This window comes from Alloalcanivorax marinus (genome assembly GCF_016785095.1).
Taxonomy (GTDB): Bacteria; Pseudomonadota; Gammaproteobacteria; order Pseudomonadales; family Alcanivoracaceae; genus Alloalcanivorax; species Alloalcanivorax marinus_A.
Window position 1 is genome coordinate 56,118 of record NZ_JAEKJB010000001.1, and the last position, 114,819, is coordinate 170,936.

101 protein-coding genes and 4 tRNA genes (2 of these 105 running past the window's edge) are annotated in these 114,819 nt (G+C 65.9%); 45 read left to right on the plus strand and 60 right to left on the minus strand.

Going from position 1 to position 114,819, the window contains the following annotated elements; all coding sequences use genetic code 11:
• On the minus strand, positions 1 to 329 hold the start of the coding sequence (locus JF515_RS00280; protein ID WP_203099786.1) for a methyltransferase domain-containing protein. Its footprint begins 526 nt before the window's first position; only the first 329 of its 855 coding nucleotides appear in the window; it begins with the start codon at positions 327 to 329; its stop codon lies off the left edge, out of view.
• A gap of 61 nt (positions 330 to 390) precedes the next feature.
• Between JF515_RS00280 and gloB the strand changes: the two genes are divergently transcribed.
• The 7 genes from gloB (at position 391) to JF515_RS00315 (ending at position 9,456) form a co-directional block, all read left to right on the plus strand.
• On the plus strand, positions 391 to 1,164 hold the full coding sequence (gene gloB / locus JF515_RS00285) for a hydroxyacylglutathione hydrolase (protein ID WP_203099788.1): 774 nt from the start codon (positions 391 to 393) through the stop codon (positions 1,162 to 1,164).
• 216 nt (positions 1,165 to 1,380) lie between these two features.
• Entirely contained in the window at positions 1,381 to 2,946 is a 1,566-nt protein-coding gene (locus tag JF515_RS00290) for a LysM peptidoglycan-binding domain-containing protein (protein WP_238400753.1), read from the plus strand.
• 105 nt (positions 2,947 to 3,051) lie between these two features.
• A complete protein-coding gene (locus JF515_RS00295) occupies positions 3,052 to 4,848 on the plus strand; it encodes an extracellular solute-binding protein (protein WP_203099792.1) in 1,797 nt (598 codons plus the stop codon).
• Positions 4,848 to 5,930 (plus strand): microcin C ABC transporter permease YejB, encoded by a 1,083-nt coding sequence (locus JF515_RS00300; RefSeq protein WP_203099794.1) that lies wholly within the window; start codon positions 4,848 to 4,850, stop codon positions 5,928 to 5,930. The genes JF515_RS00295 and JF515_RS00300 overlap by 1 nt, the downstream gene beginning before the upstream one ends.
• On the plus strand, positions 5,930 to 6,976 hold the full coding sequence (locus JF515_RS00305; protein ID WP_203099795.1) for an ABC transporter permease: 1,047 nt from the start codon (positions 5,930 to 5,932) through the stop codon (positions 6,974 to 6,976). Before JF515_RS00300 ends, JF515_RS00305 begins: the two co-directional genes overlap by 1 nt.
• A complete protein-coding gene (locus tag JF515_RS00310; RefSeq protein WP_203099797.1) occupies positions 6,973 to 8,580 on the plus strand; it encodes an ABC transporter ATP-binding protein in 1,608 nt (535 codons plus the stop codon). The genes JF515_RS00305 and JF515_RS00310 overlap by 4 nt, the downstream gene beginning before the upstream one ends.
• A gap of 72 nt (positions 8,581 to 8,652) precedes the next feature.
• Positions 8,653 to 9,456 (plus strand): enoyl-ACP reductase FabI, encoded by an 804-nt coding sequence (locus tag JF515_RS00315; protein ID WP_203099800.1) that lies wholly within the window; start codon positions 8,653 to 8,655, stop codon positions 9,454 to 9,456.
• Positions 9,457 to 9,532: 76 nt separating this feature from the next.
• Here the strand turns inward: JF515_RS00315 and JF515_RS00320 are convergent, their stop codons facing one another.
• The 10 genes from JF515_RS00320 to JF515_RS00365 form a co-directional block, all read right to left on the minus strand.
• Positions 9,533 to 11,476, minus strand: a complete 1,944-nt coding sequence (locus JF515_RS00320) for a SurA N-terminal domain-containing protein (protein WP_203099802.1) — start codon at positions 11,474 to 11,476, stop codon at positions 9,533 to 9,535.
• Between the two features lie 151 nt (positions 11,477 to 11,627).
• Positions 11,628 to 11,704: transfer RNA gene (locus tag JF515_RS00325), tRNA-Asp, on the minus strand.
• Positions 11,705 to 11,714: 10 nt separating this feature from the next.
• Positions 11,715 to 11,987 (minus strand): HU family DNA-binding protein, encoded by a 273-nt coding sequence (locus JF515_RS00330; protein ID WP_161384330.1) that lies wholly within the window; start codon positions 11,985 to 11,987, stop codon positions 11,715 to 11,717.
• Positions 11,988 to 12,214: 227 nt separating this feature from the next.
• Positions 12,215 to 14,611 (minus strand): endopeptidase La, encoded by a 2,397-nt coding sequence (gene lon, locus JF515_RS00335; protein WP_203099804.1) that lies wholly within the window; start codon positions 14,609 to 14,611, stop codon positions 12,215 to 12,217.
• 35 nt (positions 14,612 to 14,646) lie between these two features.
• Entirely contained in the window at positions 14,647 to 15,927 is a 1,281-nt protein-coding gene (gene clpX, locus JF515_RS00340; RefSeq protein WP_203099806.1) for an ATP-dependent Clp protease ATP-binding subunit ClpX, read from the minus strand.
• 96 nt (positions 15,928 to 16,023) lie between these two features.
• Positions 16,024 to 16,674 (minus strand): ATP-dependent Clp endopeptidase proteolytic subunit ClpP, encoded by a 651-nt coding sequence (clpP, locus tag JF515_RS00345; RefSeq protein WP_203099808.1) that lies wholly within the window; start codon positions 16,672 to 16,674, stop codon positions 16,024 to 16,026.
• Between the two features lie 284 nt (positions 16,675 to 16,958).
• Positions 16,959 to 18,269: a trigger factor gene (gene tig / locus JF515_RS00350; RefSeq protein ID WP_203099809.1), complete on the minus strand. Its 1,311-nt coding sequence runs from the start codon at positions 18,267 to 18,269 to the stop codon at positions 16,959 to 16,961.
• A 160-nt stretch (positions 18,270 to 18,429) separates the two neighbouring features.
• Positions 18,430 to 18,505 (minus strand) — tRNA-His (locus JF515_RS00355).
• A 37-nt stretch (positions 18,506 to 18,542) separates the two neighbouring features.
• Positions 18,543 to 18,619, minus strand: a tRNA-Arg gene (locus tag JF515_RS00360).
• Positions 18,620 to 18,648: 29 nt separating this feature from the next.
• Positions 18,649 to 18,725: transfer RNA gene (locus JF515_RS00365), tRNA-Pro, on the minus strand.
• Positions 18,726 to 18,901: 176 nt separating this feature from the next.
• Between JF515_RS00365 and folD the strand changes: the two genes are divergently transcribed.
• A complete protein-coding gene (gene folD, locus JF515_RS00370; RefSeq protein ID WP_203099811.1) occupies positions 18,902 to 19,747 on the plus strand; it encodes a bifunctional methylenetetrahydrofolate dehydrogenase/methenyltetrahydrofolate cyclohydrolase FolD in 846 nt (281 codons plus the stop codon).
• A gap of 51 nt (positions 19,748 to 19,798) precedes the next feature.
• Here the strand turns inward: folD and JF515_RS00375 are convergent, their stop codons facing one another.
• Genes JF515_RS00375 through JF515_RS00390 form a run of 4 tightly spaced genes read right to left on the minus strand, consistent with a single transcriptional unit; the run spans position 19,799 to position 24,670 of the window.
• Positions 19,799 to 20,668: an efflux RND transporter periplasmic adaptor subunit gene (locus JF515_RS00375; RefSeq protein ID WP_203099813.1), complete on the minus strand. Its 870-nt coding sequence runs from the start codon at positions 20,666 to 20,668 to the stop codon at positions 19,799 to 19,801.
• A gap of 15 nt (positions 20,669 to 20,683) precedes the next feature.
• Positions 20,684 to 20,911 (minus strand): DUF1656 domain-containing protein, encoded by a 228-nt coding sequence (locus JF515_RS00380; protein WP_203099815.1) that lies wholly within the window; start codon positions 20,909 to 20,911, stop codon positions 20,684 to 20,686.
• Complete coding sequence (locus JF515_RS00385) at positions 20,901 to 23,006, minus strand: FUSC family protein (protein WP_203099817.1); 2,106 nt, start codon at positions 23,004 to 23,006, stop codon at positions 20,901 to 20,903. Before JF515_RS00385 ends, JF515_RS00380 begins: the two co-directional genes overlap by 11 nt.
• Positions 22,988 to 24,670: a glutamine--tRNA ligase/YqeY domain fusion protein gene (locus JF515_RS00390; protein ID WP_203099819.1), complete on the minus strand. Its 1,683-nt coding sequence runs from the start codon at positions 24,668 to 24,670 to the stop codon at positions 22,988 to 22,990. Before JF515_RS00390 ends, JF515_RS00385 begins: the two co-directional genes overlap by 19 nt.
• An 85-nt stretch (positions 24,671 to 24,755) precedes the next feature.
• Between JF515_RS00390 and JF515_RS00395 the strand changes: the two genes are divergently transcribed.
• The 3 genes from JF515_RS00395 to JF515_RS00405 are packed head-to-tail and all read left to right on the plus strand — an operon-like array spanning position 24,756 to position 26,613.
• Positions 24,756 to 25,253 (plus strand): peptidylprolyl isomerase, encoded by a 498-nt coding sequence (locus JF515_RS00395; protein WP_203099820.1) that lies wholly within the window; start codon positions 24,756 to 24,758, stop codon positions 25,251 to 25,253.
• 2 nt (positions 25,254 to 25,255) lie between these two features.
• Positions 25,256 to 25,873, plus strand: a complete 618-nt coding sequence (locus JF515_RS00400; protein WP_425305597.1) for a peptidylprolyl isomerase — start codon at positions 25,256 to 25,258, stop codon at positions 25,871 to 25,873.
• On the plus strand, positions 25,870 to 26,613 hold the full coding sequence (locus tag JF515_RS00405) for a UDP-2,3-diacylglucosamine diphosphatase (protein ID WP_203099824.1): 744 nt from the start codon (positions 25,870 to 25,872) through the stop codon (positions 26,611 to 26,613). The genes JF515_RS00400 and JF515_RS00405 overlap by 4 nt, the downstream gene beginning before the upstream one ends.
• Positions 26,614 to 26,643: 30 nt before the next feature.
• Here JF515_RS00405 and JF515_RS00410 read toward each other — a convergent pair whose 3' ends face one another.
• Both JF515_RS00410 and JF515_RS00415 read right to left on the minus strand, forming a co-directional pair.
• Positions 26,644 to 27,246, minus strand: a complete 603-nt coding sequence (locus tag JF515_RS00410; RefSeq protein ID WP_203099826.1) for a tRNA-(ms[2]io[6]A)-hydroxylase — start codon at positions 27,244 to 27,246, stop codon at positions 26,644 to 26,646.
• Between the two features lie 98 nt (positions 27,247 to 27,344).
• Complete coding sequence (locus tag JF515_RS00415) at positions 27,345 to 28,568, minus strand: Ig-like domain-containing protein (protein ID WP_203099828.1); 1,224 nt, start codon at positions 28,566 to 28,568, stop codon at positions 27,345 to 27,347.
• Positions 28,569 to 28,774: 206 nt separating this feature from the next.
• Between JF515_RS00415 and JF515_RS00420 the strand changes: the two genes are divergently transcribed.
• From JF515_RS00420 to JF515_RS00450, 7 genes are all read left to right on the plus strand, one after another.
• The gene (locus JF515_RS00420; RefSeq protein ID WP_203099830.1) at positions 28,775 to 29,677 is read left to right on the plus strand and encodes a lysophospholipid acyltransferase family protein; all 903 of its coding nucleotides are present in this window, start codon (positions 28,775 to 28,777) and stop codon (positions 29,675 to 29,677) included.
• Positions 29,678 to 29,855: 178 nt separating this feature from the next.
• Complete coding sequence (gene acnB / locus JF515_RS00425; protein ID WP_203099832.1) at positions 29,856 to 32,450, plus strand: bifunctional aconitate hydratase 2/2-methylisocitrate dehydratase; 2,595 nt, start codon at positions 29,856 to 29,858, stop codon at positions 32,448 to 32,450.
• A gap of 268 nt (positions 32,451 to 32,718) precedes the next feature.
• Positions 32,719 to 33,639: an ectoine hydroxylase gene (thpD, locus tag JF515_RS00430; RefSeq protein WP_203099834.1), complete on the plus strand. Its 921-nt coding sequence runs from the start codon at positions 32,719 to 32,721 to the stop codon at positions 33,637 to 33,639.
• Positions 33,640 to 33,814: 175 nt separating this feature from the next.
• Complete coding sequence (locus JF515_RS00435; protein ID WP_203099836.1) at positions 33,815 to 35,155, plus strand: arylsulfotransferase family protein; 1,341 nt, start codon at positions 33,815 to 33,817, stop codon at positions 35,153 to 35,155.
• A 15-nt stretch (positions 35,156 to 35,170) separates the two neighbouring features.
• Positions 35,171 to 35,485: a hypothetical protein gene (locus JF515_RS00440; RefSeq protein ID WP_203099838.1), complete on the plus strand. Its 315-nt coding sequence runs from the start codon at positions 35,171 to 35,173 to the stop codon at positions 35,483 to 35,485.
• Between the two features lie 8 nt (positions 35,486 to 35,493).
• The gene (locus JF515_RS00445) at positions 35,494 to 36,216 is read left to right on the plus strand and encodes a hypothetical protein (protein WP_203099840.1); all 723 of its coding nucleotides are present in this window, start codon (positions 35,494 to 35,496) and stop codon (positions 36,214 to 36,216) included.
• On the plus strand, positions 36,213 to 37,361 hold the full coding sequence (locus JF515_RS00450) for a sulfotransferase family protein (RefSeq protein WP_203099842.1): 1,149 nt from the start codon (positions 36,213 to 36,215) through the stop codon (positions 37,359 to 37,361). Before JF515_RS00445 ends, JF515_RS00450 begins: the two co-directional genes overlap by 4 nt.
• On the opposite strand, the gene JF515_RS00455 is transcribed toward JF515_RS00450, so the two are convergent.
• Complete coding sequence (locus JF515_RS00455) at positions 37,328 to 38,980, minus strand: glucan biosynthesis protein (protein ID WP_203099844.1); 1,653 nt, start codon at positions 38,978 to 38,980, stop codon at positions 37,328 to 37,330. The two genes, JF515_RS00450 and JF515_RS00455, sit on opposite strands and share 34 nt — an antisense overlap.
• Before the next feature lie 224 nt (positions 38,981 to 39,204).
• On the opposite strand from JF515_RS00455, the gene JF515_RS00460 reads away from it, so the two are divergent.
• The 4 genes from JF515_RS00460 (at position 39,205) to JF515_RS00475 (ending at position 44,803) form a co-directional block, all read left to right on the plus strand.
• The gene (locus tag JF515_RS00460; RefSeq protein WP_203099846.1) at positions 39,205 to 40,518 is read left to right on the plus strand and encodes a cytochrome c; all 1,314 of its coding nucleotides are present in this window, start codon (positions 39,205 to 39,207) and stop codon (positions 40,516 to 40,518) included.
• A gap of 13 nt (positions 40,519 to 40,531) precedes the next feature.
• The gene (locus tag JF515_RS00465) at positions 40,532 to 41,005 is read left to right on the plus strand and encodes a (2Fe-2S)-binding protein (RefSeq protein ID WP_203099848.1); all 474 of its coding nucleotides are present in this window, start codon (positions 40,532 to 40,534) and stop codon (positions 41,003 to 41,005) included.
• Positions 40,998 to 43,328, plus strand: coding sequence for a xanthine dehydrogenase family protein molybdopterin-binding subunit (locus JF515_RS00470; protein ID WP_203099850.1), 2,331 nt, complete (start codon positions 40,998 to 41,000; stop codon positions 43,326 to 43,328). The genes JF515_RS00465 and JF515_RS00470 overlap by 8 nt, the downstream gene beginning before the upstream one ends.
• 89 nt (positions 43,329 to 43,417) lie before the next feature.
• Entirely contained in the window at positions 43,418 to 44,803 is a 1,386-nt protein-coding gene (locus tag JF515_RS00475) for an MFS transporter (protein ID WP_238400754.1), read from the plus strand.
• On the opposite strand, the gene JF515_RS00480 is transcribed toward JF515_RS00475, so the two are convergent.
• Positions 44,766 to 45,749 carry a LysR family transcriptional regulator gene (locus tag JF515_RS00480; RefSeq protein WP_203099851.1) on the minus strand — a complete coding sequence of 328 codons (984 nt, stop codon included), beginning with the start codon at positions 45,747 to 45,749 and terminating at the stop codon, positions 44,766 to 44,768. The two genes, JF515_RS00475 and JF515_RS00480, sit on opposite strands and share 38 nt — an antisense overlap.
• Before the next feature lie 141 nt (positions 45,750 to 45,890).
• Between JF515_RS00480 and JF515_RS00485 the strand changes: the two genes are divergently transcribed.
• A complete protein-coding gene (locus JF515_RS00485) occupies positions 45,891 to 47,582 on the plus strand; it encodes a sulfatase-like hydrolase/transferase (protein ID WP_203099853.1) in 1,692 nt (563 codons plus the stop codon).
• 101 nt (positions 47,583 to 47,683) lie between these two features.
• On the opposite strand, the gene JF515_RS00490 is transcribed toward JF515_RS00485, so the two are convergent.
• Both JF515_RS00490 and JF515_RS00495 read right to left on the minus strand, forming a co-directional pair.
• Positions 47,684 to 49,816 (minus strand): PQQ-dependent dehydrogenase, methanol/ethanol family, encoded by a 2,133-nt coding sequence (locus JF515_RS00490; RefSeq protein ID WP_203099855.1) that lies wholly within the window; start codon positions 49,814 to 49,816, stop codon positions 47,684 to 47,686.
• A gap of 40 nt (positions 49,817 to 49,856) precedes the next feature.
• Positions 49,857 to 51,305 carry an aldehyde dehydrogenase family protein gene (locus JF515_RS00495; RefSeq protein WP_203099857.1) on the minus strand — a complete coding sequence of 483 codons (1,449 nt, stop codon included), beginning with the start codon at positions 51,303 to 51,305 and terminating at the stop codon, positions 49,857 to 49,859.
• Positions 51,306 to 51,672: 367 nt separating this feature from the next.
• On the opposite strand from JF515_RS00495, the gene JF515_RS00500 reads away from it, so the two are divergent.
• Positions 51,673 to 52,614: a helix-turn-helix domain-containing protein gene (locus JF515_RS00500; protein ID WP_203099859.1), complete on the plus strand. Its 942-nt coding sequence runs from the start codon at positions 51,673 to 51,675 to the stop codon at positions 52,612 to 52,614.
• Positions 52,615 to 52,697: 83 nt separating this feature from the next.
• Here JF515_RS00500 and JF515_RS00505 read toward each other — a convergent pair whose 3' ends face one another.
• The gene (locus tag JF515_RS00505) at positions 52,698 to 53,132 is read right to left on the minus strand and encodes an acyl-CoA thioesterase (RefSeq protein ID WP_203099861.1); all 435 of its coding nucleotides are present in this window, start codon (positions 53,130 to 53,132) and stop codon (positions 52,698 to 52,700) included.
• A gap of 93 nt (positions 53,133 to 53,225) precedes the next feature.
• On the opposite strand from JF515_RS00505, the gene JF515_RS00510 reads away from it, so the two are divergent.
• Entirely contained in the window at positions 53,226 to 54,296 is a 1,071-nt protein-coding gene (locus tag JF515_RS00510; RefSeq protein ID WP_203099863.1) for a DUF748 domain-containing protein, read from the plus strand.
• 26 nt (positions 54,297 to 54,322) lie between these two features.
• On the plus strand, positions 54,323 to 54,823 hold the full coding sequence (locus JF515_RS00515; RefSeq protein ID WP_203099865.1) for a hypothetical protein: 501 nt from the start codon (positions 54,323 to 54,325) through the stop codon (positions 54,821 to 54,823).
• 91 nt (positions 54,824 to 54,914) lie between these two features.
• On the opposite strand, the gene JF515_RS00520 is transcribed toward JF515_RS00515, so the two are convergent.
• A complete protein-coding gene (locus JF515_RS00520) occupies positions 54,915 to 56,450 on the minus strand; it encodes an FAD-dependent oxidoreductase (protein WP_203099867.1) in 1,536 nt (511 codons plus the stop codon).
• Positions 56,447 to 57,085 (minus strand): gluconate 2-dehydrogenase subunit 3 family protein, encoded by a 639-nt coding sequence (locus tag JF515_RS00525; protein ID WP_203099869.1) that lies wholly within the window; start codon positions 57,083 to 57,085, stop codon positions 56,447 to 56,449. The genes JF515_RS00520 and JF515_RS00525 overlap by 4 nt, the downstream gene beginning before the upstream one ends.
• A gap of 197 nt (positions 57,086 to 57,282) precedes the next feature.
• On the opposite strand from JF515_RS00525, the gene JF515_RS00530 reads away from it, so the two are divergent.
• From JF515_RS00530 to JF515_RS00545, 4 genes are all read left to right on the plus strand, one after another.
• The gene (locus tag JF515_RS00530; protein WP_203099871.1) at positions 57,283 to 58,044 is read left to right on the plus strand and encodes a hypothetical protein; all 762 of its coding nucleotides are present in this window, start codon (positions 57,283 to 57,285) and stop codon (positions 58,042 to 58,044) included.
• A complete protein-coding gene (locus JF515_RS00535; protein ID WP_203099873.1) occupies positions 58,041 to 59,468 on the plus strand; it encodes a Y-family DNA polymerase in 1,428 nt (475 codons plus the stop codon). Before JF515_RS00530 ends, JF515_RS00535 begins: the two co-directional genes overlap by 4 nt.
• Before the next feature lie 80 nt (positions 59,469 to 59,548).
• Positions 59,549 to 62,686 carry an error-prone DNA polymerase gene (locus JF515_RS00540; RefSeq protein WP_203099875.1) on the plus strand — a complete coding sequence of 1,046 codons (3,138 nt, stop codon included), beginning with the start codon at positions 59,549 to 59,551 and terminating at the stop codon, positions 62,684 to 62,686.
• Between the two features lie 279 nt (positions 62,687 to 62,965).
• On the plus strand, positions 62,966 to 64,132 hold the full coding sequence (locus JF515_RS00545; RefSeq protein WP_203099877.1) for a saccharopine dehydrogenase family protein: 1,167 nt from the start codon (positions 62,966 to 62,968) through the stop codon (positions 64,130 to 64,132).
• Positions 64,133 to 64,230: 98 nt separating this feature from the next.
• On the opposite strand, the gene JF515_RS00550 is transcribed toward JF515_RS00545, so the two are convergent.
• The 3 genes from JF515_RS00550 to JF515_RS00560 are packed head-to-tail and all read right to left on the minus strand — an operon-like array spanning position 64,231 to position 65,462.
• Entirely contained in the window at positions 64,231 to 64,566 is a 336-nt protein-coding gene (locus JF515_RS00550; RefSeq protein WP_203099879.1) for a hypothetical protein, read from the minus strand.
• Positions 64,559 to 64,930, minus strand: coding sequence for an antibiotic biosynthesis monooxygenase family protein (locus JF515_RS00555; protein WP_203099881.1), 372 nt, complete (start codon positions 64,928 to 64,930; stop codon positions 64,559 to 64,561). The genes JF515_RS00550 and JF515_RS00555 overlap by 8 nt, the downstream gene beginning before the upstream one ends.
• Positions 64,931 to 64,949: 19 nt before the next feature.
• Complete coding sequence (locus JF515_RS00560) at positions 64,950 to 65,462, minus strand: DUF2244 domain-containing protein (RefSeq protein WP_203099883.1); 513 nt, start codon at positions 65,460 to 65,462, stop codon at positions 64,950 to 64,952.
• Positions 65,463 to 65,666: 204 nt separating this feature from the next.
• On the opposite strand from JF515_RS00560, the gene JF515_RS00565 reads away from it, so the two are divergent.
• The gene (locus JF515_RS00565) at positions 65,667 to 67,745 is read left to right on the plus strand and encodes an LTA synthase family protein (RefSeq protein ID WP_203099885.1); all 2,079 of its coding nucleotides are present in this window, start codon (positions 65,667 to 65,669) and stop codon (positions 67,743 to 67,745) included.
• The gene (locus JF515_RS00570; protein WP_203099887.1) at positions 67,745 to 68,839 is read left to right on the plus strand and encodes an NAD(P)/FAD-dependent oxidoreductase; all 1,095 of its coding nucleotides are present in this window, start codon (positions 67,745 to 67,747) and stop codon (positions 68,837 to 68,839) included. The genes JF515_RS00565 and JF515_RS00570 overlap by 1 nt, the downstream gene beginning before the upstream one ends.
• Before the next feature lie 404 nt (positions 68,840 to 69,243).
• Here JF515_RS00570 and JF515_RS00575 read toward each other — a convergent pair whose 3' ends face one another.
• The 6 genes from JF515_RS00575 to JF515_RS00600 all read right to left on the minus strand — a co-directional run bounded on the left by JF515_RS00575 (position 69,244) and on the right by JF515_RS00600 (position 75,140).
• A complete protein-coding gene (locus JF515_RS00575) occupies positions 69,244 to 69,966 on the minus strand; it encodes a proteasome-type protease (RefSeq protein ID WP_203099889.1) in 723 nt (240 codons plus the stop codon).
• Between the two features lie 22 nt (positions 69,967 to 69,988).
• Complete coding sequence (locus tag JF515_RS00580; protein ID WP_203099891.1) at positions 69,989 to 70,783, minus strand: transglutaminase family protein; 795 nt, start codon at positions 70,781 to 70,783, stop codon at positions 69,989 to 69,991.
• Positions 70,780 to 71,709 (minus strand): alpha-E domain-containing protein, encoded by a 930-nt coding sequence (locus JF515_RS00585; RefSeq protein WP_203099893.1) that lies wholly within the window; start codon positions 71,707 to 71,709, stop codon positions 70,780 to 70,782. Before JF515_RS00585 ends, JF515_RS00580 begins: the two co-directional genes overlap by 4 nt.
• The gene (locus JF515_RS00590; RefSeq protein ID WP_203099895.1) at positions 71,703 to 73,139 is read right to left on the minus strand and encodes a circularly permuted type 2 ATP-grasp protein; all 1,437 of its coding nucleotides are present in this window, start codon (positions 73,137 to 73,139) and stop codon (positions 71,703 to 71,705) included. Before JF515_RS00590 ends, JF515_RS00585 begins: the two co-directional genes overlap by 7 nt.
• Positions 73,140 to 73,461: 322 nt before the next feature.
• Positions 73,462 to 74,391: an electron transfer flavoprotein subunit alpha/FixB family protein gene (locus JF515_RS00595; protein ID WP_203099897.1), complete on the minus strand. Its 930-nt coding sequence runs from the start codon at positions 74,389 to 74,391 to the stop codon at positions 73,462 to 73,464.
• Positions 74,391 to 75,140, minus strand: coding sequence for an electron transfer flavoprotein subunit beta/FixA family protein (locus tag JF515_RS00600; RefSeq protein WP_203099899.1), 750 nt, complete (start codon positions 75,138 to 75,140; stop codon positions 74,391 to 74,393). Before JF515_RS00600 ends, JF515_RS00595 begins: the two co-directional genes overlap by 1 nt.
• 560 nt (positions 75,141 to 75,700) lie before the next feature.
• On the opposite strand from JF515_RS00600, the gene JF515_RS00605 reads away from it, so the two are divergent.
• Positions 75,701 to 77,356 (plus strand): 4Fe-4S dicluster domain-containing protein, encoded by a 1,656-nt coding sequence (locus JF515_RS00605; RefSeq protein WP_203099901.1) that lies wholly within the window; start codon positions 75,701 to 75,703, stop codon positions 77,354 to 77,356.
• Between the two features lie 214 nt (positions 77,357 to 77,570).
• Here the strand turns inward: JF515_RS00605 and JF515_RS00610 are convergent, their stop codons facing one another.
• On the minus strand, positions 77,571 to 77,720 hold the full coding sequence (locus JF515_RS00610) for a hypothetical protein (protein WP_203099903.1): 150 nt from the start codon (positions 77,718 to 77,720) through the stop codon (positions 77,571 to 77,573).
• Positions 77,721 to 77,850: 130 nt separating this feature from the next.
• Between JF515_RS00610 and JF515_RS00615 the strand changes: the two genes are divergently transcribed.
• The gene (locus tag JF515_RS00615) at positions 77,851 to 78,741 is read left to right on the plus strand and encodes a LysR family transcriptional regulator (RefSeq protein WP_203099905.1); all 891 of its coding nucleotides are present in this window, start codon (positions 77,851 to 77,853) and stop codon (positions 78,739 to 78,741) included.
• Here the strand turns inward: JF515_RS00615 and JF515_RS00620 are convergent.
• Together JF515_RS00620 and JF515_RS00625 are read right to left on the minus strand one after the other, a co-directional pair.
• Complete coding sequence (locus JF515_RS00620; RefSeq protein WP_203099907.1) at positions 78,738 to 80,285, minus strand: bifunctional GNAT family N-acetyltransferase/carbon-nitrogen hydrolase family protein; 1,548 nt, start codon at positions 80,283 to 80,285, stop codon at positions 78,738 to 78,740. The two genes, JF515_RS00615 and JF515_RS00620, sit on opposite strands and share 4 nt — an antisense overlap.
• 24 nt (positions 80,286 to 80,309) lie before the next feature.
• The gene (locus tag JF515_RS00625; protein ID WP_203099909.1) at positions 80,310 to 80,684 is read right to left on the minus strand and encodes a hypothetical protein; all 375 of its coding nucleotides are present in this window, start codon (positions 80,682 to 80,684) and stop codon (positions 80,310 to 80,312) included.
• A gap of 44 nt (positions 80,685 to 80,728) precedes the next feature.
• Between JF515_RS00625 and cobB the strand changes: the two genes are divergently transcribed.
• Positions 80,729 to 81,436: a Sir2 family NAD+-dependent deacetylase gene (cobB, locus tag JF515_RS00630; RefSeq protein ID WP_203099911.1), complete on the plus strand. Its 708-nt coding sequence runs from the start codon at positions 80,729 to 80,731 to the stop codon at positions 81,434 to 81,436.
• Positions 81,437 to 81,448: 12 nt separating this feature from the next.
• Here cobB and JF515_RS00635 read toward each other — a convergent pair whose 3' ends face one another.
• Positions 81,449 to 83,050 (minus strand): methyl-accepting chemotaxis protein, encoded by a 1,602-nt coding sequence (locus tag JF515_RS00635; RefSeq protein ID WP_203099913.1) that lies wholly within the window; start codon positions 83,048 to 83,050, stop codon positions 81,449 to 81,451.
• Positions 83,051 to 83,172: 122 nt separating this feature from the next.
• Between JF515_RS00635 and JF515_RS00640 the strand changes: the two genes are divergently transcribed.
• The gene (locus tag JF515_RS00640) at positions 83,173 to 84,246 is read left to right on the plus strand and encodes a 3-deoxy-7-phosphoheptulonate synthase (protein ID WP_203099915.1); all 1,074 of its coding nucleotides are present in this window, start codon (positions 83,173 to 83,175) and stop codon (positions 84,244 to 84,246) included.
• Positions 84,247 to 84,320: 74 nt separating this feature from the next.
• Here the strand turns inward: JF515_RS00640 and JF515_RS00645 are convergent, their stop codons facing one another.
• Positions 84,321 to 86,072 (minus strand): hypothetical protein, encoded by a 1,752-nt coding sequence (locus JF515_RS00645; RefSeq protein ID WP_203099917.1) that lies wholly within the window; start codon positions 86,070 to 86,072, stop codon positions 84,321 to 84,323.
• 310 nt (positions 86,073 to 86,382) lie between these two features.
• On the opposite strand from JF515_RS00645, the gene JF515_RS00650 reads away from it, so the two are divergent.
• The gene (locus JF515_RS00650) at positions 86,383 to 87,216 is read left to right on the plus strand and encodes an ion transporter (RefSeq protein ID WP_203099919.1); all 834 of its coding nucleotides are present in this window, start codon (positions 86,383 to 86,385) and stop codon (positions 87,214 to 87,216) included.
• 14 nt (positions 87,217 to 87,230) lie between these two features.
• On the opposite strand, the gene JF515_RS00655 is transcribed toward JF515_RS00650, so the two are convergent.
• Both JF515_RS00655 and JF515_RS00660 read right to left on the minus strand, forming a co-directional pair.
• A complete protein-coding gene (locus tag JF515_RS00655; protein WP_203099921.1) occupies positions 87,231 to 87,791 on the minus strand; it encodes a DUF1285 domain-containing protein in 561 nt (186 codons plus the stop codon).
• An 18-nt stretch (positions 87,792 to 87,809) separates the two neighbouring features.
• Positions 87,810 to 88,442, minus strand: a complete 633-nt coding sequence (locus JF515_RS00660) for a TetR/AcrR family transcriptional regulator (RefSeq protein ID WP_228462105.1) — start codon at positions 88,440 to 88,442, stop codon at positions 87,810 to 87,812.
• Between the two features lie 156 nt (positions 88,443 to 88,598).
• Here JF515_RS00660 and JF515_RS00665 point away from each other — a divergent pair, with 156 nt between their 5' ends.
• Both JF515_RS00665 and JF515_RS00670 read left to right on the plus strand, forming a co-directional pair.
• Entirely contained in the window at positions 88,599 to 89,708 is a 1,110-nt protein-coding gene (locus JF515_RS00665; protein WP_203099923.1) for an aminotransferase class V-fold PLP-dependent enzyme, read from the plus strand.
• Positions 89,709 to 89,717: 9 nt separating this feature from the next.
• A complete protein-coding gene (locus tag JF515_RS00670) occupies positions 89,718 to 90,560 on the plus strand; it encodes a hypothetical protein (protein ID WP_203099925.1) in 843 nt (280 codons plus the stop codon).
• Positions 90,561 to 90,628: 68 nt separating this feature from the next.
• On the opposite strand, the gene JF515_RS00675 is transcribed toward JF515_RS00670, so the two are convergent.
• Together JF515_RS00675 and sodC are read right to left on the minus strand one after the other, a co-directional pair.
• A complete protein-coding gene (locus JF515_RS00675; RefSeq protein WP_203099927.1) occupies positions 90,629 to 92,263 on the minus strand; it encodes a S1 family peptidase in 1,635 nt (544 codons plus the stop codon).
• Positions 92,264 to 92,592: 329 nt separating this feature from the next.
• Entirely contained in the window at positions 92,593 to 93,120 is a 528-nt protein-coding gene (sodC, locus tag JF515_RS00680; protein ID WP_238400756.1) for a superoxide dismutase [Cu-Zn] SodC, read from the minus strand.
• A 256-nt stretch (positions 93,121 to 93,376) separates the two neighbouring features.
• Here sodC and JF515_RS00685 point away from each other — a divergent pair, with 256 nt between their 5' ends.
• Positions 93,377 to 94,030: a hypothetical protein gene (locus tag JF515_RS00685; RefSeq protein ID WP_203099929.1), complete on the plus strand. Its 654-nt coding sequence runs from the start codon at positions 93,377 to 93,379 to the stop codon at positions 94,028 to 94,030.
• Here the strand turns inward: JF515_RS00685 and JF515_RS00690 are convergent.
• Positions 94,006 to 95,655, minus strand: coding sequence for an FMN-binding glutamate synthase family protein (locus JF515_RS00690; RefSeq protein ID WP_203099931.1), 1,650 nt, complete (start codon positions 95,653 to 95,655; stop codon positions 94,006 to 94,008). The two genes, JF515_RS00685 and JF515_RS00690, sit on opposite strands and share 25 nt — an antisense overlap.
• 181 nt (positions 95,656 to 95,836) lie before the next feature.
• Between JF515_RS00690 and JF515_RS00695 the strand changes: the two genes are divergently transcribed.
• The 4 genes from JF515_RS00695 (at position 95,837) to JF515_RS00710 (ending at position 100,115) form a co-directional block, all read left to right on the plus strand.
• Complete coding sequence (locus JF515_RS00695) at positions 95,837 to 96,187, plus strand: winged helix-turn-helix domain-containing protein (RefSeq protein WP_203099932.1); 351 nt, start codon at positions 95,837 to 95,839, stop codon at positions 96,185 to 96,187.
• 78 nt (positions 96,188 to 96,265) lie between these two features.
• The gene (locus tag JF515_RS00700; protein ID WP_203099934.1) at positions 96,266 to 98,302 is read left to right on the plus strand and encodes a TonB-dependent receptor plug domain-containing protein; all 2,037 of its coding nucleotides are present in this window, start codon (positions 96,266 to 96,268) and stop codon (positions 98,300 to 98,302) included.
• 23 nt (positions 98,303 to 98,325) lie between these two features.
• Entirely contained in the window at positions 98,326 to 98,847 is a 522-nt protein-coding gene (locus tag JF515_RS00705) for a hypothetical protein (protein ID WP_203099936.1), read from the plus strand.
• Positions 98,847 to 100,115: a di-heme oxidoredictase family protein gene (locus JF515_RS00710; RefSeq protein WP_203099938.1), complete on the plus strand. Its 1,269-nt coding sequence runs from the start codon at positions 98,847 to 98,849 to the stop codon at positions 100,113 to 100,115. Before JF515_RS00705 ends, JF515_RS00710 begins: the two co-directional genes overlap by 1 nt.
• Before the next feature lie 222 nt (positions 100,116 to 100,337).
• Here the strand turns inward: JF515_RS00710 and JF515_RS00715 are convergent, their stop codons facing one another.
• The 14 genes from JF515_RS00715 to JF515_RS00780 all read right to left on the minus strand — a co-directional run bounded on the left by JF515_RS00715 (position 100,338) and on the right by JF515_RS00780 (position 112,022).
• Positions 100,338 to 101,687, minus strand: coding sequence for a DNA recombination protein RmuC (locus tag JF515_RS00715; RefSeq protein WP_203099941.1), 1,350 nt, complete (start codon positions 101,685 to 101,687; stop codon positions 100,338 to 100,340).
• Positions 101,684 to 102,481, minus strand: a complete 798-nt coding sequence (locus tag JF515_RS00720) for a TatD family hydrolase (RefSeq protein WP_203099943.1) — start codon at positions 102,479 to 102,481, stop codon at positions 101,684 to 101,686. The genes JF515_RS00715 and JF515_RS00720 overlap by 4 nt, the downstream gene beginning before the upstream one ends.
• Positions 102,482 to 102,542: 61 nt before the next feature.
• On the minus strand, positions 102,543 to 102,890 hold the full coding sequence (locus tag JF515_RS00725; RefSeq protein ID WP_203099951.1) for a PilZ domain-containing protein: 348 nt from the start codon (positions 102,888 to 102,890) through the stop codon (positions 102,543 to 102,545).
• A gap of 55 nt (positions 102,891 to 102,945) precedes the next feature.
• Entirely contained in the window at positions 102,946 to 103,992 is a 1,047-nt protein-coding gene (locus JF515_RS00730; protein ID WP_203099953.1) for a DNA polymerase III subunit delta', read from the minus strand.
• Positions 103,983 to 104,609, minus strand: coding sequence for a dTMP kinase (tmk, locus tag JF515_RS00735; protein WP_203099955.1), 627 nt, complete (start codon positions 104,607 to 104,609; stop codon positions 103,983 to 103,985). The genes JF515_RS00730 and tmk overlap by 10 nt, the downstream gene beginning before the upstream one ends.
• Complete coding sequence (gene mltG / locus JF515_RS00740) at positions 104,606 to 105,664, minus strand: endolytic transglycosylase MltG (protein WP_203099957.1); 1,059 nt, start codon at positions 105,662 to 105,664, stop codon at positions 104,606 to 104,608. Before mltG ends, tmk begins: the two co-directional genes overlap by 4 nt.
• Entirely contained in the window at positions 105,664 to 106,455 is a 792-nt protein-coding gene (pabC, locus tag JF515_RS00745; RefSeq protein WP_203099959.1) for an aminodeoxychorismate lyase, read from the minus strand. Before pabC ends, mltG begins: the two co-directional genes overlap by 1 nt.
• Positions 106,452 to 107,690 (minus strand): beta-ketoacyl-ACP synthase II, encoded by a 1,239-nt coding sequence (gene fabF, locus JF515_RS00750; RefSeq protein WP_203099961.1) that lies wholly within the window; start codon positions 107,688 to 107,690, stop codon positions 106,452 to 106,454. Before fabF ends, pabC begins: the two co-directional genes overlap by 4 nt.
• Positions 107,691 to 107,863: 173 nt before the next feature.
• Positions 107,864 to 108,097, minus strand: a complete 234-nt coding sequence (gene acpP / locus JF515_RS00755) for an acyl carrier protein (protein WP_008928079.1) — start codon at positions 108,095 to 108,097, stop codon at positions 107,864 to 107,866.
• Positions 108,098 to 108,285: 188 nt separating this feature from the next.
• The gene (fabG, locus tag JF515_RS00760) at positions 108,286 to 109,020 is read right to left on the minus strand and encodes a 3-oxoacyl-ACP reductase FabG (RefSeq protein WP_203099963.1); all 735 of its coding nucleotides are present in this window, start codon (positions 109,018 to 109,020) and stop codon (positions 108,286 to 108,288) included.
• Between the two features lie 13 nt (positions 109,021 to 109,033).
• Positions 109,034 to 109,963 (minus strand): ACP S-malonyltransferase, encoded by a 930-nt coding sequence (fabD, locus tag JF515_RS00765; protein WP_203099965.1) that lies wholly within the window; start codon positions 109,961 to 109,963, stop codon positions 109,034 to 109,036.
• Positions 109,964 to 110,122: 159 nt separating this feature from the next.
• A complete protein-coding gene (gene plsX / locus JF515_RS00770) occupies positions 110,123 to 111,145 on the minus strand; it encodes a phosphate acyltransferase PlsX (protein ID WP_203099967.1) in 1,023 nt (340 codons plus the stop codon).
• Between the two features lie 130 nt (positions 111,146 to 111,275).
• Positions 111,276 to 111,470, minus strand: coding sequence for a 50S ribosomal protein L32 (rpmF, locus tag JF515_RS00775; protein WP_194296105.1), 195 nt, complete (start codon positions 111,468 to 111,470; stop codon positions 111,276 to 111,278).
• An 18-nt stretch (positions 111,471 to 111,488) separates the two neighbouring features.
• Entirely contained in the window at positions 111,489 to 112,022 is a 534-nt protein-coding gene (locus JF515_RS00780) for a YceD family protein (protein WP_203099969.1), read from the minus strand.
• A gap of 160 nt (positions 112,023 to 112,182) precedes the next feature.
• Between JF515_RS00780 and JF515_RS00785 the strand changes: the two genes are divergently transcribed.
• On the plus strand, positions 112,183 to 112,773 hold the full coding sequence (locus JF515_RS00785; protein ID WP_203099971.1) for a Maf family protein: 591 nt from the start codon (positions 112,183 to 112,185) through the stop codon (positions 112,771 to 112,773).
• Positions 112,774 to 112,861: 88 nt separating this feature from the next.
• Here JF515_RS00785 and sppA read toward each other — a convergent pair whose 3' ends face one another.
• The 3 genes in view from sppA to JF515_RS00800 are tightly spaced (at most 2 nt apart) and all read right to left on the minus strand, a layout consistent with a single transcriptional unit that may run on beyond the window.
• Positions 112,862 to 113,815, minus strand: coding sequence for a signal peptide peptidase SppA (sppA, locus tag JF515_RS00790; protein ID WP_203099973.1), 954 nt, complete (start codon positions 113,813 to 113,815; stop codon positions 112,862 to 112,864).
• A gap of 2 nt (positions 113,816 to 113,817) precedes the next feature.
• Positions 113,818 to 114,510: an HAD-IA family hydrolase gene (locus JF515_RS00795; protein ID WP_203099975.1), complete on the minus strand. Its 693-nt coding sequence runs from the start codon at positions 114,508 to 114,510 to the stop codon at positions 113,818 to 113,820.
• On the minus strand, positions 114,507 to 114,819 hold the final stretch of the coding sequence (locus JF515_RS00800) for an RluA family pseudouridine synthase (RefSeq protein WP_203099977.1). The gene runs 644 nt beyond the window's last position; the window shows 313 of its 957 coding nt (coding positions 645-957); its start codon lies beyond the right edge, outside the window; the stop codon is at positions 114,507 to 114,509. The genes JF515_RS00795 and JF515_RS00800 overlap by 4 nt, the downstream gene beginning before the upstream one ends.

Here is a 114,819-nt window from a genome sequence, read left to right on the forward strand (position 1 = left end):
CGCACCGGCTGCGCGGTCGCGCCGTCGGCGTCACGCTCGGGGTAACAACCGAGGTACCGGTCGAGATCCGGGGCGCCGCCGCCCAGGTGAATCGGGTTCACCGCGCAGCGCCACGGCAGGCGGATGCCGGCCAGCATGTCGCGGCCGCGACCGCCGCTGATTTCCATCGCGCGCTGGCCCACCAGCTTGGGCAGCCAGTCGGCCAGCATGGCCCGTTCGGCACCGAGCACCGCCTGGCCGGCTTCACTCTCCAGCCAGACATCGAAGCGCCGTGTCATGTCCGCGGGCTGGCGGCGGAACGGGGAACGGGAAAGCGGAGGCAGCTGCATTTCTGACATTCTCCCTGCCGGCTGTTAGCATCTGAACACCCCAAGCACAGAGTAACACGTCATGCTGCAAGCCCCTACGGCGATCCCCGCCTTCTCCGACAACTACATCTGGGCGATCCACGACGGCACCCACTGCGTGGTGGTGGACCCGGGCGACGCGCGCCCGGTGGAAGCCTGGCTGGCCCGGGAGGGCCTCACCCTGAGCGCGCTGCTGATCACCCATCACCACCCGGACCATGTGGGTGGCGTCAGCGCCCTGTGCGAAAACCGCGACATTCCGGTGTACGGCCCGGCCCGGGAAACGATCCCGGAAATGGACCACCCGCTGCGCGACGGCGACCGGGTTCGGCTGGCCACCCCGGACCTGGAACTGGAAGTCCTGGACGTGCCCGGCCATACCCTGGGGCACATCGCCTTCCATGCCCCGGAACAGGGCTGGCTGTTCTGCGGCGATACCCTGTTTGCCGGCGGTTGCGGCCGCCTGTTCGAGGGCACCCCGGAGCAAATGCACCACTCCCTGACCCGTCTGGCCGGGTTGCCGGAACAGACCCTGGTGTTCTGCGCCCATGAGTACACCCAGGCCAATCTGTCGTTCGCGGCCACCGTGTCACCGGAGGACCCGGCCGTGGCCGAGCGCCTGGCGCGGGTTCGCGAGTTGCGCGGGGAGGACCGCATCACCCTGCCCTCCACGGTCGGCGAGGAGAAGCGCACCAACCCCTTCCTGCGCGCCGCCGAGCCGTCCCTGCGCCAGGCCTGCGAACGCCATTTCGGTGAGCGCCCGGACACCCCGGTGGCCTCCTTCGCCGCCCTGCGACGCTGGAAGGATTCCGCCTGAGCAAAGCACGAAACAGGAAAATCCGGCACGAATATGGCATTGTGATGTCCATCGAATTTCCGGGGGAACGCATCGCGGCGGTGGCCTTTTTGCTTGCCCCGCCCTGGGGCGATGCCTAGAATCCACTTAAGCTTTCATTCGTATATTGTTGTTATGAATAAACTTCTGGGTTGCGTGACCTTGGGGGTCGCGCTTATGGGGAGTGGCTGTGCCCTGATGCCTTCAGGCTCGGCCCCATCGGATCAACCGTCGTCGCGGCACGTGGACGAGCTGCCGCCCATGCCGGCCGCCGAGCCATCTCTGGACAATCCGGATCTGGCCAATGGCATGGCCGAGCCGGAACCGCGCAATCCGGATCGCGCCTCCAACGCCGACCGGGATTTGTGGGATCGTATCCGCGCCGGCTACCGCCTAAATCTGGATATGGACAATGACCGGGTGCGCGCCCAGCGCGAATGGTATGCCCGCCATCCGTCCTATTTCACCCGCGTCACCACCCGCTCGGAACGCTACCTCCATTTCATCGTCGAGGAAGCGGAAGCCCGCGACATGCCTCTCGAGCTGGTGATGCTGCCGGTGGTGGAAAGCGCCTTCGACCCCTTCGCTTACTCCCACGGTCGCGCCGCCGGCCCCTGGCAGTTCATCCCCTCCACCGGCAAGTACTTCGGGCTGGATCAGACCTGGTGGTACGACGGACGGCGGGACATCAAGCGCTCCACCCGTGCCGCGCTCGACTATCTGCAGAAGCTGTCGGCCCGGTTCGACGGCGACTGGTTGCTGGCCCTGGCCGCCTATAACGCCGGTGGCGGCACCGTTTCCCGGGCCCGCCGCCATAATGAGGAGGCCGGCAAGCCGCTGGATTTCTGGAGCCTGGATCTACCCCGGGAAACCACCGCCTATGTGCCCAAACTGCTGGCGGTGGCGCAAATCGTTCGCGACCCGGAGCGCTACGGCGTGACCCTGCACCCGATCGATGACGAGCCCTATTTCGCCTCCGTGGACGTGGGCGGCCAGATCGATCTGGCCCAGGCCGCCAGCATGGCCGGCATCTCCACCGAGGAGCTCTATCTGCTCAACCCGGCCTTCAACCGCTGGGCGACGGCCCCGGACGGCCCCACCGACCTGCTGGTGCCGGTGGATCAGGCCGACGAGTTCCGCGAGCGGCTTGCCGCCCTGCCCGTCGATCAGCGCATGCGCTGGTTGCGCTACACCATCCGGCGTGGCGACTCGCTGAGCGGTATCGCCCGGCAGCATCGCACCACCGCGGCGGTGCTGCGTGATATCAACGATCTTCACGGCAGTACCATCATCGCCGGGCGCACCCTGCTGATCCCGGAACCGGCGGCGGACCAGTACCAACTCAGCGCCGACGCCCGGCTGGCCAAGCAGCAGGGTCGCGACCGCGCCGGGCGCCAGCGCGTCGATCACCGTGTCTCCAGCGGCGATACCCTCTGGGACCTGGCGCGCAGCTACGATGTCAGCGTGCGCGCCCTGGCGCGCTGGAACAACATGGCGCCGGGTGATCCGCTGCGCGTCGGCCAGACCCTGGCGGTGTGGACCGAGAACGGCGCGGCGGCCCCGGTGAGCGGCGCCGACCGCCAGGAGATGATCCGCAAGGTGCGCTACTCGGTGCGCCGCGGCGACTCCCTGTACGCCATCGCCGACCGATTCAACGTGTCGGTAAGCCAGATCCGCGACTGGAACAACGGCGTGCAGGGCAACCGCTATCTGCAACCCGGTGATCGCCTGACCCTGTACGTGGACGTGCGCAGCGCCCCCTGAACTTCCGGCGGCGCGCGCAGTCCGGGTATTGGTGAATAACACGGCCTGGGCTATGGTGACGCCACCGGTCCTTTTCAGGAGTGCACAATAACGATGACAGGCGCCATGCGGTCTTTTCTTACCCTTCTTTTTCTGGTGCCGGCCATGTTCGCCGGCGCCGCCCGGGCGGACGTGATCACCGCCCACGCCATCGCCATGCACGGCACGCCCAAATACGGGCCCGGGTTCCAGCACTTCGACTACGTCAATCCGAACGCCCCCAAGGGCGGCACCCTGCGCCTGCACGAACTGGGTGGCTTCGACAATTTCATGCCCTGGTTGCCCAAGGGCACCGCCGCCAGCGGCGTGGAGGGCTACCTGTACGACAGCCTGCTGGCCCCCAGCCTGGACGAACCGTTCAGCGAGTACGGCCTGCTGGCGGAAAAGATCGAGTACCCCGAGGACCGCTCCTGGGTGATCTTCACGTTGCGCGCACAGGCGCGCTTCGCCGACGGCGAGCCGGTACGCGCCGAGGACGTGGCCTGGACCTTCCGCCAGCTGCGCGAGGAAGGCGCGCCCTTCTACGCCTATTACTATGGCGATGTGGAAAAGGTCGAGGCGCTGTCCGAACGCAGGGTCAAATTCACCTTCAAGCCCGGCGATAACCGGGAATTGTTGATGATCGTCGGCCAGTTACCGGTGATGCCCAAGCATTACTGGGACGACAAGACCTTCGCCGATGCCACCCTGGTGCCGCCGATCGGCTCCGGCCCCTACCGGATCAAGAGTTTCAAACCCGGCAAGCGGGTGGTCTACAAACGCCGCGACGATTACTGGGCCAGGGACCTGCCGGTAATGCGCGGTCGCTTCAACTTCGATCGGGTGATCTACGAATACTACCTGGATGAAACCGTGGCGTTGGAAGCGTTCAAGCGCGGCGACTATGGCTGGCGCACGGAAACCAATTCCAAGCTCTGGGCCACCGCCTACACCGGCGATGCCTTCGACAGCGGTCGCCTGGTCACCGAGGAGGTGTCACACAGCAATCCCGCCGGCATGCAGGGCTTCATCTTCAATACCCGCCGCCCGCTGTTCCAGGACCCGGTACTGCGCGAGGCGATCGGCTACGCCTTCGATTTCGAGTGGTCCAACAAGAACCTGTTCTACGGTCAGTACCAACGAACCCGCAGCTACTTCCAGAATTCCGACCTGGCCGCCACCGGCCTGCCCGACGAGCAGGAGCTGGCGCTGCTGGAGCCGCTGCGCGACGACCTGCCGCCCCGGGTCTTCACCGAGGCCTACCAGCCACCGGTGTCCGACGGTTCCGGCCGGCCCCGGGAGAACCTTCGCCATGCCCAGCAATTGCTGATGAAGGCCGGCTACAAGGTGCGCGACGGTAAACTGCATACCGCGGACGGCAAACCGGTGAAGTTCGAGTTCCTGCTGTTCCGCCCCGCCTTCGAACGGGTGGTGCTGCCGTTCGCCCGCAATCTGAAGACCCTCGGCATCGACGTGGACGTGGTGCGGGTGGACCAGTCCCAGTACGTTCAGCGGCTGCGCCAGTACAACTTCGACATGCTGATCCAGGGCTGGGGTCAATCCACCTCGCCGGGTAACGAGCAGCGCGGTTTCTGGAGTTCCGAAGCCGCCGAGCGGGAAAGCAGCCGCAATTTCGCCGGCGTCAGCAACCCGGCGGTGGACGCCCTGGTCGACAAGGTGATCCGGGCCAAGACCCGCGAGGAACTGGTGACCCGAACCCGCGCGCTGGACCGGGCCTTGCAGTGGGGCTTCTACGTGGTGCCCAACTGGTACGCCCCCAAGCACCGCTTCGCCTACCGTTCCGGGTTGGCGCACGCGCCGCTGCCACCCTATGTGCCCATCCTGGGCGCCCTGGACCTCTGGTGGGATAAAAGCGCCGACTGATGCTGGTCTATATCCTCAAGCGCCTGGCGCTGATCGTCCCTACCCTGTTCGGCATTCTGCTGCTGAATTTCGTGATCGTGCAGGCGGCCCCGGGCGGCCCGGTGGAGAAAGCCCTGGCGCAACTCCAGGGCCTGGGTGGCGGTGGCACCGGCGGTGGCTTCGCCGGCACCACCGCGGATTTCACCGGCGGCGGTGATGGAGGCTATCGGGGCTCGCGGGGGCTGCCACCGGAGCTGGTGGCCCGCATCGAGAAGCTGTATGGCTTCGACAAGCCGGCTCCGGAGCGCTTCTGGCTGATGGTCAAGCGCTACCTGACGTTCGACTTCGGCGAGTCCTACTACCGCGACAGGCCGGTCAGTACCCTGATCGCGGAACGGTTGCCGGTGTCGATTTCCCTGGGGCTGTGGAGCACGCTGATCACCTATCTTGTGGCGATACCGCTGGGCATCCGCAAGGCGGTGCGCGACGGCAGCCGCTTCGATGTCTGGACCAGTACCGCCATCGTGGTCGGCTACGCCATCCCCAGCTTTCTGATCGCCATCCTGCTGGTGGTGTTGTTCGCCGGCGGCTCCTACCTGGAGTGGTTCCCGTTGCGCGGGCTCACCTCCGACGACTTCGACCAGCTTTCCACCTTCGGCAAGGTGCTGGACTACTTCCATCACATCACCCTGCCCACCCTGGCCATCGTGATCGGCAACTTCGCCACCCTGACCATGCTCACCAAGAACTCCTTCCTGGACGAGATCGGCAAGCAGTACGTGCAGACCGCCCGGGCCAAGGGGCTCACCGAGAAAGGGGTGCTCTACGGCCACGTGTTCCGCAACGCCATGCTGATCATCATCGCCGGCTTCCCGGCCGCGTTCGTGGGCATGTTCTTCACCGGTGTGCTGCTGATCGAGTACATTTTTTCCCTGGACGGCCTCGGCCTGCTGGGCTTCGAATCGGTGATCAACCGGGATTACCCGGTGGTATTCGGCACCCTGTTCATCTTCACCCTGCTGGGCATGCTGCTGAAGCTGGTGTCGGACCTCACCTACATGTGGGTGGACCCGCGCATTGATTTCGAGCGGAGGGCTCGCTGATGGAGCTGAGTCCAATCTGGCGGCGCCAGTGGCACACCTTCCGCCGCAACCGTCGCGGGCTGTGGTCGCTGTACCTGTTCCTGGTGCTGTTCGTGCTCAGTCTGGGCGCCGAGTTCGTCGCCAACGACAAGCCGATCCTGGTGCGTTACCAGGGCGAACTGTACATGCCGGTGTTCAATGTCTACCCGGAAACCACCTTCGGCGGCCTGTTCGAAACCGAGGCCAATTACCGTGACCCCTACGTGGCGGAGCTGATCAACGACGACGGCTGGATGCTGTGGCCGCCAATCCACTACAGCTACGACACCATCAACTACGATCTGCAGGTGCCGGCGCCGGCGCCCCCCTCGGCGGAGAACTGGCTGGGCACCGACGACCAGGGCCGTGATGTGCTGGCGCGGCTGATCCACGGCTTCCGGCTGTCGGTGCTGTTCGGGCTGATTCTGACGGTCGCCGCCAGTGCCATCGGCATCGTGGTGGGCGCGGTGCAGGGCTACTACGGCGGCTGGCTGGATCTGGCCGGCCAACGCTTCGTGGAAGTGTGGTCGAGCATGCCGATCCTGTATCTGATCATCGTTATTTCGAGTTTCGTGGTGCCCGGCTTCTGGACCCTGCTGTTGATCCTGCTGCTGTTTTCGTGGATGACGCTGGTGGATCTGGTGCGCGCGGAATTCCTGCGTGCCCGCAACCTGGATTATGTACGCGCCGCCCAGGCCCTGGGCGTGCGCACGCCGGTGATTCTATTCCGGCATATGCTGCCCAATGCCATGGTCGCCACCCTCACCTACCTGCCGTTCGTGCTCAATGCCTCGGTGATCATGCTCACCTCCCTGGACTTCATCGGCTTCGGGCTGCCGCCGGGCTCGCCGTCGCTGGGCGAACTGCTCGGCCAGGGCAAGGCCAACCTGCATGCTCCCTGGCTGGGACTGAGCGCCTTCGTCACCCTGGCGCTGATGCTGTCGCTGCTGGTGTTCGTGGGCGAGGCGGTGCGTGATGCCTTCGATCCACGCAAGTACCTGGCCGCCGAGCGTGGAGAAACACCATGAGCCTGCTGAGCGTTCGCGATCTGAGCATCTGGTTCGATGACCCGTCGAAGCCGGCGGTGGACGGCGTGGATCTGGATATCGAGGCCGGCCGCATGCTCGCCCTGGTGGGAGAATCCGGCTCCGGCAAGTCGCTCACCGCCCTGTCGCTGATCGACCTGCTGCCCCCTGGCGCCAGCCGCCAGGTAGCGAGCCTGGCCCTGGAAGGCGAGGACGTATCGGGCTGGCCAGAGGCGCGCCGCCGGGCGCTGCGCGGCGGCCGCATCGGCACCATCTTCCAGGAGCCACTCACCGCCCTGAATCCACTGCACAAGGTCGAGAAACAGATCGGCGAGGCGATCCGCGTGCACCAGAGGCTGGGCCGCGAAGCGGTGCGCCGGCGTTGCCGGGAGCTGCTTGCCCAGGTGGACCTGCCCGCCAGCGAGGACATGCTGGCGCGCTACCCCCACCAGCTCAGCGGCGGGCAGCGGCAACGGGTGATGATCGCCATGGCCCTGGCCAACGACCCACAACTGCTGATCGCCGACGAGCCGACCACGGCCCTTGATGTCACCATCCAGGAAACCATTCTGGATCTGCTCAAGCGGCTGCAGCGCGAGCGACATCTGAGCATTCTGCTGATCAGCCATGACCTCGGCCTGGTGGGCCGCTTCGCCGAGGAAGTGGCGGTGATGCACCGGGGCCGGATCGTGGAACGGGGCGCCACCGAACAGGTGCTTAACCATCCTCGCGACGCCTACACCCGCCATCTGCTGGACAGCGAGCCCGCCGGACGCCCGGACCCGCTGCCCGCCGATCCCCCGGTGCTGCTGCGCGCCGACGATCTGGCGGTGCACTTCCCGGGCCGCCGGCGGGGCTGGCTGGGCCGGCGAGACACCGTGGCCGCGGTGGACGGGGTGTCCTTTCAGGTCCATCGTGGCGAGACCCTGGGCGTGGTGGGCGAATCCGGTTCCGGCAAGTCCACCGTGGCGCTGGCCCTGCTACGCCTGATCCAGGCACGGGGCAAGGTGGTTCTGCTGGATCAGCCGCTGCACGAGCTGGGCGCCCGCGCCCTGCGCCCCTGGCGGCGCCATATGCAGGTGGTGTTCCAGGACCCCTACGGCAGCCTCAACCCACGCCTGACCGTGTCCCAGGCGGTGGAGGAAGGCCTGCGCGTGCACCACAAGGAACTGGATGCCGGCCAGCGCGCCACCCGGGTCCGCGATCTGCTCGCCGAGGTCGGCCTGCCGGCGGATAGCGGCGACCGCTATCCCCACGAATTCTCCGGCGGGCAGCGCCAGCGCATCGCCATCGCCCGCGCGCTGGTGCTGGAGCCGGACCTCCTGATTCTGGATGAACCGACCTCGGCTCTGGACCGCAGCGTCCAAGCCCAGGTGCTGGAGCTGCTCAAGACGCTGCAGCGCCGCCACGGGCTCAGCTATGTGTTCATCAGCCACGACCTCAAGGTGGTGCGCGCCATCAGCCATCGGCTGCTGGTGATGCGTCATGGCAAGGTGGTGGAGCATGGCGACACCGACCGGGTCTTCGCGAACCCGGAGGACGCCTACACCCGGCGTCTGATCGACGCCGCCTTCAGCCGCGACGGGAAACAAGCCGTTGCACAATAACCCCTCCAGCGCCTTTTAAGGTCCCCAGGATCGCCTATACTGGGCGCCGGAGTGACTTTTTGAGGACAAACCATGGGTTTTCTCGCAGGCAAGCGATTCCTGATCGTGGGCATCGCCAGCGACCGTTCCATCGCCACCGGCATCGCCGAGGCCATGCACCGGGAAGGCGCCGAACTGGCCTTCACCTACCAGAACGACAAGCTCAAAAGCCGGGTGGTGAAAGCCGCCGAGCGCTATGGCAGCAGCGAAGCACTGTGCTTCCCCTGTGACGTTACTTCCGACGAGCAGATCCAGCAGGTCTTCACCGATCTCGGCAAGCAGTGGGAAGGACTGGACGGCGTGGTGCACGCGGTCGGCTTCGCCCCCGCCAACGAACTGGACGGCAACTTCGCCGACGTGGCCACCCGGGAAGGCTTCCGCATGGCCCACGACATTTCCGCCTACAGTTTCGTGGCCCTGGCCCAGGCCGCGCGGCCGATGATGGCGGGCCGCAACGGCGCCCTGCTCACCCTCAGCTATCACGCTTCCCGCCAGACCGTGCCCAACTACAACGTCATGGGCCTGGCCAAGGCCAGCCTCGAGGCTTCCGTGCGCTATCTGGCCGCCAGCCTGGGCCCGGAAGGCATCCGCGTGAACGGCATCTCCGCCGGCCCGATCCGTACCCTGGCGGCGTCCGGCATCAAGAAGTTCCGCAGCATGCTGGACTACAATGCGGCCAAGGCGCCGCTGCGCCGTAACGTGACCATCGAGGAAGTGGGCAACACCGCCGCTTTCCTGTGCTCGGACCTGGCCTCCGGCATCAGCGCCGAGATCACCTACGTGGACGGCGGTGCCGCCACCGTGTCCATGCCTTTCGAGGAGCCCGGCGAGGAATAGCCCGTCACCCAGCGATGCCGCATGGAAAAAAGCCCGCCGTTTGGCGGGCTTTTTTTTTGGTGCGGCGCGGCGCCGGTCAGGGCTGCGGCTGCCCGGCCGGTTGGGAATCACCCTCGGCGAGCCGGTTGGGATGCAGCTCCACGTCCAGGTTATCACGCAGGAAACCCATCACCTGGCGGAAGGTACGTTCGCCTTCCACCCGGGCCAGTTCCTGCAAAGCCTGTTGTTGCTGCTCATCGGGCAACGCTTCCACGGCGCCATCTTCCACGCCGGTAACCTGGAAGGCCACCAGATCACCGTTGCGCAGATCCACGAAGCGAATGCCGCTGGTGTCACCGTCGGCGGGCCGGGGCGTGGCGAAGACCGCGTCGGTAACCGCCATGTCCGGTTCCGCCGCGCCACGCTGCAGGCCGCTTTCCTCTTCCACCGCCGCGTTGAGCAGCTCGGCCACCCGGTTCAGATCGGCACCGTCGTCTTCCGCCGCCGCGCGGGCCTGGTCGGCCAGACTGGCGGCCTGGTCGCGGGCCTTGCGAAGGCGCAGCTGGGCGACGATGTCGTCGCGTACCTGGTCCAGCGGCAACGGTTCCGCGGCCTGGGTATCCTGCAGACGCACCGCCACGAAACGGTCGCCGCCCAGGTCGAGCAGATCGCTGTTGTGGCCCTGTTCACGCACCGCGTCGCTGTTCAACGCCTGCCGCACCTGGTCATTATTGAGCGGCGCCGGCAGATTCTGCAGGGACACCCAGTCAGTGGTTTCCAGGGGCAGATTCAGTTGCTCGGCGGGCACTTCCAGGTTGGCGTGCTCATAGATCAGCTCTTCCAGGGTGACCAGATCCTCGGACAGCATGGACTGGGCCTGGGCACGTTGCAGATCGGCGACGATCTGATCGCGCATTTCCGCGAGCGGCGCCATCTCCGCTTTTTGCTCGCTCTCCACCTTCAGCAGGTGAACCCCGGCGTCGGACACCACCGGATCGGAGACCTCGCCCACGGACAAGTTTACCAGCGCCTCGTCCAGCGGCTTGGGCAGGTCACCGGGCTCCACGGTACCCAGCTCACCACCGCTGTTGGCGGTGGCGGCGTCGTCGGAGTACTCGGCGGCCACGTCGGCGAAGCTGTCGCCGGATTCCAGGGCCTGGCGGGCCTCCCGCGCGCGGGCCAGAGCGGCGTCCTCGTCACGATCGTCGTTCACCGCGATCATCACATGGGCCACCTGACGGCGGGTGGAGGCGTTTTCGCGCATCTGTTTACGCGCCTGATACTCGCCACGGACCTGCTCATCACTGATCTCGATGCGATCGCGGTAATGATCCGGGGCCAGCTCCAGATAACGAACGCGCAGTTGCTCGGGACGCATGAATTCGCCTTGGTGCTCCTCGTAGAAGGCATTTACCTCCTCATCGGACACCGACACGTCACGACGCAGCTGATCCAGGTCCAGACGCACATAGCGAATATCGCGGCGCTGCTCACCCAGCCGGCGTTGCTCCGCCAGTTCGTTGGGCAGCGCGAAGTCGGTACCGGCGAACGCGGCGCGGTATTGCTGGCTGATCCGCTCCTGGCGAATCCCGTCCAGGTAACCCTGGGGCGTCATACCCTGGGCACGGACCATCTGCTCGAAACGCGTTTCGGAAAAGGCGCCGTTGTCGACGAAGGCGGGGTTATCGCGGATCTCACGGGCCGCCTGGGTGTCGCTGTAGGCCATGTTGGCGTTACGCGCGGCACTGATCATCAACTGCTCGTTGACGATGCCCTGCAGCACCATCTGCGGCCGGATAAAGGAGTCCAGCATGGATTCATTGATGTTGGGGCTCTGCTGACGCAGCATCTGGCGCAACTGCTGGGTGCGCGAATTTACATACGCCCGGGTAATCTTGTTGCCTTCCACTTCCGCGACCGTGCTGTCGCTGCCTCCGCCGGTAAAATAGCCATAAAAACCGGAAATAACGAAGGGAAGTATGATGGCGGCGAGCAGAACCTTGCCCACGGGGCCGCGGACAAATCGCCTGAACTCCTGCATGGTTTACTCCAAGGGATCGTCTTTTTTTATCGATGAAAACCGGTGCCGTTGATGTCGGCCGTGGCGTTTTGACCCGCCGCGCTCCGTCCGGTTCCGGCCCCCGCATCCAGAAAGCAAAAAAGCGTACCCACTGCGGATACGCTTATTCGGCTGGCGGAGCGGACGGGACTCGAACCCGCGACCCCCGGCGTGACAGGCCGGTATTCTAACCAGCTGAACTACCGCTCCTGAAACCGGCTCAGTTCACGGCGTCCTTAAGTGCTTTACCGGCTTTGAAACCAGGTACCTTGGCCGCGGCGATCTTGATGGTCTCGCCGGTCTGCGGGTTACGACCTTCCCGCGCGGCACGCTCCTTCACGGAGAAAGTGCCAAAACCCACCAGGGACACGCTGTCGCCTTTTTTCAGGGCACCGGTGACGGCGTCCAGAGTTGCATCAAGCGCGCGCCCTGCATCGGCCTTGGAGATGTCGGAGGCCGCGGCGATGGCATCGATCAGTTCGGATTTATTCACAAAATTCCCCTTTCTATTTCCCGGTTTTATGGTCGAGGCGCGATGCACTCTCCTTATGACGAAGCCGCCTTTATACCAACGGGCCCAGGGGGCGTCAAGAAAGGAAGAGGCCGTTCACACCAGCTTTAACAAAGGTAAAAAACCTTGTTGATCAACACGTTAAAAACGTAACGCAAGATCACGAATCGGTTGTGCAGCACGCATTAGAAACGCCGCGCGGGCGCGGGTCAATGGGTGCTCGGCCGTTCGGATTCTTTTTGCGCTTTTTCTTCCGCGAGAGCAAGATCCTCCTCCACTTCCGCATCGCTAAGCGGCGTCGGCGTGTGGGTCAGGGCCACTTCCAGCACCTGGTCGATCCACTTCACCGGCCGGATGTCGAGAGCTTGCTTGATGTTCTCGGGAATTTCCTTGAGGTCGCGCTCGTTTTCGTGCGGTATCAGAACCGTTTTGATACCGCCGCGATGCGCGGCCAGCAGTTTTTCCTTGAGTCCGCCGATCGCCAGGACCTGGCCGCGCAGCGTGATTTCGCCGGTCATGGCCACGTCGGCACGCACCGGGATACCGGTGAGCATGGAGACCATGGCGGTGCACATGCCAATGCCGGCGCTGGGGCCATCCTTCGGCGTGGCGCCCTCGGGCACGTGGATGTGCAGGTCGTTCCGTTCCAGTTGACGGCGGCGAATGCCCAGATGGCGGGAACGGCTTTTCACCACCGTCCAGGCCGCCTGGATGGATTCCTGCATCACGTCGCCCAGGGAACCGGTGGTGGTCACCCTGCCCTTGCCCGGCGTGGACACGCCTTCGATGGTCAGCAGCTCGCCACCCACGGAGGTCCAGGCCAGCCCTGTGACCTGGCCGACCTGATCCGCTTCCTCGGCGAGGCCGTAGCTGTAACGACGCACGCCCAGGTAATGCTCGACCTTTTCCTCGTCCAGCGTCACCGGAGCGTCATCCTTGGCCAGCAGATGCTCCTTCACCACCTTACGGCAGATCTTGCTGATCTCGCGCTCCAGACCGCGCACGCCAGCCTCGCGGGTGTAGTGTCGGATTACATGGCGCAGGGTGTCGTCATTGAACACCACTTCGCCCTCTTTCAGGCCGTTGCTCTTGATCTGCTTGGGAATCAGATACTGGGAGGCAATATTGACCTTCTCGTCCTCGGTATAACCGGGCAGACGAATCACTTCCATTCGATCCAGCAGCGGCGCCGGAATGTTCATGGAGTTGGAGGTGCACACGAACAGGGTCTCGGACAGGTCGTAGTCCACTTCCAGGTAGTGATCGCTGAAGGTGTGGTTCTGTTCCGGATCAAGTACTTCCAGCAGGGCCGACGCCGGGTCGCCCCGCATGTCCATGCCCATCTTGTCGACTTCATCGAGCAAGAACAGCGGGTTGCGTACGCCTACCTTGGACAGTTTCTGGATCACCTTGCCCGGCAAGGAGCCGATGTAGGTGCGCCGGTGGCCGCGAATCTCCGCTTCATCGCGCACGCCGCCCAGAGCCATGCGCACGAACTTGCGATTGGTGGCGCGGGCCACGGATTGCCCCAGGGACGTCTTACCGACACCGGGCGGACCCACCAGGCACAGCACCGGCCCCTTGACCTTGCCAACCCGGCTTTGCACGGCGAGGAATTCCAGGATGCGCTCCTTTACTTCCTCCAGCCCGTAATGATCCTGATCGAGAATCTTCTTGGCGTGGGCGATGTCGTGGCGAACCCGGCTGCGCTTCTTCCACGGCACCGAGGTCATCCAGTCCAGGTAACTGCGCACCACCGTGGCCTCGGCGGACATCGGTGACATCATGCGCAGCTTGTTGAGTTCGTTGCGGGTTTTTTCCTTGGCTTCCTTCGGCATGCCGACGCTTTCGATCTTCTTCTCAAGATCCTCCAGCTCGTTGCCGCTTTCGTCCAGGTCGCCGAGTTCCTTCTGAATCGCCTTCATCTGCTCATTCAGATAGTACTCGCGCTGGCTCTTCTCCATCTGTTTCTTGACCCGGCCACGGATGCGCTTCTCCACCTTGAGCACATCCATGTCGGATTCCATCAGCGCCACCAGATGCTCGACACGCTCACGCACGTCGACCATTTCCAGCACGTCCTGCTTCTCTTCCAGCTTCAGTTGCAGGTGCGCGGAAATGGTATCGGCCAGGCGGCTGATCTCGTCGATGGAGGACACCGAATTCATGATCTCCGGCGCCACCTTCTTGGACAGCTTGACGTATTCCTCGAATTTGGTGAGCAGCGAACGGGCCAGAGCCTCCTGCTCGCTTTCCGAGGGCATCGCCTCGTCCAGTTCACGCACGTCCGCCACCGCGCCGTCGTCATCGAAACGGGCGTGGGCGACATGGCCGCGACCGCCCCCTTCCACCAGCACCTTCACGGTGCCGTCAGGGAGGCGCAGCATCTGCAGGATGGTGGACACCGTGCCCACCCGGTAAATGTCCCTTTCGCCCGGATCATCGTCGGACGCGTTGCGCTGGGCCACGAGCATGATCTGCTTGTCGCTGGCCATGGCCGTTTCCAGCGCGGCGATGGATTTTTCCCGGCCCACGAACAGCGGGATCACCATATGGGGGTAAACCACCACGTCACGCAGTGGCAGCAGAGGAATCTCTTTCAGCACGTATCGCCCCTATCGTTGGTTTGTGGGCGCCCGATTCAATCGGGCGCCACTCTGGACGTCTGCTCGCTGTTCTCGTAAATCAGCAACGGTTCCGATTCGCCGTCGATGGTGGCGCTGTCGATCACCACCTTGACCACGCCTTCCAGGGACGGTACCTGATACATGGTATCCAGCAGCACCGCTTCCAGAATCGAGCGCAGCCCACGGGCGCCGGATTTGCGTTCCATGGCCTTGCGGGCCACGGCGCGCAAGGCGTCGTCGCGGAAGTCCAGTTCCACGCCTTCCATCTCGAACAGGCGTGTGTATTGTTTGGTGAGCGCGTTGCGCGGTTCGGTGAGAATCTGAACCAACGCGTCCTCGGAGAGTTCCTCCAGGGTGGCGATCACCGGCAGGCGGCCAATGAACTCCGGAATCAGGCCGTACTTGACCAGATCCTCGGGCTCCACGGTGGCCAGCATCTGCCCCACGGTGAGGGCGGTGTCCTTGCTCTTCACCTCGGCGGAGAAACCGATGCCGCCCTTCTCGGAACGGTCCCGGATCACCTTGTCGAGGCCGGCGAACGCGCCGCCGCAGATGAACAGAATGTTGGAAGTGTCCACCTGCAGGAATTCCTGCTGCGGATGCTTGCGGCCGCCCTGGGGCGGCACCGAGGCCACGGTGCCCTCGATCAGCTTCAGCAGCGCCTGTTGCACGCCCTCCCCGCTCACGTCGCGGGTGATGGAGGGGTTGTCTGACTTGCGCGAGATCTTGTCGATCTCGTCGATGTAGACGATGCCGCGCTGGGCCTTGTCCACGTCGTAATCACACTTCTGCAACAGTTTCTGGATAATGTTTTCCACATCCTCGCCCACGTAACCCGCCTCGGTGAGGGTGGTGGCGTCGGCGATGGTGAACGGCACATTGAGCAAACGCGCCAGGGTCTCGGCGAGCAACGTCTTGCCGCTGCCGGTGGGGCCGATCAACAGGATGTTGCTCTTGCCCAGCTCCACGTCCTCGCGGCTGCGCGATTTGGTGCCCAACCGCTTGTAGTGATTGTAGACCGCCACGGACAGTACCCGCTTGGCGCGTTCCTGGCCGATCACGTAGTCATCCAGGGTGGTCTTGATCTCCTGCGGCTTGGGCAGACGTTCGTCGCCGCTGTCGCCGGATTCTTCCTGCACCTCCTCACGGATGATGTCGTTGCACAGATCCACGCACTCGTCGCAGATAAAGACCGACGGGCCCGCGATCAGCTTGCGGACTTCATGCTGGCTTTTGCCGCAGAACGAGCAGTACAGCAGCTTGCCGTCGTCGCCCTTTCCGGTGGTATCGGTCATCGAATCGCCTCAGAACCTGATGTTTCAGTTTGAAGATGCAGGGTGACACCGGCTTTTTCAAGCCCGGCGCACCCCGAGCGCCCCATCGGCCGCGCCTCAGCGACGGCGCAGGACGTCGTCGACCAGACCGTATTCCTTGGCCTGGGTGGCATCCATGAAGTTATCGCGATCGGTATCCCGCTCGATCACCTCCAGGGGCTGGCCGGTGTGCTCGGCCAGCATGCGGTTGAGATCCCCCTTGATCTTGAGGATCTCCTTGGCGTGAATTTCGATATCGGACGCCTGGCCCTGAAAGCCGCCCAGGGGCTGGTGAATCATCACGCGGGCGTTGGGCAGCGCGTACCGCTTGCCCTTGGCGCCGGCGGACAGCAGGAAGGCGCCCATGCTGGCGGCTTGGCCAATACACATGGTGGACACATCCGGCTTGACGAACTGCAGGGTGTCATAGATCGACATGCCGGCGGTCACCGAGCCGCCCGGGCTGTTGATATACAGGTTGATGTCCTTATCCGGGTTCTCGGACTCCAGGAACAGCAATTGGGCAACGATCAGGTTGGCCATGTAGTCCTCGACCTGACCGACCAGGAAGATGACCCGCTCCTTGAGCAGTCGGGAATAAATGTCGAAGGAACGCTCGCCCCGGGAGGTCTGTTCGATCACCACGGGCACCAGGCCCACGTTGGTCGGATCCTGCATCAGGGTCTTCATTTCCGGAGTAACGGAAGTGATCCGGCTCAAATCAATCATCTAGCGCTTCCTTATATCTGGGTTCCCGTGGCGGCCATTCGCCGGCTCTACAGCGGGTATTGGGGCGAGGCGGTCTCGATACAAGGTATCGCCGCGCCTTTCTCCCCGATAGTAAGGGGGGCCCAGTAGGCCGTCCATAAAGGCCGCGCAATATCCGGTTCAACTGCGCAAAACTTGCGCAAATACACCCCATTTGAACGAAAAAACCTCCGAAACGCCGGCTTTTCGGCCTTTCGGAGGTTTGGCTGGGCGCCGCTTACCGGCGCCTGGCGATGGCGGGCGCTTCAGCCCTGCTGGTCGCGGGGCTTGACCGCTTCCTGGTAGGACTGGCTCTTCTCTTCCACCTTGGCGGACTCGAGCACCAGGTCCACGACCTGGTCTTCCAGCACCGCGCCCTCAATTTGTTGCAGTTGCTGCGGGTTGCTGTAGACGAAATTGACCACTTCCTCGGGCTGCTCGTACTGGGAGGCGATCTCTTCCACCCGGGTCTTGACCCGCTCGGCGTCCGCCTGCAGCTCATGCTTGTCGAGGATGGCGCGCATCACCAGGCCCAGGCGCACGGAACGCTCCGCCTGCTCCTTGAACAGCTCCGCGGGCAGCATGGAGGCATCGAACTGCTGGCCGCCACCAAACTGCTGCGCCATCTGCTGGCGCATGCGGTCCACTTCCTGCGCGATCAGCGGCTCCGGCAGGTCGAACTCGTGCTGGCCGGCCAGGCCGTCCATCACCTGCTCCTTGATCTTGCCGGAGACGGCGTTGTTGAGCTCGCGCTCCATGTTCTTGCGCACTTCCGCCTTGAACTTGTCCATGTCGCCGTCTTCGACACCGAACGCCTTCATGAACTCGGCGTCCACTTCCGGCAGTTGCTTGGCTTCCACCTTGTTGCACTTGATCTGGAATACCACCGCCTGGCCCTTCAGCTCCTCGGATTGATAGTCCTCGGGGAAGGTCACGTCGATGTCCTTCTCGTCGCCGGCCTTCATGCCGACGATGCCGTCCTCGAAACCGGGGATCATCTGGCCGGAACCCAGCTCCAGGTCATGGCCCTCGGCGCTGCCGCCCTCGAAGGCTTCACCGTCCTTGAGGCCCTTGAAGTCGATGTTGACGCGATCGCCACTCTCGGCGGCACGGTCCACTTCCTGGTACTCGCCGCGCTGCGCGCGCAGGGTCTCGATCATCTCATCGACATCGGCGTCGGTGACCTCGGCCACCGGCTTCTCCACCTCGATGGCGTCGAAGGGCGCCAGTTCCACTTCCGGGAACACCTCGAAGGTGGCGACGAATTCCAGGTCCTTGCCGGCTTCGTTCTTGGTGGCCTCGAAGCCCGGCATGCCGGCCGGCTGCAGTTTTTCCTGCTCCACCGCTTCCAGGAAGGACTCGCGCATCACGTCGGCGAGCACCTCGTTACGCACGGCGGCACCGAAGCGACGTTTCACTTCCCGCATCGGCACCTTGCCGGGGCGGAAGCCATCCAGACGCACGTTCTTCTGGGCCTCGCGGAGCTTGTTCTCCACGGCGGCATCCACTTTCTCCGCGGGCACACCCACGGTCACGCGCCGTTCCAGACCTGAAGTCGTTTCTACGGAAACCTGCATAACATCCTCTTTGTAAAGACTTTTGGGGCCAGCGGCCGACCCAGCCGGGTCGGGGCCATGCTTTAAAGGGCGGGAATTATAGACAATGCCGGCGCCCCTGCCTACGGGCCGGAACGGCGGCTACAAAAAAGCCTCCGGGGCGACCCGGAGGCTTCGATGTTGGGGTGGCTGATGGGATTTGAACCCACGACCACCGGAGTCACAATCCGGGGCTCTACCAACTGAGCTACAGCCACCACTGAAACCGTTTTTCCGCCTCCACCAGGTCGCCGATGGCACGCCTGGCAGGGCTCGAACCTGCAACCTACGGCTTAGAAGGCCGTTGCTCTATCCAATTGAGCTACAGGCGCTTAACCGATCCCACCGCGATTTCGCCGGCTGGTCGGGGTGGAGGGATTCGAACCCCCGACATCCTGCTCCCAAAGCAGGCGCGCTACCAGGCTGCGCTACACCCCGCGGAGCAGGTCGAGCGAGGCGGCATAATACCCGCGCCCCCCGGGACCGTCAACGACGCCCCGGCGCACGGTGAATCGTTCGCTGGAATATTCGCCAGCTCGGCCGCGCTTTGCCCCGACCCGGCGCCCATGCGAGAATCCGCCCCCTTCCTTGGACCCGACATACAGAGAGACCCCATGAGCGCGCAGATTCTGGACGGCAAGGCGTTGGCACAGCATTTCGAGGACGAGATGCGTGGCCGCGTGGAAGCGCTGAAAGCCAAGGCCGGGGGCCGCACCCCCATTCTCGCCACCATCCTGGTGGGCGCCGACCCGGCCTCCGCCACCTATGTAAGGATGAAGGGCAACGCCTGTCGCCGCGTGGGCATGGACTCCATGGCCGTGGAACTGCCGGAGGACACCACCACCGACCAGTTGCTGGCGCGCATCGACGAGCTCAACAACAACCCGGACGTGCACGGCATTCTGCTGCAGCACCCGGTGCCGGCTCAGATCGACGAGCGCCTGTGTTTCGACGCCATCAGCCTGGGCAAGGACGTGGACGGCGTCACCTGCCTGGGCTTTGGTCGCATGGCCATGGGCGAGGAGGCCTACGGCTGCGCCACACCCAAGGGCATCATGCGCCTGCTGGAGCACTATGAGGTGCCCCTGGAGGGCAAACACGCCGTGGTAGTGGGCCGCAGCGCGATTCTCGGCAAGCCCATGGCGATGATGCTGCTGGAGGCCAATGCCACGGTCACCATCTGCCACAGCCGCACCCGCGACCTGGCCGGCCTGGTGGCCCAGGCGGACATCGTGGTGGGCGCCGTGGGACGGCCGGAATTCATCAAGGCGGACTGGATCAAGGACGGCGCCGTGGTGGTGGACGCCGGTTTCCACCCCCGGAAATGCGGCGACATCGAGCTGGGTCCGCTGATCGACCGCGTGGCGGCCTACACGCCGGTACCCGGCGGTGTCGGTCCGATGACCATCAACACCCTGATCTTCCAGACCCTGGAGGCCGGCGAAAAAGCCTTCTCCTGAGCGTACGGCCAAAACGCCCGCGGAACACGGTAGGAGCGGCTGAAGCCGCTCCTACTTAACTATGGCAACGCTGGCGGTCATACCCGCCACCAGCGTCAGATCCGCCGGCACCTCGCCAAGCTCGATGCGCACCGGGATTCGCTGGGCCAGACGCACCCACTCAAAAGTGGGCGATACCGGCGGCAGGCCCTGATCGGCGCCGGCGGTGGCATTGGGGTTGGCGATGCCCCGGGCGATGCCGGCCACCCTGCCCTCCAGCACCCGGTCGGCGCCCAGCAGCCGTACTCTGGCCCGGTCCCCGGCTGCCAGCCGGTGCACCTGGGTCTCGCGAAAATAAGCCTCCACCCAGAACGAGTCCCCATCCACCAGGCTCAGCACCGGCTCCCCGGCGCGGGCGTAGTCGCCCTGATGGGCCAGCAAATGGGTGACGAACCCGCCCGCCGGCGCACTGACCCGGGCCCGCTCCAGATTCAGCCGTGCCTCCTTGAGCGCGGCCCTGGCGGCGTGCAGATCCGCCCGGGCCACCTCCGCCAAGCGGGTGGCGGACTCCCGTTCCTCCGACGACACCGCCCGGCCCAGCCGCTGACGACGGGCCGCCTCGTCATCGCGCAGGGTCAGTTCCTGGCGGCGGTGCTCCAGCTCCGCCTCCGCCCTTTCCACCGCCAGCCGGTAACGTTCCGGGTCCACCGAAAACAGCGCATCGCCGGGGGCCACCCGACCGTTGTCCGCCACCGCCATGGCGGTGATGCGCCCGGAGACGTCCGGCGCCACCTGGATCACCGCCGCGCGCACCCGGGCATCCCGGGTCCACAGCTGATGCACGTAGTGGAACCACATGAACCAGACGGCGATGGCGGCGACCAACACCAGCGCGCCGGTCATCAGCGGGGCGCGCCAGCGGCCCGGGCCATGTTCAGACATGCGCATGCCCCCTCATCAAGACCCTTCCCACAGTAAAGCACTCCCGAACATAAACAGCGCCAGCGCCACCGCGCACAGCACCAGGAACACACACAGGCCGGCCAGGGCCGGATGCCAGAACCAGCGATAGCCGTCGACCCTTCCGATCAGCCGGTTGACCGGCCAGAACAGCAGCAGCGCCAGCACCAGCACCGGCAACAGGGGCGGCAGCAGCACGCCGCCCAGATCGATTTCATACAACATCCTGGTTCCTCAGGCCCCGCCAGGGCCGATCCGCGGAGCCGGCCAGGAAAAAGCCGGCATAGCGACGGATAATACTGATCTGCAGGCGCAAGCGCACAACCGAGCGCACCAGCCGACGACGCTCACCGGGGTCCAGCTCCGGGCCGTAGGCGCGCTGGCAGCGGCGCAGCACCGTGTCCGCCTGGGCGGTAAGCGCCAGCCAGCGGTCCTCGTCGCCGTCGCGCAGCACCCTTTGGGTGTCGCGGATCAGGCGGGTGATGGCCAGCGTCTCATCACCGGGCAACCCGCGCCGGCAGAGCATGTTCAGATACAGCAGCCCGAGCCCGAGGGTGACCGCCGCCAGAGCCCCGCGCAGCAGGTCGCCGTCCTCCGGGTTGTCCGGATTCAGGTTTGGCAACAGCAGACCGATACGGTCATAGAGCTGGCGTTCCAGACGATGGCGCGGCCAGCGGCGACGGATCGGCCAGCGTCCCAGGGTACGGCAAAGATCCCGACACAGCCGTTGACGGGCCTCGGCGGGGGTGTCGCCGGGCCACACCAGCATGAATGCCAGCACCGCCAGGACCATGCCCATACCCAGAGAGAGCACGTTGTTGAAAAGCGGTAGCGCGTCGAAATTCTGCAGCGGCGACAGGTCCAGCAACAGCGGGAAAAAGATCGTCACCGGAATACCGATGCCCGCCGTGGCCGGGCGCGCCATGGCCAGCCCGGCCAGCACATAGACCGGCGCCAGCCAAAGCACCAATTCCGCGAAGCCATCACTGCCAGGCAGCAGTACCAACCGGTACAGCGTGGCCAGCGCCGCCGCCAGGGCCGCCCCTTTGATAAAGCCACGCACCGCCGCCAGTGGATTGTCGCGGGTGGCGAACAGCGCGCAGATCACCCCCACCTGGATCGCCACACCGGCGCCCTGGGGCGAGGCGCTCCAGTACCAGAACGCCAGGGCGCCACTCAACGCCAGGGCGGCGCGCACGCCGTTGCGCCAGGCCTGGGACGGGTCCAGATGGGGCCGCGAGGTGCCGCCGCGCCACTGCACCAGCGGCGCCCGGTCGGTGAGCATGGCGAACAGCGCCACGCTGGAGCGCAGCCGGTCGCACAGCTCGGCGCTGTGCTCCAACGCCAGTTGCAGGGAATAGAAGCGCTCGTCGTTGTTGTCACGCTGGCCGCCACGCAGTTCCCGCGCCAGGGTCCGGGCGCGCACGTACAGGCCATGCAGCGTGTCGCGCAGGGCCTCCGGCGGCGCCTCCGGATCAAGGGCGGCGATGTCCGCCAGCAGCGCGGTGACGAGGGGATGGTGGTGCCGTTGCGCGTAGCGGTTCACGTAGGCGTGCAGCGGCCCCACCGAGGAGATCATCGCCAGCATCTCATGGCCCAGGCGGCGGCACAGGCCGGCGCGGTTGCGCAGTCGCGGGGAATCGAACAGGGCGTGTTCGCGCAGGTTCTCCAGCGCCATGCCGTCGGCGATCAGGGCCTGCCGGCGGGCCCGCAATTGATCCCGGTCCAACTCACCGGCGGCGGTATCGGCCACCAGCCGGATCAGTGCGATCAACTGCGCGCGGCTGCTCTGCAGGTAAGCGCCTCCGGCGGAGCGCGGCCACACCAACACGCTGAGCAGGCTGACACAGACGATGCCCAGGCCGATCTCGGTAACCCGGGCCACCGCCAGGGAAAACGTCTGGTCCGGGGTCATTACCGCCGGCACACCGACGATCAGGGCGCTGTAACCGGCCAGCACGAAGGCGTAGGCGCGGAAATTACGCAGCAGGCTGGCGCAGAAGGTGCACACCCCGAGCCACAGCACCAGCGCCACGAAGAACAGCGTTGGCTGGGGATTGAGCCAGGCCACCAGGCCCACCGCCACCAGGGCCCCACCCAGAGTCCCCAGCAGGCGATAAAGCCCCTTGGCCACGGCCATGCCACCCAGGGGCTGGGCGACAATATAAACCGTCATCAGGGACCACTTGGGCTCATCCAGCCCCAGGGACAGGGCGATGTACAGCGCCGTCATGCCGGCGGCGAAGGTGCGCAGACTGAACCGCCACTCCCGCGCCCCGGCCTGACGGACGAAGGCGGGGATCAGGCTTCCCGGGGCCAAGATTCCCGCAAGCCCACGGTGCGGTTGAACACCAGGCCGTCCGCGTTGCTATCGCGATCCACGCAGAAATAACCTTCGCGCTCGAACTGGTAGCGGGTCTCCGCCGGCACGCCATCCAGGCGCGGCTCCACCACGCAACCTTCCAGCACCCGCAGGGACTCCGGGTTGAGGTGATCGAGGAAGGATTCACCCTCCGCCACCCGGGCCGGATTGGCCACCTGGAACAGGCGGTCGTACAGGCGCACCTTGCAGGGCAGGCCGTGGCGGGCGCTGACCCAGTGGATCACGCCGCGCATCTTGCCCTGCCCTTCGTCGTTCTCCGGATTCTTGCCGAGGGTGTCCGGATCATAGCTGCAGCGTACCTCGACGATCCCGCCGGCGTCGTCGCGCACCACCGATTCGGCGCGTACCACATAGCCATAGCGCAGCCGCACCCGGTCACCAAGCACCAGCCGCTTGTATTTCTTGTTGGCCTCCTCGCGGAAGTCCTCGCGATCGATGTACACCTCCCGGGTCAGGGGCATCTCGCGATGGCCCATGGCCTCGTTCTGGGGATGCAGCGGCGCCTGCAGCCACTCCTCCTGGTCCTCCGGCCAGTTTTCGATCACCAGCTTGAGCGGGTTGAGCACGCAGAAGGCCCGCGGTGCGTGCTGGTTGAGATCGTCACGCACCGTCTCCTCCAGCACGCTCATGTCGATCACCGAATCGGCGCGGCTGACCCCCAGGTTCTCGCAGAAGTTGCGGATCGCCGCCGGTGTGTAGCCGCGCCGGCGCAGACCGCTGAGCGTGGGCATGCGCGGGTCGTCCCAGCCGTCCACGTGGCCTTCGTCCACCAGCAGCTTGAGGCGGCGCTTGCTGGTGACGGTGAAGTTCAGGTTGAGCCGGGCGAATTCGTACTGGCGCGGCCGCGCCGGCACATCCACGTTCTCGATCAGCCAGTCGTACAGCGGACGGTGGTCTTCGAACTCCAGGGTACAAAGACTGTGGGTAATGCCTTCTATGGCGTCCGACAGCGGATGGGTGAAGTCGTACATCGGGTAGATCACCCACTTGTCACCGGTCTGGTGGTGCGCCTTCTTGCGTATCCGGTAGAGAATCGGGTCGCGCAGATTCAGGTTCGGGCTGCCCATGTCGATGCGGGCCCGGAGCACCGCCTCGCCCTCGTCGAACTCGCCGGCGCGCATGCGCGCGAACAATGCCCGATTTTCTTCCACGGACCGGTCCCGGTAGGGGCTGTCCTGACCGGGGGTGGTGAAATTGCCGCGCATTTCGGCGATTTTCTCCGGCGATTGGGTGTCCACATAGGCCAGCCCCTTATCGATCAGTTGCAGGGCGTAATCGTGCAACTGGTCGAAATAGCCGCTGGCGAAGCGCACCGGCCCGGTCCACTCGAAACCCAGCCACTCCACGTCCCGCTGGATGGACTGGATGTACTCGTCCTCTTCCTTCTCCGGGTTGGTATCGTCGAAGCGCAGGTGGCAGGCACCGCCGTAGCTTTCGGCGATGCCGAAATTCAGGCAGATGGACTTGGCGTGACCGATATGCAAATAACCGTTGGGTTCCGGTGGGAACCGGGTCACTACACGGCCATCGTTTTTTCCTTCGGCCAGGTCACGATCGATGATCTGTCTGATAAAATTGCTGGGCGCTTTTGCTTCACTCATTGAGCCGCCTACGGCTGAAATACGGGGTGCGCTAGTGTACAGTGCGCCCCCCTACAGTCAAAGACTCCCAGGACCCGGAGACCCCATGAAAGTGCTGTTGACCACCACCTACGGAAAGATCCTGCTGGAACTGGACGCCGAACGCGCCCCGGCCACCACCGAGAACTTCATTCAATACGTCAAGGACGGCCACTACGACGGCACCGTTTTCCACCGCGTGATCAGCAATTTCATGATCCAGGGGGGCGGCTTCACCCCGGACATGAGCCAGAAGCCGACCCGCGAACCGATCGAGAACGAAGCCGGCAACGGGCTCTCCAACGAGGCGGGCACCATCGCCATGGCGCGCACCAGCGACCCGCACTCCGCCACCGCCCAGTTCTTCATCAACGTCGCCGACAACCACTTCCTGGACCAGGCCCGCTCCCCGGACGGCTGGGGTTACGCCGTGTTCGGCCGGGTGGTGGAAGGCATGGAAACGGTCAACCGCATCAAGGCCGTGGACACCGGCAATAAAGGGTTCCACCAGGACGTGCCCCGGGAGGACGTGCTGATCGAATCCGCCGAGGTGCTGGAAGAATGAAGGTGCGCGCCCTGCTCGCCGCCCTGCTGCTGCTTCCGGGCCTGACCCTGGCCGCCAACCCGCGGGTGGAGCTGACCACCAACCAGGGCGACATCGTGCTGGAACTGTACCCGAAGGCGGCGCCGGAGACGGTGGCCAACTTTCTGCGTTACGTGGACGACGGCTTCTATGAGGGCACCGTGTTCCACCGGGTGATCAACGGCTTCATGATCCAGGGCGGCGGCTTCGACGCCGACCTCAAGCAGAAGGACACCCGGGCACCGATCCACAATGAAGCGGACAGCGGCCTGCGTAACGAACGCGGCACCATCGCCATGGCACGCACCGGCGACCCGCATTCCGCCACCGCCCAGTTCTTCATCAACCTGGTCCGCAACCGCAGCCTGGACCACACCGGCAAAACACCCCGTGGCTGGGGCTACGCGGTGTTCGGCAAGGTAGTGGACGGCATGGACACGGTGGAACGCATCGCCACGGTAGCCACTGGCAGCGGCCAGATCGCCGGTGGCCCCCGGGTCCGGGACGTGCCGCGCACCCCGGTGGTGATCGAGAAGGCCCGCCGCCTGAACACCGACAATGACGACGCCAACCCCCAGCAAGACGACAACGCCGAGCAATGACTTACAGCCTGCTGATCTCCGACCTGCACCTGGACCCGGAACGCCCGGCCCACCTGGCGGAACTGGAGCGCCTGCTGGCCGGGCAGGCGGGCCATGCCGAGCGCCTCTATGTGCTCGGCGACCTGTTCGAGGCATGGATTGGCGACGATGACGACAGCGCCTTCAACCGCCAGGCCATCGCCGCCTTCCGCGCCTTCGCCGACGCCGGCTCCGAGCTGTTCTTCATGCATGGCAACCGGGACTTCCTGCTCGGCGAGCGCTTCGCCGCCGACTGTGGCGGCACCCTGCTCGACGAGGGCACGGTGGTGGACCTGCACGGCACCCGGGCGCTGCTGATGCACGGCGACAGCCTGTGCACCGAGGACCAGGCCTACCAGCAGTTCCGCGCCATGGCCCGCAACCCCCAGTGGCAGCAAATGATGCTCGCCAAGCCCCTGGAAGAACGCCGCGCCCTGGCCCAGGGCATGCGCATGCAGAGCAAGAGCAACAACGCCAACAAGGCCGAGAACATCATGGACGTGACACCCTCCGAGGTGGCGCGGGTGATGAACGAGGCCGGCGTCACCGAGCTGATCCACGGCCACACCCACCGCCCGGCGGTGCACGACGTGGACCTGGGCGACGGCGCCCGTGGTCGCCGCTGGGTGCTCGGCGACTGGGGCAGGCTGGCCTGGTGGATCGTCGCCGACGGCGACGGCCTCCGGCTGGAAAGCTGGGAGATCAGCGCCCCCACTGAGTGAGGGATCGCGGTCGGACGACCGCGACCCTGACTACGCCGGGACGCCGGAATGAAACCGGAACGCCTCGTCCGGTTCCTCGATCAGCGCTCTCTCCTTCTCCTTGAAGAACACCAGACGCTCATCAATGGGACCGTCCGCGTAGAGACGGGCCAGGCGCAGATAATCCTCGAAATGGCGGGATTCGCTTTTCAGCAGGTAACGGTAATAGCGACCCAGTTCCGCATCCACATGGGGCGCCAGGGCGGCGAACCGTTCGCAGGAGCGCGCCTCGATCAGCGCGCCGATGATCAGGGTATCCACCAGCCGGCCCGGTTCCGAGGTACGCGCATGGCGGCGCAGGCCCTGAGCGTAACGCGACGGTGACAGATGATCATAGGTGACACCGCGCTCGCGCATCATGCCCACCACCTGCTCGAAATGCAGCAGCTCCTCGCGGGCCAGTTGGCTCAGGTTGTCCAACAATTCCGGACGGTCCACGTAGCGAAACATCAGGTTCAAAGCCGTGGACGCCGCCTTCTTCTCGCAGTGGGCATGGTCGATCAACAGGATATCCGGGTGCGCCAACGCCCAGCCAATCCAGGCGTCCGGCGTCGGGCACGGCAGGAAGTCGCGCAGCGGGGTTATGTCAGTCATGGCCACCTCGAGAAAGACGGCGCCATTCTACAAGCCCGCCGGCACAAAACCAGCCCGGGTCAGCGGGCCGCCGCGCCGGGGCACGGCGGCCATGGCGGTCAGGTCGGGGGGCAGCCACCATCGTAGTCGGTGGGGAAGATCCGCGAAATCAGCGCGTACAGAGCCGGGTCATGGCTTTCCAGCTCGTCCCGGGTGTTGATGCTGTTGTGCAGCCCATTGGGCGGATCCGATTCCAGGTTGCTGTTGAACCAGCTTTGCACGCCCTCGGCCCAGTACTCCTCCACGTTCTCCGCCGCGTAGGTGTTCTCGAACAGGCCGTTGTCCAGGGCGTTCTGGTAGGCCGCCGCCAAGGCGGTGCCGAAGGCCGGATTCAGATCGCGCAGGGCCATCACGTCCACGGAATGGGCGAATTCATGGAGAAAAATGTCTTCGTGCGCGCCGTTGGCCTGGTAAGGGTCGCCGGCGTAGCAGAGCACGTTTTCCTCGGTGCCACTGGTCACCGGGCGTGCCTTGGTGGCGCCCAGGCCGCCCCGGGCGCGCTCGTCCCAGGTGCCGCCGTCAATGGGGAACACGGTGTCCAGGTCGGAGTAGGCGGGGATTTGCGTGATGCCCTCGCCGTCGGCGCTGACCGCCGCCAGGGTGCCGTTGTCGATCATTTGCGCGAGCAGATCCTGACGCAGGCTCATCATGCCCAGGATGGTCTCGCAGGCGTGCCACAGCGCCGCCGACGATACCTGATCGCCGCCCAGCACCGGCAGCCCGTTGGCGTCGGCGTACTTGGAATAATAAGCCTGCTGCTCGCTGTTCAGATTGAGGCTGGCCGGGGGCGCGCCCACGGCGCAGTCGTAGTCCGCCACCGCCCGGGCGGTGAAGTCCCAGGAACGGGCGTCCGCCAGGGTCTCGCCGCTGCTGTCGGTGATGCCGTCCAGCCTCACGGTGTAGCTCTGCCCGTCCACCAGGTCGGCGTCCGGAATAAAGATGACCACCGAGCCGTCCTCACTGTAATGGAAGGAACCAGTCACTTCGTTGACGCCGGCGGTCACGGAAAAGCTTTGGGCGTCCACGCTGGCCGGGTCCACCGGGGCTGAGAACACCGCCACCACCGGGTAATCCGCCTTCTGCTCGGCGCCGTCCATCGGGCTGTTGGAGCTCAGAGTGAAGCCGTTGGGACCGGGACCGCCGCCCGGATCACCACCGCCGGTGCCAGGATCGGTGCCTCCTCCTCCGCTACCACCACCACCGCCGCAGCCGGCGATCACCAGGGCGCATAGCCCGATCAGTGCCGGCATACCGGCGCGCTGTTTGCTTCCAAGCCAATTCATAGTTGTTTCCCCTCTTCCATCGTTTCAGCGTGTTGTTCACGGTGCTCCGATGCTGACCGAGGCCCGTCGACGCGGATACTCCCTAATAAGGGGAGTCGCTCGGCGCCGGTTCACCATCCGGAAACCGGGTGATCACCGACGGATACGAAACAGCGCCGGGGGCGGCCCCCTGGCGTTCGGGGAGCGCGACGATATAATCGCGCCCCATGGGACGACGAACACACCCCGCCATCCAGACCCTCAAGGGCCGCGCCGCCGCCGGCGCGCTGCGCCTGCTGGGTCTGTTGCCTTTCGGCCTGAACCGGGCCCTGGCCACCGGCCTGGGCCGGCTGCTGGCCGTGCTGCCCACCGAGGCACGGCGCATCACGCGCATCAATCTGAAGCTGTGCCTGCCCGATCACCCGGACCACGAAGCGCTGGCCCGGGCGTCGCTGGCGGAAAGCATCAAGAACACCTTCGAGATCGCGCGTTTCTGGCACCGCCCGCAGGACGGCCTGGACCGGGTGGTGGCGGAGGACGGCGACGGCCCGCTGCGCCAGGCGGTGGCCAACGGCGAGCCGGTGCTGATTCTGGCGCCCCATCTGGGTTGCTGGGAGGTGCTGAATTTCTGGCTGGCCCGGGAGTTCGGCCTGCACGCCATGTTCGCGCCGTCCGGCCTGCCGGAGGTGGACGAACTGATCAAGGAAGGCCGTGAGCATTTCGGTACCACCATGTACCCGGCCACCGCCCGGGGCGTGGCGGGGCTGGTGCGCGCCATGCGCCAGGGCGCGCTCACCGCGATTCTGCCCGACCAGGTACCGGACCGGCGCAGCGGCCGCTTCGCGCCGTTCTTCGGCCAGCCGGCGCACACCGGCACCCTGAGTTGCAAGCTGATCAAGCAGACCGGCGCCCGGGTGTTCATGGCCTGGGCGCGGCGCCTGCCCGGCGACGGTGGCTTCGAAATCCGCGTACGCCCCGCCGACGAGGGCGTCCACGATGACGACCTGGATTACGCCCTGACCGCCATGAACCGGTCCATCGAGACGCTGATCAAGGAAGAGCCCGCCCAGTACTTGTGGAGCTACAAACGCTTCCGCCGGCAGCCCCCCGGCGGCACCCTGCCCTATTGATCACGGCACCAACAGAACCGGTGATTGCGAGTATTCACGCCATGAATGGCCACAGGGCCGGTTCTATTTAACAGTTGATGGCGTTTCCGCTATACTCCGCGCGCAATTCCAACCCCCAGACATACCCCAACCAACTGATTTCCAAAAGAAATCAGTCAGACGAAACGAGGGATTCGCTGTGCTAGAAGCCTATCGCAAACATGTCGAGGAACGCGCCGCCGAGGGCGTCCCCCCGAAACCGCTGGACGAACAGCAAACCGCCGAACTGGTGGAGCTGCTGAAGAATCCGCCCGCCGGTGAAGAGGAGTTCATCCAGGACCTGTTCGTCAATCGCGTTCCGCCGGGTGTTGACCAGGCCGCCTACGTCAAGGCCGCCTTCCTGTCCGCCATCGTCAAAGGCGAAGCCAGCTCCCCTCTGATCGACCGCAAGCGCGCCACCGAACTGCTGGGCACCATGCAGGGTGGCTACAACGTGGCACCGCTGATCGAGCTGCTCGACGACGAGGAACTGGCCGAAGTGGCCGCCAAGGAACTCAAGCACACCCTGCTGGTGTTCGATGCCTTCCACGACGTGGAAGACAAAATGAAAGCCGGCAACACCAAGGCCAAGGAAGTGATCGAGTCCTGGGCCGAGGGTGAATGGTTCACCCAGCGCAAGGACCTGTCCGAGAAATTCACCGTCACCGTGTTCAAGGTCTCCGGCGAAACCAACACCGACGACCTGTCCCCGGCCCAGGACGCCTGGAGCCGCCCGGACATCCCGCTGCACGCCAACGCCATGCTGAAGAACGCTCGCGAAGGCATCTTCCCCGAGAAGGACGGCGAGATCGGTCCGCTCAAGCAGATGGACGAGCTCAAGAAGAAAGGCCATCCGGTGGCCTACGTGGGCGACGTGGTGGGCACCGGCTCCAGCCGTAAATCCGCCACCAACTCCGTGCTCTGGCACTTTGGCGACGACATCCCCTACGTGCCCAACAAGCGCGCCGGCGGCGTCTGCATCGGCGGCAAGATCGCGCCCATCTTCTTCAACACCATGGAAGACTCCGGCGCGCTGCCGTTCGAGTGTGACGTGGAAAAAATGGAAACCGGCGATGTCATCGACATCTACCCGTTCGAAGGCCGGGTGGAGAAAGACGGTGAAGTGATCGCCGAGTTCGAGCTGCGTTCCCAGGTACTGCTGGACGAAGTACGCGCCGGCGGCCGTATCAACCTGATCATCGGTCGCGGCCTGACCACCAAGGCCCGCGCCGCCCTGGGTCTGGGCGAGTCCGAGCTGTTCCGCAAACCCGAGCAGCCCGGCGACTCCAATGCCGGCTTTACCCTGGCCCAGAAGATGGTCGGCAAGGCCTGCGGCATGGAGGGCGTGCGCCCGGGCATGTACTGCGAGCCGAAGATGACCACCGTGGGTTCCCAGGACACCACCGGCCCGATGACCCGCGACGAACTGAAGGATCTGGCGTGCCTGGGCTTCCAGGCCGACCTGGTGATGCAGTCGTTCTGCCACACCGCCGCCTATCCGAAACCGGTGGACGTGGAAACCCAGCACACCCTGCCCGACTTCATCATGAATCGGGGCGGCGTGTCCCTGCGCCCGGGTGACGGCATCATCCACTCCTGGCTGAACCGCATGCTGCTGCCCGACACCGTCGGCACCGGCGGCGACTCCCACACCCGTTTCCCGATGGGCATTTCCTTCCCGGCGGGCTCCGGCCTGGTGGCCTTCGCCGCCGCCACCGGCGTGATGCCGCTGGACATGCCGGAATCCGTGCTGGTGCGCTTCAAAGGCAAGCGCCAGCCCGGCATCACCCTGCGGGATCTGGTGCACGCGATTCCGCTGCAGGCGATCAAGGAAGGTCATCTGACCGTCGAGAAAGCCGGCAAGAAAAACGTGTTCTCCGGCCGGGTGCTGGAAATCGAGGGTCTGGAAGACCTCACCGTGGAGCAGGCCTTCGAGCTGTCCGACGCCTCCGCCGAGCGTTCCGCCGCCGGCTGCACCATCACCCTGTCCGAGGACAGCGTGGCGGAATACCTGAAGTCCAACATCACCCTGCTCAAGTGGATGATCGCCAACGGCTACGGTGATGCCCGTACCCTGGAGCGCCGTATCCAGGGCATGGAAGAGTGGCTGAAGAACCCGAGCCTGATGCGTGCCGACGCCGACGCGGAGTACCACACCGTGATCGAGATCGACATGGATCAGATCAAGGAGCCGGTACTGTGCTGCCCGAACGACCCGGACGACGCCAAGACCCTGTCCGACGTGGCTGGCGCCAAGATCGACGAAGTGTTCATCGGCTCCTGCATGACCAACATCGGTCACTTCCGCGCCGCCGGCAAACTGCTGGAAAAAGTAGACGGTTTGACCACCCGCCTGTGGGTGGCGCCGCCGACCAAGATGGACCAGCACCAGCTCACCGAAGAGGGCTACTACAACATCTACGGCCGCGCCGGCGCGCGCACCGAGATGCCGGGCTGCTCCCTGTGCATGGGTAACCAGGCACGGATCGCGCCCAAGTCCACCGCGGTGTCCACCTCGACCCGGAACTTCCCCAACCGTCTGGGCCAGGGCGCCTTCGTTTATCTGGCGTCCGCGGAGCTGGCGGCGATCGCCGCGGTGCTCGGCAAGCTGCCCACCGCCGAGGAGTACATGGAGTACGCCAACACCATCGACTCCATGGCCGGTGAGATCTACCGCTACATGAACTTCGACCGCATGGAGGAGTATCAGCAGGTAGCGGACACGGTGAAGATCCCGGTGGCGCAAGCCAGTTAAGGGACCCTCCCACCGACCTCGAAAAAGCCCGGCCTCGCGCCGGGCTTTTTTTTGTTTCCGCCGTATGCCCGATATTGATGTAGGAGCGACTGGGCGGCATTCCGCCACCTTTTACATCAGCGCTGTAAAGAACTATTGAAGAGGGCTGAAGCCCCCCGTCCTGGTATGCACAATCGCCCCTGATGCCCGCCGCGATCCGGTTTCCGCGCCGGTCACGCCGTGGCAGTCCCTCAAGTCGAAAATGGATTCTCGCGAGGAGGAGCACAGCATGACCAGCGAAGACCTTTTCCCCACACGAATGGAACAGGACCAGAAACGGTTCACCCGGCTGGACCCGGTGATTCACGCCCGCAACCAGGACCGCTGGAACGGCCCCCTGGGCGAGGAAGCCCTGTCCCGCTACGAGCGCGACGGCTTTCTGTGGTTCGAAGGCTTTTTCTCCCAGGAGCGGGTGCGCCCGTTCTTCGATGAACTCAAGGAGATCGCCAAGGACACGGATCTGGTGAAGTCCGACCAGGTGATCACCGACCCGGAATCCGGCGATATCCGCTCGGTATTCGCCATGCACGAGCTGTCCCGGCATTTCGATGAACTGACACGGGACCCACGCATCCTGGGCATGGTGCGTCAGCTACTGGGCGGCGACGTCTACATTCATCAGTCGCGCATCAACGACAAGTTCGGTTTCCAGGGCAGCGGCTTCAACTGGCATTCCGATTTCGAAACCTGGCACTCCGAGGACGGCATGCCACGCATGCGCGCGGTAAGCGCTTCGATCATGCTCACCGACAACAACGAGTTCAACGGGCCGCTGATGCTGATCCCCGGTTCGCACCACTACTTCGTGCCTTGCCACGGTGCCACGCCGGAGGATAACTGGAAGGACTCGTTGAAGAGCCAGCGAGTGGGCGTGCCCAGCCAGCAGAACCTGCGCGACCTGGTCAATCAGGGCGGTATTCAGGCGCCCAAGGGCCCGCCGGGTTCACTGCTGCTGTTCGAATGCAACACCCTGCACGCGTCCAACAAGAACCTCTCACCATGGCCCCGCTCGAACCTGTTCTTTGTCTACAACAGCGTGGACAACACGCTGGAAAAGCCGTTCTGCGGGCACGACGCACGGCCGCACTTCCTGGCCAACCGGGATAACCACGAACCCTTGTCCATGCACGACAACATCGAGCCCTTGTAAGCCAGGCAGAGGTACGAAAAACCGGCGCCACATCGTCTTTTCGGTGCGGCGCCGTTCACAAAACGCCCTCCGCTTTCCACCTTTTACAAAGGAACACAAACCATTCCCCGATGCTGGGTCCTAACGTCCTGAACCCGCCCTGAACGGCGGCCGGGATGGCTGACAGGATGACGGCATGAAAAATTCGGATCGAATCGGTTTCGGGCTTTTTTTCCTGGCGATCGTATTCATCGCGTTCGTCGGCGGCGCCTTCGTGGTGCTCACCAAGACCTACCCCTACCCCCTGTTCAACGATGCGCACAAGGCCGCCCAGGCGGTGCTCAAGCAGAATACCCTGATCGATTTGTACACCCAGTCCGACCTGTGGCGTGAAGCGCGCCGCGATGAACGCGGCGTTACCATCCACGACCCGGAACGGGCCTACCAGGGTCTGACCCTGTACACCTCCGGCGACGGCAGCCATGCGGATCTGGTCGACATGGAGGGCAAGGTGCTGCACCGCTGGGCACTGCCCTACAGCAAGGTGTGGGAACAAAGCCCCCCGGGCCGGGCAGCGCGCCCCGACGACCACATCTACTGGCGCAAGGCGCGTGTGCTGCCCAACGGCGACCTGCTGGCGATCTACATCGCCAATAACGACACTCCCTGGGGCTACGGCCTGGTACGTCTTAACGCGGATTCGGAAGTGATCTGGGGCTACCACGCCAGCACCCACCATGACCTGGACATCACCCCGGACGGCGACGTGGTCGTCCTCACCCATGAGTTCACCGATCGGAAGGTGCCCGCCTTCGCCAAACTGGAATACCCCTGGCTGGACGACTATCTGGTGGTGCTCGACGGTGACACCGGCGAGGAGCGCAGCAAGGTCTCCTTGTCCAAGGCGTTTATGGAATCCCGCTACGCGGACCTGTTCTACGCGGTACCCAGTTTCGCCACCGCCGACCCCCTGCACACCAACAGCGTGCAATTCCTTGACCAGGATCTGGCGGATCGCTTCGCCCCGGCCAGTGGCCACGCCGGACAGGTGCTGTTGTCGTTCCGGCATCCCGGAGCCGTGGCTCTGGTGGACGCCGACAGCGGCGAAATGACCTGGGCCCTCAAGGGCCCCTGGCTGGGCCAGCACTATCCGCGCATAAACGATGCCGGACATTTCACCCTGTTCGACAACCTGGGCCATTTCGAGAAGGACAACCGCACCCGCGTTCTGGAAGTGGACCCGGAGAACGACCGCATCGTGGCCAGCTATACCGGTGACGCGGAACACCCCTTTGACAGTGGTCTGCGCGGCGCCGTGGAAGAGCTTCCCAACGGCGACTGGCTGATCACTGAATCCGATGGCGGCCGCCTGTTCGAGGTGGCGCCCGACGGCGACATCGTCTGGGAATTCGTCAATCCGGTGCGCGCCGGTGACCAGGATCAGTACATCCCGGTGGTGTCCGCCGCGCAACGCCTCACTCTCGACGATCTGGACGCGGATTTCCGCGCCCGGCTCGTCCCCCGCTCCGACCCGTAACCGAGGAGATTCGTCATGAACTTCCCGTTCCCCCACCGTTACCGCGTCGCCGCCCTGGCACTGGCGGCGCTGACCCTGCCCGGCCTGGCTTCCGCCTATGTGGGCCCCGGCGCCGGCCTGAGCCTGCTTACCGCCCTGTGGGGCATCATCGCCGCCATCGGCGTGGCGGTTCTGTTCGTGATTCTGTGGCCGATACGCCGGCTGCGCCGACGCAAGGCCCAGGCCGCCGATGAAAGCGCCCGCCGCGAGGCCGACGCTCCCGCCGACGAGACGCCGGCCAATGACGACCAGCCCAACGCCCCCTCCACCCGCGACGATCATCACGCCTAGGAGTAACCATGGCCTTGTTCGATCTGCCGGCGCCCCTGTTCGCCGCCATCGACGCCGGGATGGCCACGGTGCTGCCCGGCGCCGCCCGCCTCGCGGTCTGGGCCTTGTTGGCCGGGGTCGGCACCTTGCTGCTCTACCGGCTGCTCTCGCCACAGCAACGCATCGGCGGGGCCAAGCGCGAGGCCCGCGAGGCGCGCCGCGCCCTGAACGGCTTCGACGGCGAATTCAGTGACGCCGGTCCGCTGATCAAGGCACAGTTCAGCACCGCGTTCCGCCATTTGGGGCTGGTGCTGATTCCCACCCTGATCTCGATCCTGCCGCTGCTGGCGCTGCTCACCTGGCTGGAGGGGCACTACGCCTATCGGCTGCCCGCCGCCGGGGAAACCCCGGCGGTGCAAGCCGTGCCGGCCACCTACCAGGCGCAATGGATCGAGGGCGGCGACGTCCCTCGGGTGATCGTGCGCGACGGGAACGGCGGCGGCGCCGTGGCGGAAGTGGCCATGACCGCGCCGATCCCGGTGGTGGAGCAACGTCACTGGTGGAACACCCTGATCGGCAATCCCCTCGGCTACCTGCCCGAAGAGAGCGGCGCGCGGCGCGTCACCATCGAGCTGCCGCAGCCACGCTACCTGCCGTTCGGACCGGACTGGATGCGCCACTGGCTGATGGTGTTCTTCCCGATCATGTTGATCGTCTCCCTGCTGACCTACCGATGGGCGAAAATCGAATGAACGCACGGCAATCCGAACCCGATATCGACCCGGGCTTCCAGGTCACGCCCTGGATGCACCACGCCGGCGGCTGGGTGCATCGCCACCCGCGCGCCTGGATCAAGCTCGGCAACCTGGAAACCCGCATTGTCGGCGATGCCATCGCCGACCTGAGCGTGGACCGGCCAATCTACGTGGCCGGCCTGGCCCGCTCCGGCACCACCATCGTGCTGGAACACCTGGCCGCCCACCCGGAGGTGGCCACCCACCGCTATGCGGATTTTCCGTTTCTGCCGGTGCCCTACTGGTGGAACCGCTGGCTTTCGCTGGTGCCCGGGGCCACCGAGCAGGCCCGGGAACGGGCCCACCAGGACGGCATCAAGGTGACCTCGAAAAGTCCGGAGGCGTTCGAGGAAATGCTGTGGATGGCGTTCTTCCCGGACATCCATGATCCGGCGCGCAGTTCCGTGTTGGGCCGCGATGCCTCGCACCCGGAGTTCGAGGCTTTCTACGACCAGCACATCCGCAAGCTGCTGGCGGTACGCCGACGCCGCCGCTACCTGGCCAAGGGCAACTACAACCTGGCGCGGCTCGGCTACCTTCACCGCCTGTACCCGGACGCCCGCTTCCTGCTGATGATCCGCGATCCGGTGTGGCATATCGCGTCGCTGATGAAGCAGCAGGATCTGTTCGTGGCCGGGGAAAGCAAGGAGCCCCGGGCCCTGGATCACATGCGCCGGGTCGGCCACTACGAGTTCGGGCTTGACCGGCGCGCCATCAACACCGGCGACGACCGGCTCACCGCCTACATCGGCGAGCTCTGGGACGGCGGCAATGAAGTGGAAGGCTGGGCCCGCTATTGGGCGGCCATCTACGACCACGTGGCCGACGTATTGGAACGGGACCCGGCGCTGCGCGAAGCGGCCCTGGTAGTGCGCTACGAGGATCTGTGTGGCACGCCCCGGGACACGCTGGAGAAACTGTTCGCCCATGCCGGGCTGGAGGTATCGGCGAGCACCCTGGAAGACGCCGCCGGCGGGTTGCACGCTCCCACCTACTACCAGCCCCGCTTCAGCGACCATGAACGGCGCCTGATCGAGGCGATCACCGCGCCGGTGGCGCGGCGCTTTGGTTACCCCTCGGAGGAACCCGGGAACGGCGGGTAGGTCCGTTCCCCGGCCGGCGGCGGGAAGTACTGGAACAACCAGGTCTCACTCACCACCCGCCGTTCGGCGCTCAGCGTCAGACGCATGTTCACCGGCTCCGTGGCGTCGCTGTCCGGATACCAGTCAAACAGAATCCGAAAGCCGTCCAGGTCCTTGACCCAGAGTACATGCAGATCCTTGATCCGCCCGGCGGACACGTCCAGCTGGGTATCGATATCGATGTCCTGGTCATAGAATTCCTTGAGCCGGCCACCCACGAAATCCACGGCGATACGTTCCGCCCAGACCTCCGGGTAATGTTCCCCCGGCGCCCAGCCTTCCGGAAAGCCCCCCATGCCGCTCAGGGTGGCGCGCACCCGCGCCAGGTCGGTGTGCACCGGCGCCCGCGCGGCCCAGTGCAGGCGGTAACCAAAGGCCAGCGCTTCGCCGCCCTTCAAGGGCCGCGCCGGCTTCCAGAACGCCACCACGTTGTCCATGGTTTCGCCGGTGGTGGGCAGCTCCAACAGTTGGACCTCCCCGGCGCCCCACTCGCCCTTGGGCTCCACCCACAGGCTGGGGCGGTCGTGATAACGGCCGATTACGTCCTCGTAATCGTCAAAGTCCCGATGCGTCTGCAGCAGGCCAAAGCCCTTCGGGTTGTCGTCATCGAAGGTATTGAACTGAATGCGCGGCGGGTTGTTCAGCGGGCGGCACACCCATTCACCATTGCCGCGCCACATGGCCAGGCGGTCGGAATCATGGATGCGTGGATGCAGCGTACGGCATTGCCGGCGCTGGTGGCCGCCGCAGCTGAACATGCTGGTCATGGGCGCCACGCCCAGCTGCGTGATCGCCTCGCGGGGGAACAGATGGCTGTCGATGTCCATCACCACGCCGTCCTCGCCGCAGTCGATCACGAAGCGGTAGGCACCGGCCAGCTTGGGGGAATCGAGCAACGCATAGGCGGTGAAGCGGGTGGCGCCGGGGGCCGGCGTCTCGAACCAGAAATCGGTGAAATCCGGAAACTCCTCGCGCTCACCATCGGCGTAGGTATTCACCGCCGCGCCGCGCGCCGACAAGCCGTACTGGTAACTACCGTCCACGGCACGGAAATAACTGGCGCCCAGGAAGGAGACGATATCCTTCTCGGCCAGCGACGGCGCCTTGAACACCCGGAAGCCGGCGAAGCCGAGATCCTCGCCGAGCTGTGAAAGGTCCACCTCGACGCGCGAGTAATCGAACAGTTCGGGACGAAAATGAATACGCCGTGCCTGGCCGCTGTCCGGGTCCAGGGAGTGCATTCGCACCGGTTGGTCGAAACCCATGCCGGCATGAATGAACTGAATGTTGAGGCGCTCACTGTGACCATGCCACAGAGCATGATCCGGATCGTAACCGATCTCGTTGTACTGATGCGGCGTCAGGCCGGCCAGGGTCGGCGGCAAGGCACGGGCGCCATCGCGATAGGGGCGCGCGGCCCGCTCCCGGGCCCGTTGCCGCAATTGCTTGAAACTGAACGGCTCGGCTTCACCGTCGGCGATGCGTTGGTTGGCGCGCGCGGCGGCGAACAGCGGCGCCGAGGGCAGGCCGGACCAGGCGGCCAGCGCCACGGCGCTTTTCAACAGGGTTCTACGCTTCATCGGGTTGGTCCTTACCTCTTCCTTGGCCCACCGGCAACCTTACCCAAAGGCGGGATGCCAATGCGTAAAAGCTTGAATAATCGGACTGCGCGGGGCGTCCTCGGTTCCAACCGCCGACCCCGCCGTCGACCCCGGCCAAACCCCTATTAATTGTCCGGAAATATTGGCGGCGCCATCGGCGGGGTGTATCTTGGTTCGCGGATCGAACAGGAAGGGACGCAGCCATGTTGAAACGTATCCTGGCCACTGTGCTGGTGCTGGCGGTGGTGGTGATCGGCGGGTTCGCCGTGTACGCCTGGCATGGCGAGCTGGCCCCCATGAACGCCTCGGAACGCCCCGACTTCGACGCCGCCACCATCGAGAAAGGCCGGGTGCTGGCCGCCGCCGGCTACTGCGCCACCTGCCACACCGCCGAGGGCGGCGAGCCCTACGCGGGCAACTATCCGGTGGTCAGTGATTTCGGCACCATCTATGCCTCCAACATCACCCCGGACCCGGACACCGGCATCGGCGCCTGGTCGCCACAAGCCTTCCGCCGCGCTCTGCACGAAGGCGTGGACCGTGAAGGCCGGCACCTTTTCCCCGCCCTGCCCTACGATCACTTCACCAAACTCTCCGACCAGGACGTGGACGCGCTCTACGCTTACCTGATGAGCGAAGTGAAGCCGGTGAAACAAAAAACCCGCGACAATACGCTGCCGTTCCCACTGAACCTGCGCTTCCTGCAGGCCGGCTGGAAACTGCTGTTCGTGGATTTCGGCCGCTACCAGCCGGACCCGGACAAGAGCGACGCCTGGAACCGGGGCGCTTATCTGGCCGAGGGCATCAGCCATTGCGGCGCCTGCCATACGCCCCGCAATGCGCTGGGCGCCGAGAAAGGCGGGCAACGCTACCAGGGCGCCGTGATCGATACCTGGACGGCACCGGCGCTGACCAGCCGTAATCCGTCGGCGATGCGCTGGACCGCCGCCGATCTCACCCAGTACCTGAAAGACGGTGCCGACGCCTATCACGGTGTCGCCGCCGGCCCCATGGGGCCGGTGGTGCACGCCGGCATCGCCGAGTTGCCGGACCAGGATCTGCACGCCCTGGGCGTCTATTTCGCCGATATCACCCGTGACGGCGACAGTGCCCCCCTGCCCGACCCGGATTACTCCTCGGTGCAGGCCAGCATCGAGGCCGGCAAGCCGGACCCGGCCTGGCGGCTGGACAACGGCGAGCGGCTGTACACCAGCGCCTGCGCCGCCTGCCACTACAACGACCGGGCCGACAACCTGCAGCCGACGCGCCCGGACCTGGGCATCAACTCCGCCACCCGACTGGACGACCCGGCCAACCTGATTCACGTGATCCTGGACGGGATACCCGCGCAGGCCGGCAACCAGGGCGTGGTCATGCCGGCGTTCCGCTCCGCGCTCAGCGACCAGCAGATCGCCGCTATCGCCGCCTACCTGAGAGCGACCCGCACCGACCTGCCGGCCTGGCCGGATCTGCCCGCCCGGGTGGGCGAACTGCGCGCCCACGTTGGAACGCATTGACGAGGACTCCACCATGATCGAGTGCACCATCAATGGAGAGACGGTTCGCCTGGACGCGGACCCGGACATGCCGCTGCTGTGGGCATTGCGCGACCTGGCCGGCCTCAGCGGTACCAAATTCGGCTGCGGCATCGGCCTGTGCGGCGCCTGCACCGTTCACGTGGGCGGCCGTGCCACGCGCAGCTGCATCACCCCGCTCAAGGACGTGGCCGGCGCCGACATCACCACCATCGAGGGGCTGGACGCCGACGGCGCGCACCCGTTGCAACAGGCCTGGCGGGAACTTCAGGTGCCACAGTGCGGCTATTGCCAGTCCGGCCAGATCATGCAGGCGGCGGCCCTGCTCAAGGACATTCCGGCGCCCACCGACGAGGACATCGACGCGGTGATGACCGGCAATCTGTGCCGCTGCATGACCTACCCGCGTATCCGCGGCGCCATCCGCGACGCCGCCGCCGCCATCAAGGAGGCCAGCGCCAATGGATGAGCAGCGCCTTCCATCCGATGACCGACTGGACGCGCCACGCCTGAGCCGGCGCGCCTTTCTGGTATCCATGTGCGCCGCCGGCGCGGTGTTCGGTTTCCCGCGCTCCGGCCTGGCGGCGATGAACCCGGGCACCGCCGATGGTCAGCCCCTGGAGGCGGCCGGGCGTCGCTACGAGCCTACCCTTTGGTACTGGATCGACACCGAGGGCCGGGTCAACGTGAACGTGATCCGCGCCGAGATGGGTCAGCATGTGGGCACCGCCATCGCCCGTATCCTGGCCGATGAACTGGGCGCCCGCTGGCAGGACGTGCACATCGACCACGTCGACAGCGATCCCAAGTGGGGCACCATGGTCACCGGCGGCAGCTGGTCGGTGTGGCAAAGCTGGCCTGTTTACCGACGCGCCGGCGCCGCCGGGCGCGTGGCCCTGGCGGAGAAAGCCGCCGCCCTGTGGGGCGTCAACGCCGACTCGGTCACCGTGGCCGACGGTCGGGTCAGCGCCGGCTCTCGCAGCATCGGTTTCGGCGAGCTGGTGCGTCAAGGTCTCGACCGCCCGTTCAGCGAGGATGAACTCAAGGCCCTGCCGCTCAAGCCCCACGATCAACTGACCCTGCTGGGCCAGGATCTGAAGGCCCTGGACATCGACACCAAGACCAACGGGCAGGCGATCTACGGCATCGACGCCAAGGTCGAGGGCATGGTGCACGCCGCGCCGATCCTGCCGCCGACCCGCTACGATTGCGCCATCACCGCCATCGACGACAGCGCCGCCAAGGGCATCAAGGGCTACCGGCAAACCCTGAAACTGGACGACCCCTCCGGCACCGCGCCGGGCTGGGCGATGGTCATCGCCGACAGCCATTGGGCGGCACGGCAGGCCGCCGACCGCGTCAAGGTATCCTACCGCACCGGCGACGCCACCGACGTGGGCGAGGCGGAGATCCAGGCCGAGAACCGGCGCCTGATCGACGACAGCGGAGCCGGCGCCATCATGGACACCGGCGACACCGGCGACGTGGACGCCGCGTTCGCGGACGCCGCCGACACCTTCCAGGCGGATTACAGCACCCAGACCGTGCTGCACTTCCAGCTCGAACCGGTCAATGCCCTGGTGTTCCGCAACGACGACGGTGTCTGGGAAGTGCACACCGGCAACCAGTGGCAGTCCCTGTGCCTGCCCTGGCTGCAAAAAGCCCTGGGCGTGGATGAGGACCAGGTGGTGATGCGCACCTATATGCTGGGTGGCGGCTTCGGCCGGCGCCTCAACGGTGACTACGCGATCCCCGCCGCGCTTGCCTCCAAGGCCCTGGACGGCAAGCCGGTGAAGATGATCCTGACCCGCGCCGACGACAGCCACTTCGACAGCGTGCGCCCGCCCACCCTGTCGCGCCTGCGCATGGCTTTCGACGCCGACAAGAAGGTGGTGGCGATGGACAGCTCCGTGGCCTCCGGCTGGCCCACCAAGGTGATGATTCCCGGCTTCATGCCCAAGGGCACCAATGGCGAACCCTACGACCCGTTCTCCTCGGACGGCATCGACCACTGGTACGGCGTCGGCGCGCAACGGGCCCGGGCGATCTCCAATGAGCTGGCCGAACACACCTTCCGGCCCGGCTGGCTGCGTTCAGTATCGCCGGGCTGGATCAACTTCGCGGTGGAAAGTTTCATGGACGAGGCGGCCCGTCATATCGGCGCGGACCCGCTCCGGTTTCGTCTTGACCACTTCAAGGCCGAGGGCCGCAACGCCGGCCAGGCGCCCAATTCCGTGGGCGGCGCCCGCCGCCAGGCGGCGGTGCTGGAAAGGGTGGCGGAGCTGTCCGGCTACGGCCGCGACGACCTGCCCGCCGACAGCGCCATCGGCATCGCCACCACCTATGGCCAGTCTCGCGACATGCCCACCTGGGTGGGCGGCGCCGTGCACCTGAGCGTGGACCGGGAAAGCGGTCGCGTGCACGTGCACAAGATCTGGCTGGTGGTCGACTGTGGCACCGTGGTGGACCCGAACGGTGCCCGCGCCCAGGTGGAAGGCAGTGCCCTTTGGGGTTTGTCCATGGCGCTCTATGAGGGCACCGAGTTCAAGAACGGGCGGGTGGTGGACACCAACCTGGACAGCTACCAGCCACTGCGCATGATCGACGCCCCGGAAATCGAAATCGAGCTGGTGGAAAGCACCGAAGTGCCGGTGGGCCTGGGCGAGCCGGGCACCACGGTGGTGGCGCCGGCCATCGCCAACGGCATCCAGGCGGCGGTGGGCGCGCGCCTGCGGCATCTCCCGATCACGCCGGCGGCGGTGCTCGAAGCCCTGAAAGAAGGGTCCGCGTAGCGGACCTTATAAATAGAATCAATAGGCGCATTATCGCGTAAGGGCGTATCATCACCGGTCACCCAGTGAGCCCGACCGGGAGCCTTTTCTTGCCAGAAAGCAGTACCCCCGCGGACCCTCGTGCCGAGCACGATGGTCTGCCGGCCCGGCAACGCCGCCTGGCCATGCTCGCCATCGCCACCAGCATCGGCATGTCGGTGATGGACAGCAACATCGTCAACGTCGCCCTGCCCACCATCGCCAACAGTCTGGATGTAAGCCGTTCCGACGCGGTCTGGGTGGTCAACGCCTACCTGCTGGCGGTGGCCCTGACGCTGCTGCCGCTGTCCTCGCTGGGCGACATCGTCGGCTACCGGCGCATCTACCGCCTCGGCCTGGGGCTGTTCATCGTCGCTTCCCTGGTCTGCACCCTGGCGGATTCCCTGGTCACCCTGGCGGTGGCGCGTTTCTTCCAGGGGCTCGGCGCCGCCGGCGTGATGAGTGTCAACGCCGCCCTGGTGCGTTTTATCTACCCGGCCCGCTTCCTGGGCCGGGGCATCGGCCTGAGCGCCATGGTGGTGGCGCTGTCCTCGGCCCTGGGGCCCACCGTGGCCGCCGGTATTCTGTCGGTGGCGGACTGGTCCTGGCTGTTCGCCGTCAACGTGCCTCTGGGTGGTCTGGCCCTGTACCTGGCGTCGCGCAACCTGCCGCGCACGCCCACCGATCCGCGCCCCTTCGACTGGGTCAGCGCCCTGCTCAACGCCCTGGCCATCGGCCTGCTGGTCAGCGCCGTGGATGGCCTCGCCCACGGCATGGCGGTTACCCCGGCGCTGGTGGCGCTGGCCGCCGCCGGCCTGGTGGGCACGGTTCTGGTGCGTCGCCAGCTGAGCCAGTCGTCACCGCTGCTGCCGGTGGATCTGCTGCGTATCCGCCCGTTTGCCCTGGCCATCGGCACCTCGTTCTGTTCCTTCACCAGCCAGATGGCGGCCTTCATCGCCCTGCCCTTCTATCTGCACGACGTGCTTGGCTACAGCGCCGTGCAAACCGGCTTGCTGATGACCCCCTGGCCGGCGGCGGTGATGATCACCGCGCCCCTGGCCGGACGACTCGCCGACCGCTATCCGATCGGCGTGCTGTGCTCGCTGGGCCTGCTCGCCAAGGTGGTCGGGCTGGTATTGCTGGCGTTGCTGTCCAAGCAGGCGCCGCTGCCGGTGATTCTCGCCTGCATGGCGTTATGCGGCCTCGGCTTCGGGTTCTTCCAGGCGCCCAACAACCGGGCCATCATCGGCTCCGCGCCGCGCCATCGCAGTGGCGGCGCCGGTGGCATGCAGGGCACCACCCGGCTGCTCGGTCAGACCCTGGGCGCCGCCCTCACCGCGTTGGTATTCAGCTTGATGGAAGACGCCATCGCCCCTGCCCTGCTGATGGCCGCCGGCTTCTCCCTGTGCGCCGCGCTGGTCAGTCTGTTCCGGATTCGGAACGGGACGCCGGCCTGATGAGGTCATCCTCGCCGCTGCGCAAACCACCATCGGCGAGCAGCCGCCATAGCCGCCCGGCGGCCTGGGACAGGGGCCGCGAACGCAGTCGGTAAGCGCAGGTCTCGGTGGCGGCGCCCACGTCCAGAGGCAGCGGCACCAACCAGCCGGCGGCCAGTTCCTCCTCGATCAGAATGTCCGGCGCCAGGGTCAGGGCGTGGCCGGCCCGGCACAGTCCCACGCAGGCGCTCAGGGTCGGCATCAGGAATTCCGCGCCGTGGCGCGCCTGCAACATACGGTGGAACCAGGGCGCCGCGCGCCGGCCGTAGTCCGGCGACACCCTGGGCATGGCCCAGGGCCGGGAGGCGGCGAAGGCCCGCGCCGCCGGTTCCGATTCCAGCGCCGCCCGGTCCTTGCCACGCACCCAGGCGGCTGGCGCCACCATGCGCAACGGCAGGGTCAGCAGCGGCACCACCACCACATCGTCGTGGTCCGGCACGTCCCGTTGCCGGCGACCATCGTAAAGCAGGAAATCGTAGCGGTAGCCGTACAGTCCCTCGCGCAGGGTCTCGAAGTGATCGGTGTGCACGTCCAGGTGCAGGCTCAGGCCGCTCTCCGCCATCGCCCGCGCCAGCTTGCGCGACAGCAGATCCGGCACGAACGGCCCGCAGCCGAGCCGGACCCGCCCTTCCCGGCCTTCCTGAAAACGCTCCACCAGACGGTCCAGTCCGGCGCTTTCCTGCAATACCCGGCTGGCCTGGCGATACAGCCCGGTGGCGAACTCGGTGGGCCGCAGGGAGCGGGTATGGCGCTGGAACAGCGGCGCTCCCAGTTCCTCCTCCAGCTTGCCCAGGGCCCGGCTCAACGCCGGCTGGGTGAGCCCCAGGGCGCGCGCCGCCGCGGACAGGCTGCCGTGCTCATAGACGGCGCGAAACTGAATCAGTTGTTGCAACTGCCACCCGGGCATCGTCTCCCTCCCGCTCCCTGACCGACCTCCACTTTAGCAGCCCGGGACCGGGCCTGAAGGGCATGGATTTATAACCCCTGTTTATGGGCTAACTGCGCATACTCCCCCCAGCCGTTCAAAAAAACAACAAGGGGTGGTCCGATGACCGACCGACGCACCGTTCTCAAACAACTGGCCCTGGGCGCCGCCGCACTGGGCACCGCCCCGGCCCTGCGCGCCGCCGCCAGCGCCGGAAAACGGCGGCCCAACGTCCTGCTGCTGGTCTCCGACCAGGAACGGAGCTGGGGCGATCTGCCAGGCACGCTGGATCTGCCGGCCCACGACCGGCTGCTCAACCACGGAGTCGGCTTCAATCAGTACTACGCCAATACCTCGCCCTGCTCGCCGTCCCGCTCGGTGATGTACACCGGACAGCACACCATGCGCACCGGCATGACCGCCAACCTGCACGCGCCGCCGTTCCCCAGCCTTAACGAGGACCTGCCCACCCTGGGCCAGGTGTTCCAGCGCCTGGGTTACTACACCGCCTACAAGGGCAAGTGGCACCTGTCCGACATCGACGACGGCCCGGGCCTTATGTACGGCAGCTACCCGAGCCAGCGCCGGGCTCTGGAGAAGCACGGCTTTCACGACTACAACCTGACCGGTGACGTGCACGGCTCCGTCTGGCAGGGCTATCTGGCGGACCGCATGGTGTCCGCCGAGGCCGGCCAGTGGTTAATGCGCGACAGCACCGGGCTGGACCAGCCCTGGCTACTGGCGGTGAACTTCGTCAATCCCCACGACATCATGTTCTTCGCCACCAGCGACCGGCAGTCCCGGTCCCGCGCCAATCCGGACTTCATGGCGCCGTTGCGACCGGCGCCCAACGATCCGCTTTACGAAAAAGACTGGAGCGACGTGCCCCTGCCGGCCTCCTTTCACCAAGGCGGCCTGGCTGGCAAACCCTGGTGCCATCACTCCTACGCGGAAGTCATCGACGCCGTTTACGGCCACATCGACAAGGATGACGAAGCCGCCTGGCGGGCCAATCAGAGCTATTACTTCAACTGCCTGCGCGACGTATCGCGGCAGGTGGACCGGGTGCTTCAGGCCCTGGAAAAAAGTGGCCAGCTCGACAACACCATCATTGTCTACACCGCCGACCACGGCGAGATGGCCGGCGCCCAGGGACTGCGCCAGAAGGGCCCGATGATCTACAAGGAAAACAGCCGCGTCCCACTTATCGTGCGCCACCCGGACGTGCGCGGCGGGCGTACCGTGAACCATCTTGGCTCCACCCTCGACCTGCTTCCCACGCTGGTGGGCCTGGCCACCGAGGGGCAGCAAACCACCGGGACACCGGGCGTGGACCTGAGCCCGGCGGTCAACGGCCAGCCCACGCAACGGGACAAGCGCGGCGTGCTGTTCGCCTACGGGGTGCTGCTCTACACCGACCCGGAGGCGACTCGCCGACTGGTCACCGAGGGCGATGAGATCACCCCGGTGAAGGTGATGGGCGATTTTCTCAAGCGGCTGCGGCTGGGGCCGGAGTTGGGCAATCGCGGCTTGCACCGGGGGGTCTTCGATGGCCGCTACAAGTTCGCCCGCTACTTCAGCCCGGACAGCCACCATGTGCCCGAGGACTGGGGCACCCTGCTGGCCCACAACGATCTGGAACTGTACGACACCTGGCAGGACCCCCACGAGATCGACAACCTCGCGGCCCGCCCGGAGGACGCCCGTTCCCTGCTGATGGCCATGAACGCCAAGACCAACCAACTGGTGGCCGAGGAGATCGGCGAGGACAACGGTTCCGAATTCCCCGGCCCCAGCTTCCTCTACACGCTTTAGGCCCTACACGCTTCAGGCCCTACCGGCCCCGTACCGTTTTTCTGCCCTTGGGGGGCAGCCCGCCCCGACCGGTCCGCCGGTCGGGGCTTTTTATTGGTTCCCTAGAGGCTGTCCTTGAGGTCGTGGGCGCGCTTGATCACGTACTGGTGGATCGCCTCGATCTGCGCCGGCGTCAGGCGGCCGGCGAACGACGGCATGCCCTTGTCCTGGTAGAGACCGGCGACGATGCCCGGGAACGCCTTGTGGGTGTCGCCGTCCATGTAGCGCAGGTCCGGCACCACGCCACCCCCCATGGCGCTGAAGCCGTGGCACAGGCCGCAGTTGTCGTTGTACAGATCACGGCCCTGATCCACGGTGGCGGCATCGGCGGTGAGCGGCGGCAGCGCCTCCGGCACGGCCACCGCGCGGCGTTGCGGCTCAGGCAAGGTGGCGTCGCCGTCCAGCTTGTAGGTGAGGATGCGCGCTTCCGGCTGTACCTTGGCGTTGGCCGCCAGGCCGCCGAACGCCAGCGGGAACACCCCGCCCCAGCCGGCCATGAAGGTGACGTACTGCTCGCCGTCCACCTCATAGGTCACCGGGCCGGCCACCACGCCGGTGTTGGCCGGCGCTTCCCAGAGCTTGTCGCCGTCGGCGGCGTCGTAGGCGGCCACGGTGCCGGTGACGTTGCCCTGGAACACCAGGCCGCCAGCGGTGGACAGCACGCCGCCGTTCCAGATGCTGGGGAACGGCTGGCGCCACACCTCCTTCCGCGCCACCGGGTCCCAGGCCACCAGCCGGCCCTTGTAGGCGGCCACGGTCTTGGCCAGGGTTTCCGCATCCTCGGGCAGTGCCACCGGCTCGCTGCCCACCTGGAAGCGGCTCTTGCCCCGGAAGGTGGCATCGTTGTCCGGCACCATCATGGCCGGCGCTTCCTGCACCGGAATGTAGGCCAGGCCGGTGTCCGGGCTGAACGACATGGGCTGCCAGTTGTGCGCGCCCAGCGGGCCCGGCACCAGCAGGCGCGGGCCCTTGGTCCAGTCCGCCACGTCCTGGTTGACCACCGGTCGGCCGGTAGCCGGGTCCACCCGCTCGGCCCAGTTCACCGGCGCGTACTTCTCGGCGGAGAGCAGCTCGCCGCTGCGCCGGTCGATCACATAGTAAAAACCGTTCTTGGGCGCCTGCATCAACACCTGGCGCATCTCGCCGTCGATTTCCAGATCCGCCAGGGTGATGGTCTGGGTAGCGGTGAAATCCCACTGGTCGCCGGGGGTGGTCTGGTAGTGCCAGACGTACTCACCGGTATCCGGGCGCAGCGCCACGATGGAGCTCAGGTAGAGGTTGTCGCCTTTGCCTTCGGAGCGCGCCTGGCGGTTCCACAGGCTGCCGTTGCCGGTGCCGATGTAGAGCAGGTCCAGCCTCGGGTCATAGGCCATGGAATCCCACACCGTGCCGCCGCCGCCCTGCTTCCAGTACTGGTCGCCGAACCAGGTTTCCCGGGCCCGGGCCATGGCCTCGTTTTCCGGCGGCTGGGACGGATCGCCGGGTACCGTGAAGAAACGCCAGGCCTGCTTGCCGGTGTCGGCGTCGTAGGCGGTGATGTAGCCGCGCACGCCGAACTCGGCGCCGCCGTTGCCGATGATTACCTTGCCCTTCACCACCCGGGGGGCGCCGGTGACGGTGTAGCTGCGGTTTTTGTCGATCAGGGTGTCCACGCTCCACACCGGCTCGCCGGTGGCGGCGTCCAGAGCAATCAGGCGGCCATCATAGGCACCCACGTAGACCTTGCCCTTCCACACCGCCACGCCCCGGTTCACCGGGCCGCAGCAGCCATCCCGGGCACGTGTTCTGGTGACGCCGGGGTCGTATTTCCACAGCAGCTCGCCGCTGCGGGCGTCCAGGGCGTAAACCATGCTGAACGGCCCGGTGGTGTACATGACGCCGTCCACCACGATGGGCGTGGCTTCCACGCCCCGGTCCAGGTCCAGCTTGTAGGTCCAGGCCAGCCCCAGGCGGCCCACGTTGTCCTGGTTGATGCGGTCCAGGCGGCTGAAACGCTGCTCCTGATAGGTGCCGCCGTGGGTCATCCAGTTGCCGGGTTCGGCGGCGGCGGCGGTCAGCCGGGCGGCATCCACGTCAGCCGCCGGGCGGGAGAAAACGGAGGGATCGGCAGGCGCACGCTCGAAATAGGTGCACGCGGAAACCAGGCAGGCGGCGGCCAGGGCCGCCGCACCGCCCATGCGGGTCGAAGTGTTCATTGTTGTCCTCGCTATTCTTGTTATACGTGCCGGACCGGTTTTACTGGGTCACGACGGTGATCACTTTTTCTTCGGTGTAGGCGAGCACGCCGCTCAAACCACCCTCGCGACCCAGGCCGCTGGCCTTCATGCCGCCCCAGGGCAGGCGCGCGTCGATCGGCGCCCAGCAGTTGACGCCCACGGCGCCGGCACGCACGGCACGGGCCACGCGATGGGCGCGGGCGACATCGGCGGTCCATACCGTGGCCGCCAGGCCGTAGCGGGTGTCGTTGGCCAGGCGCACCGCGTCCGCTTCGTCCTCGAAGCCGATCACCGTGGCCACCGGGCCGAAGATTTCGTCCCGGGCGATGCTCAGGTCGTTATCGCCGAGGAACACCGTGGGGCGCACGAAGCAACCCTTTTCCGTGTCCATGGCGCCGCCGCTGAGCAGTTTGGCGCCTTCCTGCACACCCCGTTGAATGTAGTCGGTGACCTTGTCGCGCTGGGCGGCGCTGGCCAGCGCGCCCATTTGCACCTCGCCGGCGGACGGGTCGCCCACCTGGATGCCCTCGGCCACCGCCGCCAGGTTATCGGCGAATTCCCGCAGGCGGCTGTTGTGCACCAGAATGCGACTGCCGGCGGCGCATACCTGGCCGCTGTTGAAGAAGATGCCCATGGCGCAGCCTTGTACGGCGGCGTCCAGGTCGGCGTCGTCGAATACGATCTGCGGGCTTTTGCCGCCCAGTTCCAGGGATACCCGCTTGAAGCGGCTGCCGGCGGTTTCCTGGATGCGCGCGCCCACTTCCGGGCTGCCGGTGAAGGAAATCTTGTCCACCCCCGGGTGGGTGCACAACGCCTCGCCCACCACGCTGCCCACGCCGGTGACCACGTTCACCACGCCATCGGGAATGCCCGCTTCCTGGCACAGCTTCACCAGGTGCAGGGCGGACAGCGGAGTTTCCTCGGATGGCTTGAGCACCACGGTGCAGCCGGCGGCCAGCAACGGACCGAGTTTCCAACTGGTGATCATCAGGGGCGTGTTCCAGGGGATGATCGCGCCCACCACGCCCACCGGCTCACGCACCGTGTAGGACAGGGTCGGCGTGCCCATGTAGCCGGGGGTGGGAATGGTGCGCCCTTCGATCTTGTCGGCCCAGCCCGCGCAGGTGCGCAGGGTGGATATGGCGTTGGGCAGGTCCAGCAGGCGTGGTTCCATGCCGGGGCGGCCAATGCAGGCGGCGTCCAGATCCGCCAGGGTGTCGGCGTCCCGTTCCACCAGGTCCGCCAGCCGATTGATCAGGCGGCCTCGATCCTCGCCGGACAGAGCGCTCCAGGCACCGCCGTCCAGTTGGGCGCGGGCGGCGGAAACCGCCGCTTCCACGTCATCGGAGGTGCCCTGCGCCACCTCCGCCAGCAGCGAATCGTTGGCGGGGCTCACCACTTTCATGGTGCGACCATCGGAGGCCGGCACGTCGCGGCCGGCAATGAAGTGTCCTCGCTTCTCAGTCACGGAAATGCCTCCATCGGAATCGTTTTTATGATGGCGACATTGTCGGCCCGCCGCCGCGGAGCGGCATGGCACTGGGTGCAAAGTTGTTGACGCTGCGTGCCGGGTCCACCGGCGGCTTTGTTGTCCGGCGCCTTCAATCTGTTATATTCGTTCATAGGTTAATAACAACAACCCGGTTGAACCGGCCCATCCAGGGCGCGGAACACCGGTGAGCCGCGCTTCGCACCGGACCAGGACCCGGCCTTCACGTGCATGCTTTTTGCATGAGCTTTTTGAAGGAAGGCGTTACCCGACCGTCCTGAACCGGGGCCGAAAGCCCGGTCACCGTTTTCCGAGTACCGCCATGGAGAATGCCGTGGAGAGCGCCGTGCAAGCATTACGCAGTCACACCCATCCCGCGCCGGGCAATCACCAGGTGATTGAAGGCTTCCGCCCCTGGCAGAATTTCGTCAACTGCAATTTCCCATGGCTGGAGATGAGCGCCAGCAAGAAGCAGGATTTCCGCGCCGACGTGCAGCTGTGCAACTTCGATCACCGTGCCGTGGCCGTGATCCGCTCCGATTCCTGCCAGGTGCGACGCACCGGTTTCGGCGCCCGCCGCGCCGAGGAAGGCCTGCTCAAGGTGATGTGGCAACAGAACGGACGCACCGCCGTGGAGCAGGATGGCCGGGAAACCCTGCTGCACACCGGCGACGTCACCATCTGCGATACCGCCCGTCCCTATCAACTGGCCATGGAAGACCATGCCCAACTGGCCATTCTGATGCTGCCCTACGAGGCGATTCCCGGCTGGGAACGGCTCAGCCAGCGAGTCTGCGCCCACACCCTTAATGATCGCACCACCGCCCGCGCCGCCCTGGCCGCGGTGATGGCGCTGCTCGACCAGAATGGCGACGGCGGCGGCAACGCCAGCCCGGTGTTCCAGGCGGTGCAAATGATGCTCTCCGCCCTGCTCCACTGCGCCACCGCGCCGGACAAGCTCTCCGCCGCCACCACCCTGGACGTGGCCCACCAGCACGTGCTCGCGCACATCGATGATCCGGAGCTGAGCCCGGACGAGCTGGCCGGCGCCCTGCACGTGTCACGGCGGGCCCTGTACCGGCTGTTCGAGGAGCATCAGCTGACGCCGGGGCGTTTTATCCGCCGGGTGCGCCTGGACGCGGTGCGCGAGGCCCTGGCGGCGCCGGACAACGAGCACCGCAGCATCCTGGAAATTGCCCTGGATTACGGCTTCACCGACAGTGCCTCCTTCAGCCGTGCCTTCAAGGCGGCGTTCGGCGTCAGCCCCAGCGAGTGGCGCCTGGCCTAGGGCCTGTTCACACTACACTTGCATCCTGACTGGAGGACCGAAATGACACCTAGCAGGCGCGATGCAAGTAGTGTGAACAGGCCCTAGGCCAGAGCCGCCAGCGCCGCGCGCAGCGGTTCCGGGATCGGCACCGGCCGGCCGCTGACGCGATCCACGAACACATGCACCACGAAACCCAGCGCCTTGGCGTCGCCGCCCTGTTCGCCGAACAGGGCCAGGCCGTAGCGCACCGAACTGTTGCCCAGCTTGTCCACCCGCATGCCCACCGTCAGCGCCTCCGGATAGGCGGCCGCCTCGAAATAATCGCAGCCGGAGCTGACCACGTAGGCGATCACCTCGCCGTCATGGATGTCCAGGCCACCCCGCTCGATCAGGTAGCGGTTGATGGTGGAGTCAAAATAGCTGTAATAGACGACGTTGTTGATGTGGCCGTAAACGTCATTGTCCGCCCAGCGGCTGTCCACCGGGCACAGATAGCCGAATTCATCGCGCGACGGGCGCGCTCGGTGCTCACTCATGCAGGGTCCTCGCGAAAATCGTGCCGGTGCGCGATGATAACCCGGGATCGCGGCTGAAGCCGCCCCCCGTTTATGCAAGGACAGGGATTGCCAATGACACGACGTCGCCGTATCGCCCTCACCATTCTGCTCACTCTGGTCGCCCTGCTGCTGGTGCTGCACCTGGCCCTGCCCTGGCTGGTGCGCGATTACCTCAACAAGCAAATGGCCGGGATGGGCGATTACCGGGGCCATATCGAAGACGTGGACCTGGCCTGGTGGCGCGGCGCCTACCGGCTGGAGGGTTTCACCATCGTGCGTCTGGACGGCACCGTGCCGGAGCCGCTGCTGGACGCACCGGCCGTCGATCTGGCGGTGAGCTGGCGGGCATTGTGGGAAGACCATGCCCTGGTGGCACGCATCCTGTTCGAGGAACCCATGGTCACCTTCGTGGACGGCGGCGACAAGGTCTCCGACCAGACCGGCGCCGGCACCGACTGGCGCGCGCGCCTGCAACAACTGGTGCCGATCACCCTCAACGAAGTGCGGGTGGAGGACGGTCGCCTGGTGTTCCGCAATGACCATTCCAACCCCTCGGTGAACATCGAGGCCAGACAAGTCGATCTCCGGATCACCAATCTGACCAACAGCCGCGGCGCGGGAGGCAGCCGGGTGGCCACGCTGAAAGGACGGGCCCAGGTACTCGGTGAGGCGCCCCTGGAGACCTCCGCCACCTTCGACCCGTTCAGTGATCTGCGCGACTTCGACTTTCAGTTGCGGATCACCGGCGTGAACCTGGTCACCCTGAACGACTTCACCCGCGCCTACGCCAATCTGGATGTACGGTCCGGCCATGGCGACCTGGTGATGGAACTGAGCGCCCGGAACGGCCAATTGGACGGCTATGTGAAACCGCTGCTCAAGGACCTGGATGTGTTCGACTGGCAACAGGACGTGGCCGGCCCGGACGGCTCGGTACTGGGCGGCCTGTGGGAAGCCCTGGCCGGCGCCGTGCAGACCCTGCTCAAGAATCAGCGTGAGGACCAGTTCGCCACCCGCATACCGATCAGCGGCCAGGTGGAGCAAAGCGAAACCGGTACCTGGGCGGCGCTTTTCGGTATCCTGCGCAATGCGTTCGTGGAAGCTTTCTCGACGCGCTTCGAGGGGAACGCACCGCGACAATGACATCCCGCCCCGCACAGGAGATCCCCATGGGCATGCGCCTTCCGACGGTCCTGACCGCCCTGCTCGCCCTTGGCGGCTGCGTCAGCCCCGCCGGCCCGGAATATCGCCCCGAACCCAACCCGGCGCCCCGGGATCTGCGCACTTATCAACTGCGCCTGGACCCGCCACTGCCGGCGGAACAGGTGCGCGTGGAAGTGGTGTACCGCGCCACCAGGGTGGAATGCCCGGTGAGCCAGGCCGGCGTGCGCCTCACCCCGGAGCAACACGGGCAGGGCCTCATCTTCCAGGTTGCCCTGGACCAGTTCACCGACCCGCGCTGCGGCTGGCAGGCGAACCAGCTGTGGGTCGCCCTGCGCGCCGGCGACAACTACCGCACCCGCTTCAGCGTGCCGCCGGCCCTGGACCAGCAGGTGCGCTGGTGCCGGCTCAACCCGGAGCACGGCACCTGCCTGGCACGGCAACGGGACATTCTCGACTACAAGGTGCCCGGTGACGTGCACCGGGTGGTGATTACGCGGGGGCAATGAAACCAGCGGCACTGATCGCGACTGAAGCGGATCGCCGCCCGATCGCTCCTACGGCGGATGAGGCTCTTTGTAGGAGCGACTTCAGTCGCGATCAACCGTGACCGGCCATGCGCTCGGCGATGCGGGTGGCCAGGGCGTACACCGTGACCTGGGGATTAACGATGATCGAGGTGGGCAACAGCCCGGCGTCGGCGATATAGAGCCCCTTCACGTCGTGGCACTCACCGTCGCCATTGACCACGCTGGTGGCCGGGTCGGCGCCCATGCGGGTACTGCCCTGGGGGTGGTAGCTGACCATGCGCAGGTGCTGGGGTGCGTTTTCCAGGCCGTCCACGGCGGCCTCGATGTCCGCCTCCGAGCGAATCACGCGGCGGTCGCTGGAGGGCACATGGACCTCCTCGGCGCCGGAGGCCAGATGCAGCCGGGCGGCGGCCTTGAGGGCCCGCTTCATGGACGGGAAGTCCGCGTTGTCGAGCTGGTAGTCGATCACCTTCTGGCCGTCTTCCCAGCGAATGGTGCCCACGTTGTGGTCGTGGATCAGGGTCACCAGCCCGGCCAGGTACTTGCTGTCGCGCATGAAGTCCATGAACGGTTCGCCGCTGCCGGGTTCAGCGGTCATGCTCAACTCCATCGGCCCGGCACCACCGTCCTCCAGCACGAAGCCACCCTTGTCCGGGTGCAGGAATTCATCCACGTACACGCCCAGCATGGCGCCCCGCCAGGGGTGCACCGGTTCCGGGTAGCGGGCGGATACGTACAGCGACGGGTGGCAGGCGAAGTTGCGCCCCACCTGCCCGGAGCTATTGGCCAGGCCGCTTTTCAGCAGCAGCAGCGGCGTCTGCACCGCGCCGGCGGCCAGGATCACCCGCTCCGCGTTGACCGTCAGATCCGCCACCTTGATGCCATCGTGGCCGATCACCTCGGCATGCACGCCCCGGGCCCGACCGTTTTCCGCCAGCACCTCGGTAACCCGGGTATCGGCGAAGATACGTGCCCCATGGGCGCTGGCCCAGGGCAGATAACTGACCAGCATGGATTGCTTGCGTTCGGTCTTGCAGCCGGACAGGCAGTGGCCGGTGAGCGCGCAGTCGCGGATGTTGCGTTTGAACGGCTTCACCGACCAGCCCAGCTTGTGGGCCCCGGCGCGAATCAGCCGGCCATGGCGGGCGATCTCGTGTTCGCCGTTTTCGTGGATCGCCAGGTTACGTTCCACCCGCTCGAAGTACGGCGCCATTTCCTCGGCGGTCAACTCGGAAAGCCCGAAATCCCGCCGCCAGTCCTCCAGGATGAAATCCGGCGTGCGGAAACACACACAGCCGTTGACCACCGTGGAGCCCCCCACGCAGGCGCCCTGCAGCACCAGCAAGTCGCCGCTCTTGTTGGTCTGGCCACCGTGATCCTGATAAAGGGTTTCCAGGCTGTGGGAGAAGCGTTCGGTGAACTCCCTGGAAGGCACATAGGGGCCCGCCTCCAGGATCAGCACCTTCTTGCCGCGCCGGGCCAGCTCATAGCCGGTCACCGCACCGCCGGCGCCGGAACCGACGATCACCACATCCGCGTCCAGGGTCAGCCGGGATTCGCGGATATCCTGGGCCTGGGTCACCGCCAGGCCAGATTCAGCGGTCATGCTCGTTCCTCCGCGCGCGCTTCATCCGGCGCCTCATCGGGAAGGGGCGCGTTGCCCAGATAGGCCAGCCCCCACGACTCCGAGACCGGGCCGTCGAACTCGATGGCCGGCCAGGTCGCCGGCTCGCTCCAGTAGGCGCTGTAGGTAAGTTGCTTGATCACCGTGGCCAGGGTGCGCTGAACCGCATTGCCCCGGCTCCAGGCATCGAAATAATCCCGACCGGTGGCCGCATCCAGATCCACGAAGCGGCGCCCGTGGAACACCACCGCGGCGTTATCGAACAACGTCAAACCAGTGGCCAGTTGCGCGCGCAGGGACGGCGCCATGAAACCCAGGGTCCTTTGCACATTGGCCACCACCGGAACCTCCCCGGTGGCGGGCAGATCGGTGCCATCCGTGGGCAGCAGCACCACCCGGGCGCGATCGAACAGATGGTATTCCTGGCGGCTCAGGCCCTCGGCCCAGGCCGGCTTGGGTTGCTGGTCCAAAGGCGAACGGCGCAGCAGGGCGAAGCCGCCGGCGGCCACCGCCGCCACCCCGGCGGTGCCGGCCAGGGTCCACTTGAGAAAACGCCGCCGGCTCAGCCCGCGCTGCCAGGTGGCGGCGATCCGGTGGGCACTTTGTTGTTGTGTCATCGTGATCTCGGGGCTCGGGAACAGGCTTTCGAAGCTACTCAACCCGCCCGGGGAATACAATATGTTTACCCGCACAGGGGCTGTTGACCGCACGGGACAAACAGCAGGCGTCAAACCGGTCCCCCGTGGCACGACCCGCTTGCAGCCCGCGCCCATCTCGGATACTGTCCTTTTGTACAGTATCCGAGTGCTTTCCCATGTCCTCCGCGTTTCTGCAACAGCTTCTCTCCCGCCGGGACACCTGGCGGGGGCGCGACCTTGACGGCGCCACCCGGGGCGGCCGGCCCACCGGCTTCACCGCCCTGGACCGGCTGCTCAGTCAGGGTGGCTGGCCGACTCACGGGTTGGTGGAGTTGCTCTGCCCGCTGCCCTGCCCGCCGCTGCTGCATCTGCTGCTGCCGACACTGGCTGGCGACCAGCCCGGCGCCCGGTTGATCGCCAACCCACCGGAACGGCCCTCGGCGCTGGCGCTGGCCCGCGCCGGCGTGCCCCTGGAACGGCTGCTGGTGCTGCACGGTGAGCGCGACGGCCTGCTGCGCGCCTGCTACGAAGCGGCCGCCAGCGACACCGTCAGCACCCTGCTTCTGTGGGCACCGGGCGGCGCCCTGCCGGCGGGCACCCTGCGACGGCTGCATCTGGGCGCCCAGCAGGGGCGCTGCCTGCTGGTGCTGGCGCGCCCCCGGCGGGCGGCGCGCCAGCCCAGCCCGGCGCCCCTGCGGCTGGAACTGGAGTGCCCCGCCCCCGGCGAACTGAGCGTGACCGTGCACAAGCAACCCGGCGGTCGCCCCGGAGAACACTGCCGCCTGACCCTGCTGCCCGAGCACCTGCGCAGGGCGCCGCCGGCCACCGCCACCCTGCCGGCGCTCACCCGCCGCCCCCGGCCGGCCAGCGAGCCGCCGGGGCGGGTACCGCCCGGGCCATCATTGGATGCACCGGGCCCGGAGGCCCCGCGACCATGAGCGCCCTGTGGCTGGCATTGCATTACCCGCTGCTGGACCTGGAGGCCGGCGACGGCCCGGTGGATCGGCCCCGGGTGCTGGTGCAGCGGCATCGGGTATCCCAGGCCAACCCGGCGGCCCGCGCCGCTGGCGTGGAAACCGGCCTGCGGCTGGCCACCGCCCGGGCCCTGTGCGAGGCCCTGGAAGTGCGCGAGGCGGACGACGACGTCCGGGACCAGGCCCTGCGCCACCAGGGCCGTCAGTTGCTGGCGCTGACCCCGCGGGTATGCCTGGCGCCGCCGGCCAGTCTGCTGCTGGAGGTGGGCGGCTGCCTGAAGTTGTTCGGCGGTTTCCAGGGTCTGCTGGCGCGGGTCGACCGCTACCGCCTGCACTGTCCCTTCACCACCCGGCTGGGCCTGGGGCCCACGCCCCTGTCCGCCTGGCACCTGACCGATCCGCCGCCCCTGGAGCAGGTACCGGAAGCGGTGCGCTTCCAGGCCTGGCTGGCGGCGCTGCCGCTTGATGAACTGGACCTGGACGCGCGCCTGCGCGAGCGCCTCCAGGCCCCTGGCCTGCGCACCCTGGGCGATCTCTACCCACTGCCCCGCCCGGCCCTGGGCAAACGATTCGGCGCTTCCTTTCTGGACTGGCTGCAGCGACTGCTGGGCGAGAAACCGGACCCGCGCTCCCCCCTGGCGCCGCCGCGTCCGTTTCGCCGGCGCCGGGACTTCGACGATCCGTTGGACAACCTGGACCATTTGCACCGGCCCATGGAGAGCCTGCTCGCTGAACTGGCCACGGAACTGGACCGCCACCAGGAAAGCGTGGCGGCGATCCGCTGGCATCTGTACCTGAACAACGGCCATCGGGACACGCTGGTGGTGCGCCGGGCCCATCCGGGCCACGACGTGGCCACCTGGCTGGATCTGACCCGGCGGCGCCTGGAGCATCAGATGCTGGAGGCGCCGGTGCTGGGCCTGGGGCTGGACGGCGGGCGGCCCCGGTCGCGCAATCCGGCCCTGGCCGATCTGTTCCCGGACCCCGGTGCCCGGCCGCCGCTGTCCGGTCTGCTGGAGAAACTGGCCGCGGAGCCGGCGCTGCGCCTGTACCGGCCGGACCGGGAGCCGGGGCACCTGCCCGAGGAGACCGAACGCGGGCACGCGCCCCTGGAGCGTCCGGCCCGCCCGGCGGTACCGGACACGGCGGCCTCGCCGGAGGACCGGCCGCTGTGGCTGCTGGACCCGCCGCGCCCGCTGGGCGTGCGCGACAGCCTGCCGCACTGGCGGGACCGGCCTCTGACGCTGTTTCCCCAGGAGGAGTGTTTCAGCCAGCCCTGGCACGACCAGGCCGCCCGCAGATACCACGTGGCCCACCATCCGGACGGGCTTTGCTGCTGGGTGTTTCAGGATGATCGGGATGGTTGGTGGCTACAGGGTTTTTTCTAGGTCCGCCTCTCGACTTGGGTGTGAACTTTCCATCCGGGCCGCGTCACGCGCGGCTCCGTAGTGTTGAACAGGGAGTCTTGATGGCCTTCGCGGAACTGCATTGCACCTCCGCCTTCACCTTCCTGGCCGGGGCCAGCCACCCGGAAGAACTGGTGCGGCAAGCCCATGATCTGGGCTACCGGGCTCTGGCGATCACCGACGACGGCTCCCTGGCCGGGGTGGCGCGCGCCTGGCAGGCCTGGAAAAACCTCGAAAGCACTTACAAAGATAGCGGTAAGCGACTGAAATTTAAGCTTATCATCGGCAGTCATTTTCGTCTCAATGAAGATCGGGGAGCACTACGGCTGGTGCTGCTGGCCCCGGACCGGCGCGCCTACGGGGAGATCGCCACCCTGATCACCCAGGGCCGCCGGCGCGCGGAAAAGGGCCACTACGACCTGCACTGGCGGGACCTGGCGCGCATTGAGCGCCACGCTCTGTGCCTGTGGCTGCCCGCCGGCGATGACCGCGACGAAGGCCATGCCGCCCTGCTCCAGGCACACTTCGGCGAGCGCCTGTGGCTGGCCTGCGAACTGCTCCAGGACGGCAACGACGCCCTGCGCTACCGCTACCTGCATGGTCTGGCACGGCGCCATGGGCTGGCCATGACCGCCACCAACGACGTGCATTACCACGTCCCGGAACGTCAGCGTCTGCAGGAAGTGTTCACCGCCCTGCGCCTGAACACCACGGTGCGGCGGCTTGGCGACCGGCGCTTTCGTAACGATCAGCGCCATCTGCGCCCACTGGAACGGCTGGCCTCGATCTATCCGCCGGCCCTGTTGGAAGAAGCCGTCTGGATCGCCGATCAGTGCGAATTCCGCCTGGACGAGATCCGCTACCAGTACCCGGAGGAGGTGGTACCACCGGGCCAGGACGCGGACCAGTACCTGGCCGGCCTGGCCCGTCAGGGCGCCGGGGCCCGCTATCCGGACGGCGTGCCGGAGCGGGTGAGCGCCCTGGTGGAGCGAGAGCTGGCGCTGATCCGCCAGCTCGGTTATGCCCATTACTTTCTCACCGTCCACGACATCGTCGCCTTCGCCCGTGGCCAGGGGATTCTCTGCCAGGGGCGCGGCTCCGCCGCCAACTCGGCGGTGTGCTACTGCCTCGGGGTCACCGAGGTGGACCCGGATCGCAGCCAGTTGCTGTTCGAACGTTTTATCTCCCAGGAACGGGATGAACCGCCGGATATCGACGTGGATTTCGAGCACGAGCGCCGCGAGGAGGTCATACAGTACCTGTACCGCAAGTACGGCCGCGACCGGGCCGCCCTGGCGGCCACCGTGATCCACTACCGCACCCGCTCGGCGGTGCGCGACGTGGGGCGGGCCCTGGGCGTGGACGCGGATCTGGTGGAACGGCTCAGCAACAACCTGGCCTGGTGGGACAAGCCGGATTCCCTGGTGGAGCGCTTCCAGGAACTGGGCCTGGGCGGCTCCACCCTGGGCCGCCAGTACCGGGAGCTGGTCCAGGAGCTGGTGGGCTTCCCTCGTCACCTGTCCCAGCACGTGGGCGGTTTCGTGATCACCCGGGACCCGGTGCACACCCTGGTGCCGGTGGAAAACGCCGCCATGCCCGACCGCACCCTGATCCAGTGGGACAAGGACGACCTGGAGTCCCTGGGGCTGATGAAGGTGGACGTGCTGGCTCTGGGCATGCTCACCGCGATCCGCAAGACCCTGGGGCTGATTGGCGACTACCGGGGCCAGCCGCTGGCGATGCAGGACATCCCCGCCGGCGACCAGGCCACCTACGACATGCTCTGCCAAGGGGACAGCGTGGGTGTGTTCCAGGTGGAATCCCGGGCGCAGATGAACATGCTGCCACGCCTGCGACCGCGCCGGTTCTACGACCTGGTGGTGGAGGTGGCGATCGTGCGGCCCGGGCCGATCCAGGGCGACATGGTGCACCCCTACCTGCGCCGTCGGGACGGCCTGGAGGAAGAGGACTACCCGGACGACAAGGTCAAAAGCGTGCTGGAACGCACCTACGGCGTGCCCATCTTCCAGGAACAGGTGATCCAGCTGGTGATGGTGGCCGCCGGCTTTTCCGGCGGCGAGGCGGACCAGCTGCGCCGGGCCATGGCCCGCTGGGGCAAGAGCGGCGAGTTGCTGGGGTTCGAGGACAAGGTGATCCAGGGCATGCGCGCCAACGGCTACAGTGGCGACTACGCGCGCCGGCTGTTCGAGCAGATGAAGGGCTTCGGCGGCTACGGCTTCCCGGAATCCCACGCCGCCAGCTTCGCCCTGCTGGTGTACGTGTCCGCCTGGCTCAAGCGCCACCACACCAGCGCCTTCTATTGCGGCCTGCTCAACAGCCTGCCGATGGGCTTTTACTCCCCCTCGCAGATTCTCCAGGACGCCCGCCGCCATGGCATCGAGACGCGGCCGCCGGACGTGCGCCACAGCCATTGGGACCACACCCTGGAAGACGCGCACCGCGAGAGGCTGGGCGTGCAGCCGGCGCTGCGGCTGGGGCTGCGTCAGATCAAGGGCTTCAATGAGGACGCCGCCGGGCGGTTGGTGGCGGCCCGCGACCAGGCCCCCTTCCGTGGCGTGCGCGATCTGTGCGAACGGGCCGCCCTGGGCAGCCGTGAGCGCGAGGCTCTGGTGGCCGGCAACGCCCTGCGCGGCCTGAGCGGCCATCGCCATCAGGCGCACTGGGACGTGCAGGGCCTGGAGGCGCGACGACCTCTGCTCGGCGGCCAGGGCGGCGAGCTCCGCGACGACCACGACGGCGTCTACCTGGACGCGCCCTCGGAACACCGGTCGCTGATCGAGGATTATCGCCACCTGGGGCTCACCCTGGGCCGCCATCCCATGGCACTGGTGCGCCACCTGCCGCGCTTCAAGCGTTGCCAGCGTGCCCGGGAACTGAAGCGGGCCCGGCCCAACCAACTGGTACGGGTGGCCGGCCTGGTCACCAACCGGCAACGTCCGGGCTCCGCCAAGGGCACCTTGTTCATGACCCTGGAGGACGAAACCGGCAACACCAACGTGGTGGTGTGGACCTCGATCCAGGAGCGTTACCGGCAAATCCTGCTGAAGAGCCCGCTGGTGATCGTTACCGGCACCGTGGAGATCAGCCCGGAGGGCATCGTCCATCTGATGGCCGGACGTCTCCAGGACGCCCGTGACGCCCTGGACGAACTGCAGGTACGGTCGCGGGACTTCAAATAAAGGTTCATCAAGCCTCGGGGCGGGCTCCCCCATCAAGGGCACGTCTCGAAGCACCGTGGCCGGGGTTACTGTAGGAGCGGCTTCAGCCGCGATGAAGACGGCACCGCGGTGATCGCGACTGAAGCGGAGTGCCGCCCAGTCGCTCCTACGAAATGCCTGGTACGCGAACCAAGCCCGCGGCCACCTTCACCATCAAAAGGCCGTTCGCGACCCTGCACGGAGGTCCGGTCGGAGGTCTATAGTGGGCGCATCATTCGCAACAGAGACGGATTGCCGATTATGAGCAATGGAAGAGAGTTCGATCTCATCGTCTACGGCGCCAGCGGCTTCACCGGCCGGCTGGTGGCGGAGTATCTGAATCAGGCCTACGGCGAGGACCTTGAATGGGCGCTGGCCGGACGCAACGCCGAGAAGCTGGCGGCGGTGCGCGCCGAGATGGGCATCGGCGATAACGTGCCGGTGGTGACCGCCGACGCGGACCAGCCGGACACCCTGAAGGCGCTGGCCGAACGCACCCGTCTGGTACTGACCACGGTGGGACCTTACCAGTTGTACGGCGAGCCGCTGGTGAAAGCCTGCGCGGAAGCCGGGACGGATTATGTGGACCTGTGCGGGGAGCCCGCCTGGATGCGCCAGATGATCGATCGCTACGGCGACACCGCCAAACAGAGCGGCGCGCGCATCGTGTTCTCCTGCGGCTTCGATTCCATTCCCTTCGATCTGGGCGTGTTCTTCCTGGAGCAACAGGCCAAAGAGAAAGGCCTGGCGCCGCTGACCCGGGTCAAGGGCCGGGTACGGGCCATGAAAGGCACTTTTTCCGGCGGCACCGCCGCCAGCCTCAAAGCCACCCTGGCGGCGGCCAAGGACCCGGAAATCCGCGCGCTGCTTACCGATCCGTTCGCGCTCACCCCGGAGTTCAGCGGCCCGGAACAACCACCAGCGGCCAAGCCGGAGTACGACGATGCTCTCGGCAGCTGGGCGGCGCCGTTCATCATGGCCGCCATCAATACCCGCAACGTGCACCGCTCCAACTTCCTGCTTGGTCACCCCTACGGCGAGAACTTCGTCTATGACGAAATGATCCTCACCGGCGACGGTGACAAGGGCAAGGCGACCGCCGAGGCAGTGGCCCAGGACCGTTCCCTGGCCGGCGAGGACGCGCCCAAACCCGGCGAGGGCCCGAGCAAGGAAGAACGCGAGAACGGTTTCTACGACGTCCTGTTCCTGGGCAGCAACGACCAGGGCGAACAACTCGCGGTGAGCGTGTCCGGCGACAAGGACCCGGGCTACGGTTCCACCTCGCGAATGATCAGCGAGAGCGCCCTGTGCCTGCTGCGCGACGCCACCGACACCGGCGGTGGCATCTGGACCACCGCGCCGGCCCTGGGCGACAAGCTGATCAAGCGGCTCACCGAACACGCCGGCTTGAAGTTCAAGGTGGAATAATCCCGCCCGCGCTGGATCGCGGCTGAAGCGGTACGCCGCCCGGTCGCTCCTACGGAAACACGCCCCACCGCAGGAGCGGCGTCAGCCGCGATCCGCGATCAAAGCGGGCCGAGGCCGCGAATCTCCAGCCAGCGCCCCCGGCCCGGCTCGTAATGAAAGGTGCCCACCACCTGGACCCGCTGGCCCAGGTAGTCACGGGCCTCCTCCAGGGGCATCAGCTCCACGCGGTTGAGAGCGTCGTCCTCGATCCAGTAATGCTCCGGATCATCAAAGCCCCGTACCACGCCGCTAGTGGCCACCAACGCCTGCTGGAAATCCTCCGGCTGCGCAGCCAGAGCCCGCAACGGCGCCCCCTGGGGCGCGTCGCTGTAATCACAACCGGCCAGCGGCCCCAGCAGCAGCGCCACCATTATCATGGCGGCGCGGCTACTCATGGCCCGGCTCGTCATTATTTGGCCCGTCATTGTCTGGCTCGTCATTGCCGCTGCCCGGCTGCGGTGGCACCCACCATTCCGGTTCCTCGAATTCACCCAGCGGTGTTATATCGCAGGTACGGGCGTGTTTTTCCAGGATCGCCTTGACCAGGGCGCTGCGGCTGTCGTCCTTGGCGTCCCGGTGGGCCTTGGAATCCCAGTGAGCGATGGCCAACAGGGTCTCCGGCTCGCCGATCTTGCGGTGCAGGTAGGTACCCCGGGCGCCCGGGGCCCGCTGGATGACGCGGCTGGCTTCCCGCCAGGCCTCGGCGTACTCCTCCACGGTGTAGCCGTCCTTCATGCGTACTTCGAAGATGTATTTCATGGCCACTCCTTTCCACGTTCTAAGGGCGCGCGGTTTCCCACCAACGGTCGGCGGTTTCGATCAAGCCGGCCCGACGCAGCGCCTGGCGCGCGGCTTCGCGGCCTTCGCCATTAAGAAACGCCCCCAGCTCCACGCCACCATGATCGTCACACAGGCGCAGGCGCATCAGGTCCACCTCCTTCACCGGCATGGTCAAATGCAGGTGGGCGTCCGGTCGGCGCAACAGCCATTCCCGGCGCGGCGGGCCGCGTACACCCTGCTCCACGCGCACCCGCTCCGGCTCGATGACGACGCGCTGATAGAGGTAGCTGAGACGGAAACACACCCGGTACATCAGATAGCAGATCAGACCCACCTCGACACCGGCGAAGGGCAGCGCCAGCCAGATACCAGCGGCGGTCCAGGCAGCGGCGACCATGAACACCACCGCGGCGATCAGCGCCATGAAGCGCTTCACCTGGGGCCAGTCAGCGGACAGATGCGGAGTCAGGGTGATGGTCGTTATCCCATCGCGGGTTTCGCTGCGCACCATTTCGCGGCTCGGAGTCGGTGGCGTGGGGACTATTATCATCGCACCGGGGGCGTGGCGATGGAAACCCGGCGCCCCGCCGGGAACGGGTTCGCGTTGACGCCGGTCCCATTGGCCATCATGGCCCATGCATCGCCCCCTCCGGGGGAGTAACATGGGCGGTTTACCGGATGAACCCGGCCAATTCCCTATTACCAGGAGGCACGCATGGGGTGGTTGCAGTCCCGACGGCTTCGTTTTCTGGCCGCCTGCGTGGCGGCGTTTTTTGTTCTGTTAGTGGCCCTTCGGGCGGTGTTCTACCTGTTCTTCTCGGAGGTCGGGGAAACCGTGACCGCCTCTTCCGGGGTGCTCTGGCAAACCGTGGGCGTGGGGCTGCGTTTCGATCTCAGGCTGGCGCTGCTGCTGGTGCTGCCATTGTTCATACTGGCCTGGTTACCGCGCTTCAATTTGACCACCTCCCCGTTCATGCGCGGCCTGGCGCAGCTCTATCTGGTGCTGGCCACGCTGGTGGTGGTGCTGATCTACATCCTGGACTTCGGCCACTACGTGTATCTGGGCGACCGCCTCAACGTCACCGCCCTGCGCTTTCTGGAAGACACCGCCATCTCCACCCGGATGGTGTGGGAAAGCTACCCGGTGGTGTGGATCACCCTGGGCTGGCTTGGCCTCACCGCCCTGATGGGCTGGCTGTTCGCGGTGCTGGCCCGACGCCTGCTGAAGCGCCCGGCCCGCGCCATCCGCGCCCGCTCGCTGTGGGCCGGCGGCGTCATCGTGGTCGTGCTGGTGGCGTTCGGTCTGCTGGGCCGGGCCACCCACATCAACTGGGAGAACCCGGTACCGCTGCGCTGGAGCGACGCCTTCGCCTCCGGTGACAAGGCGGTGGCCGCCCTGGGCCTGAACCCGGTGCTGTTCCTCTACGACACCAGCCAGCTGGATTCCGACCCCTATGATCTGGAAGCGGTGAAACGCTACTACCCGATGATGGCGGACTTCCTGGGCCTGCCCGTGGAGCGCCGTGGTGACCTGAACTACCAGCGCCACGTAACGGTTCAGCCCTACCGCCTGGACACGCAGCGCCCGCCGAACATCGTGGTGGTGATGCTGGAGTCCCTGGGCGCCAGCCGCGTAGGTGCCTATGGCACGCCCTATGATCCCACTCCCAACCTGGACCGCATCGCCGAGGGCGGCTGGTTCTTCGAGCACTTCTACGTGCCGGTCACCGGCACGGCCAAGAGCATTTGGGCGTTCCTTACCGGCATCCCCGACGTGGCCCCGGAGGAAACCGCCAGCCGCAACCCACTGATCGGCCATCAGCGCATGATCGTCAACCAGCTGGACGGTTACCGGAAACTCTACATGGTGGGCGGCAACGCTGGCTGGGCCAACCTGGAAGGCCTGCTCACGCGCAGCATCCAGGGCCTGGAACTGTACGAGGAAGGCGACTGGAAAGGCGGCAACGTGGATGTCTGGGGTATTTCCGATCTGGAGTTGTTCAAGGAATCCAACGCCATTCTCGAACAAATCCCGGAGGACCAGCCGTTCTTCGCCTTCATCCAGACCGCCGGCAACCACCGGCCATTCACCATTCCGCCCAACAACGACGACTTCAAGGTGCGCGACGACCTGTCCGAGGAGGAGCTGCGCGCCAACGGCTTCCGCAACGCCGCCCAATACAACGCCGTACGGCTGCTTGACTACAACATCGGCCGCTACATGGAGATGGCCCGGCAAAGCGGCTACTTCGACAACACCATCTTCGTGTTCTTCGGCGACCACAACAACCGCATCACCACCCTGCCCCACATGCCCCGCTTCCAGGAGGTACTGCGCCTGGAGAGCCACCATGTGCCGCATATGATTTACGCGCCGGCCCTGCTCAAGCCCCGCCACATCCACGAGGCGGTGAGCCTGATCGACGTAATGCCCACCGTGGCCGGGTTGATCGGCCTGGAGTACGACAACACCACCCTGGGCCGGGATATCCAGCAGCCGGCACCGGAAGGCGACCGCACCGCCTTCGTGGTGCTGCGCGAGGGCCCGGCGCCGCAGATCGGCGCCGTCACCGCCAACCACCTGGCCCGGCTCAACCACGACGGAGAAGCGGCCACCCTGCACGAGCTCTATACCGACAAACCCGAGCAGGACCGCGCCAAGGATCAGCCGGAGACCTTCGAGCACCTGTTCAATCTGGCCCGGGGCTTCTACGAGACCTCCCGTTATCTGTTTTACGATAACGCCATCCGCGATGAGCACGCCCGCCGGGCCGCCAAGGATGGCGCGGACTGATGGAGCGCGTCGGCACCGTCATCATCGGCGCCGGCGTGATCGGCCTGGCCGTGGCCCGGGCGCTGGCCCGGGCGGGCCAGGCGCCGCTGGTGCTGGAGCACGAGAGCCGCTTCGGCGAGCACCTGTCCTCGCGCAACAGCGAGGTAATCCACGGCGGGCTCTATTACCCGCCCGCATCGCTCAAGGCCCGTGCCTGCGTGCGCGGCAATATCCTCCTCCATGAATACTGCTCGGCGCGGAACATCGCCCATCGGCGCTGCGGCAAACTGATCGTCGCCGGCCCCGGCCAGGCCTTCGCCCTGCAGCGTCTCCAAGACAATGCCCTCGCCTCCGGCGCCCGCGGCCTGGCCATCCTGGACCGCCGGGCCCTGCGCCGCGAAGAACCCTGGCTGACCGGGGAACAGGCGTTGTATTCCACCTACAGCGGCATCATCGACAGCCATGGCCTGATGGCCAGCCTGGCTCGGGAAGCGGAAGATGGCGGCGCGCTACTGGCGCCCCGTCACCAGGTAACGGCGGTACGCTGCGCGCGCGGTGATTTCCGGCTGCTGGTGCAAACCCCGGACGGCACCATGGAACTGGGCTGCGAGCGGCTCATCAACGCCGCGGGCCTGGGCGCGGTGCCCCTGGTGGCGGCCATGGAGGGCTTCCCCGACCAGCAACGACCGGAACAGGAATTCGCCAAAGGCAACTACTTCACCCTCAACCGCCCCGCCCCCAGCGAACGACTGATCTACCCCTTGCCCCAGGAACATGGCCTGGGCGTCCACCTGACCCTGGACCTGGCCGGTCGCGCCCGCTTCGGGCCGGACGTGGAATGGGTCGCGACGCCGGATTACCACGTCGACCCGGCGCGGCGGCCAGCCTTCGAACAGGCAATCCGCCAATACTGGCCAACCCTCCCCAAACGGGCCCTGCGCCCGGATTACGCCGGCGTGCGCCCGAAACTGAGAATGCACGGCGAGCCGTACCCGGACTTCCTGATCCAGGATCATCGCGATCACGGCCTGGACGGCCTGATCAACCTGCTCGGCATCGAATCCCCCGGCCTCACCGCCGCCCTCGCCCTGGCGGAAAACGTGGCCCGCATCTAAGCCCACCATTACGGCTGAAGCCGCTCCTACCCTACTCCATCCCACCGCAGGAGCGGCTTCAGCCGCCATATCCCCTGGCGTTGAAAGGCCCCAAATCCAGCATACCCCCACGCCTGTGGGGAACACGTCGCCGGTTTCCTGGGCGGCCTGGGCCTTCTCGGTTCATCCCCACGCCTGTGGGGAACACACTATCTTTTAGTTCATTACACGCTGCGCTAACGGTTCATCCCCACGCCTGTGGGGAACACTCTAAATGTATCTCATTGATTAAAAAGAACAAAACGAGGCCGGAAAATTCCACCGAACAAATTGATCAGAAGTTAACCGATGAAAACGGAGGCCGGATTCGGCCTCGCGGGCTCGTTGATGCGGCCCATCGCCCTGTCGCCGCCCGGGCGACGGACTCACTCCCAGGTCAGGTCGGGGATGCGCTGGAAGACGTCGCGAAGGCCCTGGGACCAGGCTTCGCCGAGCTGGCGGAAACCTTCGTGGTGTTCGTCCACGTTGAAGTGGGCCTGGTCGCTGAAGCTGTCGCGGGGGTAGCGCAGCACGTCCAGGGGCAGGCCCACGGACAGGTTGGAGCGGATGGTGGAGTCGATGCTGATCAGCGCGCATTTGATGCCGTCGTCCAGGGCGGTGTCGTAATCGATGACCCGGTCCAGGATCGGTTTGCCGTACTTGGTTTCGCCGATCTGGAAGTATGGCGTGTCGGCGGTGCATTCGATGAAGTTGCCTTCGGGGTAGACCAGGAACAGGCGCGGCGGCTCGCCCTGGATCTGTCCGCCAACGATGAAGCTGCTGCCGAAATCCACGCCGCCCTGCCCCTGGCCGCTGTCCCGGGCCACCACCTCGCGGCCAGTGGCGCCGACGATGCTGGCCACGTCGTAGAGGGAGGCGGCGCCGAACAGGTTGGGCTGGTCGCTGTTGAGCCGCATGCGCATCAGGCTGAGCACGCTCTGGGTGGTGGCCAGGTTGCCGGCGGTCATCAATACGATGACGCGCTCGCCGGGGATCACGAACTTGTGCAGCTTGCGGTAGGTGGCGATCTGGTCGACGCCAGCGTTGGTGCGGGAATCCGCGGCGAACACCAGGCCGTCCTTGAGGGCCAGGGCCACGCAATAGGTCATGCTGTGCTCCGTTCCGCCCGCTTTACTGGTGGTCGCCGCCGGATTGGCGCACCCGTGCCACCGCCTTGAGCGATTCCACGCCGCCGCCATAGCGAACGCCCCGCACCGGGCAGGCATCGAGATAGTCGAGCCCCACCGCCAGCTTGAGGTGATGACGCGGGCGGCGGGTCTGGTTGGTGACGTCGAAGGTGTGCCAGCCGCCGTCCTGCCAGACCTCGGCCCAGGCGTGGCTGGCCACGTGTTCGGAATCGTCGCTGTAAAGATAGCCGCTTACGTAGCGCGCAGGAATCCCCAGGACGCGGCAGCAGGCCAGGAATACATGGGTGTGGTCCTGGCATACGCCCCGACCGACCTGGTAGGCGCTGATCGCGTCGCTGGCCGAATCGGTGGCGCCGGGGGTGAACGGCATGGCCGCGAGAATGCGCTCACTGAGGCGCTCCAGGCGGTCGAGCACCGGCGTGCCGCGATGGGTCTCGGCCAGATCGATCAACGCCGCGTCGGCGGCGGTGAGCGGCGATATCCGGGAGAACACCAGCGGCGACAGGCGGTCGTCATCGTCCTCGCCATCCTCGTCGGTGATTTCCACCTGGCCGCGGGCGGTGAGCTGGATTCCCTGATGGGGCTGATCCAGGGTCAGCACATGCAGGATATTGTCGTAGCCGTCTGAGGCGCGCTCGGCCCGCTCCGGCAGGTCCAGGTGCCAGTCGAGAATGCGCTGGCGGCGGGATGGGCGCGGCGTCAGCCGCAGGTACTGGGTGCTGTGACGGACCCGCTCGGAATAGCGGTACTCGGTGCGGTGCCGGATGGACAGTTTCATACCACCTCCAGGTATTCCTCGCGGATGGTGTCCGCCAGTTCGTTGATGCGACGCAGAAAGTCGGTCAGATATTCATGCAGGCCGGTGTCCACGATGTGGCCCAGGTCGCCGTACTGCAACCGCGCGAACTGCACCGCCGCCAGCCGTTTGGCGGTCTGGCCGGCATCACCTTCGATGGCCGGCAGCAGCTCGCACAGTTGCTGCACGCAGGAGCGCAATGAACGGGGCACTTCCGGGCGCAGGATCAACAACTCGGCGACCCGTTCAGCGTTGATGGTTTCGCTGTAGATCTCCCGGTAGGCCTCGTAGGCCCCCACCGAGCGCAACAGCGCGTGCCAGCGATAGAAATCCACCGCCGTGTCGCCGGCCAGCACACCGCTACGATGGCGCACATCGAGAATGCGCGCGGTGTTGTCGGCCCGTTCGATGAAGGTGCCCAGGCGCAGGAAGCGGAACGCATCGTTGCGCATGCTGGTGCCGTAGGTGGCGCCCCGGAACAGGTGGGAGCGGTTTTTAACCCAGTCGAAGAACTCGCTGGCGCCGTAGCCTTCCACGCCCAATGCGCGGATGTCTCGCAGCTCCAGCCAGGTGCTGTTGACGCTTTCCCACATTTCCGAGGTGATCTTGCCGCGCACCGCGTGGGCGTTTTCCCGGGCATCACGCAGGCAGTGAAAAATACTGCCGGGGTTATTCTCGTCCAGGGTGAAAAAATGCAACACCCGGTCGATGCGCACTTCGCCATGGAGTTGCTCGTACAGCGCGCCGCTGCCAGTGATTACCAAGGGCGCGCTGATCTCCTCCCGGGCGTTCACGGCGAACGGGATCAGCGACAGGTTCCAGGCCACGTCCAACATGCGGGCGATGTTCTCGGCACGCTCGAAATAGCGCGACAGCCAGTACAGATCCGAGGCGGTACGACTCAGCATGATCCGTCCTCCAGCACCCAGGTGTCCTTGGTGCCACCGCCCTGGGAGGAATTCACCACCAAACAGCCGGCGTGCATCGCCACGCGGGTCAGCCCGCCGGGCACCAGCCGGCTTTCCTTGCCGCTGAGCACGAACGGGCGCAGGTCGATGTGGCGCGGCGCGATGCCCTCGTCGACGAAGATCGGGCAGGTGGACAAGGACAGGGTGGGCTGGGCGATGTAGTTGTCCGGGCGCGCCTTGAGGCGGTCCCGGAACGCGGCCAGCTCCGCCTCGCTGGCCGCCGGGCCCACCAGCATGCCGTAGCCGCCGGCGCCGTGGACTTCCTTGACCACCAGGTCCGGCAAATGGGCCAGCACATGATCCAGCGCCCGGGGATCGCGACACTGCCAGGTGGGCACGTTGGCCAGTATCGGTTCCTCGTCCAGATAGAAGCGGATCATCTCCGGTACATAGGGGTAGATGGATTTGTCGTCACCGACGCCGGTGCCCACGGCGTTGGCAAGGATCACGTTGCCCTGCCGGTACACCGACAACAGGCCCGGCACGCCGAGCATGGAATCCGGCCGGAACGCCAGCGGGTCCAGGTAATCGTCGTCGATGCGCCGGTAAATCACGTCCACCCGCTGGGGGCCGGCGGTGGTTCGCATATAGACGAAGCCGTCCTTGACGAACAGGTCGGCGCCCTCCACCAGTTCGATGCCCATTTGCTGAGCGAGGAAGGCATGTTCGAAGTAGGCGCTGTTAAAGCGCCCGGGGGTGAGCAGCACCACGGTGGGATAGGATACGCCACTGTCCTCCTGGAGGGTTTCCAGTAACAGCGATGGGTAATGCTCCACCGGCGCCACCGACTGGTTGGCGAACAGCTCCGGGAACAGCCGCATCATCATGCGCCGGTTCTCGATCATGTAGCTGACCCCGGACGGCGTGCGCAGGTTATCCTCCAGCACGTACCAGGTGCCCTCCCCGTCACGGATCAGATCAACGCCGCTGATCTGCGAATACACCTGATTGGGCAGATCCACGTCCTGCATGCAGGGCTGGTACTGGCTGTTGCCGAAGATCTGCTCGGCGGGAATGCGACCGTCGCGGACAATGGCCTGGTCGTGGTAGATGTCGTGCAGGAACATGTTCAGGGCCCGCACCCGCTGCACCGCCCCGGCTTCCAGGTGCCGCCAGTCCCGCGCCGGAATAACCCTGGGCAGGGCATCGAAGGGAATCAGCCGTTCCGTGCCGCTTTCCTCACCGTAAACATTGAAGGTGATCCCGACCCGGTGAAACTGCAGCTCCGCCTCCTGGCGTTTGCGCACCAGGTTGTCCCTGGCCTGACTCAGCAGCCACCGATGGTAGCCTTTGTAGGGATCCCGGACCTTCCCGCCCGGTAGAATCATTTCGTCGTAACCGGAGACTTCCGGCAGGGATAATGACCGCATGGCGCCCTCGCTGGCACGGCCCCGCCACCTTGCGGGGTCCATTCCAGTATGAGCAAAGGCCGTGCCAGCAATTGTAAAGCTTTGCGAAGGGATCGTGCGCCAAAGCGGCGCCCGGGGCGGCCTGTGCGCCACTATGGCGCACGGCATCGGGCAACGCCGTCATCGGGAACGGCGTGTAGGAGCGGCTTCAGCCGCGATCATCGGCGGGTGCCAGCTTCTATCGCGACTAAAGCGGAATGCCGCCAGTCGCTCCTACCGCACCCGGAACGAAAAAGCCCGGCGCGAGGCCGGGCTTTTTCAGGGTCGGTCGTCGAACCGGTTTTCAGAGCTTGCTGTCCAGCTCCGGTACCGCTTCGAACAGATCCGCCACCAGACCGTAGTCGGCCACCTGGAAGATCGGGGCTTCCTCGTCCTTGTTGATCGCCACGATCACCTTGGAGTCCTTCATGCCGGCCAGATGCTGGATCGCACCGGAGATGCCCACCGCCACGTACAGGTTGGGGGCGACGATCTTACCGGTCTGACCCACCTGCATGTCGTTGGGCACGAAGCCGGCATCCACGGCGGCGCGGGAGGCACCGACGGCGGCGCCCAGCTTGTCGGCCACCTTGTAGAGGATCTCGAAGTTATCGCCGTTGCCCATGCCACGGCCACCGGAGATCACGATCTCGGCGCTGGCCAGCTCCGGACGGTCGGACTTGGCCAGTTCCTCGCCCACGAAGGAAGACAGGCCGGAGTCCTTGACCACGTCCAGGCTTTCCACGGAGGCGGAACCACCCTCGGCGGCCACCGGATCAAAGGAAGTGGGACGCACGGTGATCACTTTCTTGGCGTCGGCGCACTTCACGGTGGCAATGGCGTTACCGGCGTAGATCGGGCGCTTGAAGGTATCAGCGTCAACCACGTCGGAGATTTCGGAAATCTGGGCCACGTCCAGCAGCGCGGCGGCGCGCGGCGCGAAGTTCTTGCCGGTGGTGGTGGCGGCGGCCAGAACGTGGCTGTAATCGGCGGCCACTTCAGCAACCAGCTCACCGATGTTCTCGGCCAGTTGGTGCTCGTAGGCGTCGTTGTCGGCGCACAGTACCTTGGCGACACCTTCCGCCTTGGCGGCTTCCTCGGCGACAGCGCCGCAGCCCTTGCCGGCGACCAGAACGGTGATGTCACCGCCAATTTCCTTGGCGGCGGCGATCACGCTGAGCGTCGCCTTGTTCAGCGCGGCATTATCGTGTTCGGCGTAAACTAAAACACTCATCAGATCACCTTCGCTTCGTTCTTCAGTTTGTCGACCAGCTCGTCCACGGAGCCCACGATGATACCGGCCTGACGCTCCGGCGGATTCTCCACCTTCTCGATGGTCACGCGCGGGGTCAGATCAACGCCCAGATCCGCCGGGGTCTTGTTGTCCAGCGGCTTCTTCTTGGCCTTCATGATGTTGGGCAGGGAGGCGTAGCGCGGCTCGTTGAGGCGCAGGTCGGTGGTTACCACCGCCGGCAGCTTCAGTTCCACGGTCTGCAGGCCGCCGTCGACTTCACGGGTAACCTTGACCTTGCCTTCTTCCACGTTCACTTCGGAGGCGAAGGTGCCTTGCGGCATGCCAGCCAGGGCGGCCAGCATCTGGCCGGTCTGGTTGTTGTCGTCGTCGATCGCCTGTTTACCGAGGATCACCAGGTCGGGCTTTTCTTCGTCGACGATGGCTTTGAGCGCCTTGGCGATGCCCAGGGGCTGCACGGCTTCATCGGTTTCCACCAGGATGGAACGGTCCGCGCCCAGCGCCATGGCGGTACGCAGCTGTTCCTGGGCGGCCTTGGGACCGATGCTCACGGCCACGATCTCGGAGACCACGCCTTTTTCCTTGAGGCGAACGGCTTCTTCCACGGCGATTTCGCAGAAGGGGTTCATGGCCATTTTCACATTGGCGAGATCAACACCGGAGTTGTCCGCCTTCACGCGAACCTTAACGTTGTAGTCAATGACTCGCTTGATGGGTACAAGAACCTTCATAGGATCCTCGGAATCTTCCACTTGGTGACTTGAGTCGTTTCCGTCCGCGGGCGGTCGCCGGCACTGCGCGCCGGCGCCTGCGGTGGCTGCCACAAAGCAGGGTTTGGAAGCCCACCGAGCCTTGTGGCAACCCGGCCCCCGGGAGGGACGGAAACGATGAAAATGGCGAGACAACGCCGAACACGGGGCCCCGCGCGAGGTCCGGTATCTTGAACGCTACCCCCGGTAAGGTCAATAGGCCGGAAATGCGTAAGCGGATGATTTCGCTGCCAATTGTGTTCACGATAAATGACTCGCCGGTCGCCCATTTTGTTGAAAATCAAACACCTGGCGACGGATAATCCAAACAGTTGTTTGAGCATTTGTGAAAGAGAGTTTCACATCTGCCCAATTGGTGGTGCCATCCAACGGATGCTTATATACTCGCGCCACCCCAAGAACCTCCGCCCGCACCGGCCAGGCCCAACCGCCTCGGGCCCACGGCGTCACGGCGAGGTCCCGGCCGGCCCCGACAAGGCAAAATAAGGGCCGTAACACAACCGAAAGCTAGGAGACAGGCTGTGGAACGCGAATCAATGGAAGTCGACGTCGTTATCGTCGGCGCCGGTCCCTCCGGTCTGGCAACCGCCTGCCGTTTGGGACAAATCGCCCAGGAAAGCGGCCAGGAACTCAGCGTGGTGGTCGTCGAGAAGGGCTCCGAAGTGGGTGCCCATATTCTTTCCGGCGCGGTGTTCGAGCCGCGCGCGCTGAACGAACTGTTCCCCGACTGGAAAGACAAGGGCGCGCCCCTCAATGCCCCGGTCACCGCCGATGAAATCTATTATTTCACCGGCGCCGACAAGGCCAGCAAGGTGCCCGGCCCGTTCGCCCCGAAAACCATGCACAACGAGGGCAACTACGTGATCTCGTTGGGCAACCTGTGCCGCTGGCTGGCGGAACAGGCCGAGGGCCTGGGCATCGAGATTTTCCCGGGCTTCGCCGCCACCGAAATCCTCTATAACGACGATGGCTCCGTGAAGGGCATCGCCACCGGGGACTTCGGCATTGATCACAACGGCGAAAAGAAAGACAGTTACATGCCGGGCATGGAGCTGCACGCCAAGTACACCGTCTTCTCCGAGGGCTGCCGTGGCCACCTGGGCAAGCAGCTGATGGAGAAGTACAACCTGCGCGAAGGCGTCGATCCGCAGCACTACGGCATCGGCATCAAGGAGCTGTGGGAGATCGACCCGTCCAAGCACCAGAAAGGCCTGGTGATGCACAGCGCCGGCTGGCCGCTGAGCGAATCCGGTTCCCCGGGCGGCGCCTTCCTTTATCATCTGGAAGACAATCAGGTGACCCTGGGCCTGATCACCGACCTGGCCTACTCCAACCCGCACGTCTCGCCGTTCGACGAGATGCAGCGCTGGAAGACCCATCCGGAAGTCAAAAAGTACCTGGAAGGCGGCAAGCGCGTCAGCTACGGTGCCCGCGCCATCGCCAAGGGCGGCCTGCAGTCGCTGCCGAAGATGACCTTCCCGGGGGGCCTGCTGGTGGGCTGCGACGCCGGCACCCTGAACTTCGCCAAGATCAAGGGCAACCACACCGCCATGAAGTCCGGCATGATGGCCGCCGAGACCATCGCCAAGGCGATCGCCGATGGCCGCGCCAGCGACGAACTGGGCGAGTACAAGGACACCTTCGAGAAGAGCTGGGTGTACGAGGAACTGCACCAGCAGCGCAACTTCGGCCCGGCCCAGCACAAGTTCGGCAACCTGCTGGGTTCAGCCTTCGCGTTCGTCGATCTGAACATCTTCAACGGCAAGCTGCCGTTCACCATGCACGATACCACCCCGGACCATGACACCCTGAAGCCGGCGGATCAGTGCAAGAAGATCGATTATCCGAAGCCGGACGGCAAACTGACCTTCAACAAGCTGGATTCGGTGTTTCTGTCCAACACCAACCACGAAGAAGATCAGCCCTGCCACCTGCAGCTCAAGGACCCGAGCATTCCGATCGAGTACAACCTGCCCAAGTACAACGAGCCGGCGCAGCGTTATTGTCCGGCGGGCGTGTACGAGGTGGTGACCGACGAGGAAAGCGGTGACAAGCGGTTCCAGATCAATGCCCAGAACTGCGTGCACTGCAAGACCTGCGACATCAAGGACCCGACCCAGAACATCAACTGGGTGGCACCGGAAGGCACCGGCGGGCCGAACTACCCGAACATGTAAGCGGGTCTCTCGCCGGAACAGGAAAAGCGCCCTTCGGGGCGCTTTTTTTTATGCGCCCCCACCTGACCAGGCACGTAGGAGCGACTTCAGTCGCGATCAGCACCAGTGCCATCTTCATCGCGACTGAAGTCGCTCCTACCGGCGAGTTCCATGCCGGTGGGTTCCATGCCGGTGAATTGCATGCCGGCGAATGCCATGCGGGTGATAGGGGGTTTCAGGTTTCGCGGCGGCGTTTCAGCCAGGCGCGCAGCCTGGTTTCCAGGGCGTGGATCAGGCCCAGGGGGGGCATGGCGGGCATCGGGAACGGCGGTTCCGGCGGGCGCTCGGGCAGGGGTTCGGGGTCGTGGCGGTCGGATCGGTCCATGGCTCACCTCCTGAAGGGCCAAGTTGGCGAAAACGTTCTGCAAGCGCAGGATGGCGCCGCCACCTTGTTCAATCCAACGAAAAGTTCTACATTGACCTTTCAGTTTTTCTGAAAGCATCCCGGAGCCCTCATGCCTTCCTCCCCGGACGCCGCTATGCCGCCCCTGCTCGACATCGAGGTGCTGCGCAGCTTCGTGGCGATCGCCGAAAGCGGCAGTTTTACCCGCGCCGCCGGTCAGGTATTCCGCACCCCGTCGGCGTTGAGCATGCAGATCAAAAGACTGGAGGAAACCCTCGGGCACCCGCTGTTCGTGCGCGAGGCCCGTCAGGTGCGGCTGACGCCGGAGGGCGAGACCCTGCTGGGCTACGGCCGGCGGTTGCTGAAACTCAATCAGGAGGCGGTGTCACGGTTTCTGGCGCCGTCGGTGGAAGGCACGGTGCGCCTGGGTACTCCGGACGACGTGGGCACCCGCATCCTGCCCGAGGTGCTGGGCCGCTTCGCGCGCAGCCATCCGGCGGTGCAGGTGGAAGTGCTGGCCGGGCGCAGCGGCGAGCTGGTGCGGCGCATGACCGAGGAACGGCTGGACATGGTGTTGATCACCGAGGGCAACGACGACCTGGCGCCGGGGCTCGGCGAGGTGGTGCATACCGAACCGCTGGTGTGGGCGGGCCGTGACGGAGGCGTGGCGGCAATGCGCTCACCGCTGCCCTTGTCGGTGGCCAACGCCGGCTGCGCCTGGCGGGCCATGGCCCTGGCCGCGCTGGACCGGGCCGGCATCGGCTACCGGGTGGCCTACAGCAGCGAACACTGCGCCGGCCAGGAGGCCGCCATGATCGCCGATCTGGCGGTGGCGGCCTTTCCGCGCAGCCTGGTGCGCCCGCCCCTGCGCATTCTCGGCGAGGAGAGCGGCCTGCCGGCCCTGGGCGACTACCGGGTGGCCCTGGTGCGCGGGGAGGCTCCCTCCCCCGCCGCCGAGGCCCTGGCCGGGCAGATCACCCAAGCGTTCCGCGAGCGCCGTTAGGTTTCCGAATCCAGCGCCTGCTGGCCCTTCCAGACCAGGCTGTAGAGATCCTTGCGGCGATCGCGGATGTTGGTCACCGAGCCCTCGCTGTGCAACAGCTTGAGCTTTTCCAGGTCGACATCGGCGAACAACAGCATTTCGGTGTTGGGCTGGGATTCGCTGATGATGGCGTCGTGGGGGAAGTAGAAGTCACTGGGCGAGAATACCGAGGACTGGGCGTACTGAATGTCCACGTTATCCACCCGCGGCAAATTGCCGACGCTGCCGGAAATGGCCACGTAGCATTCGTTCTCGATGGCCCGTGCCTGGGCGCAATGGCGCACTCGCAGGTAACCGTTCTTGGTGTCGGTCCAGAACGGCACGAACAGGATCTCCATGCCCTGCTCGCCGAGCAGCCGGCCCAATTCCGGGAACTCCACGTCGTAGCAGATCAGAATACCGATGCGCCCGGCGTCGGTGTCGAAGATGCGCAGATCATCGCCGCCCTGGATCGCCCAGTCCTTGCGTTCGTGAGGCGTGATGTGGATTTTCTTCTGCTCTTCCACGGAACCATCGCGACGCATCAGGTAGGCCACGTTGTAGATACGGCCGTCCTCTTCCAGGGGCATGGAGCCGCCGATGATGTTGATGTTGTAGCTCACCGCCATGTCCGCCATGGCATCGCGGATTTCCTCGGTGAAGCTGGCCAGGTAGCGTACCGCCTCCACCGAATTGAGATCCGGCTTCAGGCCCATCAGCGGCGCGCTGAAGAATTCCGGCAGCACCGCGAAATCGGCCCGGTAATCGGACAGCGAATCGACGAAGAACTCCACCTGGCCAAGCAGGTCCTCCACCGAGCGGGCGGCGCGCATGCGCCGCTGCACCACGCCCAGGCGCACCACCGAGCGGCGCGGCCAGTCGCCGTCGTCCTCGGGCTGGTAAAGGATATTGTCCCACTCCAGCAGGGTGGCGTAGCCCCGCGAGCTTTCGTCCTCGGGCAGATACTTGACCAGCAGGCGCTTGACGTCGAAACCGTTGGACAGCTGGAACGTCAGGATCGGGTCGTAGATGGCCCGGGATTCCACCTCCTCGATGTACTGGGTGACGCTCATGTTGTCCGCGTAGTCCTTGTAACCGGGCAACCGACCGCCGGCCAGGATGGCGCGCAGGTTTTCTTCCCGGCACAGCTCCTTGCGCGCCTCATAGAGTCGCCGGCCCAGCCGGTAGCCGCGGTACTCCGGATCGACGAACACGTCCAACCCGTAGAGGGCATCGCCCTTGCGGCTGTGTGAGCGCACCTTATCGTCGGTGATCAGGTCCTCGTAGCGGTGGGGGTTGGAGAAGCGGTCGTAGCTCACCTTCACGGTCAGGGCCGTGGCCACCAGGTTGCCGTTGTCCTCAATCGCCAACTGGCCCTCCGGGAACAGGCGGATCAGGGTGGCGATGGTCTCCTCCGGCCAGGCGCCGCCGATGTCGTGGTAGACCTGGTCCATCAGCCGCGCCAGCGCCGGGTAATCCTCCAGGGTCAGTTGACGCAAACGCAGTCGGGTACTTTCTTCGGCCATGCTTGTCTCCAATCGCGGACGGTGTCAGGCATTGAGGGGCGGAAACGGAATCAGCCAGTGGCAATCCCGGTTGCGCAGGGCGTCCTCGCCGGACGCGTAGAGGGCCACGCCGTCCGGGCGCACGAACAGCACCGCGCCGGAGTTAAGGCCGATGTAGCCGGAGCTTTGCTCCGCCACATAGCCGTCCGGTTCCAGGTACAGCGGGCACAGCGCGTCGGGAATCGCCTCGTAGCCCACCAGGCCATTGGCCAGGGGATCTTCCACCGCGCGCCGGTCACGGTACAACGCCACCGCGTCGCCCCCCACCAGCAGCACCATGCCCTGGTGAAAGTGCAGCAGATTGACGGCCCCCCGGGCGGGTAATGACAGGACTTCCTGCCGTGCGATAATCGTATCCATTAAGGCTCCGCGAACGTTCAACGGTAAACGGGAGACGGTGAAGCATGCAGGAAAAGATTGTAATACTTACCGGCGCCGGAATCTCGGCGGAATCCGGCATCAACACCTTCCGCGACGCCGGCGGCCTGTGGGAAAACCACCGCATCGAGGACGTCGCCACCCCGCAAGCCTTCCAGCGCGATCCCGCCGGCGTGCAGGCATTCTACAACCGCCGCCGCGAGCAACTGCGCGACCCGGCGATTCGCCCCAACGCCGCCCATGAAGCCCTGGCCCGGCTGGAGCGGGAACGGCCCGGCGAGGTGCTGGTGATCACCCAGAACGTGGACAACCTGCACGAACGGGCCGGCAGCCGCAACCTCATTCACATGCATGGTGAATTGCTCAAGGCGCGCTGCCAAAGCACCGACAGCCTGGTGCCCGTGGACAAGGACCTGAGCGTGGACCAGGAGTGCGGGGTGTGCGGCGCAAGCGGCTGCCTGCGCCCGCACGTGGTGTGGTTCGGAGAAATGCCCCTGGAGATGGAGCGCATCTTCGATGCCCTGGCCGGCTGCGAACGCTTCATCAGCATCGGCACCAGCGGCAACGTCTATCCGGCGGCGGGGTTCGTGGCCGAGGCCCGCGCCCACGGGGCTCACACCGTGGAACTCAACCTGGAACCCTCGGAGCAGGCCACGGCCTTCGCCGAGCACCGCCACGGCCCGGCTTCCGAGCGGGTCCCAGAGTACGTGGCGGAGTTGCTGGCCGGCGGCTGAGCCGGCCCCGCTTTACAGCACGAAGGATTTGATCAGCGTGTCCAGGCGCTCGACCTGGCGACGCATTTCCACGGCGGCCGCCGAGGTCTGCTGTACCATGGCCGCGTTCTGCTGGGTCATGGCGTCCATCTCCGCCACCGCCGTGTTGACCTGACCAATGCCCCGACTCTGCTCCCGGGCACCGGTGCTGATGTCGGCGATCAGTTCGCTCACCGGCGTAACGCTGTCGACGATTTCCTTCATGGTGGCGCCGGCCCGGCGCACCAGTTCCGACCCCTGCCGGGTGCGGGTCACGGAGGTATCGATCAAGCCACGGATTTCCGCGGCGGCCTCGCCACTGCGCCCGGCCAGATTGCGCACCTCCTGGGCCACCACCGCGAAGCCCCGGCCATGCTCGCCGGCCCGGGCCGCTTCCACCGAGGCATTCAGCGCCAGAATATTGGTCTGGAAGGCGATGCCATCGATCAAACCAATGATCTCGGCGATGCGTGCCGCCGATTCGTCGATGGCGGCCATGGTGGTTTCCACTTCCTGCATGGCGCGACCGCCCTCCCCGGCCACCCGGGCGGCGCCGGTCACCATGGTGCTGGCCCGTTCGGCGGAGTCCGCGGTGTGATCCACGGTGGCGGTGATCTCCTCCATCGACGCGGAGGTTTCCTGCAGGCTGGCGGCGGATTGCTCGGTGCGGGTGGCCAGTTCCTCGCTGCCGGAGGCGATTTCATCGGCGGCGCCGTTCACCGAACCGGTGGTATCGCGCACCTCGCGCAGCGCATCCTGCATGCGCGACACGAAGGCATTGAACTGGCGCGCCAGATCACCCACCTCGTCGTCGCCGGTGACCACCAGCCGGCGGGTCAGATCGCCTCTGCCCCGGGCGATGTCCTCCATGGCACCGGCGGTGTCACGGATCGGCTTGACCACCCGGCGAACCAGCCACCCGGCGAGCACGCCCACCACCAGCAACAGGGCGGCACCGGCCAGCACGCCGATCACCACCGCATCGCGTTGATCCGCCCGCGCCGCCGCCTCGATGGCGGCCATGTCCTCGTTGATGTCGGTGATATAGACACCGGTGCCAATCACCCAATTCCATTCCGGCACCGATACCAGGTAGGCGTATTTGGTTTCCACCTGGCCGGTGCCTGGGTGCAGCCACTTGTACTGATAGTCCCCCTCCCCATGATCCCGGGCAACCTGGACCATGTCGCGGACGATGTATTGACCGTCCGCGTCCTGAAGGTCCCAGGAATTACTGCTCGGATTGTTCGCGTTGGCGACTTTATTGCCCTGGAAGTCGTAGGCGAACAAATAACTGTCACCGTCGAATTTCATGCCCAGGATCATCGTCTTGGCGAGGCGTTGGGCTTGCTCTTCGTCCGCCATGTTCAACAGCGGGCGGATCGCCGAGCGAGCCACTTCCGCGGCACCGCGGATGCCCAGTTCGCGCATCCCGATCATCGCCTGGCGCTGCTGCGCCAGACTGTGGTCCGTTGCCCGGGCCCGCTCCACGGCGGACCACAGCGTCAACACCAGTACCGCCACCACCAGCGGCACCAGCGAGAGCAACAGAATCTTGGCCTGCAGACGCAGACCGCTAAAGGAAAGAGGTTTCATGGCTGTCCCGATGGCTAACGTGAAATAGGCGTCCCCGTTATCGGCGCCATAGGCTGAAACCTTAGCGGTATTCCGCTAGACTGCGGGTCTTCCGGCCATTCCGACCAACAAGCAGCCAGATCATGAGTCAGATACAGGTAGACGACATCAACATCGAGTCCCAGGAGGTGCTGATCACCCCCCGGGCGCTCAAGGAAGAGTTGCCGCTGAGCGACGGCGCGCGGGAAACCGTGCTGCAAGGGCGCCAGCAAATCCGCGATATTCTCGACCGCAAGGACCCGCGCCTGTTCGTGGTGATCGGTCCGTGCTCCATCCACGATCCCAAGGCGGCCATGGAGTACGCGGAGCGGCTCAAGAAGCTGGCCGCCGACGTGGACGACGCTCTGTTTCTGGTGCTGCGTGTGTACTTCGAGAAGCCACGCACCACGGTGGGCTGGAAGGGGTTGATCAACGACCCCTACATGAACGATTCCTTCAAGGTGGCCGACGGCCTGCACATTGCCCGCAAGCTGCTGCTGGACGTGGCCGAGCTGGGCCTGCCGGCGGCCACCGAAGCGCTCGATCCGACCACCCCGCAGTACATCCAGGATCTGATCTCCTGGTCGGCGATCGGCGCGCGCACCACCGAATCCCAGACCCACCGGGAAATGTCCTCCGGCCTGTCCGGCCCGGTGGGCTTCAAGAATGGCACCGACGGCAGCCTGGACGTGGCGGTCAACGCCATGCTCAGCGTGCGCCACCCGCACCGTTTCCTGGGCATCGACCCGGATGGCCGCGTCGCCCTGACCACCACCAAGGGCAACCAGTACGGCCACGTGGTGCTGCGCGGCGGCGGTGGCAAGCCGAACTACGATTCAGTGTCCGTGGCGCTGGCGGAAACCGCCCTGGACAAGGCCGGTGTATCCACCAACATCATGGTCGACTGCTCCCACGCCAACTCCAACAAGGACCCGAGCCTTCAACCGCTGGTGATGGAAAACATCGGCAACCAGATTCTGGAGGGCAACACCTCCATCGTCGGGTTGATGGTGGAATCCCATCTCAAGCAGGGCAATCAGAAGATCCCCGCCAACCTGGATGATCTGGAGTACGGCGTATCGGTGACCGACGGCTGCATCGGCTGGGACACCACCGAGCAGGCGGTACGCGACCTGGCCGACAAAGTGCGCGACACCCTGCCCCGCCGCGGTAACTGATCCGCCCCTCGCCCGATCCAAAAGCCCCGGCCGGAGCCGGGGCTTTGGTCTTTACGACAATCACGGTAATCGAATCAGGGCGCCAGGCCACCGAGCAGGCCGGTCAGCAGATCCGGCAGGTTCTCGCCGGCCTCCAGCAAGCACTCCACCGGCAGCGTCGGGGTGAACCCGCCGGCTCCCGCCTCCGGGCACAATTGGCCGGTCACCGGATCTCCGCCATCGCCGCCGGCGCCGGCAAGCAGATCCTGCAGCTGCGTCAGATTACCGCCGGCTTCGGTAAGGCAATCCAACGGCGTGGTGGGGCCGATTTCACCCTCGGCGGTGGCCGGACAGATTTGACCGAGCAACTGGTCGGCACCGGGAATTTGCGGGTTGTCACCGCCGCCGGGCAGCGGCAACGCGCCGGGCAGGCCTTCCAGTACTTCCATGAAGCAGGCCGCCGGGTCCAACTGATCGGCGCCGCCGGCCACCGGGCAGAGAGAACCCGTCAGCGGGTTGTCGCCACCGCCGCCCAGACCACCGAGCAGATCCTCCAGCCCGCCGAAGCCGCTGCCCAGTTCCGCCAGGCATTCGATCGGCGTGGTCGGACCCGGCTCACCGGCCGCCGCGCTCGGGCAGATCTGCTCAAGCAACATACCGGTGCCAGGAATCTGCGGCGTACCACCGCCTCCACCGGAGGGCAGATTGGCCAAGGCTTCGCTGAAGCAGGCCGCCGGGTCCAGTTGCTCCTCCCCGGACGCCACCGGGCACAGGGCGTCGGTGAGCGGGTTGGCGCCGCCCAGTCCGCCGAGCAGGTCGGTCAGGCCACCCAGGGAACCACCGGCCTCGGTGAGGCAGTCCACCGGCGTGGTGGGGCCAATCCCGCCTTCCAGGGTAAGCGGACAGATCGCCGCCAGCGCGTCGCTCAGTTCGCCAGGCAGCTCCGGCGTTCCACCACCGCCACCACCGGGCAGCCCCGGCAAATCACCCAGCCCGGGCAGCGACGGCAGACCGCCGCCGGACAGGGCTTCCTCGAAGCACACCACCGGGTCCACCCGTCCAGTGCTGTCCTCCACCGGGCACACCGCTTCGGTGACCGGATTGGGGTTGGTGATCATGTCCATGATGGTGATGTACAGCCGCGTGGTTTCACTCAGGCAGTTGATGGCCATTTCCGGGCCCATTTCACTTTGCGCGGCCTGGGGACACAACTGCCCGGCGCCGCCGATCGGCGAGCCATCACCGCCGCCTCCGGGCAAGCTGGGCAGACCATCGCCTCCCAGGGAAGCGGCGATCTCGGAAAAGCAGGTGGCCGGGTCAAACTGATCCGCCGCCGCGGCCAGTGGACACAGTTGGTCGGTCAGCGGGTTACCGCCACCGATCAATTCCTCGACGCCACCCAGGTTGGTGGCGGATTCCTGCAGGCAGGCCACCGGAAAGCTCAACGGACCATCGGTGAGAAAGCCCTGGGGATCGGCGAAAGCCGCTTCGAACGCCGCCGGATCAAACAGCCCGGTGGGGTCGAAGGAAGCCGCCGCCACCGGGCAGAAGCGGGCCACCACGCCGTCCAGGCCGGGCACGCCGCCTCCCTCTTCCGCTTCTTGTAAACAGGCCGCCGGATCCAGGTCGGCGCCGGGCGCCTGACCATCAGTGGTGTCGGGACAGAATTCACCGGTGAATTCGCTGGTTTCATCCACCACCGCCGCCATTTCCTGCGGCAGTTCACGGGTGGACGGGGTGGGTGTGTTGGCGCCACCGCCATCACCCCCACCGCCGCCACCACCACAGGCGGTGAGCGCCAGGGCCAACAGGCCGCCGCCCAGCAAATGCTTGATATGGATATCCAAGGTCTACCCCTCCCTTATTATTGATTCTCGTCGTTATGCCGTATTGGGAAACACGGTATTTCCGACTATGGAAGGGATGACGCGAAGGCATGTAGACACGGGCCGTTGCGGCTGTGTAATGAAGCGTAGCCCTGGTAATCAAACGGTTAGCATGGCGCCACCAACAGACACCTTTGTTTACCCGGACACGGCTTTTCGGCACGCTGGTTCCAGAGCGCTTGTAGTCAGCCGGGGCGGAACAGGACACAATAGCCGGATTCCACGGCACCGCACCACGAACCGCCACCCCGGTGGCCCGGTAAGGAGGGTTATGAGCCCCGACTCCGCCTCATTGCGCGACCGCTGGCGCCACATTATTTTCGGCACCGACACCCCGGCCGGTCGTTATTTCGACCAGTTGCTGATCATCGCCATCATCGCCAGCGTGATCGCCGTCATGCTGGACAGCGTGCACTCCATCCACCGCGAGTACGGTGCCATCCTTTATGCCGCCGAGTGGTTCTTCACCCTGCTGTTCACGGTGGAATACCTGATCCGCCTGTGGGTCAGCGACCGGCCGGTACGCTACGCGCGCAGCTTCTACGGCATGGTGGACCTGGTGTCGGTGATCCCCACCTACCTGAGCCTGCTGTTCCCCGGCGCCAACTACCTGCTCACCATTCGCGCCCTGCGGGTGTTGCGAGTGTTCCGGGTGCTGAAGCTGGCGCAATTGATGGACGAGGCCAATCAACTCGGCACCACCCTGGTCCGCACCCGCCGCAAGATCGGCGTGTTCATGTTCGCGGTGACGGTGGTGATCATTATCTTCGGCAGCCTGATGTACGTGGTGGAGGGGCCCGCCAATGGCTTCAGCAGCATCCCGCGCAGCATCTACTGGGCCATCGTCACCATCACCACGGTGGGCTACGGGGATATTTCGCCGCAGACCCCGTTCGGCCAGGCGGTGGCGTCCCTGGCGATGATCACCGGCTATGCCATCATCGCCGTGCCCACCGGCATCGTCACCGCGGAGATGTCCAAGGCGCACATGGTGCGCCGTTACGAACGGGAATGCCCGGGCTGCCACCGCCACGATCACGACCCCGACGCGCGCTACTGCAAGCAGTGCGGCACCGGCCTGCCGAAGCCCGGGGAAAACCTCTGAGGGAAGGGGCCGGGCTAAAGCCGGCCCAGTTCGAAGGCGTGGCCGTCGGACTCCACCACCAGAAAGGTGGCGCCGTCGCGTTCTTCCTGGCGCGCCCAATCCACCAGCTGGTAGAACACGTTACGGGCGATCAGCGCTTCCAGGTTGTCGCGCACATGCACATAGGGGGAAGGTTCGCCGCTGTGCGGATCGGTCTCCACGCGCAGCGGATGTTTTTCGCCGGCCACCACATGGCTGTCCACGTTGGTGGTGAACACCAGCTTGTCCGGGCCATCGCCACTGACCCGCTCCACCCCGGTGGCCACGAAAGGCACGTCATCCACCTGGATGCGCAGTTTTTCCACCGGCGTGATCAGGAAGTAATCGTCGCCCTCGCGCAGCAGAATGGTGGAGAACAGCCTGACCATGCGATGGCGCTCGATGGGCGAGCCCTGATAGTACCAGGTGCCGTCCCGGGCGATGCGCATGTCGATGTCGTCATGACGGTCCGGGTTCCATTCGTGCACCGGCGGCAGGCCCTGTTCATCCTGATCGGCCTTTTCCAGCAGCGCCAGTAGTTCCTCGGCTTTGCTCATGGGCTCCTTCCGTCGGGGTTATTTGCCGCGCTGGCCCTTGTTGCCCATGCGGATGCCGATTTCCACCAGGAAGTCGAGGAAATCCGGCTTGTCGTCGATCAGCCGCTGGTAGAACGGCGACTGCATCAACGCCACGGCGCCATGGGCCAGCGCCCAGGCGGCGCAAATGTGGTACATGGGCGGCACGTCCTCCAGGGAACCTTCCTGGATACGTGCCTCGACAATATGAGTCAGCTGGGAGAAGTTGGCCTCGCGCAGGCGGTGCAGCTTGTCCACCAGGTCCGGCACCGCATGATCCTTGATCACCTTGTTCTCGAGCCGGTCGAACAACTGGTAACGGGCCGGGTCGCCGATGCGGAAACGAAAGTATTCGCGGGCCAGAGCTTCCTTGTCGCTGCTATCGGAAATGCTGTCGAAGACCTCGGCCAGATCCTCCTCGTAGCGCAGCATCAGCAACAGGTAAATCTCGTTCTTGGTTTCGAAATGCTTGTAGATGGTGCCTTTGCCGATACCGACCCGGTCAGCGATCATTTCCACCGTGACCCGATCCTCCCCCTGCTCCAGAAACAGCGCCAGGGCGGCGTCGAGGATTTCCTGCTCGCGTTGGCGGAACTCCCGCGCCTTGCGCGTCGCTTTTTCCAGATCACCCATCGACACTTCTCCTCAATCCGCCGCCATCGATGGCGACTGCGTTTACCCTATCACAAGCCGGGACGCTGCACGCCCCCGTCCCGCTCGCTACAATCCCCCGGGAGCGGCTCGCAAGCCGCGCCCCATTCGGGCTGGATCATACTCAAGGAGCCTCCCATGGTCGATCTCAAAGCGGAATTTCCCCTGCGCGACGACGTGCTCTATCTCAACCACGCGGCGGTGGCGCCCTGGCCACGCCGTACCCGCGACGCGGTGGTCGCCTTCGCCGATCAGAACATTCATCTCGGTGCCCGGGATTACCCGGACTGGCTGGCCGTGGAAACGCGCCTGCGCCAGCGCCTGGGCTGGCTGATCGGCACCGACCCGGCGGACGTGGCGCTGCTCAAGAACACCTCCGAGGGTCTGTCGGTGATCGCCCAGGGCCTGGACTGGCGGGCCGGCGACCGGGTGGTGATCAGCGATCAGGAATTTCCCTCCAACCGGATTCCCTGGCAGGCCCTGGCGGATCGGGGCGTGGATGTGGTGGAGGTGGACGTGAGTGGCGAGGGCGCCGAGCAAAAGGTGATCGACGCCATCGGCGAGGGTACCCGGCTGGTGTCGCTATCGTCGGTGCAGTATGGCGCCGGCATCCGCCTGGACCTGGCGCCCATCGGCCGGGCCTGCCGGGAGCGCGGCGTGCTGTTCTGCGTGGACGCCATCCAGAGCCTGGGCGCGCAGGCTTTCGACGCCACCGCCTGTTTTGCTGATTTCGTGGTCGCCGACGGCCATAAATGGATGCTCGGGCCGGAAGGCCTGGCCCTGTTTTATGCCCGCCCGGCAGCCCGCGAACAGCTCACCGTGCACCAGTTTGGCTGGCATATGATCGAAGCCGCCGGTGACTATACCCGTAAGGACTGGAGGATCGCCGAGGGCGCCACCCGTTTCGAGTGCGGCAGCCCCAATATGCTCGCCACCCATGCCTTGGACGCCTCGCTGTCACTGTTCCAGGAACTGGGCATGGACACCGTGCAAGCAGCGCTGCGGGAACGGGTCACCTGGCTGTACGAGGCTCTGAGAGCGCGCGGCGCCGAGTTGCTGAGCCCGGCGGACCCGGCGCGGCGCGCCGGTATCATCACCTTCCAACTGCCGGGCGAGGCGCCGGCGGACACCCGCGCCCGGCTGCAGGCCGGCGGCGTGGTGTGCGCGGAGCGTGGCGGCGGCGTGCGCCTGTCACCGCACTTCTATACTGACTATTCGGTCATGGAACGCGCTCTGGCGCTGCTGTAGGATCGCGCCATGAACTCTCAACGGCTCTACCAATGGTTGTGCGAGCGACTCCAGCGGCAACCGGAGAAAAGCGAATGGCCGCTCGGCGACCTGCAAAGCCAGCGCGCCCAGCTGCGCCCCTGCGATGTGCTGCTGGTGGACGGAGACAGCCGGCTGGACCGCCGTCTTAAGGTCCTTACCGGCGGTCGCTTTTCCCGCGCCCTGCTCTATATCGGCCGACCCCACGAAGTGGCCGACCCGGCGCTGCGCGCCCTGCTCGCCGACTACCTGCCCTGCGGGCCGGATACGCAGCTGGTGCTCGACGCCAGCCTGGAACGGGGTCTGTGGGTGCGGGATCTGAGCAATCTGCGCGGGCTCCATCTGCGCGTATGCCGGGCCCAGAACCTGTCCGCGGAGGAATGCCAGGACGCCCTGCGCTTCGCCATCAGCCGGCTGGGAGCCGGCACCCAGCATGGCTGGAGCACCCTGGCGCTATTGTGGCTGCTGCCCTGGCGGTCCCTGGGCGGACATTCACGCCGGCGCCTGCTCAACCGCTGGGCCAATGACCTTCTGCGCGCCATCACCGGCACCACCGTCGGCGAAGCGTTCGCCTTCATCCAGTTCCCGGTGCATCCCCTGGTCAAGCAGACCGGTGATAATGCCTCCCGCCTGCTGCGTCTTCAGCCGCGCGTGTTTCACGCCGCCGACTTCGACCACTCCCCCTATTTCGACATCATCAAGGCGCCCTATCTGCTAAACGCCGTGCCCGCCGGTTTTGGCGCCGTGCCCTGGAAGGGCAATGCTGGCGCGCTTACCCCGGAGCAACGGCGCTCCCATCTTTCCGTGGTGGATTCAACGGCGGACCGCGGCTAAAGCCGCTCCCACCGCATTCTTCCTCCGTAGGAGCGACTTAAGTCGCGATCAGCCCGCGCCTCGCCGGATCAGCGGCGGCGCAAAACACCCAGCCCTGCCAGCACCACCAGCAGCCAGAAACCAACCGGGCCACCGCCGCCGCCACCACCGCCGCCACCGCCGCTATCACGGGTGCTTTCGGTACCGGCCCGGGACGGCGTCACGAACGCCTGCGTATCGCCGGCGGGGAAATCACCACTGGCGCTGCCCGCCTCCATGTAGACCCGGCCCTCGCCGGTGCCATCAAGCACCAGGGTACGACTGGCCGTCTCGCCACGAGCCAGGTCACCCAGATCACAACGTACCGGCTGGGTGGCCGTGCAACCCTCCGGCAGGCTGCTCCAGTCCCAGCCGTCCGGCACCTGGAAACTGACCCAGGCGTTGAAGGCATCGCGATGATCCGCCCGGTTCTCCACCACGGCGCTGACGCGCACCTTGCCGTCGCGGCGTATCGCCGTGGCGGCCAGCTTCAAATCCGGCTGATCGGAAAACACCAGCTCCAGACTTTCTTCATTGGCGTTGTAATAGTCGTGCTCGTCACTGATCGGTACCACCCGCGCGGAGGCCGCGCCGGTGCCGGCGTCGGCGTGGGACAACCACAGCCGGTGATCATCGCCGGTGGCGCCGGTATCCAGGTTCTCAAAGCCCAGGCAATCGGTGTGATCCGCGAACGCGGTGCAGTCCAGGTTATCGGCGTAGACCGTCAGCCCGCCGCCATGGAAGATCCGCACGCCGACCCGGCGCGCCGCGTTGACCAGGCTGCGGTTACTGACACGGGTATCCAGACTCAACGACTGACCGGGGCCGGCGTAGCGGGCCTCACCATTGGTGTCGCTTTCCAGGTCCACCATGGCGCCGCCGGAGGTTCGCTCGATCCAGTCCAGGTAGGCACTGACCCGGGTATACACCGCCGGCACGCCGGAGGCGCATTGGCGGGTGCCGTAGCTGGTGATGCCGGCCAGCCAGACTCCGCCGTCACGGCGATATACCAGAGGGCCGCCGCTGTCGCCCCGACAGGTGTCCTGATCCACGCCGGCCACCGGGTTCATTTCACCGGCGCAAAGCTGGCCACTGCCCAGGTTATTCCAGTAACGGCCACATTCGCTGGGCGTCACATAGTCCAGCGCCGCCTGCCGCAGGGTCGGCGACATGCTGCTGTCCTCGGTCTTCCCCCAGCCCAGAGCCAGCAGGGCTTCATCCGGATTGCCCCGGCGCAGCCGGTTCATCTCCGCGCTTTTGGCCAGATCCAGCGCCACCATCGCCGAAGGACGCTCCAATTCAAGCAGCGCCAGGTCGTTCTGGTAGATATCGTCGCGGTAGCCCTGGTGCACATGCACCGCCACCACGGCGATGCGTTCCTCCGGCTGTTCCTGACGATTCAGATGACCGAGCGCGGCGAACAGGGTTTCCGGCTCGAAAGTGCCATTGTCGTCGCGAACGCAGTGGGCGGCGGTGAGCACCCAACGGGGCGCCACCAGGGTGCCGCCGCAGCGGGTCGACCCGAAAGAGGGGTTACCCGACAAGCTGCGTTCCACCTCCACCATCCAGGAAGGCGCGCTGCTGACCGCCTCGCCGCCGATGATACGCGGCTCTACCTGATCCGCCTTGACTGATCCGAACGCCCCCGTGAGGAGGATGAAGATTACGAAGATTGAACCGCGCATGGCCTTTTACCTAGAAGATATTCGTAGCACGCGAATACTAGGTACAGACCTGTGAAGAAACCATTAGCAAAAAGATGAAAGAGTCATACTTTTATCTTATTTGTGATCTATTTATTAGCAATAAAGTGGGTCAAATCACAGAAATGAATCGAAAAATATGAAACTCACCGCAGTGAAAAACAATGAAAGGCATTTTGGAACTACGAATATGGAACCAGGAAGGGTGTCATCCCGAGAGCGGCGCCGGACCCGCTAAAGTGCGATGAACCATAAAAAAGCCCCGCCGGCACACGGCCGGCGGGGCTTTCGGGTGGTTCGGGGCTCAGCGATTATTCGGGTACCACCCCACAGGCGGCACGGGCGCCACCACCGCCCAGCGGCTTCGGCTGATCGGCATAGTTATCGCCGCCGGCGTGAATCATCAAGGCGCGGCCCTTGAGGTCGTCCAGGTCCGGGCGCGGAGCCAGCACCGGCAGGGTCGCCTTGCCATCGTCGTCCACATAAAGCGCCGGCAGATCACCCAGATGCCCATCGCCCCAAGGGGTACCGTGGCGACCGGTCTCATCCGGATCGTAGTGACCACCCGCCGCCGCGGCCGCGGTCATCTCACCATTCTTCTTGGCCGGCTCGCAGGAGCCGTTTTGATGCAGATGGAACCCGTGAATACCTTCGTCCAGGCCCTCCAGTTGCGGTGTGAACACCAGGCCATACTCCGACTCGCTGACCGTGATCTGGCCTATACGGTCGCCGACGCCGTCTTCGTCCACGGCGTTCATGGGGATGGTGATCGCGGCCTGGGTGGCGCCAGCCAGAGAGGCGGCGATCAGACCCAGGGCGAAACGTTCGCGAATACGCATTGCTTGCTCCTTGCCAGTGAATACGTTGCCCCCGTTTGTAACGCGGTGGTCATCCTCGTGCCAGGGCGTGGGCGGCGGGAAGCGCGGATTTTTGAGTTGTTTACGTTCCCGCCTCCCAACCCGCTTGTGAGCCGCCCGGGGGCCCCCTACTCTGACTCTTCCAGGGAACGACCGCCACCCATGCAGGAGGCCCCATGGCCAAGCAGGCCCGTGGCGCGCGGCGCGGTGCCGCCCCCGACCCAGGCGGGGGGTGGTCATGATGGCGCGCGCGCCGCACCGCAATACCATGATCGTCGCCCACGACGTGCCGGGGCTGCACCGGCTGTTCGATGGTGATCGTTTGCGCCTGGCGGTTTATCTGTTCGCCAGCACCGTGTTGTTCGCCTCCCTGCTGCTGGCGTTTCTGCTCCATCTACGTACTACCCCGTCGCTGTTCGCCGTCGCCTCACGCAGTCTGCATGCGGAACTCGCCGGTGCCGGCGGTCTGGCCCTTGCCGCCGGCGCCCTGGCACTGAGCGGCGCGGAGCGGGCGGTGCACCGACAACGCCTTGCCCGCGGCCTGGTTCTTACCGCTCTGCTGATGGGGCTGTTGTTTATCGCCTGCCGGGCTCTGGAAGGCTATATGGAATACCGTGCCGGGCTGCTGCCGATTCCCGGCCAACCGTTCGCCTACGAAGGTCCCCGCCCCCACCAGGCCCTGCAATTCTTCCACTTCCACCATTTGCTGGCCGCCCTGCACCTGCTGTTCATGGTGCCCGCGTTGCTGGCCCTGTTACCGGCCCTCGCCGCCCGGGCGAATCCGCAACGGGCGGCGACACGGGTGAAGCTGGCCGCCGGCTACTGGGCGCCGGTGATCCTTGCCTGGGCCGCCTGCTACCCCGCTTTCTATCTGCTCGACCCGGTATGGTGACGGGGCCCCAAAGGCCAGCGCGGCCGGAAACTATCCGGGTCGGCCGCGTGCCACCAATCACCGTAGGGCGTGGCATCCGGATCATCGAGCAGGCTGCCCGGCTCCAGGAATGGATAAAGCCGGTCCAGGGTGACCAGCTCCGTCGCGCCGCGCCGCTGCAGCAGATGGCGCGGCAGTAGCTCCCCCGGGTGCTCGAGGCCGGCGGCGGCGATCAGCTCCGCCAGATGCTCCAGGGTGTGGCGGTGGAAATTGGCCACCCGGGGCGCCTTGTCCGCCACCACCAGGCCGCGCTGGCGGCTGGCGTTCTGGGTTGCCACCCCGGTCGGGCAGCGGTCATTGTGGCAGCTCTTGGTCTGCACGCAGCCCAGGCTGAGCATGAAGGCCCGCGCCGCGTTACACCAATCGGCGCCAAGCGCCAGGTTGGCGGCCAGGGTGTAGGCGCTGTAAACCTTGCCGCTGGCGGCCAGCCGTACCCGTGAACGCAGCCCGGTGCCCACCAGGGCGTTGCGCATCAACAGCAGCCCCTCCCGCAACGGCAGCCCGACATGGTCGGAGAACTCCTCCGGAGCGGCGCCCGTCCCCCCCTCAGCGCCATCCACCACGATGTAGTCCAGCACGATGCCGCTATCCAGCATCGCCTTGCAGAGGGCGAAGACTTCCCAGGGATGACCCACGCACAACTTCACGCCCACTGGCTTGCCGCCGGCGTCCTCGCGCAGGGAGGCGGCGAATTCGAGCAGTTCCCGGGGCGTGGAGAAAGCGCTGTGAAACGCCGGCGACCGGCAATCCTGGTTGAGAGGAATGCGGCGGGTCTCGGCGATCTCCGGGGTGATCTTGGCCGCCGGCAGCACGCCACCGTGGCCGGGCTTGGCACCCTGGCTGAGTTTGATCTCCAGCATGCGCACCTGATCCCGGGCCGCCTGCTCGCGGAACAGCGCCCGGTCAAAACGCCCGCGCTCATCCCGGCAGCCGAAATAACCGCTGCCGATTTCCCACACCAGATCACCGCCGTGGCGCAGATGGTACGGACTGATGGCGCCCTCGCCGGTATCCTGATAGAAACCACCCCGTCGAGCGCCCAGGTTAAGCGCCTCCACCGCCGGCGCGCTCAGTGAACCGAAACTCATCGCCGACACATTCAACAGCGAGGCGTCATAGGGGCGCGCGCATTGCTCCCCTCCCACGCGCACGCGAAAATCCGCGTCCGGCTTCGGACACGGCGCCATGGAGTGCGCCAGCACCTGAAACTCGGCGTCGTAGGCGTCCAGATCACTGCCAAAGGGTTTCACGTCCACCTGATCCTTGGCGCGCTCATAAATCAGCGAACGCTGGTCACGGTTATAGGGCCGCCCCTCCCGGTCGTTCTCAACGATGTACTGGCGCAAAAAAGGCCGCAGGAATTCGAAAAACCAGCGGAAATGCGCCAGCAACGGATAGTTGCGCAGTAGCGAATGACGCGACTGAAACAAGTCCCACACACCACACAGAGCAAGCCCGCCAGTGCCGGCAAGCGCCACCCAGGCGAGCCCGGAACGGGGTGCCACCACTACCGCGGCGGCGGCCAGAAAAGCCAGTAACAACACCAGAATCAGCGGCCCGAAGCGGGCCGACCTGGAACCACTCATGGATCGGTTTCCTTGGCAAATGGGGAACGTCATCCAGCAGGTTAACGCAAAGCCACCCACCTGCCGTCTCGGGATTGTAAAAGCCTCTTAAAGCCCAGGCACCGGAACCGCCGCCCATGCATGGGCGGGACGCCCCAGGTCGATTACACTCTGCCCTCGACGAATGCGGTGGTGGAGATCCATGGCGAGCAAAAAATACATCAAACTTCGCGCGCGGCTAATGCGCGACGAGGAAATCGCCTTTGGCCCCGGCAAGGCGGATCTGCTGGCGGCCATCGACCGTACCGGCTCGATTTCCGCCGCCGCCCGGGACATGGGCATGAGCTACCGGCGGGCCTGGTTGCTGGTGGATACCATGAACCGCTGCTTCCGCTCACCGCTGGTGGATTCCGCCCCCGGCGGCAAACACGGTGGCGGCGCCCGCCTTACCGATACCGGCCGCCGCGTGCGCCAGCGTTACCTGGAAATGGAAGCCGCCCTGCGCGCGCTCGCCGACGAGTTCGAAAAGGATCTGAACAAAGACCTGCGCTGATCACGCCTGGCAAGGCGGTTGCCCTCGCCGACCTCTTCGCTATATCCTGCTGTGCATAACGAATAACCGAGAGCTTCCATGAAAAAACCGAATCCGCCGGCGGCCTTTCTGTGTCTGCCGCTGGCCTTGCTGTGTGCCGCCCCCCGGGCCGATGAACATCCTTCCCGTTTTGAACTGGGCGTCCTGGAACCGGTGGTCGTCGACGGCTCCCAGGCCGACTTCTCCGACGCCACCACCGAGGAAACCGTCAGTGCCGACGACATGGCGCGCTTCGACCGCACCGACGTCTCCCAGGCGCTGGAGCTGTTGCCCGGCGTCAACACCGTGATGATGGGCGGCCGCAGCGAGCGGCTGATCAATGTGCGCGGTTTCGATTCCCGCCAGGTGCCGCTATTCATCGATGGTATTCCGGTGTACGTGCCCTATGACGGCAACATCGATCTGTCCCGCCTGACCACCTACGACGTGGCGGAAATATCGGTGAGCAAGGGCTACACCTCGCTGCTGGCCGGCCCCAACACCCTGGGCGGCGCCATTAACGTGGTCGGCCGCCGGCCGCGCCTGGGCACCGAGGCGGAAGCCGGCTACGGCATGAGCTTCGACGATCGTTTCTCCCGCAATGCCTGGGACAGCTATGCCAACGTCGGCACCAACCAGGGGCGCTGGTACGCCCAGGTGGGCGGCTCGATCCGCGATCAGGATTATTTCCCGCTGGCCGGTGACTTCGACCCCACCGCCAACGAGGACGGCGGCCGCCGGGAGAATTCGCAGTACACCGACCGCAAACTGTCACTGCGCCTGGGCTTTACCCCCAACGCCTCCGACGAATACGTATTCAGCTACTACAAGCAGGACGGCGAGAAGCAGACCCCGCCCTACGCCGGCGACGACCCCAACACCCGGGTGCGTTTCTGGCAGTGGCCCTGGTACGACAAGGAAAGCTTCTACTTCAATTCCAGGACCCGGCTGCATGAGCATCTGCAGGCCAAACTACGGCTCTATTACGATAGCTTCGAGAACTCACTGCGCTCCTACGACGACGCCACTTACAGCACCATGAACCGGCCCTACGCCTTCGACAGCACCTACGACGATTACTCCTGGGGCGGCAGCGTGGAGCTGGCCACCGATCTTTTCGAGCGGCACGACCTGCGCCTGGCCGCGCACTACAAAACCGATGTGCACCGGGAGGTGGGCGACATCGGTGACCCGGAGCAACGCTTCGAGGACCGCACCGTGTCGGTGGGCGTGGAGGATCGCTACGCGGCCACCGAACGGCTGACGCTGCTGGCCGGCGTCAGCTATGACCGGCTGCGCGGCGAGCAGGCGGACAATCTGGTCAACGGCGCCATCGAGCCGTTCGACCTGGCCTCCACCTCGGCGGTCAACCTGCAGGCCGGCGCGCTCTATGCCTTCAATGATCGGCTCAAGGGCCGCCTGATCGCCTCCAAACGCAGTCGCTACCCGACCATCAAGGACCGATATTCATTCCGCATGGGGTCCGCCCTGCCGAACCCGGATCTGGACGCGGAAACCAGCACCGGCGTGGAAGCCGGGCTGGCCGGCGATGCCCTGGTCGGCGCCGATACCCGGCTGCACTGGGGCGCAGCCGTGTTCCGCAATGAAATCGACGACAGCATCGAAAGCATCGCCATCGACAACGGCCTGTGCACCTCTCCGCCCTGTTCGCAACTACGGAACGTGGCGGAGTCGGTCCTGCAGGGCGCCGAAGCGGAGCTGACCCTGAACATCGGCAGCGCCTGGCAATACCACCTGAACTACACCTACCTGGACCGGGACAATAAGTCCGACCCGGAGGTGCGGGCATTGGACACTCCGCGCCACAGCGGCTTCACCTACCTGAGCTGGTTTCTCGGCGACACCTGGACGCTCACCGCCAGTGCCCGCGCCGACAGCGGACGCTACAACGACAGCGACGGTACGCGGCAAACCGCGGGCTTCGTCACCACCGGCCTCAAAGCCGCCTGGCGGCCGCTGCCGCAATGGAGGGTGGAAGCCGGCGTGGACAACCTGGGCGACAAACTCTACGCCTACGACGAGGGTTACTACGAGCCGGGCCGCACTTACTTCACCAAGGTGCGCTGGCGCTACTGATGGCCGGCCTTCAGGAGATCGGAATGAAAGTATTACTGGCTCTGGCGCTACTGCCTCTGCCCCTGGCCGCCCTGGCCCAGGCGGAGAACAGTGGTTGTGAAACCTATGCTGCCCCGGAGCAGGCGGTGGTCGAACGGTTCGCCGCTGCGTCCCTGCCGGCCCCGACCGGCGGGGAGGACGGCACCCCGGCGCGCCTGGACACCGGTACCGCCTACCAGGTGACACTGCTGCCACAGGCGCGGGTCCGGTTCGTCGCCGAGCCTGGCCGCCACACCCTGGCGGCCGGCGCCTACGCCACCACGCTGGTGTTCCATACCGACCAGGCCGGCCCCTATCGCGCCTATATCGACGACGCCAGCTGGGTGGACCTGGTGGACGAAAACGGCAAGCGGGTACCCTCGGAGGACTTCGGAGGCCGCCATGACTGCCGTCCGTTGCGCAAATTCGTGGCCTACAGCCTGGAGGCGGACCACGACTATGTGCTGCAACTGAGCGGCGGTACACGGCAGCGGATACGGGTGCTGGTGCAACCGGTCCCTCGTTGATGCGCCCTCGATCGATCCGATGCGCGCCGTTGCTCACCGGCACGCTGATCGGCTTGCTGACCGGGCCGGCGGGCGCCGAGCCACCGCCGGACCCGCGCCGGGGGGAGGCGTTCTTCAACACCGCCTTCGTGGCGGCGCCCTCCCCGGCCACCCTGCGCGATGGTCTCGGCCCGCTGTTCAACGCCGCCGCCTGCGACCAGTGCCACAGCCGGCGCGGCCGGCGCGCGCGGCCCGGCGATGGCGAGCCCTTGCCCAACGCGCTGGTGGTACAGCTTAGCCAGCGCCGGCCCGGTGGCGGCTGGGCACCCCACACCGCCTACGGCACCACCTTCAATCCCCTGGCGGTGGCCGGCGTGCCCGCCGAAGGCCGGGTCATCGTCCATTGGCGCACGGAACAGGGCCGCTACGCCGACGGAAAAAACTGGCGCCGGCAAGCGCCGGACTATGAATTCCAGGCACTCAGCCACGGCCCCCTGGGCCCGGAGGCGGCGTTCTCCGTGCGTGGCGCCGCCGCCCTGGACGGCGTGGGTGCCCTGGCGCGGATTCCGGCGGCGGTGGTGCTGGCCCGGGCCGACGCCGAGGATCGGGACGGCGATGGTATCCGCGGCCGGCCCAACTGGATTGTCGAGGACGGCGAACCACGCCTGGGGCGTTTCGGCTGGAAGGCCAATCACCCGGATCTGGAAAGCCAGATCGCCGCCGCCCTGATCAATGAGCAGGGCATCAGTACCTCGCGGCGCCCGGAATCGGGCTGCGCGCCGCCACAGAAGCGCTGCCAGGCGGCGCCGAACGGCGGCGAGCCGGAGATGGCCGACGACGATCTGGCCGCCCTGGTGGCGTTCGTGGCCGGGTTGGCGCCGCCGGCGCCGGTAGCCGGCCATGACCCGGCCGGCCACGGCGCCGCCCTGTTCCGGGCACTGGGCTGCGCCGCCTGCCATCAACCGTCCATCGAATGGCGGGAACAAGGACAGCCGGTACGGCTGGCACCGTACACGGACTTGCTGCTGCACGATCTGGGCGAGGGGTTGGCCGACCATCGACCGGACCAGCACGCCGGTGGCCGGGAATGGCGCACGACGCCGCTGTGGGGGCTGGGGCGGGCGCGACGCGCCGGGCTGCCGGCGTGCTATCTGCACGACTGCCGGGCGCGCCCCCTGGAGGAGGCGATTCTCTGGCACGGCGGCGAGGCCGCCGCCAGCCGGGACGCCTTCACCACCCTGCCCGCCCCACGCCGGCGGACGCTGCTGGATTTCCTGGAAGGCCTTTGATTGGTCGCCCCCATAGCAGCTCCGTAGGAGCCCTGTAGGAAGCAGCTCCGTAGGAGCCCTGTAGGAGCGACTTCAGTCGCGATGGCGAGGCACTCTGCCGCTGATCGCGACTGATGCGGAGCGCCGCCCGGTCGCTCCTACAGCCGCTACGGAGCGTCCCGGTGTGGTCCCCCTTCGGGGACGCGGCCCCGCTGGAGGCGCCGGCCCGCGTTTCCCAATCCGTTAATCGTCGCCGGCGTCGGTGATGTCGTCGGCGCGCTCTTCGCCGTCGTCGTCGTCCACCTTCTCCGGCAACGCCCGGCGCGCCTTGGCACCCAGGTCGCGCAGTTTGTGGGCCTGACCGAGCAGGTTGCCACGCCCTTCGGTGAGACGCTTGTAGGCGGTTTCCCAGGACAGCTGCGCCTTGTCGATCTTGTCGCCCACGTCACCGAGGGCTTCGGTGACGCGGGAAATCTGATCGCAAATCAGGCCGGCCCGGTTGGCGATGTCCAGAGCGTTGCGGTTCTGATACTCGTAGCGCCAGATGTTCTGGATGGTGCGCAACGTGACCAGCAAGGTGGTGGGGCTGACCAGCACGATGTTGCGTTCGTAGGCCTCGGTGTACAGACCCGGGTCGGCGTCCATGGCGGTCATGAAGGCCCCCTCCACGGGGATGAACAGCAGCACGAAATCCAGGCTGCGCACCCCTTCCAGATTGCCGTAGTCCTTGATGTTGAGGCCCTTGATATGGGCGCGCAGGGACTGTAAATGCTGTTCACGGCTGTCGCGGCGGCCTTCCTCGTTCTCGGCGCTGACCAGCCGCTCGTAGGCCACCAGCGACACCTTGGCATCGATCACCACGTCCTTGCCCTCGGGCAGATGGACGATGGCATCCGGCAGGCGGCGACCGCCCTCCTCGCTCTTCAGCGCCACCTGGGTGTCGTATTCACGGCCCTTGGTGAGCCCGGAACTCTCCAGCACCCGCTCCAGGATCATCTCGCCCCAGTTGCCCTGGGTTTTCACCTGCCCCTTGAGCGCCTCGGTGAGATTGCGGGCATCCAGATGCATCTGCTGGTTGAGGCTCTTGAGATGCAGCAACTGTTCGGTCATCGCCGCCTGGGCACGGGCATCATCGCTGTGGATCTGATCCACCCGGCGGCGGAACTCCGCCAGTTGTTCGCGGAATGGATTGAGCAACGTGTCCAGGCCCTGGCGGTTCTTCTCCTCGAACTGCTTGCTGCGGTGCTCGAAGATTTTCGCCGACAGATTCTCGAACTCCTGTTTGAGTTGCTCGCGGCTTTGCTCCAGGAACGCCAGTTTGTCGCGCTGGCCGGTAAGCCTCTCCTCCAGGCGGGCCTTGTCGGCGCGCTCCCGGGCAACCTGGTCCTGGGTGTCCCGTAGTTGTCCTTCCAGCGCCCCCAGTCGCTCCCTTTCGCGCTCCAGCTCCCGACGCAGCGCATCGCCGTCATGAAGCGCCTGGTCGCGCTCGCGGCGCGCCCGGGCCAGCGGCGCCCGCGCCAGGATCAGCGCCAGCAACGCCGTGAGCACCACCGCCAGGGCCACGGCCAACCCCAGTTGCACGGGATCGTTCATGAGGCCGCCTTGCTGAACAGCGTGTAGAAGTTATCGCGGGTAACGCGGGCCAGCTCGGCCACCGGCAGGTCCTTGAGCTCCGCCACGCATTCCGCCACCCGGGCTACATGACGCGGCTCGTTAGGCTTGCCGCGATACGGCACCGGCGCCAGCCAGGGGGAATCGGTTTCAATCAGCAGTCGCTCCACCGGCAGCGCACGCACGGTTTCGCGCAGGGCTTCCGCGTTGCGAAAGGTGACGATACCGGAAATGGAAATGTAGAAACCCAGGGCCATGGCCTGCTCGGCCATGTCGGTGTCCTCGGTAAAGCAATGCAGCACACCGCGCACCTCGCCGCCGCCGTGCTCGCGCAACAGCGCCAGGGTGTCGTCCTTGGCGCCCCGGGTGTGGATCACCAGCGGCAGGCCGGTACGCCGCGCCGCCTCGATGTGCGCCACGAAACGCTTGCGTTGCCACTCCCGCTCATCCTTGGCGTAGAAATAATCCAGACCGGTCTCGCCGATGGCCACCACCCGGGGATGATCCGCCAGGCGCGCCAGTTCGCCGGCGTCCGGTTCCCGGGAATCCTTGTAGAGAGGGTGCACGCCCACGGTGGCGTGCACGTCATCATGGCGTTCCGCCAGTTCGCGCACCCGCGGGAAGGTTTCCAGGTCCACGCCAATGCACAGCATGTGGGAAATGCCGTCGGCGCGGGTGGCGGCCATCATGGCCTGGAAGTCGCCCTGGTAGGCGTCCAGGTTGAGCCGGTCGAGATGGCAATGGGAATCCACCAGGTCGATCGCGGTGTCGGACATAGGGCTCGGCGTCTCCGCTGCTTACTTGAACAAGCGCCCTATTCTACACGCTATCGGGGGGTCACATGGTATGGGTGGGGCGATCCGATTGCAGCGCACCGGCGAGATGATTCTCGATGGTACGGCGGGCGGTATCGTCCTGGTCGGAGAACTGCACGCCGATGCCGGCGGTACGATTGCCCTGGGCGCCCTGGGGGGTGATCCAGACCACCTTGCCGGCCACCGGAATCTTCTCCGGCTCATCCATCACGTTGAGCAACAGAAAGATTTCCTCGCCGAGCTGGTAGTTCTTGTCGGTGGGAATAAAGAGTCCGCCGTTGGTGATGAACGGCATATAAGCGGAATACAGGGCCGCCTTGTCCTTGATGCTCAACGACAGGATGCCGCTGCGGCCTCCAGGCATTTTCATGTCCGTCTCCCCCGTGCGGGAGCCCTCGGGCACCCGTTTTTCTGTTTCAGGCAGATTAGAAGCCGCTGGCGGAGGCGTCAACGCCCACCAGCACCAGCAACCACTGCTCCATCAGCAATTCCTTATTGGGGTTGGCGCCGGCCAGCAGTTGGCGGCGGCCTTCCATGACCCGGTGAGCGGCGCGCAGCAGCCGCGCCGGCGGCACTTGCGCGGCCAATTGGCGCAGCAGGGGCTCCACCTTGGGGTCGGTGACGGTGGCCGGGTCGGCATCGCCACCCTGCTCCCCCAGCGCGGCCAGCACCGCGGCCCGGGCCAGCCAGCCATACAGCACGCCGGCCATCACCCGGGGATCGTGGGCCGCCAGCGCCTGGCCCGCCTGAGCCGGCGACGCGCGCCCCAGGGCCACCGCCAGTAACTGGCCGGCCAGCTGCTCGCGGGCGGCGAACCAGTCCGCCTCCTGTAACCCCAGGGCCCGCAACGGGGCGCCCTGGGCGGCGGCGAGCAGGGCCGGCGCGTCGCGCTCGCCCACCTGGGGTGTAAGCCACTCCAGCGCCGCTTCGCGGCCCGGCAGAGGCAGATGGCGCTGCTGGCAGCGGCTGCGGATGGTCGGCAACAACAGGCTGGGCTGGTCGCTGACCAGGATCAGCACCAGCCCCTCGCCGGGCTCTTCCAGGGTCTTCAAAAGGGCATTCTGGGCGCTGCGATTCAGCGCCTCCGCGGGGGCAATCAGCGCCACCCGGGCACCACCGTAATGGGCGGTGCGGCCGGCGAATTCCACCAGCCGACGTACCTGATCGATCTTGATCGCGTTGGAACCGGCTTCCGGCACCAGGGTCTGGGCATCCGGATGGGTGCCGGCGGCGCTCAGATGGCAGCCGTCGCACTGGCCACAGGCGAGCCCGGCCCGGGGCTGCGCGCAGAGCAACGCCTGGGCCAACGACTGGGCCAGGCGGAACTTGCCAATGCCGGTGGCACCGGCGAACAGCAACGCGTGGGGCAGCCGGCCCTGGCCATGCTGGTCCAGCAGCCTCTGCATCTCGTCCCGGTGCCAGGGACAGGGCACCTGGATCGGTGCCCGGCCCTGGGATTCACTCACCGCCACCGCAGCATCTCCTGAAGATGGGTTTCCAGTTGCGCGCGCACCGCTTCAAGGTCGGCGCCGGCGTCGATCACCCGGAACCGCTCCGGCTCCGCCGCCGCCCGATCAAGATAGCATTGCCGCACCCGCTCGAAGAAAGCCACCGCTTCGCGCTCGATGCGGTCCGGGCTGGAGCGCTTGCCGGCACGGGCCATGCCCTGGGCCACCGGCACATCGAACAGCAGGGTCCGGTCCGGGCTGAGCCCCTCCAGCACCAGGGATTCCAGAGCGGCGATGGCATCGCGGTCGAGGCCCCGGCCGGCGCCCTGGTAGGCCCAGGTGGCGTCCATGAAACGGTCGCACAGCACCCAATCGCCGCGTGCCAGGGCCGGTCGGATGCGCGCCGCCAGATGCTGGGCACGGGCGGCGAACACCAGCAGCAGCTCGGTGGTATCGGCCATCGGCTCGGGCCCCGGGTCCAGCAATACCGCGCGGATTCGCTCCGCCAGTTCGGTGCCGCCCGGCTCCCGGGTCACGGTCACCGCCACCCCGGCGGCGCGCAGGCGCTCGGCCAGCCACTCCAGATTGGAGCTCTTGCCGGCGCCTTCGCCGCCCTCCAGGGTGATAAAGCGGCCGCTCACTGGGACGGCCCCGGGTGCGAACGGTAATCGGAACGACGCCGCAACTGGTATTCACGCACCGCCCGCTGGTGCTCGGCCAGGGTTCTGGAAAATTTGTGGCTGCCATCGCCCCGGGCCACGAAGTACAGGTCTTCGGTGGGCGCCGGGCGCACCGCCGCGAGGATTGAATCACGCCCGGGCATGGCAATCGGCGTCGGCGGCAGGCCGCTGATACGATAGGTGTTGTAGGGGGTGGCGCGGCGCAGGTCGGAGCGACGGATGTTACCGTCGTAGTCCTCGCCCATGCCGTAGATCACCGTCGGATCGGTCTGCAGGCGCATGCCCCGGCGCAGCCGGTTGATGAACACCCCGGCGATGCGACCACGCTCATCGGGCACGGCGGTTTCCTTTTCGATGATCGAAGCCATGATCAGCGCCTGGTAGGGGTCGTCGTAAGGCAGATCCTCGTCCCGGGACAGCCACGCCTCGTCGAGAATACCCTGCTGACGCCGCAGGGCGCGACGCAGCAGGTCCAGGTCCGAGGTGCCGCGGGTATAGAAATAGGTTTCCGGCGCGAACCAGCCCTCCGGGTGCTGATCCGGCAGCCCCAGGCGGGCCATGATCTCGCTTTCTTCCAGCCCCCGGGTTTCGTGTTCCAATCCGTCCAGCCCTTCCAGCAGGGCCCGCCATTCGCGGAAGGTCCAGCCCTCCACCAGGGTAATGCTGCGCTGCATCACCTCGCCCCGATCAATCTTCTCCAGCAGCGTGAGCAAGGAGTCACCGGGGACAAGCTGGTATTCGCCCACGTAGAGACGGCTATCCAGGCCGGTGAAGGCGCTGTACAGCCGCGCGCCCCAGCGGCGCAGACGTGCCTCGCCGGGGTCGCCCAGCAAGCCGTCGCGGCGCATGGCGGCCAGCACGCCACTGAACGTGGCGCCCCTTGGCACATCCACCACCGCGGTGTCTTCCAATGGCAACGACTTGTGCAGATAGCTGCTCACCCAGAAACCGGCCACCGGAATGCCGATCACGATGAACAGCACCAGTAGCCCGAGCAATCGAATTTTTCGGCGCATTATTGAAAAAGGAGATCCAGATCCCGTTGAAATCGTCGTACCGGTTCAGTCACCGGCCAGACCCATGGCGCCAGTTTACGCACCGGCAGCACGCCCACAACACTGTTAGCGAGAAAAACCGCGTCGGCGGCGTGCAGATGTGACAGCGGCCTCATACGCACATCGATGCACCAGCCTTGCCGCTCCGCGTGCTCCAGCAGCCATTCCCGGGCCACTCCCGCCACCCCGGCGCGCTCCAGGGCGGGGGTCCAGAGGGTGTCGCCATGGAGCGCGAACAGATTCATGGCGGTGGCCTCCACCGGCCGCTCCCACTCATCGAGCATCAGCCCTTCATGCCAGCCGTGGCGGGCCACCTCGCGGCGACCCAGCACCTGCGGCAGACGGTTGAGGTGCTTGAAACCCGCCATCGGATCAAGGCCCAGCCGGGTATCACAAATGCCCAGTTCCAGGCCGTCATGGCGACATTCCCGGGACCAGACCGGCGATGGGCCGAAACGGGCGAACAGCGTGGGCGTGGGGGATTCCGGGGGTAGATAACCGCGACCACCGGGGCCGCGGGTCAGGGTCAGCTTGAGCACCCCGGCGCCGGTGGCGCCGGCCAGCGCCTCGGCGCGGCAGCGCTCCACCGTGTCCCGGTCCACGGGAATGCCGAGACGCTCGGCGCCGGCCAGCAGCCGCGCCCGGTGGCGCGGCCACAGCGGCGTGGCGCCGCCAGCGGAGACCCGCAGGGTCTCGAACAGGCCATCGCCGTAGGCAAGGCCCCGGTCATTGCTGGCGACGGTGTCGTTCACACCTTGCGGAACAGCAGGGAACCGTTGGTGCCACCGAAGCCGAAGGAGTTGGACAGGGCCACGTCGATGGGACGGGCCTGGGCTTCGTTGGCCACCAGGTCCAGGTCACAGCCCTCATCCGGGCTGTCCAGGTTGATCGTGGGCGGCGCCACGGAGTCACGCATGGCCAGCAGGGTGAAGATCGCTTCCACCGCGCCGGCGGCACCCAGAAGATGACCCACCATGGATTTGGTGGAGCTCATGGCCAGCTTGTAGGCGTGATCGCCAAAGATCTTCTTCACCGCGTGGATCTCGATCAGATCCCCGACCTTGGTGGAAGTGGCGTGAGCGTTCACGTAGCCCACTTCCGAGGGGTCGATGCCGGCGTCGCGGAAGGCGTTGCCCATGGACAGGGCCGCCCCGGCGCCATCCTCGGAGGGCGCGGTCATGTGATAGGCATCGTCGCTGAGGCCAAAACCGGCCACTTCGCCGTAGATGGTGGCACCCCGTGCCTTGGCACGCTCGTATTCCTCCAGCACCACGGCGCCGGCGCCATCGGCCAGCACGAAGCCGTCACGGTCCTTGTCCCAGGGGCGGCTGGCCGCCTGGGGATCATCGTTGCGGGTGGAGAGCGCGCGGGCGGCGGCGAAGCCCCCCATGCCCAACGGCGTGGACCCCTTCTCGGCACCGCCGGCGATCATCACGTCGGCGGTGCCGAGCTGAATCTGCTGGGCGGCGAAGCCGATGTTGTGAGTGCCGGTGGTGCAGGCGGTGACGGTGGCGAAGTTGGGCCCCTTGAGGCCGTACATGATGGCCAGGTTACCGGCGATCATGTTGATGATGGTGCTCGGCACGAAGAACGGAGACAGCTTGCGCGGGCCGGAGGCCAGCAGCTTCTCGTGGTTTTCCTCGATATTGGTGAGGCCACCAATGCCCGAGCCGATGGCGGCGCCGATACGCTCGCCGTTTTCCTTGTCCATCTCCAGCCCGGCGTCACGGATCGCCTGAATGGCGGCGATCATGCCGTACTGCACGAACAGGTCCATCTTGCGCGCTTCCTTCGGGGACAGATAGTCCTCCAGCGCGAACTCCGGCACCAGGCCGGCGAATTTGGTGGCGAAGGCCTCGGTATCGAAATGCTCGATCGGCCGGATGCCGCTGCGCCCGGCCTTAATGCCTTCCCAGGTGCTGGCCACGTCCGCCCCCAAGGGACTCAACATACCCAGACCGGTCACTACTACTCGACGTCGTGTCACCTGCTTTCCTCCCGCGTCAGGATTGCCGCGCGGCGACCGCCGCAATCCCCACTGTAGCACGCGCCAGGGCCCCCGAAAGCCCCGGCGCGAGCCGGCGATGTTCCGAAAAAAAACCGCAAGCCCGACGAGCCTGCGGTTTTTTTGACTGTCTGTTCAGTCGGCCGCGATCAGTATCAGCTGTGCGCCTTGATGTAATCCACGGCAGCTTGAACGGTACTGATCTTCTCCGCTTCTTCGTCGGGAATTTCAGTCTCGAATTCTTCCTCGAGGGCCATTACCAGCTCAACAGTGTCCAGGGAATCGGCACCCAGGTCCTCGACGAAGGAGGCTTCGGATTTGACGTCTTCCGGCTTGACGCCGAGTTGTTCGACGATGATCTTCTGGACCCGTTCTTCGATGCTGCTCATGATGTTATAACTCTCCTGTTGATGGTGTGCGAGCACCTATGAGCGGCTATTCTAGGTGAACGCCATTCGCGCTTGCAAGCCGCTCTCGGCACCCGCTTTCACGGATTAGGTTTCCAAATGTTTAGCTTCGGATGCGGGCACGATAGCGTTTTTTGCCGTTCGTGTCCCGTGCAATTCCCTGACCCTGGTCAACCAGTGAACATCCCGCCATTGACGTGCACCGTGGTGCCGGTCACATAACCGCCGCCGTCGCTGGCCAGCCAGTTCACCGCGCTGGCCACTTCCGCCGGCGCGCCCAGGCGCCCCAGGGGAATACCGCTGAGCAGTGCTTCGCGCTGCGCCTCGGGCAAAGCATCGGTCATATCGGTCTGAATAAAGCCCGGCGCCACCGCGTTGACGGTGATATTGCGCGAGCCCAGCTCGCGGGCCAACGCCCGGGTGAAGCCTTCCACCCCGCCCTTGGCGGCGGCGTAGTTGGCCTGGCCGGCGTTGCCCATGGTTCCGACCACGGAACTGATGTTGATGATCCTGCCCCAGCGTGCCTTGGTCATGCCCTTAAGGCACGCCTTGGACACCCGGTACAGGGAATTCAGATTGGTGTTGATCACATCCGCCCACTCGTCGGCCTTCATGCGCAGCATGATGTTGTCACGGGTGATACCGGCGTTGTTGACCAGCACCAGCGGCGCGCCGTGGGCCTCGCCGATGTGTTTGACGGTATCGGCCACGGAAGCATCGTCGGCCACGTCCATGACCACCCCGGTGCCCCGCTCGCCGAGATACTCAGCGATGGTGGCGGCCCCTTTTTCGCTGGTGGCGGTGCCCACCACGAACAAGCCGGCATCGGCCAGTTGCTCGGCGATGGCGCGGCCAATGCCACGGGTGGCGCCGGTGACCAGCGCGACTTTACGTTCTTCACTCATTACGAAATCCTCGTCACTCGCCGCTCAGGGCCGCTTCGAAGGCGGCGCCGTTTTCCAGCGGCTTGGCGGTCAGGGAGCGATCAATGCGCTTGGCCAGGCCGCTGAGCACCTTGCCCGGGCCGCACTCGTACAGGGTTTCCACGCCGTCGGCGGCCAGAGCCTGCACCGTTTCCACCCAGCGTACCGGGCAGTACAACTGCCGTACCAGGGCCTCGCGAATGCGCGCCGGATCGGTTTCCCGGGCCACGTCCACATTGTTGATCACCGGCAGTTCGGCCGGGTGGAAATTGGTGTTCTCGAGATGCCCGGCGAGCCGCTCCGCCGCCGGCTTCATCAGCCCGCAGTGGGACGGTACGCTCACCGGCAGGGGCATGGCGCGTTTGGCGCCGGCGTCCTTGCAGGCCGCCACGGCGCGCTCCACGGCACTGGCCTGGCCGGCGATCACCACCTGGCCGGGGGCGTTGAAGTTGACCGCCTCGACCACTTCGCCATCGGCGGCGGCGGCGCAGGCCTGGCGTACCTGGTCATCATCCAGGCCCAGAATCGCGGCCATGCTGCCCTCGCCGTCCGGCACCGCCTGCTGCATCAACTGGCCACGGGTGCGCACCAGGCGCACGGCATCGCCCAGATTCAGCACGCCGGCGCAGGTCAGCGCGGTGTACTCACCCAGGCTGTGGCCGGCCAGCAGCGCCGGGCGCGGCCCACCGGCCTGCTCCCACAGCTTCCACAGCGCCACGCCGGCGGTAAGCAGCAGGGGCTGGGTGTTCTCGGTGCGGTTGAGGGCGTCCTGCGGGCCGTCCTGGGCCAGGGCCCACAGGTCCAGGTCCAGAGCGCCGGAGGCTTCCTGAAAGGCCTGACGCACCGGGGTGCGATCAGCGAAATCGGCCAGCATCCCGAGACTTTGGGAGCCCTGACCGGGAAAAACGAATGCGGTTTTCGACATGGGGATCCTCTATCGGTATTCGCCCGTTGCTTCGTGGCCGGCAGTATGCCCGTCCGCGTCGGACTTGTCCGGTGCCGGCCTGCAACAAAGTATGAACCGGCGCCATTCGGGCCCGCCCCGCGATCGCGACGCCCCGCCCGGCCGCCCCTACAATCGCGCCTACAACAAAGAGTCGGTCGGCGCCAGGGCGTCCCGGATCAGCGCCGGCACGTTACGCTCGGCTTCCAGCACCGCCACTTCCAGGGCGCTGGCGAAGCCTTCCACGCTGGTGCCACCGTGGCTCTTCACCACCACGCCATTGAGCCCCACCAGACTGGCGCCATTGTAACGGTCCGGGTCCATGCGTTTCTTGAGCCCGCCGAGCAGCGGCAAGGCGAACAGGCCGCTGAGCTTGCGCAGCAGCGAACGGCTGGCTTCCTCGCGGATCATGCCGCCGATCATCTTGGCCACGCCTTCCATGGTTTTCAGCGACACATTGCCGACAAAGCCATCGCACACCACCACGTCCACGTCGCCCAGGAAGATGCCATTGCCTTCCACGAAGCCCACGTAGTTCAGGTCCTCGGCCTGGCTCATCAGGTTGGCGGCTTCCTTGATCTGTTCATTGCCCTTGATGTCTTCCTCGCCGATGTTCAGCAACGCCACCTTGGGCCGTTTCTGGCCGTCCACGGCGCGCACCACCGCCTGCCCCATCATGGCGAACTGCAGCAGGTGGGCCGGCTCGGAATCCACATTGGCGCCCAGATCGAGCATGTGGCAGTGGCCGGAGGCGGTGGGAATGGCGGTACAGATGGCAGGCCGGTCGACACCGGGCAGGGTCTTGAGGACGAACCGGCTGACCGCCATCAAGGCACCGGTATTGCCGGCGCTGACGGCGGCCTGGGCGCGGCCTTCCTTGACCTGGTTGATCGCCACGCGCATGGACGAGTCCTTCTTCTGGCGCAGCGCCACCGCCACCGGGTCATCCATGGCGACCACCTCGGAGGCCGGCGCCACGCTCACCCGGGGGTGCGCGTCCAGGCCTTCCTTCTTGAGTTCCGGGGCGAGCGCCTCGGGGGCGCCCACCATGATCACGCTCAGATTGGCGTGGCGGGCCAGCACCCGCGCCACGGCCGGCACGGTCACCGGCAAACCGTGGTCACCGCCCATGGCGTCCACGGCCAAGGTCACAACCGCTGACATGGCAAGATTCCATCTGGGAAGAAGCGACGGCCATGATACGGCGTCGTCATGGCGTTAACAAAACGGGAGCCACCAGGGCTCCCGTCTCGGTTCGGTCCAAACGCCACCGGCGGGCGGCGGCGGGACTTACTTACTCTTCTTCGTCGTCGATCTCGTCATTGCGGATCACCTGACGGCCCTTGTACATGCCGTCCGGAGAGATGTGGTGACGACGGTGCACTTCACCGGTGTTGGCGTCCTCGGTGAGCGTGGGCGCGGACAGCGCGTCGTGGGAACGGCGCATGCCGCGCTTGGAACGGGTCTTGCGATTCTGTTGAACAGCCATTGCTTGCTCCTCGGCGTGTTACTTGCGGCGGCCCTTCAATTGGGCCAGCACGGCAAACGGATTATCCGAATTGGTTTGCGTGTCGTCCGGGTCCTGCTCCGGTTCCGGATCGGAACCGGCCGACGCCGGACGCGGGCACTCATCGTGCAGAGCCACCAGGGGCAGGGCCAGCAGCAGCTCTTCTTCAACGAGCTCCGCCAGGCTCAGGCGCTCCTCGGTGACCAGCAAGGGGTCCAGATGCGTCGGCAACGCCTTCGCCTGATCCTCGCTCCACACCAGCACCAGATCCACGTCGGCCGCGACGGGATGGTGCACCGGTTCCAGACAACGCTGGCAAACCAGTATCAGGGTGGTCTCCACACGACCTTGAACACGTCCGCGGCCGTCATCATCGCGGCCAAAGGCCAGCTTCACCCGAACCGGCTGGTCCTGGCTGTCGCGATATTCCCGCAGACGGGGCAGATCCCCGACCCGGGCTTCGCCTTCGACGACGCGTTCCTGGTCCGCGTACTTGCGCGGTTCCAGATACGGTGGCAGTTGCCCTGAAAACATAAGCGCGCAATTCTAGGCGCGCCCCCGCGTCCTGTCAAAGCCAAATTGCAACCCGGGGACGCACCTTAACTGATTGAGAAAACTGGATTTTTCGTGCACCACCTGGATCGGGCCGGTACACTCCGCCGCGCCCAAGCCTCCAACCGCAAGCGAGTCAGCCATGAAGCAACGGTCTCAACCCCTGATCCTGGCCTCTTCGTCGCCGTTCCGCCGCGAATTGCTCGGCAAGCTCGGGCTGGCGTTCGACCACCACGGCCCGGACATCGACGAAAGCGCCCGGCCCGGGGAAACGCCCACCGAACTGGTGCTGCGTCTGGCCCGCGCCAAAGCCGCCGCGCTGGCCGGGAATCACCCGGACGCGCTGATCATCGGCTCCGACCAGGTCGCCGTGATCGATGACGAGGTGCTCGGCAAACCCGGCGACCGGGACACCGCCGTGGCCCAGTTGCGCCGCGCCAGCGGCCGCACCGTGACCTTTCTGACCGGCCTGTGCCTGCTGAACGCGGAAACCGGTCGCCACCAGAGCGCCTGCGAACGTTTCACGGTGCACTTCCGGCGTCTGCGTGACACCCAGATTGAACGTTACATCGAGCTGGAACAACCGCTCAATTGCGCCGGCAGCTTCAAATCCGAAGGGCTCGGCATCGTGCTGTTCAAGAGCCTGGAAGGCCGCGACCCCAACGCCCTGGTGGGCCTGCCGCTGATCCTGCTTACCGACTTCCTGGCCGCCGAAGGCGTCACCCTGCCCTGAGGCGGATCGCGACTAAAGCGGCATGCCGCCCAGTCGCTCCTACGCGCCATTGATTCGCTGTAGGAGCGACTTTAGTCGCGATCAGTCGCTAGCGAATCGTTGGCGCCCCGCTTTCCAGGCCGAGCGCCTGGCCAAGGCCATCACCAATGGACACCCCGAACTTCTTGAGCACCTTGTCCAGCGGCGAGGCGCTCACGGTGTAATCCACGGTGCGCTCCACGCCCACCACGTCCCGGGCCACCTGCCCCGGACTCTTGAGGCCATCCACCAGACCCAGCTCCAGGGCGCGCTGACCGGTCCAGAACAACCCGGAGAACAGCTCCGGATGCCCCTCCACCTTGAGCCGGTCGCCACGGCCCTGCTTGACCGCCCCGATGAACTGCTGGTGAATCTCGTCAAGCATGGCCTGCACGTGCTCGCGGTCCTTGTCCTTCACCGGCGCGAACGGATCAAGAATGTCCTTGTTCTCACCGGCGGTGTAGACGCGACGCTCCACGCCCAGCTTGTCGGCGGCCTCCTGGAGGCCGAAGTTGGCCATGATCACGCCGATGGAACCGACGATGCTGGCCGGGTCGGCGTAGATCTCATCCGCGGCGGAAGCGATGTAGTAGGCCCCGGAGGCGCCCATGTCGGTGATCGCCGCGTACAGTTTCTTGTCCGGGTGCTCGGCGCGCAGGCGGCGGATTTCGTTGTAAACGAAGCTGGACTGCACCGGCGAACCACCCGGGCTGTTGATGCGCAGGATCACCGCCTTGGCGTTGTCCGCCTCGAAGGCCTCGCGCAGCCCGGTGCTGATCAGGTCGGCGCTGGCCGGGGAATCGGCCATGATGGCGCCGTTCAGATCCACCACCGCCACATGGGGCTCGGCCACCGCCAGGGAGTCCCCGGGCCGGTTGGCGGAAAACAGGAACAGCAGCGAGAACAGGTAAATAAAGCCCAGGCTCTTGAAGAAAATCCCCCAGCGCCGGCTCTTGCGTTGTTCCGCCTGGGCCTGGCCCAGCAGTTTCTCGATCAGTTTCCACTCTTTGTTGTTGCCTTCCATCGTCACACTCTTCGCTCGCGTTCAAGTCGCTCGTGTTCAAGTTCCCCGGGCAGCCCGACCACGGGCAGCAGCTGCGGCAGGGCGTCGATCACCGCCAGGGGGTCGAAGGTCATCAGCCGGCCCACGGGATGGGCGCCATAGCTCACCCCCACCCGATCCACGCCGGCGGCGCGGGCCATTTCCAGATCGAAGGAAGTATCCCCCACCACCAGGGCCCGTTCCGGACGGACAGCCAGTTCCAGCAATAATTCCTCGACCATGGCCGGATGCGGCTTGGAACGGCTCTCATCGGCGCAGCGCGAGGCGTGGAACCAGTGCCCCAGGCCGGCGTTGCTCCACACCCGATCCAGCCCCTTGCGGCTCTTGCCGGTGGCCACCGCCAACCGCAGGCCGGCGTCGCGCAGCGCCGCCAGGGTCGCTTCCGCGTGCGGGTAGAGCCGGCTGGGGGTGGCCTCCGCCGCCACGAAGTGAAACGCGTAGCGGTCGCGCATGCGGCCCAGCATGGGATCGTCGATATCCGGGTACAGAGCGCGAATCGCCTCCGGCAGCCCCAGGCCGATGATGCCACGCACGGTGTCATCGTCCAGCACCGGCAGATCAAGGTCGCGGCCGGCACTGTGCATGCATTCCACGATGCGCGCCGTGGAATCCATCACGGTGCCGTCCCAATCGAAAATCACCAGGTCGTAATTCATGCCCGCTTCCCCGCCCTCAGGCCAGCGAGGATGGCCTCGAAATCCTCGTCCAAAGGCGCGGTGACGGTAATCCTCTCACCACTCTCCGGGTGACGGAACGCCAGGGTGCGGGCGTGCAGACACAGCCGCCGCCGACCCAGGTCGGCCAGCTTGCGGTCGCCCCGTTCACTGCCGTACTTGTCGTCGCCGAGCAACGGGAAGCCACCGAACTGGGCATGCACGCGGATCTGATGGGTGCGGCCGGTGCCCAAGGTGGCCTCCACCAGGGCGACGTCGCCAAAACGCTCGATCAGCGCGAAATCGGTGACC

Coding starts and splice junctions, on each gene's coding strand:
- JF515_RS00530 (WP_203099871.1), top strand. CDS start 57,283: ATGTCCTCCGCGTTTCTGCAACAGCTTCTCTCCCGCCGGGACACCTGG.
- JF515_RS00485 (WP_203099853.1), top strand. CDS start 45,891: ATGACCGACCGACGCACCGTTCTCAAACAACTGGCCCTGGGCGCCGCC.
- JF515_RS00620 (WP_203099907.1), bottom strand. CDS start 80,285: ATGGCCGAAGAAAGTACCCGACTGCGTTTGCGTCAACTGACCCTGGAG.
- cobB (WP_203099911.1), top strand. CDS start 80,729: ATGCAGGAAAAGATTGTAATACTTACCGGCGCCGGAATCTCGGCGGAA.
- gloB (WP_203099788.1), top strand. CDS start 391: ATGCTGCAAGCCCCTACGGCGATCCCCGCCTTCTCCGACAACTACATC.
- JF515_RS00575 (WP_203099889.1), bottom strand. CDS start 69,966: ATGACCTATTGCGTGGCCCTGGCCCTCAAGGACGGCCTGGTGTTCGCC.
- JF515_RS00610 (WP_203099903.1), bottom strand. CDS start 77,720: ATGGACCGATCCGACCGCCACGACCCCGAACCCCTGCCCGAGCGCCCG.
- JF515_RS00525 (WP_203099869.1), bottom strand. CDS start 57,085: ATGACACAACAACAAAGTGCCCACCGGATCGCCGCCACCTGGCAGCGC.
- JF515_RS00405 (WP_203099824.1), top strand. CDS start 25,870: ATGACTTACAGCCTGCTGATCTCCGACCTGCACCTGGACCCGGAACGC.
- sodC (WP_238400756.1), bottom strand. CDS start 93,120: ATGCGTATTCGCGAACGTTTCGCCCTGGGTCTGATCGCCGCCTCTCTG.
- JF515_RS00625 (WP_203099909.1), bottom strand. CDS start 80,684: ATGGATACGATTATCGCACGGCAGGAAGTCCTGTCATTACCCGCCCGG.
- plsX (WP_203099967.1), bottom strand. CDS start 111,145: ATGTCAGCGGTTGTGACCTTGGCCGTGGACGCCATGGGCGGTGACCAC.
- JF515_RS00570 (WP_203099887.1), top strand. CDS start 67,745: ATGGAGCGCGTCGGCACCGTCATCATCGGCGCCGGCGTGATCGGCCTG.
- JF515_RS00710 (WP_203099938.1), top strand. CDS start 98,847: ATGCGCCCTCGATCGATCCGATGCGCGCCGTTGCTCACCGGCACGCTG.
- JF515_RS00560 (WP_203099883.1), bottom strand. CDS start 65,462: ATGGTGCGCAGCGAAACCCGCGATGGGATAACGACCATCACCCTGACT.
- JF515_RS00690 (WP_203099931.1), bottom strand. CDS start 95,655: ATGAGTGGTTCCAGGTCGGCCCGCTTCGGGCCGCTGATTCTGGTGTTG.
- JF515_RS00490 (WP_203099855.1), bottom strand. CDS start 49,816: ATGAACACTTCGACCCGCATGGGCGGTGCGGCGGCCCTGGCCGCCGCC.
- rpmF (WP_194296105.1), bottom strand. CDS start 111,470: ATGGCTGTTCAACAGAATCGCAAGACCCGTTCCAAGCGCGGCATGCGC.
- fabG (WP_203099963.1), bottom strand. CDS start 109,020: ATGAGTGAAGAACGTAAAGTCGCGCTGGTCACCGGCGCCACCCGTGGC.
- JF515_RS00510 (WP_203099863.1), top strand. CDS start 53,226: ATGACACGACGTCGCCGTATCGCCCTCACCATTCTGCTCACTCTGGTC.
- JF515_RS00720 (WP_203099943.1), bottom strand. CDS start 102,481: ATGTCCGACACCGCGATCGACCTGGTGGATTCCCATTGCCATCTCGAC.
- fabD (WP_203099965.1), bottom strand. CDS start 109,963: ATGTCGAAAACCGCATTCGTTTTTCCCGGTCAGGGCTCCCAAAGTCTC.
- JF515_RS00380 (WP_203099815.1), bottom strand. CDS start 20,911: ATGTTGTATGAAATCGATCTGGGCGGCGTGCTGCTGCCGCCCCTGTTG.
- JF515_RS00450 (WP_203099842.1), top strand. CDS start 36,213: ATGAACGCACGGCAATCCGAACCCGATATCGACCCGGGCTTCCAGGTC.
- JF515_RS00795 (WP_203099975.1), bottom strand. CDS start 114,510: ATGAATTACGACCTGGTGATTTTCGATTGGGACGGCACCGTGATGGAT.
- JF515_RS00535 (WP_203099873.1), top strand. CDS start 58,041: ATGAGCGCCCTGTGGCTGGCATTGCATTACCCGCTGCTGGACCTGGAG.
- JF515_RS00440 (WP_203099838.1), top strand. CDS start 35,171: ATGAACTTCCCGTTCCCCCACCGTTACCGCGTCGCCGCCCTGGCACTG.
- JF515_RS00480 (WP_203099851.1), bottom strand. CDS start 45,749: ATGCCCGGGTGGCAGTTGCAACAACTGATTCAGTTTCGCGCCGTCTAT.
- JF515_RS00595 (WP_203099897.1), bottom strand. CDS start 74,391: ATGAGTGTTTTAGTTTACGCCGAACACGATAATGCCGCGCTGAACAAG.
- sppA (WP_203099973.1), bottom strand. CDS start 113,815: ATGGAAGGCAACAACAAAGAGTGGAAACTGATCGAGAAACTGCTGGGC.
- JF515_RS00700 (WP_203099934.1), top strand. CDS start 96,266: ATGAAAAAACCGAATCCGCCGGCGGCCTTTCTGTGTCTGCCGCTGGCC.
- JF515_RS00585 (WP_203099893.1), bottom strand. CDS start 71,709: ATGCTGAGTCGTACCGCCTCGGATCTGTACTGGCTGTCGCGCTATTTC.
- JF515_RS00550 (WP_203099879.1), bottom strand. CDS start 64,566: ATGAGTAGCCGCGCCGCCATGATAATGGTGGCGCTGCTGCTGGGGCCG.
- JF515_RS00565 (WP_203099885.1), top strand. CDS start 65,667: ATGGGGTGGTTGCAGTCCCGACGGCTTCGTTTTCTGGCCGCCTGCGTG.
- JF515_RS00320 (WP_203099802.1), bottom strand. CDS start 11,476: ATGCAGGAGTTCAGGCGATTTGTCCGCGGCCCCGTGGGCAAGGTTCTG.
- acpP (WP_008928079.1), bottom strand. CDS start 108,097: ATGAGCAGCATCGAAGAACGGGTCCAGAAGATCATCGTCGAACAACTC.
- JF515_RS00470 (WP_203099850.1), top strand. CDS start 40,998: ATGGATGAGCAGCGCCTTCCATCCGATGACCGACTGGACGCGCCACGC.
- JF515_RS00655 (WP_203099921.1), bottom strand. CDS start 87,791: ATGAGCAAAGCCGAGGAACTACTGGCGCTGCTGGAAAAGGCCGATCAG.
- JF515_RS00460 (WP_203099846.1), top strand. CDS start 39,205: ATGTTGAAACGTATCCTGGCCACTGTGCTGGTGCTGGCGGTGGTGGTG.
- JF515_RS00305 (WP_203099795.1), top strand. CDS start 5,930: ATGGAGCTGAGTCCAATCTGGCGGCGCCAGTGGCACACCTTCCGCCGC.
- JF515_RS00375 (WP_203099813.1), bottom strand. CDS start 20,668: ATGTCTGAACATGGCCCGGGCCGCTGGCGCGCCCCGCTGATGACCGGC.
- JF515_RS00515 (WP_203099865.1), top strand. CDS start 54,323: ATGGGCATGCGCCTTCCGACGGTCCTGACCGCCCTGCTCGCCCTTGGC.
- JF515_RS00555 (WP_203099881.1), bottom strand. CDS start 64,930: ATGAAATACATCTTCGAAGTACGCATGAAGGACGGCTACACCGTGGAG.
- JF515_RS00300 (WP_203099794.1), top strand. CDS start 4,848: ATGCTGGTCTATATCCTCAAGCGCCTGGCGCTGATCGTCCCTACCCTG.
- JF515_RS00520 (WP_203099867.1), bottom strand. CDS start 56,450: ATGACCGCTGAATCTGGCCTGGCGGTGACCCAGGCCCAGGATATCCGC.
- JF515_RS00310 (WP_203099797.1), top strand. CDS start 6,973: ATGAGCCTGCTGAGCGTTCGCGATCTGAGCATCTGGTTCGATGACCCG.
- clpP (WP_203099808.1), bottom strand. CDS start 16,674: ATGATTGATTTGAGCCGGATCACTTCCGTTACTCCGGAAATGAAGACC.
- JF515_RS00390 (WP_203099819.1), bottom strand. CDS start 24,670: ATGAGTGAAGCAAAAGCGCCCAGCAATTTTATCAGACAGATCATCGAT.
- JF515_RS00415 (WP_203099828.1), bottom strand. CDS start 28,568: ATGAATTGGCTTGGAAGCAAACAGCGCGCCGGTATGCCGGCACTGATC.
- JF515_RS00290 (WP_238400753.1), top strand. CDS start 1,381: ATGCCTTCAGGCTCGGCCCCATCGGATCAACCGTCGTCGCGGCACGTG.
- JF515_RS00580 (WP_203099891.1), bottom strand. CDS start 70,783: ATGAAACTGTCCATCCGGCACCGCACCGAGTACCGCTATTCCGAGCGG.
- JF515_RS00315 (WP_203099800.1), top strand. CDS start 8,653: ATGGGTTTTCTCGCAGGCAAGCGATTCCTGATCGTGGGCATCGCCAGC.
- JF515_RS00650 (WP_203099919.1), top strand. CDS start 86,383: ATGAGCCCCGACTCCGCCTCATTGCGCGACCGCTGGCGCCACATTATT.
- JF515_RS00670 (WP_203099925.1), top strand. CDS start 89,718: ATGAACTCTCAACGGCTCTACCAATGGTTGTGCGAGCGACTCCAGCGG.
- JF515_RS00780 (WP_203099969.1), bottom strand. CDS start 112,022: ATGTTTTCAGGGCAACTGCCACCGTATCTGGAACCGCGCAAGTACGCG.
- JF515_RS00465 (WP_203099848.1), top strand. CDS start 40,532: ATGATCGAGTGCACCATCAATGGAGAGACGGTTCGCCTGGACGCGGAC.
- JF515_RS00705 (WP_203099936.1), top strand. CDS start 98,326: ATGAAAGTATTACTGGCTCTGGCGCTACTGCCTCTGCCCCTGGCCGCC.
- JF515_RS00445 (WP_203099840.1), top strand. CDS start 35,494: ATGGCCTTGTTCGATCTGCCGGCGCCCCTGTTCGCCGCCATCGACGCC.
- JF515_RS00685 (WP_203099929.1), top strand. CDS start 93,377: ATGATGGCGCGCGCGCCGCACCGCAATACCATGATCGTCGCCCACGAC.
- JF515_RS00410 (WP_203099826.1), bottom strand. CDS start 27,246: ATGACTGACATAACCCCGCTGCGCGACTTCCTGCCGTGCCCGACGCCG.
- JF515_RS00395 (WP_203099820.1), top strand. CDS start 24,756: ATGAAAGTGCTGTTGACCACCACCTACGGAAAGATCCTGCTGGAACTG.
- JF515_RS00295 (WP_203099792.1), top strand. CDS start 3,052: ATGCGGTCTTTTCTTACCCTTCTTTTTCTGGTGCCGGCCATGTTCGCC.
- JF515_RS00505 (WP_203099861.1), bottom strand. CDS start 53,132: ATGAGTGAGCACCGAGCGCGCCCGTCGCGCGATGAATTCGGCTATCTG.
- mltG (WP_203099957.1), bottom strand. CDS start 105,664: ATGCGCCGAAAAATTCGATTGCTCGGGCTACTGGTGCTGTTCATCGTG.
- thpD (WP_203099834.1), top strand. CDS start 32,719: ATGACCAGCGAAGACCTTTTCCCCACACGAATGGAACAGGACCAGAAA.
- JF515_RS00540 (WP_203099875.1), top strand. CDS start 59,549: ATGGCCTTCGCGGAACTGCATTGCACCTCCGCCTTCACCTTCCTGGCC.
- JF515_RS00715 (WP_203099941.1), bottom strand. CDS start 101,687: ATGAACGATCCCGTGCAACTGGGGTTGGCCGTGGCCCTGGCGGTGGTG.
- JF515_RS00455 (WP_203099844.1), bottom strand. CDS start 38,980: ATGAAGCGTAGAACCCTGTTGAAAAGCGCCGTGGCGCTGGCCGCCTGG.
- JF515_RS00600 (WP_203099899.1), bottom strand. CDS start 75,140: ATGAAGGTTCTTGTACCCATCAAGCGAGTCATTGACTACAACGTTAAG.
- JF515_RS00590 (WP_203099895.1), bottom strand. CDS start 73,139: ATGCGGTCATTATCCCTGCCGGAAGTCTCCGGTTACGACGAAATGATT.
- JF515_RS00665 (WP_203099923.1), top strand. CDS start 88,599: ATGGTCGATCTCAAAGCGGAATTTCCCCTGCGCGACGACGTGCTCTAT.
- JF515_RS00675 (WP_203099927.1), bottom strand. CDS start 92,263: ATGCGCGGTTCAATCTTCGTAATCTTCATCCTCCTCACGGGGGCGTTC.
- JF515_RS00435 (WP_203099836.1), top strand. CDS start 33,815: ATGAAAAATTCGGATCGAATCGGTTTCGGGCTTTTTTTCCTGGCGATC.
- JF515_RS00635 (WP_203099913.1), bottom strand. CDS start 83,050: ATGAAACCTCTTTCCTTTAGCGGTCTGCGTCTGCAGGCCAAGATTCTG.
- JF515_RS00785 (WP_203099971.1), top strand. CDS start 112,183: ATGAAGCAACGGTCTCAACCCCTGATCCTGGCCTCTTCGTCGCCGTTC.
- folD (WP_203099811.1), top strand. CDS start 18,902: ATGAGCGCGCAGATTCTGGACGGCAAGGCGTTGGCACAGCATTTCGAG.
- JF515_RS00660 (WP_228462105.1), bottom strand. CDS start 88,442: ATGGGTGATCTGGAAAAAGCGACGCGCAAGGCGCGGGAGTTCCGCCAA.
- JF515_RS00615 (WP_203099905.1), top strand. CDS start 77,851: ATGCCTTCCTCCCCGGACGCCGCTATGCCGCCCCTGCTCGACATCGAG.
- JF515_RS00695 (WP_203099932.1), top strand. CDS start 95,837: ATGGCGAGCAAAAAATACATCAAACTTCGCGCGCGGCTAATGCGCGAC.
- JF515_RS00545 (WP_203099877.1), top strand. CDS start 62,966: ATGAGCAATGGAAGAGAGTTCGATCTCATCGTCTACGGCGCCAGCGGC.
- clpX (WP_203099806.1), bottom strand. CDS start 15,927: ATGACCGATACCACCGGAAAGGGCGACGACGGCAAGCTGCTGTACTGC.
- JF515_RS00640 (WP_203099915.1), top strand. CDS start 83,173: ATGAGTCAGATACAGGTAGACGACATCAACATCGAGTCCCAGGAGGTG.
- JF515_RS00725 (WP_203099951.1), bottom strand. CDS start 102,890: ATGAAAATGCCTGGAGGCCGCAGCGGCATCCTGTCGTTGAGCATCAAG.
- JF515_RS00420 (WP_203099830.1), top strand. CDS start 28,775: ATGGGACGACGAACACACCCCGCCATCCAGACCCTCAAGGGCCGCGCC.
- tig (WP_203099809.1), bottom strand. CDS start 18,269: ATGCAGGTTTCCGTAGAAACGACTTCAGGTCTGGAACGGCGCGTGACC.